The sequence below is a fragment of the Actinoallomurus vinaceus genome, from assembly GCF_039542055.1.
Classification (GTDB): Bacteria; Actinomycetota; Actinomycetes; order Streptosporangiales; family Streptosporangiaceae; genus Actinoallomurus; species Actinoallomurus vinaceus.
Genome location: NZ_BAABHK010000003.1, coordinates 113,523 through 228,865, shown reverse-complemented (window position 1 = coordinate 228,865; position 115,343 = coordinate 113,523). Strand labels below are relative to the sequence as shown.

Below are 115,343 nucleotides of genomic sequence, written 5' to 3'. Positions count from 1 at the left end.
CGCCAGAAGACCAGCAGCGCGCCGTCCACGAACTGAAAACCGGCCGAGGCGGATCGATGGTCCGCCGGAAGCCGGAACGTGTGGGAGAGCACGCAGCCGTCCCGCCCGACCACCCGTACCTCCGAATCGCCCGCCACGACGAGGTACGGCCATGCGTCCACCAGCAGAGGCGCCGTACGGTCGCCGCCGGACAGAACCTCGGCCACCGCCTTCTCGTAGGCGGGCCAGCACAGCTCGCCGACCAGGCCGCCGCGCAGCGTACGGACGATCTCGGTGACGAGATCGAGGCGTTCGTCGCCGGCCCCGAGCGCGCGGATGTCCGCCGGGAGCCATTCGAGCAGCCGATGCGGCGTGAGCAGGCCCGGAAGGCCGGGGGAGTGCGAGCGCCGCATGATGTCACGCACCCAGCCGGTCAGCATCGACCGGCCTCCCGGCGACGCGGCCAGTGTCCGGATCGTCCGCAGGTGGCGCTCGCCGTGGTACCCGTCGGCCTTCCGCGCGAACGCCGCCGCGAAGCGCGGGTCCGCGGCCAGCGCCCACAGCTCCCGCCGCTCACTTCGCGCGGCCCATTCGTCCAGCTCCAGGTAGTGGTCCTCGTCCGGATCGGCCACCGGCACGTCCAGCTCGAGCAGCAGGTCGAGCAGGTCCAGATCGTGCGGGACCCGTACCGCCCCGCCGGTCGCGGCGAGTTCGGCGCGCAACCGCCCGGCGATCCGCCGCACCAGCGGGTTCAGCCCCGGCAGCTGCGACTCGCCGCCCCAACCATGGCTCCACGCGGTCAGAAGCCGGTCCAACCATCCGGCGGTGCCGCCGGCCGGCCGTGCCTCGTCCGGAACGGCATCATCGAGGGCGGCGGTGGCACCGCAGCGCTCGAGCAACGCCAGCCATTCGACGAACACCTCCCTGATCTGTGCGCCCGTCAGATCACGGTGGTAGCCGGGAATCAGGCCGAGCAGGGTTCCGCGTACGCGCGGCTCCCGCTCGGCGAGGGCCACCAGCGCGGTCCGGTGCGCGGACCACCAGCCGGCCGGCGCCCGGACGATGGCCGGGAGACCGACCATCTCGGCCAGGTACGCCTGCTCCAGAGCCGCCTGGTCGCCGGCCGCCTTCGCCAACCGCCGGATCGCGGCGGCCATCGGAGCGGCCGGCGCCAGGCCGGCCTCCGTCCGGCGCACGCACAGCCGTGCGTACCGCCGGAACGCCTCATCCGTCGGCAGCCGCCCGGTCAGCTCCTTGGCGTAGTCGCCCATCGCCTTGACCGGCAGGGCTCCGGCCACCGCGAACGCCAGGAAGATCTCGTCGATGTGATCGTCGTCGACGTCGAGACCGTGGGCCACCTCCGCCTCGCGCGCCGCGGCGAGCATCCGCGCGGCGTACGTCCCGTGGTCCGTGGACACGAACACCCGCGCGGCGTGCTCGTACAGGGCCGGAAGCGCCGCCGGGACCGCGGGGGCGAGAAGGCCGGCGATCCGCTGGTAGGCGTCCAGAGCACGCCCCGGCTTCGACCATGCTTGCCGACGAGCCTTGCGCAAGGCCTCCTCGAGGTCCGGGACCAGCTGAAGCACCCGAGCGGCGTCGCTGCCGGATCGCTTGCGGACCTGGTCGAGAAACTCAGCGGGCGTCGGCATCCACGCGCTCCTTCAGCGTCGGTATCGGCGACCGTCGCGGTGATCGGTCACACACGGTGCGGACACCTTATTGATCATGAACGACGGTCATCCGGCCGTCAGCCGACATCGCTCTCCTCGATGCGGCGTACGAGATGTTCGGCGACATCGTGCAGATCGGCGACGGGCCGGTGGACGCGTGCGCCTCTCAGGTCGGTGAAGGTGAAGCCGCCCGGCCGCACCCACACGTTCAGGCCACCGTTCTTCGAGAGCGGGACGCTGACCAGGGAGACACGGACCTCATGACGGTGGGCGACGTTCTCGATCCCGCGGGCGGACAGCGCCGCGGCGAGGCCCTGGGCGGCAGCGGAGGGCGTGGCGATCCGGCGCATGCCGGGCCAAGGGCCGGTCAGGGTGAACGCACTCCAGACCACCTTGCCCGACGCCGGTCCGCCGCCCGGGACGGCGTGGAATCGGGACCGCGACAGGTGTGCGCCCCAGGCGCCGGAGACCACGCCCACGATGCCGAGCCCCTTACCGTTTTCGGCGAGCAGGTCGCCTGGCGTCGCGTCCGGCCAGGCGGTCCGGCAGGTGTCGAACACCGCCACCACGAGCTGCGGCGCCGGGGTGGTACGACGCCAGATCCAGAGTTCGGGCGGCACGACGGGGTCGTACGGGCCGGCGCGCAGCCCGTGGTTGAGGGCGTTCGTGGCCAGTTCGCTGACGGACAGCACCGCCGCGTCGACCAGTTCCCCGGGCAGCCGTAGCGCGGTCAGAGTGCCATGGACCAGGGATCGGCCGATGGAGGCGCAGCGCGGGTCCGGCGGAAGCCGCCACGCGTAAGCGCCGCCTTCCGCGATTTCGGTGGCGGCCATGTACCCGGCTTGCGCGGTATTTTCCATTTTTGACCGTCCTTGCGGGCCGTGAATTCCTCTGTTCCGCGCAACAGGTTGCCTTTCCCTGCCTAAAGTCGTCTCGGTTGCTGATAAATCCTGCAACCCGTCGGAACGTCGGAGGATGGACATGACTTACCGCGAATCACCGGACCCGAAGTCGTCGATGTGGGCGCTCATCGCCTACTACCTGCGGTACTGCCGTCAGCAGCGCAAGCTCACCGGAGAGCTGATGGGGGAGGTCTTCGGCGGTTCCAAGTCGACAGTTTCACGACTGGAAACCGGCGAGATGAGACTCGACGAAACGAGAGCCAAGGCGATCGACCGGAAATGGCATACCGGCGGCATCTTCTCCCTTCTCGTCTGGTATGCCACGCTCGGCCATGATCCCGACTGGTTCAAGCAGTACCTCGACCTCGAGGTCCGAGCGTCCGTGATCAAGATCTGGCAGGTCAACCTGATCCCTGGTCTTCTCCAGACGCCCGACTATGCCCGAGCCGGGCTGGAGGTCGGCGGGGTACGGGACGTGAACGCCGAACTCGAGGGTCGCCTTGCGCGGCAGGCGATCCTGGACCGGGAGGACGCTCCCGTTCTATGGGTCCTTCTGTCGGAGGGCTTGCTGGAGTTGCCCTGCGGCGGCGCGGCGGTCATGAAGGCCCAGCTCGCACACATCCTGGATCTTTCGGAGCGTCCGAACATCGGACTGCGTGTCGTCCCGAAATCGATCGGCTTCCACCCGGGCTTGGACGGGTCTTTCATGATCCTCAGGCTGGCTGATCCGTTCGGTGAGGTGGCGTATGTCGAAGCGCCTGGGGGAGGACGACTCGTCCCCAATATCGATGAAGTCGCCTCATTTGCGCTACGTTACGAACGGATCGGGCAGCATGCGCTGCCGGAGGGCCCGTCGAGGGACCTGGTCAAGCGCATCATGGAGGATCTGTGACGAGTCTGAAGTGGCGCAAGAGCAGTCGAAGCATGACCTCGGGTGGGGAATGCGTCGAGGTCGCCGTTGTCGACGTGGCCGGGATCATCGTGAAGGCTTGATCACGATTCTTGCATAGGGTATGGGATCGCTCCCATACCGGGCAGTATGGCCCCTATGGGGTGGGTCATTACTGGGGACATCGCGGAATTCGACCTGGCCGCAGGCGACTTCCTCCGGGCTCGGCCGATCGAGAACACCGTGCTGATCACGGTGGTCGAGTCGTTGCGGGCACGTGGGCTCACGGCGTACGGGGACGCGCCCGCCGTCATGGGGGTCTGGTCGAACGCGTCCGGTTGCGTGGCCGGCGCGTTCGTGCACACCCCGCCCTTCCCGGTGCTGCTGAGCGCGATGCCGGGGCAGGCCGCCAAGGAGCTCGCCGGGGCACTCGCGGACGATGGGCGGCGGCTGCCGGGAGTGACCGGGCGCCATGAGCTCGCCCAGGAGTTCGCCACCTGCTGGCGGATCGAGACCGGAGCCGAGCAGAAGATCTGGGAGCGCCGCCGCCTCTACCGGCTCGTCAAGGTTCAGTCGCCGGACGTGCCCGGTGGCGCGCGCCTCGCCCGGCCCGCCGACCGGGACCTGCTCCTCGGCTGGTACCACGACGCCGAGCGGGAGATCCGTGAGCGTCCCGGCGACCACGGCGCCGCGGTCGACGACCGGATCTCGTACGGCGGCCTGACCGTCTGGGAGCGGGACGGGGTCCCGGTCTCCCTCGCGGGCCGGTCGCGGATGGTCGCCGGCATGGTCCGGATCGCGCCCGTCTACACCCCGCCCGAGCACCGGCGCCACGGCTACGGCGCCGCCGCGACCGCCGCGGTCAGCCGGGCCGCCGTCGACGCCGGGGCCGAGGAGGTCGTGGTCTTCGCCGACCTGGCCGACCCGGGGAACAACGCGGTCCACCGGCGCATCGGCTACCAGCCGCTGGACGACTACCTCGTCATATCGTTTCGGTCAGCGCGGCGTGGCGACTGACGCCGCCGACCGATCGACCATCGCCGAGGAGCGTGCAGATGAGGGCGGGAATCGTCATCCTTCCGGAGTACCGCTGGCCGGAGGCCGAGCCGAAGTGGCGGCGGGCCGAGGAGTACGGCTTCGACCACGCGTGGACGTTCGACCACCTCGGCTGGCGGTCACTGGTGGACGGCCCGTGGTTCGGCTCGGTGCCGACCCTGGCGCTGGCCGCGCGGGCGACCGAGCGGATCGAGCTGGGCATGCTCGTGGCCTCGCCGAACTTCCGGCATCCGGTGCCCTTCTCGCGGGAGATCCTCGCCTTGGACGACGTGTCGGGCGGTCGGTTCACGCTCGGCATCGGCGCGGGCAGCTCCGATGACTATGACTCGACCGTCTTCGGTGAGGCCGGCCGGGTGGCGAGCCGGTCCCGGAGGTTCGCGGAGTTCGTGGAGTTCCTGGACGCGCTGCTGACCTCGGGGAAGACCACCCTCACCGGGGAGTACTACTCCGCCGTGGAGGCCCGTAACGCGCCCGGACCGGTGCAGTCGCCGCGCCCGCCGTTCGTCGTGGCCGCCAACGGGCCGAAGGCGATGCGGGTCGCCGCCCGTTTCGGGCAGGGCTGGATCACCACGGGGGCCAAGACCGACGATCTCGAGTCCTGGTGGCGGAGCGTCGCCGAGGCCGCGGCCCGGTTCGACGAGGCCCTGAATGAGGCCGGGCGGGAGCGTGGCGAGGTCCGCCGGTTCCTGCAGACCGACGCCGCGCAGGTGTTCTCGCTGTCGTCGGTGGAGATCTACCGGGACTTCCTCGGCCGGGCCGAGGAACTCGGGTTCACCGATGTCGTGGCCCCCTGGCCTCGGCGGGAGGGTATCTTCGCCGGCTCTGAGGACGTCCTGGAGGCGGTGGCCGCCGAGGTCCTGCCCGGTCTGTAAGTGACCTGCCGAGGGTTGCCGTGGCCATGACCCCGGCAACCCTCGGCAGGTCACGCTGTCACGACCACATCCGGCCGCGTGCGGCCCAGACGTTCCCGGATGAAACCGGCGGCCCGTACGTTCGAAGATCGACATGTCTCCTGTGATTCCGAGGCCCCGGTGAGCGAACCAAAGATCAACAAGGATGTGCCGCATTCCGCGCGCGTGTGGAACTACCTGCTCGGCGGCAAGGACAACTATCCCGTCGACCGGGAGGCGGGCGATCAGTCCATGGAGGTGCTGCCGGAGGTGGCCCGGCTGGCCCGCGAGTCGCGCCAGTACCTCAACCGCGCCGTGTCCTACCTCGCCGAGGAGGCCGGGGTCCGGCAGTTCCTGGACATCGGCACCGGGCTGCCCACGGCCGACAACACCCACGAGGTCGCGCAGCGGTCCGCGCCCGACGCCCGGATCGTCTACGTCGACAACGATCCTCTGGTGTTGACGTACGCCCGGGCGCTGCTGACCTCCGCCGGGGAGGGCGCCACCGCCTACATCCACGCGGACCTTCGGGAGCCGGACGCGATCCTGCTGCAGGCCGCTCGCACGCTGGACTTCGAGCGGCCGATCGCGCTCATGCTCATGGGCATCACCGAGTTCATCCCCGACCACGAGCAGGCGTTCGCAATCGTCGATCGCCTGGTCGCGGCGCTGCCGTCCGGGTCGTACCTGGCGCTGTACGCCACGACGAACGTGGTGCACGGCGAGCGCACCGACCGGGCCATCGAGATGTGGAACCAGGCCGAGGGCACCACCCCCATGACGGCAAGGTCGGTGGAGCAGATCGCCAGGTTCTTCCGCGGGCTGGAGCCGGTGGACCCGGGCCTGGTCGAGATCACCCGGTGGCGGCCCGTACACCCCGACCTGACCGGCGAGCCCGTCGACGGCTACGCGGGCGTGGCGCGTAAGCCGTGATCGGGCCCGACCCCGGCCGCCCCCGCAGCCGGGATCCCCTGTTACGACCTTTCGGTGACGCGGCTCCCGTCGCCGATGGGCTCGTCGGCCGGGGCCCTCTCCGGCGTCGGCGCCGGACCCGAGACGAAGGCGGCCGACAACGTGAGCAGCAGGGCCCACACCCCGAAGAAGGTGAACGCCACGGCGGCGTACGGCCCGGCGGTCCAGTCGATGAACAGACCCGCGCCGATGATCCCGATCCCCGTTAACGCGATGCGCATGCGTCTACTGTGCGGCCATCTCGGATCACTTGTCGAGAAGATATTCGTGTTCTTTTGATCACCCGTGACCTCCCACTGCGCTGGTCCGGTGGCTCGAAGGGCCTAGGCAACGTCGGTACAAGCCATGACGTGCGGGTACGACCCGTAGGGTGATTTCGGCGGGCGGCCGATGAAGACGTTCCTCGCCCTCGCGGCGGCCTGCTTCCTCGGCATCGGATTCGTCGCCCAGCAGCACGTGGCCTACCGCGAGCCGCTGGACGAGATGCTGCGGATGCGGCTGCTCGCCCACCTCATCCGCCAGCCGGTGTGGCTGCTGGGCATCGCCGCGATGGTCTGCGGACAGGTGCTGGGCGCGGTGGCGCTCGACGAGTCCGACCTCGGCAAGGTCGAACCGCTGCTGGCGACCAATCTGATATTCGCGCTCGTCATCGCCCACGTCGTCTACCAGGAGCCGCTCAGCCGAGCGGTCTGGTGGGGCGGGCTGCTCGTGACGGCGGGCGTGGTGATCTTCCTGGCCGTCGGGCAGCCGCACGGCGGGCGGCCGACGGGGCCTTGGTCCGTCCGCTGGATCGGTGCCGGCGCGGTGCTGGTGGTCGCGGTCGTGCTCGTGCTCGCCGCCCTCCCGCGGTCGCTGCGGACCAAGGCGATGCTGTTCGCGGCCGCCGCCGGGATGCTGTTCGGGGTCCAGGACGCGTTGACGCGAAGCTCGCTGCTCATGCTGGGCGAAGGACTGGCGGTCGGCCTGCGCAGCTGGCAGCCGTACGCCCTGATCGTGATCGCCGTGCTGTCCCTGCTGCTCGCGCAGAGCGCGTTCGACGCCGCGCCGATCGGCATCTCGCTGCCGGCGATGACGGCGGCCGAGCCGGTGATCGGGATCGTTCTGGGAATCCTCGTCTTCGCCGAGCACCTCCGGCTCACCGGCACCGCGCTCGCCGCCGAGGTCCTCGGTCTGATGATGATCGTGGCGGGGATCGGCGTGCTCGGGCGCTCCTCGTTCCTCGGCAAGCCCGGACAGGACACGGGCGCGCGTGTGAGGGGCGGGCCGGAATGATCGCCGTCCTGTTCGCGGTCCTCGCCGCGGCGAGCAACGCCCTCGCGTCGGTGCTGCAACGGCGCGCGGCCCGGTCGGCGCCCCCCGACGAGGCGTTCCGGCTCGCGCTCATCTGGGACCTGGTGCGCCGCCGCTCGTGGCTCGGCGGCATCGTCGCGCTCATCGCCGGCTTCCTGTTCCAGGCGGCCGCGCTGACGACGGGCGGCCTGGCCCTGGTCCAGCCGATCCTCGTGACCGAACTGCCGATCACGATGCTGTTCATTTCCTTGATCTTCCGGATCCGGCTGGGTTCGGAGTCCTGGCTGGCGGTCGGGGTGCTGACCGTCGGGCTGGCCGGTCTCCTCGCCGCCGCCTCCCCGTCTCCGGGAAGCCGGCACCCGGATCGGCTCGACTGGGCGATCGCCACCCTGGTGACGGCCGGGGTGATCACCTATCTGTTCGCGATGGCCAAGGTCACCAGCGGGGCCGCACGTGCCACCCTGCTCGGGGTCGCCTCCGGCCTGGGGTTCGCCTTCACCGCCGCGCTGATGAAGGACGCCACGGAGGTCCTGCCCGAGGGCGCGGCCGCCCTGCTGACCTCCTGGTCGGTGTGGGCCATGGTGGCGGCCGGGCTCGGCAGCCTGTTCCTCCTGCAGAACGCCCTGCACAGCGGCACGCTCGTCGCCGTGCAACCGGCGCTCAACGTCTCCGATCCCGTCGCCAGCATCGCGTACGGCGTCGGATTGTTCGGCGAGGAGATCCGGCTGGGCGGCTGGGCGGTCCCGGAGGTCCTGGGCATCGGCCTGATCCTGTACGGGAGCACGCGGCTGGCACAGTCACCGCCGATCCGCCGCCACGCCCACGTCAACCCGGCCGATCTGGAGAGCGAACGTGATCCGGACCCCTGATCGGCGATCCGGCCCGCGGGCCGGGCGGCGCGTGGTCACCGCCGATCCGCCGCTACGCCGAGGTCAGCCCGGCCGATCTGGAGAGCGAACGTGATCCGGACCCCTGATCGGCGATCCGGCCCGCGGGCCGGGCGGCGCGTGGTCACCGCCGATCCGCCGCTACGCCGAGGTCAGCCCGGCCGATCCGGAGCGCGAACGTGATCCGGACCCCTGACCCGTGATTCGACCTGCGGGCCGGAGTCGGGCCCGTACGGGCCGAAGAGGAGGTCCTCGGCGGCGGGCGCGTCGAACAGCGCCGATCCGCGGGCGACCAGGCGGCTCCGCGTGGCCGGATCCCCGAGCCGGTCGAGTTCGGCGATCAGCCGCGCGGCGTCGTCCGCGTGGACGCTCAGCCCCGCGCGGGCCATCGCCAGGACGCCGTCGCGGCCGTGCCCCGGAATCGGCCGGTACGACACGACGGGAAGCCGGGCCGCGAACGCCTCCCGGCACGTCAGCCCCGCCGCGTTGTCCACCAGGGCGTACGCCGCCCCCATCAGCTCGGGAAGATCGTCACGCCAGCCGAGCGCCACGAGCCCCTCGACGCCGCGGAGCCGGTCGCGTAGCGCCTGGTTGCGGCCGCAGAGCACGACGGGCACGTACCGGCCTGAGCGCGCCAGCACCCGGGCGGTCTCCTCGACCTCGCCCACGCCCCACGAGCCCGCCGAGACCAGGACCGTACGGTCGTCCGGCCCGAGACCGATCCGGGCGCGGACGGCCGCCGCGCCTGCCGGGGGACGCCGGAAGGCGGGGCGGGTGAGCGGGGCGTGGCAGTCGGCGGGGCGGCCGGTCGCGGCGGTCACGTCGAGGGCCGTCTCCGGGCAGGGGCACAGGTACCGGTCCGTGCCCGGATGGAGCCAGAGGCGATGCGCCGCGAAGTCGGTCAGCAGCGCCGTGCCGGGCACGGTCAGCCGGCCCGTACGGCGCAGGTGCCCGGCCGCCTGCGCGGCCAGGTGGAACGTCGAGACGACCAGGTCCGGGCCCCGACGCCGTACGAGACGGTCCAGACGCGCGGCCACCAGAACGGTCAACGGCGACGCCGCCCACGCCGGATGGCGGGGGACGAAGAACGCCCGGTAGAGCAGGGCGTACGACCAGGGCGCCCTCCGCATCATCCAGCCGTACCACCGGCGCAGGGCGCGTCCCAGGCGCAGGGGGAGCAGCTCCAGCACGTCGACGACCTCGGCCTCGTGGCCGGCGGCGGTCAGCCGCCGGGCCAGCTCCACGGCGACGGCGTCGTGACCCGCGCCCATGCTCGCGCTGAGGATCAGCAGCCGATGTCTTGCCGGCGCCATGACCGTGCCTCTCGCAGACTTGGACCGATGTGCCGGACCACGCTGACCCTGGGGCTGACCGGCCTGGCGCTGCTGCACGCCGGGCCGGCCGCGACCTGGCTGCCCGTCGTACGCCGCCGGCTGCCGGGCCTGGCGGGGGCGGGCGACGCCGACCACGTCGCGCTGACGTTCGACGACGGTCCCGATCCCCGGTCCACGCCGCGTTTCCTCGCCGAACTGGACCGGCTCGGCTGCCGGGCCACCTTCTTCGTCGTCGGGGAGACCCTCGCTCGCCACCCGGATCTCGGGCGCCGCACCGTGGCGGAGGGCCACGAGGTCGCCGTGCACGGCTGGCGGCACCGCAACGCGCTGCTGACCCGGCCCGGCCGGGTGACCGGTGAGATCGCCAGGGCCGCGGACCTCGTGGCCGCCGTCACCGGAGCCGAACCGGTCTGGTACCGCCCGCCGTACGGCGTGCTCAGCGCGGAGACCCTGACAGCAGCCCGCCGGCGCGGGCTACGGCCGGTGCTGTGGACGACGTGGGGGAGGGACTGGACCCGCTCGGCCGACCCCGACTCGGTGCTGGCCACGCTGGCCCCCGGCCTTCGCGGTGGAGCCACCGTGCTGCTCCATGACTGCGACCACACCTCGGCCCCCGGCGCCTGGCGCTCCGCCCTCGGTGCGCTGCCGGGGCTCGTGGCCCGATGCCGCGAACTCGGCCTGCGCGTCGGACCGCTGGCCGAGCACGGGGTGTCCTGAGCCGGTCCAAAGCCATTCCCAAGAAGGCTTCCGCAGTCTTTCATTGCGCTTTTCATTGCGGTTTCGTTGGCCTGTATTGACGGGCGTTCACCTTGCCGGGCGGCGAAGGTGTCAGTATGCATTTGCCCTGGTCGTCGCAACCGACCGCTCGTCCGAGAGTCAAATCATGGTCGATATCCAGCCGATGTAACGATTGTCCGCCCCACAATTGTTTACGTCGTCCCTCCACGGAAATCGTGAACCCGTGTCATCGGCAGAGGGCGTCATATACAAGGCGCGCCGGGAGAATTTCCCCGTCGCCTCACGGCTGTTGCCGCGCGGATACCGCCGCCACCTCATGGCGATCTACGGTTTCGCGCGGTTCATCGACGACGTCGGAGACGAGGCCCCGCCCGCGGATCGCCCGCGTCTGCTGGACATCGTGGAGGACGACCTGGGCCGCCTGTACGCGGGACGCATGCCGAGGGTGCCGGCGGTCGGCGCGCTGGAGAGCGCCGTCATCGCGCATGAGATCCCGCTGGAGCCGTTCCGCCGGCTCGTGCGGGCCGGGCGGCGCGACCAGGCCGTCACCCGGTACGAGAGCTTCGAGGACCTGCTCGCCTACTGCGAGCTGTCCGCGAACCCGGTCGGGCACATCGTGCTGCACGTCTTCGGCGTCGCCGACGCGCGGCGGTGCGCCCTGTCGGACCAGGTCTGCTCGGCGCTGCAGGTGGTCGAGCACTGCCAGGACGTCGGCGAGGACTACGCCCGGGGTCGCGTCTACCTGCCGGGCGCGGACCTGCGCCGGTTCGGCTGCACCGACGACGACTTCCCCCGCACGACGACCCCTGACCGGCTGCGCCGCGTCGTCGCCCTGCAGACGACGCGGGCCACCGGGCTCCTGGACGCCGGGACCTCCCTCGTCACGACGCTGAGGGGACCCGCGCGCGTCGCGGTGGCGGGCTACATCGCGGGCGGCCGGGCCACGATCAACGCGCTCCGGGCCGCGGACCACGACGTCCTCGGCCAGGCGGTCCGCCCCCGGCGGTCACGGCTGCTGACCACGTGGCTGCGCGTCCTCGCGACAGGAAGGTGAGCCGGTGAGCGCATCCGAGGCCTATCGACACTGTGAGCAGATCGTCCGCACGCAGGCGCGGAACTTCTCCTACGGCATCCGCCTGCTGCCGGGGGCCAAGCGCCGCGCGCTGAGCGCCGTGTACGCCTTCTCCCGCCGGATCGACGACATCGGGGACGGGGACGGGCCCGCCGACAAGCGCCTGGAGCGCCTCGAGGAGGAGCGCGCCGCGCTGCACCGCCCGGTGGCCGACCCGGGGGACCACGTGCTCGTCGCCCTCAAGGACGCGGCCCGCCGTCTTCCCATCCCCCTCACTGCGTTCGACGAGCTCATCGACGGATGCATCGCCGACGTGCGCGGCGCGACGTACATCCGGGTCGAGGACGTGGTGGCCTACTGCCGCAGCGTCGCCGGGTCGGTGGGGCGACTCTCCCTCGGCGTCTTCGGCACCGACGACGTCGACGCGGCCGCGCCGCTGGCGGACGCCCTCGGCATCGCCTTGCAGCTCACCAACATCCTGCGGGACGTCCGCGAGGACCGGCTGATCGGACGCATCTACCTGCCGGCCGAGGACCTCCTCCGCTTCGGCTGCACGCTGGACGTCGACGCCGACGGCGTGTTCACGGATCCGCCGGAGCGGCTCGCCGCGCTGATCCGGTTCGAGGCCGACCGGGCCCGCGGCTGGTACGTCCGGGGCCTGCGGCTGCTGCCCCTGCTGGACCGGCGCAGCGCGGCCTGCACCGCGGCGATGGCCGGCATCTACCAGTCCCTGCTCGAGCGGATCGCCACCGACCCGATGGCCGCGCTCGCCGCCCGCTCGGCCCTGCCGACCTGGGAGAAGGCCATGGTCGCGGCGCGCGCCCTCGTCGGGGCCGGCCGGTGACCGCGTCGAACCCCGGTGCGCCGGTCGCGGTGGTGGACGAGGCCGGTTCTGACGGGCCGGTGACCGAGGCGGACCCTGGCCGGCCCAGGACCGGGCGGAGTTCCGGCGTCGGCGCGCCGGTCGCGGTGGTGGGGGGCGGTCTGGCGGGCATCGCCGCCGCGCTCGCGCTGGGCGAGGCCGGTCTTCCGGTGACCCTGTACGAGGCGCGCCCCCGGCTGGGCGGCGCCACGCACTCTTTCGCGCGGGACGGGCTGGTCGTGGACAACGGCCAGCACGTGTTCCTGCGCTGCTGCACCGCCTACCGGGGCCTCCTCAAACGGATCGGCGGCACGGCGCGCGTCCGCCTCCAGGACCGCTTCGACCTGCGGGTGCTCACGCCGGCCGGGCGGTCCGGGCGGCTGCGCCGTGCGGCGCTGCCGGGGCCGCTGCACCTGATGCCGGCCCTGGCGTCGTACGGCCTGCTCCGGCCCGCCGACCGGCTGCGGGCCGTACAGTGTGCGCTCGCCCTGCGCGGGCTGGACCCGGCCGACCCGGGGCTGGACCGGATCGCCCTGGGGGAGTGGCTGGCCGCCCACGGGCAGGGCGCGGCCGCGCGGCGCGCGCTGTGGGAGCTGTTCGCGGTCGCCGCCCTGAACATCGGCGTCGAGGACGCGGCCCTCGGCCCGGCGGCCATGGTGTTCCGGACCGCGCTGCTGGGCCGGGCCGACGCCGCCGACATCGGGGTCCCGGCCGTGCCCCTCCGCGACCTGCACGGCACCGCCGCACAGGCGGCGATCGAGCGGCAGGGCGGGTCCGTACGGCTCGCGGCCAAGGTCACGGCCATCGAGCCGGGACCGGTGATCGTGGTGGACGGCGAACGGATCGACGCGTCCGCGGTCGTCCTCGCGACCCCGCACCGGCAGGCCGCGCACCTGGCGCCGTGGGACGCCGCGCCCGACCGGAACCGCTGGGCCGGGCTCGGCGAGAGCCCGATCGTCAACGTGCACCTCCACTACGACCGCCCGGTCACCGGCCTGCCGTTCGCCGCCGTCGTCGACTCGCCCGTGCAGTGGGTCTTCGACCGCACCCGGGCCGCCGGCGTCCGCGCCGGTCAGTACCTCGCCGTCTCGGTGTCGGCGGCGGACCGCTGGATCGACGAGCCGACCGCCAAGCTCCGCGCGGAGTTCGTCCCGGCGATGGAGCAGCTGTTCCCCGACACACGGCGGGCACGGCTCGCCGACTTCTTCGTCACGCGAGAACGCCGCGCCACCTTCCGCCAGGCGCCCGGCAGCGGGGCGCTCCGTCCCGCCGCCACCACTCGGTGGCCGGGGCTGTACCTCGCCGGCTCGTGGACCGACACGGGCTGGCCCGACACGATGGAGGGAGCCGTGCGCAGCGGACTCACCGCGGCCCGTCTGGTCCGGAAGAGGCTGACGGGGGCCGCCTCATGACGGCGACCGCCCCGCCGTCGGTCGCCGGCGCGCGCCCGCTCGTCGAACCGGTGCTGCGCGCGGCCGTCGCGCGGCTCGATCCACTGACGGCCCAGGTCGCGGGCTACCACCTGGGCTGGAGCGACGCGTACGGCCGGCCCGCGACACCGGGCGGCAAGGTGCTGCGGCCCGCGCTGGCCATCCTGTCGGCCCGGGCGGCGAGCGCGGACGTCGACGCGTGCCTGCCGGCCGCCGCGGCGGTGGAGCTCGTACACGCGTTCTCCCTGCTCCACGACGACATCATGGACGGGGACCGGACCCGCAGGCACCGGCCCGCCGCCTGGACCGTCTTCGGCCGGTCGGCCGCCATGCTCGCCGGCGACGCGCTGCTCGTCCTGGCAGGGGAGCTCCTCCTCGAACAGGGAACCCGGGGCGGGGTGTGGGCGGCGCGCGGCCTCGCCGCCGCGACCCAGCGGCTGATCGCAGGGCAGGCGTCGGACCTGGAGTTCGAGGGGCGCGATGACGTGAGCCTGGAGGAGTGCCGGCGGATGTCGGCGGACAAGACCGGCTCGCTGCTGGCCTGCTCCTGCTCGATCGGCGCGATGGTCGCCGAGGGGCCCGCCCACCTCGTGGCGGCGCTGGCGGCGTTCGGCGCGCAGGCGGGCCTGGCGTTCCAGCTCGCCGACGACCTGCTCGGCATCTGGGGGAGCCCGGAGGCCACCGGCAAACCGGTCCTGGCCGACCTGCGGGCCCGCAAGAAGAGCCTCCCGGTCGTCGCCGCCATCACCAGCGGCACGACGGCGGGCGAGCGTCTCGCCAAGCTGCTGGCCCACCCGGACCCGCTGTCCGAGACCGAGCTGGGCGAGGCCGCCCGGCTGGTCGAGGAGGCGGGCGGCCGGGCGTGGGCCGAGGCCGAGGCCGAGCACCGGCTCGACGCGGCCGAGCGCCAGCTGGCGACCCTTGACCTGCCCCGGGGCGTCCGCGCGGAGTTCGGGCAGATCATCCGTTTCATCGCATCCCGGGATCACTAGTGACCACAGAGCCCCGCCCGGTCGCCACCGGCGCCGACGTCGCCCTCAAGGCGGCCTGCGACCACCTCCTCGGCCTGCAGTCCGCCGAAGGGTGGTGGAAGGCCGAGCTGCAGACCAACGTGACGATGGACGCCGAGGACCTGCTGCTCCGGGAGTTCCTCGGCGTCCGTACGCCGGAGGACACCGCCGAGGCCGCCCGCTGGATCCGCTCCGAGCAGCGCGAGGACGGGTCCTGGGCGAACTTCCACGACGGACCCGGCGACCTGTCCACCACGATCGAGGCGTACGCGGCGCTGCGCCTGGCGGGGGACCCCGCCGACGCGCGGCACATGCGTTCCGCCGCCGCCTTCGTGCGGCGGAACGGCGGGATCGAGGGCAGCCGGGTCTTCACCCGGATCTGGCTGGCGCTGTTCGGACAGTGGCCGTGGACCGACCTGCCCGTGATGCCGCCGGAGCTGGTCTTCCTGCCGCCGTGGTTCCCGTTCAACGTCTACGACTGGGCGTGCTGGGCCCGGCAGACGATCGTGCCGCTGACGATCGTGAGCGCGCGGCGGCCCGTCCGGCCCCTGCCGTTCGACCTGGACGAGCTGCGCACCGGCCGCATGCCGCGCCGCCGGCCGCGCCTCGGCTGGGACGGCTTCTTCGGGGCCCTCGACCGGGCGCTGCACCGCTACGAGCGCCGGCCCGTTCCGGGCCTGCGGCGCGCGGCCCTGCGCCGCGCCGCCGAGTGGATCGTCGCCCGGCAGGAGCCGGACGGCTCCTGGGGCGGCATCCAGCCGCCGTGGGTGTACTCGCTGATCGCCCTCCATCTGTCCGGCTACGGCCTCGACCATCCCGTGATGCGCCGGGGCCTGGCCGGGCTCGACCGGTTCACGATCCGCGACGAGCGGGGCCGCCGCCTGGAGGCCTGCCAGTCGCCGGTGTGGGACACCGCGCTCGCCGTGAACGCCCTGCGCGACGCAGACCTGCCGGCCGACCACCCCGCCCTCGTACGGGCCGCCGGGTGGCTGCTCGACGAGGAGGTCAAGGGCCCCGGCGACTGGACCGTACGGCGGCCGTCGCTGCCGCCGGGCGGCTGGGCGTTCGAGTTCGACAACGACGGCTACCCGGACACCGACGACACCGCCGAGGTCATCCTCGCCCTGCGAAGGGTCGCGGGCCCGGACGCGCGGCCGGCCATCGACCGGGGGCTGCGCTGGATGGCGGGCATGGCCTCGCGCGACGGCGGGTTCGCCGCGTTCGACGCCGACAACACCCGCGAGCTGTGCACCCGCCTGCCGTTCTGTGACTTCGGCGCGGTGATCGACCCGCCCACCGCCGACGTCACCGCGCACGTCGTCGAGGCGCTGGCGCACGAGTGCCCACCCGGGTCGGACGACGTCCTGCGCCGCGCCGTTGTGTGGCTGCTCAGGGCCCAGGAGCCGGACGGCTCGTGGTTCGGCCGCTGGGGCGCCAACCACGTCTACGGCACCGGCGCCGTGCTCCCCGCGCTCGTCGCCGCCGGTGTGCGCCCGCACCGGCCGTGCGTCCGGCGGGCCGTCGCCTGGCTCGAACGCCACCAGAACGACGACGGCGGATGGGGCGAGGACCTGCGGTCGTACCGCGATCCCGACTGGATCGGGCGCGGTCACTCGACGCCCTCCCAGACGGCCTGGGCGCTCATCGGGCTGCTCGCCGCCGGCGAGCGCTCGGCGGCGGTCGACCGGGGCGTGGAATGGCTGGTCGGCGCCCAGCGCGCGGACGGCACCTGGGACGAGCCGTACTTCACCGGCACCGGCTTCCCCGGCGACTTCTACATCAACTACCACCTCTACCGGCTGGTCTTCCCGATCAGCGCCCTCGGCCGCTATCTCGGTTCGGAGATCCCGTGACCGGGCTCGTCATCTGCACCGCCCTGCGGATCGAGGCCCGGGCCGTCCGCCGCGGGCTGCCGCCGTCCGCCCGGAACGTCCGCGTCGTCCGGACCGGCCTCGGGCTGCGGCGCGCCGCCCGCACCGCGGGACGCCTGCCGGAGTACGACGCGCTCGCCGTGACGGGCTTCGGCGGCGCGCTCGACGTCGGACTGCGCCCCGGCGACGTGCTCGTGGCGACGGAGGTGCGCTTCGGCGAGCGGGTCTTCCCCTGCTCCTCGGCGGCGCGGATCGCCGAGGAGCTGGCGCTCGCCGGCCTGCACACGCGGACCGGACCGCTGTTCACCTCACCGCGGCTGGTCACGGGCGTGGAGCGGGTGCGGCTCGCCGCCGCCGGCGTACGCGCCGTCGACATGGAGACCGGGCCGCTCGCCGAGGTCGCGACCGGCACGCCGTTCGCCGCCGTACGCGTCATCGTCGACACGCCGGCCGTCCCGCTGCTGCGGGTCGGCACGGTCCGCCGCGTCCTGCTCGCCCGGAGCAGGCTGCGCCGCGTCGCCCCGGTTCTCGTCGAGTGGGCGCGCGTCGCCGGTCCACGCCCCGGGACCCGGGCCCAGGATCAACGGCGCAAGAGAGCCGGGTCCACTCCTCCGGAGGTCGAGCCATGACGATGCCGCTTCGCCAGAGCCTGCGCATCGGCGCCTACATCCTGGGCCGGAAGCTGCGGCGCGTCCGGAGGTTCCCGCTGCTGGTGGAGCTGGAACCGCTGTTCGCCTGCAACCTGGCGTGCGCCGGCTGCGGGAAGATCCAGCAACCCGCGAACGTCCTGCGGCAGCGCATGCCGGTCGAGCAGGCGGTGGCCGCGGTCGAGGAGTGCGGCGCGCCCATGGTCTCGATCGCGGGCGGCGAACCGCTCATGCACCCGCAGATCGGGCGGATGGTCCGCGAACTCGTCGCGCGCAAGAAGTACGTCTTCCTGTGCACCAACGCACTGCTCATCCCGAAGAAGATCGACCAGTTCGAGCCCTCGCCGTACTTCGCCTGGACCGTGCACATCGATGGCCTGCGCGAACGCCACGACGCCTCGGTGTGCAAGCAGGGCGTCTTCGACGAGGCCGTCGCCGCCGTCCGCGAGTGCCAGCGGCGCGGGTTCCGGGTCACCACCAACACGACCGTCTTCAGCACCGACAGCCCGAAGACGGTCGTCGACGTGCTGAACTACCTGAACGACGACCTGGCCGTCGACCAGATGATGGTCTCCCCGGCGTACGCCTACGACAAGGCGCCGGACCAGGAGCACTTCCTCGGCGTCGAGGAGACCCGGCGGCTCTTCAGAGAGGTGTTCGCGGGCGGCAGTCGGCGGCGGTGGAGGTTCAACCACTCACCGCTGTTCCTCGACTTCCTCGAGGGCCGGATCGACTTTCCCTGTACGGCGTGGGCGATCCCGTCGTACTCGCTGTTCGGCTGGCAGCGGCCCTGCTACCTGATGGCCGACGGGTACGCCCGGACGTACCGGGAACTCGTCGAGGAGACCGACTGGGACGCCTACGGCCGCGGGCGCGACCCCCGCTGCGCCAACTGCATGGCGCACTGCGGCTACGAGCCCACGGCCGTGTTCGCCACGCTCGCCTCGCTGAAGGAGACCCTGCGCGCCATACGGAACGGCTGAGCCGTCACCGGGTACGGGCCTGGGCCGGCGCGCCGACCCTAGAGCGGGTTTCGCAGGGAAACGCGTCTCTCAGATGCCCACCACCGCGAGGTGGCGGGAAGGACGGTGACGTCGCCAGGCGACGGCAAGGAAGGCGATCAGTCCGACGACGGGCAGGGCGCAAAGGGTCCAGCTCAGTGCCAGCGGCGGGCCGGGCTGGTCGAGGACGGCGATGCCGTCGAGGGTGCCCGTTCCCTGGCCCTTGGGACCGTCGATGGTGAAGGTGAAGCTCCACGGGCCGGCCGTGGACAGCGACCGAACGTCCAGGCCCCAGACGTCCCGTTTGCGCGGATGGCGGGACAGCGGCCCCCCCATGCGCATTCCCGCCTTCATACCGGGGCCGGTCATGCCGAGGGTGCCGGACTTGCCGGTCAGTCCCCCGTCGGGGGCGAAGGTGAAGTCCAGCGACTGCATGGCGCGCAGCGGCCACTTGGAGAAGCCCACGGTCAGGTGGTACGGGCCGGCCTGCACCTGCTCGGTGTGGACGATCCCGACCGGCGCGTATGCCTGTGCGGACGGGGCCGAGACCAGGATCGCGGCGCCCATGGTGCACAGGGCGAGGAGCAGGGCGCGGGCGCGGCGCTTCACCGGCCGGCGCATCGTGCGGGCCGGTGACGCTAGGGGCGTTCGGAGGTGCATCGGGTCAGCGGCCTTCCTGGTCGGTGGCGGGGGCGTTGAGGTGCAGCAGAACGGCGAAGCGGGCGGCGAGGTGGCCGGCCAGGGCACCGAACGCCAGCCCGAGGAGCGCGTCGGTCAGGACCGCGGTCGCGGATGTGGTGGACGGGCCCATCGGCCCTGCGCCCGCCCCTCCGTGGAGCATCGACGTCTGCATGAGCATGGAGGAGCTCAGCACCAGGCCGCCGACGGCGCCGGTGAGCTGGGGCAGCCAGCGCCCCGACCAGCCCCGCCTACGCCCCAGCCGGAGCAGCGCCTCGATCACCAGGGCCGCGGCGAGCATGAACATCGGTATGCCGGAAGGGAGTTCAGGGGGCATGTGCCGGAGGTTGTCCCGCAGGGGCAGCCCGACGTGGGCCGCGTAGGCCTTCGTGGCCCACGGCGAGAACCACCAGAGAAAGACCTGCATGACGCCGAGGACGGCAGCGATGGACAGGGCCACCCCCCGGCGGCGCAGGGTGATCGCTCCCATGAGAACGAAGCAGACGGCGAAGAGGACGGTGCCCGCGAGCCGGGGGTCGACGGCCGGGGACACTCCGTTGAAGGCGTTGGTGGTGATGGGGGTGAACGTGATCAGCACGGGGATGCTGACGACGAGCCCGATCCGGCCCCAGCGCCGTGCGCGGGCGGAGGCGAAGATGATGACGCTGCCGACCATGGTCAGGCTGATGGAGATGAACAGGGCGACGTGCGGCGGGGAGTTCAGCACCGCGTCGAAGCCGTACAGGGAGTGCCACCACAGGTCCATCAGGCCGTACAGCAGGAACAGCGCGGCGCCGGTTCCGGAGACGAGGTACCCCAGGGGCGCGGTGAACGTGCCGCAGAGAACCCGGACCGGACTGCCGCCGACGGTGGGGTCGGCGGGACGTCCGGCTCGCCCGGCGAAGGTGGCGCGCAGCACCATCACCAGGCTGGCGATACCGGCGATGGCACTGCCGGAGTACAGCATCAGGTGGGAGAGGGTGAAGAAGGTGTCCGGGCCGACGTCGACGTGCCACTGCACGTCCCAGCTGATGCCGACCAGCGACATCAGGGTGCCGGCCAGCACGGTGTACGCGCCGGCCGCGCCGGCCGGCTGGGGTCGCGGCGGGCGGTCGGGCGGGGACGGTCGGCCTGGGCCGGTCAGCGTGGGCGCGGGGACGGGGTCCATCGGGCATACCTTTCTGCGTGGATGTACCGGGCCGGCGCGGAAGGGCGCGGCGCGATCAGCGGGAGACGGTGAGCGGGAAGACGAGCCGGTCGTGGCGGCCGTTGCCGTCGACGGCGACCAGGAACTCCCAGCGGCCGGGCATCATCAGCGGGAGGCCGGCTACGTGGTAGTGGTCGTCCGGGGCCCGTACGGCGGTGAAGTCGGGTACCGCGTGGCCCGCGGTGGGCAGCACCGCGGAGACCGTGACGACCGGTGATGGCCCGCTGGTCACGGCACCGTGGCGCGGTACGAGCCGGACATCGACCGCGGTGGTGCCGGTGACGGGCGCGGAAACCGTCAGGATCACCACAGCTTGGGCGGTGCCGCCAGTGAGCGTCGCCGCGCCTTGCGGGGTGTCGTCGGACGCGGACCGTGCCGTGGCCGACCACGGCGCGCACAGGGAATGGAGCGCCAGCGCGGTGAGCAGGGCTGCTGCCAGGACCACCGCGGCTACCAGGAGCCGCCGACCGGACGGCGACGTATGCCCGATCATGAGCCCTCCTTCGTCGGAGGAGTGATCCAGGCGCGCGTGTTCTTGATTCGTTCGCTCATGGGGTCTTTTCCGACGTGCCGGTGACGTACAGCAGGTAGGGGACGGTCAGGACCGTGTTGTCGCGCTCGGCCTGGATCCAGATCCGGTAATGGCCGGCGGTCGGGAAGGTGTAGACGAAGGAGACGTCGGGGCCGTAGGCGGCGACGGTCTCGTCGGCGGTGCTGTCGCCGTTGACGGAGGTCAGACCGCTCATCGAGTTCATGTCCGAGGACGAGGACGATGCCGACGACGGGCCCGTCTCCATTCCCTTCATCCCCTCCATGCCCGCCGTCCCCTCCATGCCGTGCATGTCGTGGGTGCCGCCCGACACCGTGCCCATGGAGTGGGAGTGGGCCCACACCTGGGCACCCTGCGTCGCCGTCCCCACCGCTGCCGCGGGCGAGACCGGGCCGACGACGATCAGGTGTCCGAGCATGCCGAGCCAGGGCTGCAGCGTTGCCGTGTCCCCGACGCGGGCGGTGAGGACGGCGGCCTTGCCCGCCACCGGCGAGGACGCGGTCAGCCGTACCCGGACGCCGGCCACGGTCCGCGAACCGGCCCCCGCGTGCGTCGGAGCGTCACCGGACGTGGTCCGCGCGGCGGCGCCGGAGTCGGACACCGCGTCGATGCCGGTGGCGGAGCGGAGCTGCTGGATGCCGCCACCCCGGCGTTCGAACTCGGCGGAGAGCGCGTAATGGCCGGCCTCGGGCAGGGACAACGGGACCTCGAATTCGCCGGCACTGGTCCTTATGGGGTGCAGGTGCCACAGCTGTCCCGAGGGTCCGATGACCAGCAGGTGCAGCAACGCCCCGTCGTGTGCGACGACGTCGTCCACGGGCAGGCCGGTGGACGCGTCGGACAGGGTCAGGCGCAGATCGTCGACCTTGCCCGCACGGACCGTTGAAGACCACAGCAGCAGCGTGGCCGGCGGGCGCGAGTAGTCGCTGGTCTGCTGCCCGACGTAGGCGTAGGGATCGCGGACGCCGTCGACGGTGGCGTCGACCTGGCCGCCCTGGGACGGCGGCAGCGGCAGCCGGGACGACAGCAGCGCGCCGGTGACCGCCACGGCCAGGCAGGCGACCAGCCCGCCGGCCGGCACCAGCGTCCACCAGCCGCGGCGCACGCGTACGGCGACCAGGACGGTGACGAGGAGAAGGACCCCGGCGCCGCTGAATCCCACGTAGACCGCGGTCTCCGCCGGCGAGGTGGTCTGCTTCGACACGACGAAGGGAATCGTCGCGGTCCTCGTCCCGTCGCTGAGCGACAGCTCCCACGGGCCGACCTGCGTGACGTCCAGCACGCCGGAGTAGGACCCCGGCCGGCTCCCCAGTGTGACCACGGCGGTGTCGACGTCCGTGCCCGACGCCGAGGCGGCGGACGCGGACGTGGAGACCCCGGTGGGTGTCACCGCCAGCGTGAGGCGGCCGGCGGACGTGCCCGTGTGGGTGATCACGTCCACGTGCAGGGGTCCGGGCACACCGGTGACCCGGCGCAGGATGACGGTCAGCTCCCGGTCGCCGAGCGTCTGGGCGACCTGCATGTCGCCGCCGGCGGTGGAGTCCGCGACGGCGAGGGGGCTCATGGCGAACAGCAGGGCCATGGCGCTCAGCAGGACGGCGAGTGCGGCGCCGAGGCGGTGCCGGGGGGAATGAGCCGTACGCGAAGGCGTGTCGTGTGCCGTCGTACGAGCGGCGGTCTCGTTCATCGTGCGGGCAGCCTAGTACCTAACCGCTAGCTAATGGATAGCGGTTAGCCAAAAGGAGACCCTGCGCGCCGTACAAACGGCTGATCGCTCTCTCCTCCGCGGTCTGGCACTCCTGGACCGCTGGACGATCACGGAGCGGCGGGAGACGATGACTCCACCGAGATCCGGCTATCGGGCGCGACCGAGACGAGCGGTCGCCGAAGGCCGTAGGGAGATACGCGATGGCAGGCGGCGACGGGCGGAACGACGAACGGATCTCTCGCCCTGATCTCGGGGCCGCGGACCCGGCATCCAGGCCACGTGACAAGTCGGAACAGGCCTCGGAACGCCGTCGGCGGGGCAGCGAAGGTGGGGAGTCCGAGCCCTTGCCCGGCGTCGAGGATTCCGGGGAAGAGCTGAGAGTCGGCGATCGCGCGGTCGAGGACTGGTCTGCGCGACACGGGCCGTCACGCCGTTTCTGGCGTAAGTCGATCAGTATCGGGATCGGCCTCACCGTCGCCGGTATCGCGGCCGTGGCGGCGCTCCGGGTGGCGAAGGGGTACTTCAGCGAGCCGGGACACGCCGCCGCGCTGTGGACCTGGGCCGAGCGCATCAGCTGGATCGTGGCCATCATCGGTGTGAGCCTCGCAGGACTGGTCTCATGGTTCGCATCGTTGGTGCGCGGGCGCGACAGGCGGGGCGTGCGCAGGTCGCTGCGGCGCGAGCAGGTGATGCTGAAGAAGATCCAGGTCCGCGCGGTGGAGATCTCCGGCCACGCGCACACCGGTCACTACATCTCGCCGACCTTCATGATCCTCGGGCCGGCGAAACGCGGGAACAAGCATCGGCAGAGTTACCGGAGCGTGCCCCGGCAGCGTTTTGACAGTGGAGGCATCAGGGAGCTTTATGAGTATGCCGGTGAGGAGCTGGTGCTGCTCGGGAACGCCGGTATGGGCAAGTCGACGCAGCTGGCCGAACTCGCCCGCGTGCTGGTGACGGAAGCGCTCGATGAGCTCACCAAGAGGTCGGGTGAAGGTCAGGGATTAGCGCCCATTCCGCTGCTCGTCGGTCTCGCCACCTATCGGGGGCAGGAGTTTGAGGACTGGCTGGTCGCGGAGACCCATCGATCCTACGACGGGGTCCCGAAAACGTTGATCCGGGCCTGGCTGGACGATGACCGCGTGCTGCCGATCCTGGACGGACTCGACACCGTTCCCCAACAACATCGACGCGAGTGCGCCAAACAGATCAACCGCTACCGGCGACGTTGCACGGGAATCGTCGTGAGCTGCCGGGACCGCGACCACCAGTTGGCCCATACCATCGGTGCCGCCATCTATGCCGAGCTCGCTCCGCCGAGCCGGCCAGAAGTGCAACGATATTTACAGGCATGCGGAGGCTCCGGCGCGCTGTCCGACGTCCGGGCCGCGCTTGCCTCGGACAGCGGCCTGTGGGGGCTCCTGCAGTCGCCGTTGATGCTCAATGTGATCCACCACACTTATATGGATCGACCGGCGTCGGAGCTGCATCAGCCAGGAAGCCCAGAGCTGCGCCGGAGCCGGATTTTCGACGCCTACATCGGTCGCATGCTCGAACGGCCGAGCCGGTACTCGGCAGCGGCGACCGTGAGGTGGCTGTCCTGGTTGGCCCGCATGCTCGACAAGCACGGAGAGGAGGTCTTCTATCTCGATCGGTTGAGCGAGTCCTGGGTGCACAAGGAAGACCTGAAATTCACCAGATCCCTGCCGAGAACCGTATATGTAAACGGGGTCGTTCTGCTCGCGCTGGGCTGGTTGGCGCTGGCCAGGTTCGTCGGTGGAGGCCATTTCAATTTCGTGTCTGCCATCCCGTATGTCATCGCCGTACTCGGCATATCGGTTTTCACCTTGGTGGTGTCGCGTGGTCCTGCCCGCCCCTGGGATTCTGGGAAGCTTGGCGTCATGGCCGTGCCTGCCCTCAGCGTGAGTGCAGCGTCCTATTCTGGAACTTCACACGTTCTTGTCGGGATCGTTTTTATTTGGGCGGTCATCACTTCTCTTTCGCAGCTTACGCTTGCCGGATTGGATCCTGTCGAGCAGCTGCGCTGGTCTTGGAAGATTCGGCTCCGGGCCGGAATTCCCGGGAGGTCGGCGGGAAAATATCATGCGTTCTTCGAGATGATCGGGGGCATACTGATCGGGATCTGTATGGCGTCCGCGTTCAGACTCTTCGGCATCGGCCCCATCTCCGCCACGGTCGTCGTGGAGAGCTGTGTCGTCGTCCTGGTGCTGAGTCTGCTGGAGGGATTCGAGCCGGACCTTCGGAAGACGCGGAGCCGCCCCAATGAAGGGATCCGCCGGTCGGCTCGGTATGCGATGGTTCAGGGCACCGTCTACTTGCTGGCGACCGTCGCGCTGATGGGCCCCCTGTTGACGCTCACGTCCGATGGCGATTTGTACGCCATGCGTATGTGGCTCGTCGCTCTGCTTCTTGGCGGGTTGTTCGGGGCGGCGCAGGCCTACCGCTATGGAGGACTGGCGTGTCTCCACCACTGGGCGATCCGGTCGGTCCTGAGCGCTCGGCGAAGGATCCCCTTGCGGTATGAGCACTTCCTGCGCGATGCGGAACAGCGCATCCTCGTCCGCCGCGTCGGCAGCGGCTTCGCGTTCCCGCACCGGCTGCTCCAGGAGCACCTCGCGGCGAAACGCGAAGAGGACGCCTTCCCGGTCCGGGAAGCGAACTGACCTGCGACGGCACCGACCGACCCGGCCTGGACCTCCAGCCGGCTCGGATCAACGGGACGGCGGGGCCGATGACCTGGTCAGCCGAGCTTCTTGGCCGTGAGCGCCTTCATCATCAGCGGCCACGCGGTGTGCATCTCCGGCTGCCACGTCGACCAGTCGTGGTAGCCCTTCTGGTAGATGTGCGCGGTGACGGGGATGTGCAGCTTGCGGAGCCGGTTCACGAGCGAGACCGTCGTCGCGCCGCAGACGACCTCCTGGAGCTCCACCGGTTCCTTGCCGCCCGTCGGGTCGTTCGGGCCGGGCAGCCCGGTGAGGCCGCTGGCGAGGTAGAGCCCGGTCCCCTTGAGCTTCGCCGCGAGGACGTACGGGTCGTTCGCCTTCCAGTTCTTGTCGTCGATGCCGGGGATGCCCCAGATCCGGAACGGGTCGTACTTCTCGCTCGCCTCGAACATCACGAGGGCGGGCACACCGGTCTGTGTGAGGTGCAGGACGCCGCTGAGCGAGACGGCGTACTTGAACATGCCCGGGTGGCGCGCGGCGTACTTGACCGCTCCGTACCCGCTGGAGGACACGCCCATCGTGGCGCGCCGCGTGCCCGCGCGGTAGTTGCGCTGCATCAGCTGGAGGAGTTCGGAGGTGTGGAAGGTCTCCCACTTGGGCTTGCCGCGCTTGCCGCCGTTCCACCAGTCGGTGAACCAGCCCGCCCACCCGGTGTCGGGCATCACGACCATCACGTCCCACGAGGCGGCGACCTTCGCGATGTCGGTGCTCCGGGTCCACGACACGTACGTGTCCCGGCCTCCGTGGTAGGCGTACACGACCGGCCAGGACTTCCTGGCCGAGCGGGACCAGCCCCGCGGCACCAGGACGCGGACCGGCACCGACGCCCCGAGCGCCGGGGATGAGACCGTGAGGTCGACGGTGCGGGCGTCGATCCAGTGCTCACCGGTGATCTTCGCGCCGTCGTCGGCGGCGACCCTCTTCACGGCCGCGCCGGCCGTTTCGGGCAGGACGCACACCGAGGCGACCACCGTCAGGAGGACGCCGGTGAATCCGCGCGTGAAACCGCCAGCGACCATGCGATGTCCACCGCTCTCCGTACCCGCACGATGAGGCGACCTCACCGAACGTGATCTTCATCCGAGGAGTCATCACCCTTGCGGAATCGCGGGTCGTTCGCTGCGCACGGGACGCACGAAAACGGCGCGGCGATTGGCACCGGCGCACAAAACGCGGAACGGTCAGGGCGCGGTGGTGGCGAGGTGGACGGGGTACTCCCGGGACCGGGCGAGCCGGCGCGCGGGGCAGCGGTGGAACCACCGGGACCACCGGCCGGAGCGGACGGACTGCCCGACGAACAGCGCGTCGCCGTGCCGGGCGATGGTCATCTCCCGCAGGCGCTTCTCGGGCCGGCCGCTGACGACGGCGAACTCCCAGGCACGGCCGGTCGGATCGAGGATCTGGACGGAGTCGAGCCAGGCCTGCATCTCCATGAGGTCCCGGCAGTCACGGCTGATCAGCGCCGCGCCGGGGGCGACGAGTGCCGTCAGCTCACCGAGACTCGGCTGCGGGCGGACGTGCACGCAGAGGATGTCGGCGTCGGCGCGGGCGGCCTCGTCCGCGGCCTGGCAGAGCGCGGCACGGCCGGAGTCCGATCCGTCCACGCCGACGACGAACAGGGGCCGGTGCCGTGCGTCCCGGGCGGCGTCGTCGGAGCCCGGGGTGAATGATTCGTCCATGATGGCCTGCTCCTCACTCGGACTCCATAGTACGCTATATAGATGACCGATCGGGGTGATACAGCGACCAGAAGTGACGAATCGGCCGACCTTTTCGACGACTTCGTCGATGCGGTGCTGGACTTGCTGCGCGCGGCGCGGCGTACGGGCGGCGCCGCGAACAACGTTCCGGGCGACGCCATCTCCGTGCCGCAGCTCGTGGTCCTGGGGGCGGTCAGCGTCGTGGGGGACCGCGGGGTGTCGGCGGTCGCGGAGCAGGCCGGGCTCGCTCAGCCGACGGTCACCCGTGCCCTGACGGCCCTGGAGCGCCGGGGAATGGTCGCGCGGACCCCGCACGCCCGCGACGGCCGGAGCATGTGCCTCACTCTGACCGCCGCGGGGCGGGCCGTGCTGGAAGAGAAGCGACGGGACCTCGTCGGCCGCTTCGCCGAGATCTGGGAGTCCCTCGCCGCCGACGAACGCGAACACGCCGTGTCCCTCGTCCGTCGGCTGTCAGCCGTCACCGACCGGCTCGTCTGAACCCGATCACCGACCGGCTCGTCTGAAGCCGGTTCCCGGCCGTCCTGCCGTCAGCGGGCCGAGCCGGCGCCGGCGAGGATGAGGCTGCCCTGAGGGAAGGGGATGTCGATCCCCTCATTGCGGTACCTGCGGTGCAGCCGCTTGATGAACTCGTGGACGACCAGGTACTGGTCGGTGAACTCCCGGGTCCGGAGGTTGACCGAGAACCCGATGCTCGACTCGCCCATCGTGTTGAACCGGACGGAGGGCTCGTAGTCCGTCACTCCGCCGTCCACGGTGGCCATCACCTCCTGGGCGACGTCGAGGGTGACCTTCTCGACGTGCTCCAAGTCGCTGTGGTAGCCGATGACCACCTTCACGGAAATCGACATGTCCTGCGCCGGCCGGTGGTAATTCGTCACGATCGCGTCGGCGAACCGTGAGTTCGGGACCACGACCAGGTTGTCGGGCAGCTGGCGGATCGTCGTGTTCCGCCAGTTGATGTCGATGATGTAGCCCTCCTGGCCGCTGTCCAGTCGTACGAAGTCGCCGGGCTGGACCTTCCTCGACGCCAGGATGTGCACTCCGGCGAAGAGGTTGGCGAGCGTGTCCTGCAGGGCCAGCGCGACCGCCAGGCCGCCGACGCCCAGTGCGGTCAGCAGCGGGGTGATGGAGATCCCGAGGCTCTGCAGGAGGATGAGGCCGCCGATCCCGACGACCACGACCCGGACGATGTTGACGAAGATCGTCGCCGACTGCGCGACGCCCGACCTGGCCAGCGCGATCGAGGAGACGACGCCGGCGGCGAACCGCGCGATCGCGATGGAGATCGTCAGGATGAGGACGGCCACCAGGACGCGGCCCGTCGTCGTCCGGATGCCCGGTTTGAGGTGCAGGATCAGTACCGAGACCCACAGGCCGAGGACCGCGCAGGGCACCACCGCGAGGTCGCGCAGCAGCTTGAAGAACAGGTCGTCCCAGGTCCAGCGGGTCTTCCCGGCGCGGTGGGTGAGCCAGCCCAGGAGAGTGCGCAGGCCGAAGCCCGCCGCCACCGCGGCGATGGTCACGGCCACCGCCACGACGAGTCGCTGCCAGTCCAACGGCTCGGTCACCGGCCGCCTCCCGCCGGGAGCCGGTCGTGCGATCTCATGGAAAGGCACCAGCCGGCGGTCGGGTGACCGCCGTACTCTGCCGCCGGCCGAACGCAGCCGGACGTCATCATTCAATTCCTCCTTCTCGGGCGGGCGGCCTGGCCGGAGACCCCGCTTCGCGCGGGCGGCCTGGCCGGGAATCCCCGCGAATGACCCACCGGGTGCGGTGGCATTCGCCGGGCAGGGCGCGTTCGCGTCGGCCTCCCGGTGTCGTGTCCTGGCGAGGACACCGTCAAGATCGGGCAAATGCCGCATCGCGTCGCCGCTGACAAGATCGAGCGTATCCAGCCCGCCGTTGGCGCGGTGGGAACTTGCGGCTTTTCTGGCGAAAAGCCTGGTAGGCGGCTTTTCTGCGGTATGTCGCACTTGCGTGGTCACGCAGCGCTTCTCTCGCCGTCCGGACGGCCGTTGGCCAGGTACGGCCAAGATCGCTACTGACCGGTTGACCTGGTGGGGTTCGCCGTTTTAGATCTTGGTCACCGGTTCGGCCGGGGGCTCGTCCGGTCGGCGGATCCCCCGCCCCGGAGCCCCGACGACCTGCGCCGTGCACCGTAACAACCCAGTGCGTCACCGCCTTCGACCGAAGGCGGTGACGCATCTCGACCGTGGCTGCATCTGCCACTTACCTGAGAGGTACCTGGTTGACTTCTCCCTCAGCCGAAGCAGGGGGATTCAACCCTCGCGGGTTGAGCTTTCTGCTTCACGGCCCGTCACCGACCCGGAACACCGGCAAGGGACGGAGTGCCGCCCATCGGTCTTACACAGACTCCACAGACCTGACATCCCGCCAGCCCGGCGGTAGGCCCGGCGGGCTTGGTTATCGCCCGACGAGCGAAGCTAACGCTACACGTAGTCAGAGACTATATGCGGAGAGTGGCGGAAATCTGCTGAGGTGGATTTCCGGTCCTTGCCCTGCTCCGCAGAATCCGACTCCTCCCTCGCCTGAAGGCCTATCTCGATGAAGTCGATCACGCGCCGCCTCCTGGCCACGGCCACCGCCGCCCCCATCGCGCTCGCCCTGACCGCCCCCGCCGCCCACGCCGACCCCTCCCCGGTCAAGGTCGACTTCACCTCGTGCCCCGACCGGCTGCCGGTCGGGGCCGACCCGGCCCAGTGGTGGTGCAACATCTTCGTCGTCGGCGGCGGATCCATGAAGCTCGGCGGCATCACCCAGCCGCTCACCGAGCACATGACGATCAGCGTGGCCAGCGGCCCCGACCGCGCCGGCAAGCAGGTCCAGATCGTCACCGTCACCGCCAAGCCGATGACCGTGCCCGGCGGGGCGCTCGGCATCCCCGGCACCGAGAACCTGCCCGGCGTCAAGCTGCAGGCCCTGCCGAAGTACGTCGGGAACTTCGGGCTGACCATCGACGACAGCGGCAACCTGCACTCCACCATCGACCTGCGCATCAAGCTGATCAACGCGCTGCTGGGCACCACGTGCTTCATCGGCACGACCAAGACGCCGATCAAGCTGAACACGACGGTGGACCCGACGAGCCTCACCCCGTACGACGGCGACATCATCGGCCTGACCCTGAACGACAACGCCTACAGCGTCCCCGGAGCGAGCGGCTGCGGCCTCCTCACCCCGGTCGTGAACCTCCGCGGCGGCCTGCCGTCGGCCTCCGGCCAGAACACCGCGAGCATGCGGACCTACCTCGCGACCAAGGTGTACACGGACCTGTACCCCGCCCTGCGCAAGAAGGCGCGGTCCAAGCCCGCCAAGAACCGGCTGCCCTTCAACCTGCCGAAGACGATCCTGCGGCACAAGTAGCCGGGCGCGGCCCGCCCCCGGTGGCGGGACCCGCGCCCTCGGAACCGCCCGGGGCGGACTTGCCGGACCAAGTTCGTCCCGGGCATCTGGCGTGGCCGCTCGCGGAGGGCCCGGCGTGGACCAGGCGCAGGTTCAGTTGGTGCTCCATCACAGTGTTCCTTTCTCGGGAGTGAAGGCGAGGACGACGCGGCTGTGCCGCTTGTCCAGGACCGCCCCGTCCGGCAGATCAGCCCAGAAGGGCGACTTTGAAATCGCCCTGGGGTTACGACGACGGTCGAAAACCTTGGGCAGAATGTTCACCTTTATATAAAGTCGTGCACCGCCGAGAGCGAGCGATTCGGCTCAGGGGGGCGCGATATGACTTCGGATTCGGTCCGGTTTTCGGTCGAAGTGCTGGTGTATTACGCACCGCGGTTTGCCGAAGCCGGAGCGGCGCTTTCGCGGGCAGGCACCACGGCACAGCGCCGGCTGGAGGGACTCGGGTCGTTTTGGGGTTCGTCCTGGCCAGATGAAGCCTTCGCCGAATCCTATCGACCGGCCCAGCACTCACTGCTGATCACGGCGCAGCAATGCGCGGGTGACCTGCGGCAGATCGCCGGCCGCATTCACCAGATGGCCCACAATTATGGCGTCACCGAAGCCAACGTCACCGCCGACATCGACCGCATCGGCCAAGCCGCAAGCCAAGAAGCACGGCTCCTGCACGGCACCGGCGGCCTGCCACCTCCGCCCGACGTACCCGAACGCACCCCACCACCTCTCCCACGTACAACTCCGAACCCGACCTCCAACCCGTCACCGAATCCACCAGCCCCAGCCCAGCGACCGAAATCCACCCGAACGGCATCGCCGACGCCGACGCCGACACCGGAGGCATCACCGGACCCGAACGCCTGGAAGAAAAGCGGAGCCACCTCCTTCCTTGGACCGTTCCCCACCGGCAAACCAGAACTGATCGAGCAGGCCGCCGAGGCCTGGCGCGACCTCGCCACCGCGCTGCGCACCGCCTGGATGGACACCCAGCACTATGCGGCCTACGTGCTGGCCGAAAATGAAGGCCATGCCGCCGACGCGTTCGCCGCCCAGGTGCGACAGCTGGTGGACTCCACCAGCGGATCGCTCACACTGACCCTGCAAGGATGCGAGCACACCGAACGCGCCTGCTGGGACCAGGCCCAGGCGATCCGTGACCTGAAGCACCAGTTCGTAGAACTGGCGGCTGAGTTCGCACTCACCTTCGTCATCGGCGAGATCATCTCCGCGATCTTGGCTGCACCCACCCTGGGCGGCAGCGAGGCCGCCGGCCAAGCCGCCGAAGCCGCCGAAGCCGGCGGGATCACCGCCCGCGCCACGGCACTGCTCCGCCAGTTCATCGCGGCGGTCGTGGCCCGCATGAAGGCCGTCGGCACAGCGCTGAAAGACCTCGCACGTGTGCTACCGAAGGCGGAACGAGAGGCCTCCGGACTGGCCAAGTCGACCGAAGCTGCGGGGCGTAGGCTCCTCGGAGACGGCAAGACCCCTATCAAGGAGCTGGATCCGCAAGAGCGAACGGAACTTGCTCAATATCGCGACAATCTGGCACAGGAGAACCCAAGTCTCTACGATTCGCTCCTGAAGGACCCCGATCATCTAAGAAGGGACGGCTCGTACGCAATTGACGATGGTGCTCACGAAGAGGCGAAGACCGCGTTGTCGTTGCGAGAGGATGGCCGGGTCCCCGCCGACTTCCAGCGTCCGCCGGGAAGAGGTCAAGGCGACTTCTATTCGCCCAGCACAGGAAAATATTATGACGTCAAAGAAGTGACTTCATCGAGTAATTTCAGAGTTAATAATTTTGAAAATAAACTAGAGGCGCAATTTGCACTATCCCGAACTCCGATCATTGACACGCGAAACGCCTCGCAAGCTACTATTGATCAGATAAAATCCATGATTGCTCGTCGCGGATGGGGTAATGATGTCATCTGGTACCCCTAACAACGTCCCCAGGCCATCCGCCGAATCGGTCCACGCGTGGCCCTACGACAGAGCGGCCTGTGCGGCACTGAACTCCTATATCGAGCGGCGCGCGGAGGACGAGAACGTGGCCCTGGTGGGTGCACATCTCGACTTTCGTGGCGCAGATCTGCGTGGTCTGGAACTCCATCGTGCGGACTTCACTGAAGCCACCCTCGAGGGCGTCTCTTTTGTCGACTGCATGATAAATCACGCCGACTTCACCGAATCGTCCATCGTCGGAGCGAAGTTTGTTAATGTCGAGATGATAGGCGCTGACCTGTTCCGGGTTTCAGGTGAAGGCGCAAGCTTCGTCGACGCGTGGCTCTCGGGCACCGAAGCCGAGTTCGCCGATCTGCGGTCCGCCGACTTTCGTAATGCCTTCCTTGGCGGGGTGAGCTTCGTGAAGTCCGACCTGACCGGCGCCGACCTGCGGGGCGCGAAGGCGGAGCACACCCTGTTCACCAACTGCAAAATCGCAGATCTGCGGTTGACCGGGCTTTCGGGAACCGTTGTCGGACCGAGCCTGGTCGGGAGTGATACCGAACTCGCTGATGAGCTGCTTCAGAACTGGTTCCACGAGCGAGGAGCGGATATCACAGTCGCGCCAATTCATCCGTCCTGAGATCGAGCGGCATGCCGGCCCGCTGGCCGCCCGATCCGGCACGCCCTACAGGTGGCCTACGGCCATCAGACGGCGGGGACCCTAACCTTCCGGGACAGAACGGCCAGGGGTGTCCGGTCAGGCCGTCGTGACGATGTCGGCGAGGACCCGGGCGGCGTGGAGGGCGTCGGCGTAGGTGACGTAGAGCGGGGCGAAACCGAAGCGGAGGACGTTGGGGGCGCGGAAGTCGCCGATGACCTCACGTTTGATCAGCTCCGTCATCACGGCTTCGGCGGCCTCGTGGCGGAGGGACACCTGGTGGCCGCGCCGCTCGTCGCGTGGCGTCAGCACCTCCACCGTGCCGGGCGGGAGCAGTTCGTCGACGCACTCGATGAAGAAGCCCGTCAGGGACAGGCCCTTGGCACGGACGTCGGCCAAGGCCACGCCGTCCCAGACCTCCAGGGCCGACTCCAGGGCGAGCAGGGACAGGATGTCGGGGGTGCCGCAGCGGGCCCGCTCGACGCCCTCGGCCGGGACGTAGTCCGGGGCCATGGCGAACGGCTCGCGGTGGCCGCCCCAGCCGGAAAGCGGCTGGTCGAACGTCTCCTGCAGGTCCCGGCGTACGTACAGGAACGCCGGCGCGCCCGGCCCGCCGTTGAGGAACTTGTAGGTGCAGCCCACCGCGAGGTCGACGCCGAGCGCGTCGAGCGCGATCGGGAGCACGCCGACGCTGTGGCACAGGTCCCAGACGACGCGCGCGCCGGCCGCGTGCACCAGCTCCGTCACGGCCGCCATGTCGTGCAGACGGCCCGTCCGGTAGTCCACGTGGTTGAGCAGCGCCACGGCGGTGCGCTCGCCCAGCGCCGTCGGCAGTTCGTCGACGTCCACCGCCCGCAGCACCGTGCCGGTGAGCTCGGCGACGGACGACGCGATGTACCCGTCGGTGGGAAAGGTCGCGGCGTCGACGAGGATCTCCCGCCGCCCGGGGGCGAGCCGTACGGCGGCCACGAGGGCCTTGAAGATGTTCACGCTCGTCGAGTCGGCGACGACGACCTGGCCGGGGACGGCCCCGATCAGCGGGGCGATCCGCTCGCCGACCCGCTGGGGTGCCTCCCACCAGCCCTCCGACCACGACCGGATCAGCCGTCCGCCCCACTGCTCGCGGACGACCCTCCCCATCTGGTCGGCGACCCGGCGGGGCGGGGCGCCGAGGGAGTTGCCGTCGAGGTAGACGGTGCCGGGCGGCAGGTCGAACTCGGCGCGAAGGCGCGCCAGGGGATCCGCGGCGTCGAGCTCGGCGGCGCGTACGGTCAGGTCCATCAGCGGCGATCCTCACACATGGGAACGGGCGGTCCACAGCTCCGGGAAGACGTCCCGGCGCGCTCGCTTCTCCAGCCAGGCCACCCCGGCGGAGCCTCCGGTGCCCGGCTTGGTCCCCATCGCCCGGCGGGTGGCCATCAGGTGGTCGTGACGCCAGCCGGTGAACTCCTCGGCGACGTCGGTCAGAGCCTCCCCGAGTCGGACCGCCTCGCCGGCGCCGGTGGCGTAGATCTTTGCCCAGACCTCTTCCACGGCCGGGTGCGGGTTGTACGTCTGGGTGAGGTCCCGCTCGAGCACCTCGTCGGGTACGGAATGGCCACGGCGAGCCAGCAGCGCGAGGGCGGCGTCGTACACGCCCGGCTCGCCGAGCGCCTGGGACAGTTCGGCGTGCTGGGCGGGGACCGACCGGTGCGGCACGAGCATCGACGCGGACTTCTCGCCGAGCAGGAACTCCACGTGCCGGTACGCCGCCGACTGGAACCCCGATCCCTCACCGAGGGCGTCGCGGAACGCGTTGAACTCCCGCGGGGTCATCCGGGCGATCGGCAGCCAGGCGGCGCGCAGCGCCTTCAGGTGCCCGGTGCAGCGGCGCAGCGCGGCGACGCCCTCGCGGACGTCGTCGGCCCGCAGCCGGTCGCGGGCGTGCCTCAGGTCGAAGACCAGCAGCCCGAAGTACAGCTCCATCACCTGGGTGACGACGAGGAACGACATCTCCAAGGGCTCGTCGGTGACGGGCCTCTGGAGCTCGTGCAGGGTGGACGCGTGCACGTAGTCCTCGTACGGCGTGGTGCCGCCGAAGTCGAGCTTCGGTTCGACGGCGGAGTGCAGGGGGCAGCCGGAGGATGCTTCGGTGGTCACCTTTGACCTCCTTCGTCACTTTGTGTACGAAAACCATTCTGCGCGGGTCGATCCCGAGGTCACAGGGGCGATGCGGAAGACCGAAGCGGCAATCTTTTACGATCGTCACTGAATATGGCGATTAGTCTTACGTTCGTGAGAACCGACCTCGACGCCGTCGACTGGGCCCTTCTGGGGGCGCTCCAGGAGGACGCGCGGCTGTCGTACAACGAGCTCGCCCGCAGGGTGCACCTGTCCGCCCCGACGGTCGCGCAGCGGGTGCGCCGCCTGGAGGAGACCGGGGTGATCACCGGCTATCACGCCCAGGTCGATCCGGCGGCGGCCGGGTTCGCCGTCGTCGCCCAGGTCCGGATGAAGTGTTACGGGGCCCGCTGCATCACCGTGCACCCGGAGCTGCTCGACGACCTCCCCGAGGTCCTCGAGGTGTCCCGGCTCACCGGGGACGTGTGCTCCATGGTCCTGATCGCCACCACCTCGGTCGCCGAGCTCGAGCGCATCCTGGTGCGCCTCGCGTCCCACGGCGAGACCAGCTCGGCGATGGTCCTGTCCAGCCCGATCCCGTGGCGACCGCTCACCCCCGCCTGACGGTGATACGGGAACTCGGCGCCCTGCTGAGGGAGGCTCCGCCCCGGGCCGGCCGTACCCGCGTCATCGCGATCGACGGGCGGTCCGGCTCGGGCAAGTCGACCGTGGCCGCCCTGCTCCGGGAGGAGCTGGATGCCCCGGTGGTCGGCCTCGAGGGCCTCTACGGCGGCTGGGACGGCCTGGAGCACGGCGTGGATCTGCTGGTCTCGGAGGTGCTCGAGCCGCTCGCCGCCGGGCGCGCCGCGCGCGTCCCGCACTACGACTGGATCGACCAGGTGTGGGGCGATGCGATCGAGCTGTCGCCGCCGGGGCTGCTCATCGTGGAGGGCGTCGGCGCCGGAGCACGCCGTGCCGCCCGTCACGCGAGCGTGCTGGTGTGGCTGGAGGCGGCGGACCGGACCCGCCGGCGGCGCGCGCTGGACCGCGACGGTGACACGTACCTGCCGCACTGGGAACGCTGGGCGGCGCAGGAGGCCGCGATGCTCGACCGCGAGGCGACCCGCGACCGGGCCGACGCCGTCGTGCGAACCGACGCGACCCCGTCACAGCGTCTGGACCTCGGCGCACTGCGGTTCGAACGCCGGCCGGGAGCGGCCCGATGACGGCGGCGTCTCACCAGTCGTCCGCGCGCTCCTCGACCAGCTTGATCAGGCCGCCGTCGACGAGGTCGTAGCGGTTCATCGTGGTGAGCCGGGGCGAGTACACGTGAACGCTGACCGCCGGGGCGGTCGAGGCGTTGGTGACCGAATGGATGTAGTCCGGCCCGAACTCTCGGAAGTCGCTGGGCCCGAGGTCGCGTTCGACGGCCAGGTCGTGCTCGCGCAGGCTCCCGAGGGCGACGGCGAAGGCCCCGCGGGAACCTCCGTGGTCGTGGAAGCCGGTCGACTGGCCCGGCAGCCAGCTGAGCAGCCAGATCTCGTGATCGTCGTCCTGGTGGAGGCGCTCGTACCAGCGTTCCTCGGTGCTCAGGCGTACGCGGTGGATCCATTCGTCGGGGGCGGTCGCCAACCGCCGGGCGATGTCGGCCAGGCGGGTCCGGGCAGGCGCGGAAGTGCTCGCGGCCATGTACTAATGCTCCTGTTCACTCTGAGGTCGTTGGGTTCACGCGGGTACGGGCGTGGTACACAGCGCGCTCGCCTGCCGTCGCAGGTCGACGGGCAGGTTCAGCCAACGAGGGACCTCGGAGTGCATGGATCGAGCATGGCGGCAATTCCCTAGTAAGTCAATCTGGATGGTCCGGAAGCTTTCGCGTCCTGCCGTTCACTCGCGGCGATCGCGACCGGCCTCTCAGGTGAGTGTCAGAGCCGCTCGATCTTGACCTCGTCGGCGCGGTACCGGGCCCGTAGCGGCTTCTTGTCGAACTTGCCGACCGTCGTCTTGGGGATCTCGGCGACGAACGCCCAGTTCTCCGGGACCTGCCAGCGTGCGACCTTGCCGGCCAGGAACTCGGCGAGTTCGGCCGCGGTCACGGAGCGGCCGTCGCGGGTGACGACGAAGGCGAGCGGGCGCTCGTCCCAGCGCGGGTCCGGGATGCCGATCACCGCGGCCTCGAGGACCGCGGGGTGGGAGACCAGGTGGTTCTCCAGCTCGACGGAGGAGATCCACTCGCCGCCGGACTTGATGACGTCCTTGGCCCGGTCGGTGATCTGGAAGAAGCCCCGGTCGTCGACCGTGCCGATGTCGCCGGTCCGCAGCCAGCCGTCGTGGAACTTCTCCGGCGCGGGATCGCGGTGGTACGAGCCGGTGATCCACGGCCCGCGCACCTCGATCTCGCCGACGGACGTGCCGTCCCAGGGCAGCTCCTCGCCCAGCGCGTCGACGATGCGCATCTCCACGCCTGCCGTGACGCGGCCCGACTTCAGGCGCCAGTCGACGTCCTCCGGGGTGCCCGGCTCCACGCCGGGCGGGGGGAAGGCCATGCCGCCGAGCGGACTGGTCTCGGTCATGCCCCAGCCCTGGATGATCCGCAGGCCGTACCGCTCCTCGAAGGCCTCCAGCAGCGCGCGGGGCGCGGCGGCGCCGCCGGAGGTGCCCGTCCGCAGCGACGACAGGTCGATCTCGTGGGCGGCGCCGTGGTTGAGGATCGCGCTCCAGATCGTCGGCACCGCCGAGGAGACGGTGCTGCGCTCGGCCGCGATGAAGGCGGTCAGGTGCTCGGGCTGGAGGAACGGCCCCGGCATGTGGAGCGTCGCCCCGGACAGGAACGCGGCGTATGGCAGGCCCCAGGCGTTGACGTGGAACATCGGGACGATCGCGAGCACGCGGTCCTTCTCGGTGATGCCCAGCAGCGACGCCGACGTCGCGGCCAGGGCGTGCAGGAAGGTCGAGCGGTGCGAGTAGACGACGCCCTTCGGGTCGCCCGTCGTGCCGCTGGTGTAGCACATCGACGCGGCGGCCCGCTCGTCGAGCTCGGGCCAGTCGAACCCGGGCTCCTCGGCCGCCAGCAGCTCGTGGTACCGCAGCACGCGAGCCCTGCCGAGGGCGGACGCGTCGCCGTGGCCCACGACGATGAACGTCTCCACGGTGGGCAGCCGGTCGGCCACGCGGGCCAGCAGCGGCACGAGGGAGTCGTCGACGATGATGACCCTGTCCTCGGCGTGCTCGACGATGTGCGCGAGCTGGTCGGGGAACAGCCGGATGTTCAGCGTGTGCAGCACCGCGCCCATCCCCGGGACGGCGAAGTACGCCTCGAGGTGCGCCTGATTGTTCCAGCAGAAGGTCGCCACGCGGTCGCCCTCGTCGACGCCCAGCCGGGAGAGGGCGGCGGCGAGCCGTTCGGCGTTCTCGGCGATCTGGCGGTACGACGCCCGGAGCGGCTCGCCGCCGGTCCAGGTCACGCACTCGCTGCCGCCGTACACGCGGGCCCCGTGCCGCAGAATCGCGGAGACGGTTAGGGGGAATTCCTGCATCGTGCTGGCGATCATCGCGGCCCTTCCGACACACATACCGACCGGTCGGTAGCAGAGTAGGAGCGCCACCTCCGACCCGTCAACGATGTCCCGGCGAGGACGTCCTGCGCTGAACGGTGCCTCCCGATGAACCGGCCGCCCACGTCGGACCGGCTGCCCGTGTGGGAGCGGTCGCCCGTGCGGGGCCGGTGGCCGCGGTGGACCGGCCGTCCGTGCGGGACCGGAGGCTGCGGGGACCGGCTGCCGGTGTTCCGTGTCGGACCGGTTGGCCGTGTCTGACCGGTTGGCGGCCGCGTCGAAGCGGTCGCTCGCGTGGGGACCGGCTGCCCATGTGGGACCGGCCCCCGTGTGGGACGGGTGGCTGCGGTGGACCGGCCCCTGCGTCGGACCGGCTCCGCGCCGGACCAGCTGCCCGCGTGGTGCCGGTGTCCGTGTGGGATCGGCCGCCCGCGTGGGATCGGTGGCCGCGTCGGACCGGCCCCCGCCTCGGACGGGCCGCCCGCGTGTCCGCGTGGGGCCGGTGGACCGGCTGCCCGTGTGGGGCCGGTGTCCGTGTGGGATCGGTCGTCCGTGCGGGGGCCGGCCCGTCTGCGTGGGGCCGGTGGACCGGCCGTGCGGTGAACCGGTGGCCGGAGCCGGCGCACCGCGCGGCCGGTCAGGAGCGCTGGGCGAGGACGGCCGCGGGCGCCGCCCGGAGCGCGGCCCGGGCCGGGAGCTCGGTGGCGAGCCAGGCGATCGCCACGACGAGCGCCGCGATCGCCGGCAGGAGCCAGACCGGTCCCGCGGCCCACGGGCGGCCGAGGAAGCCGGTGCCCAGCAGGGCCAGCGGCACCGCCGACAGTGCGATCCCGGCGCCGACGGCGGCGGCGGAGATCAGCGCGGCCTCGCGGCGCACCATCGCGACGATCTGCCGTGGGGTGGCCCCGACGAGCCGGAGCGAGGTGAACTCGTCGCGCCGCTGCGCGGCCGAGGCCGCCAGCCGGTTGGCGACCGCCAGCAGGACGTATCCCAGCAGGACGGCGAGCACCACGACGTTCACCCAGACCTCCGGCGGCGTCTTCGTTCCCCCGACACCGTCGGGGTCCCCGGCCTGCACGCCCGGTTCCCGCGTGGCGAGCGCGGCGAGCGCGCGCCGTACCTCCGGGCCCCGGCCCGGCGCGGCGCGGACGAGCACCCTGTCGGCCAGGCCGGTCGTGGTGTGACCGTCGACCAGGTCGCGCGAGGCGACGACGTCCCCGAAGCCCAGGCTCCGGTCGTATATGGCGACCACCCGTACGGCGGCCGTGGTCCCGTCGCCCAGGATCACGGAGACGTGGTCGCCGACGTGGGCGCCGCGGGCGAAGGCGGTGCTCCTGCTGATCGCGATGGCGGTGCCGGTGAGGTCGCTCAGCGCGCCGTCGCGGAGCCCGAGGTCCAGGACACCCGTCGCGTCGGACCCGGTGACGAGCGTCCGGTACGACGCGACCATCGTGGAACCGTCGTCGCGGTACGGCCACAGCACGGTCGTCGTGGCCACCGGCACGGCGGCCGCGACGCCGGGCGTCGTACGGACCTCGTCGGTCAGTCGCGCGGGGACACCGCCGAGGCCCGGCGCGGTGACCGTGACGTCGGCGTGCGTGGCCGCCTTGGCCTGGTGGTCGGTGGCGGCCATCAGCGTGGTCTGGGTGAGCGCGTAGCTCAGCGTGAAGGCGACGGCCATGCCGAGCGCCGTGACCGCCCCGCCGACCCGGACGGCGTAGCCGTGGCCGTTGCTGACCGCCAGCCAGGTCGTCGGCGACGTGCGGCGCGGCAGCCGCCCCAGCAGCGCGCCGCTGCCGCGTTGGACGAGGTACGGTCCGGCGAGGCCGAGGCCGATGACCGCCAGGATGCTCGCCGAGCCGGTGGCGATGGTGGCCTCGGCGGTCCGGAGCACCAGGGGAACGGCCGAGCCCACCATCGCGCCGACGATGAGCAGCAGCCCGATCCGGGTCCGTACGAGCGCCGGCTGCCGAGGGTCGGTCCGCGACTCGGCGACGGCCTCGGTCGCCGACATCCGCGAGGTACGGAACGCGGCGCTCAGCGCCGAGACGCGGACTGCGGCGGACAGCAGCAGGGCGGCCGCGAGGCCCGGCAGGGGACTCCAGGCGAGCGGCAGGCGGTCCGGCAGCACGCCGTGCTCGGTCAGCAGGTCGCCGAACCGGCCGGCGAGGAGATAGCCGAGCGCCACCCCGAAGGGGAGAGGGAGCAGCGCGACGGCACCGGTCTGGTCGGCGATGAGGCGGCGGACCTGCCGCGGTGTGGCGCCCACGGCCCGCATGAGGGCGAGGTCGCGGCGCTGCCCGGCGATCGACACCGAGAGCGCCCCGGCGACGACGAACCCGACGATCATCAGGACGACCCCCGAGATGGAGCCCGCGAGCATGAACAGCAGCGTGCGGGCCGTCGACGCGCCGGGCTCCTCGACGTCCCCGCGTGCGGCGCCCGTCGTCACCGTCAGGTCGCCCCGGCCGTCCGCGCGCAGGGCCTGGCGGACGCGCGCGGCCAGGCCGCCGACATCGGTGCCGGGGGCGGCGCGGAGCGCCACCAGGTCGACCGTCGCGCTCTTCGGGCCGGTGTCCCGGCCGGCCAGGTGGGCCGCCGTGGCGTCGGCGAAGTAGACCCCGGGCCGCCCGCCGACGACGGCGGACACCCGGTACTCGTGCCGCAGGCCGGCGGCCACGACCGCCACCCGGTCGCCGGGGGCGACGCCGGCCCGCGCGGCGGTGGCGGCGTCGAGCGCCACCTCACCGGGGCCGGCCGGAGGAGCCCCGCGGACGGCGCCGGGCCCCGGCAGCGTCCGCGACGACCAGCCGTGCCCCGCCGTCCCCGGGTCGGCGGCCGGACCGACGATGGCGCCGCCACGCCCGACGACGGCGGCGGGCAGGCTGACGTCGCCGACCGAGGAGGCGACCCCGGGCAGCCCGCCCAGCAGACCGGCGATGCGCGCGGGGATCGGTGCCCGCTCCGGCAGCGGCTCGGCCAGGTCCTCGTCCTGGTCGACCGACTGCCGGGCGGAGACGATGACGTCCGCTCCGGCGAGGCGCTCGACCGGGACGTGGGAGCGCAGCCCCGACTCGGCCAGCACCCCCGTGGCCGTGAGAAAGGCCGACCCGCCCAGGACCGCGCAGACGATCGCGACGAGCGCCCCGATCCGGCCGCGGGCGAGCAGCAGGGAGATCCGGAACATCAGCGGCCTCCCAGCGAGCTCAGCCGGCCCGCGAGCTCCTGGGCCGTGGGGTCGCCGATCACGTCGACGATCCGCCCGTCGGCCATGATCAGGGCTTCGTGGGCGCGGGCCGCGGCGGCCGGGTCGTGCGTCACCATCACGATGGTCTGGCCGAGCTCGTCCACGATCTGGCGCAGGAGCGTGAGGACGTGCCCGGAGCTGCGGACGTCGAGCGCCCCGGTCGGCTCGTCGGCGAACACGATGTCAGGGCGGGCGGCCAGCGCCCGGACGATCGCCACCCGCTGCTGCTGCCCGCCGGACATCTCGGCCGGGCGGCGGTGCAGCGTGCCGTCCAGGCCCGTGCGGTCGACCAGCGCGCGGATCCACTCCTGGTCCGGGGCACGGCCGGCGAGCCGCAGCGGAAGCGTGATGTTCTGCTCGACCGTCAGGGAGGGGAGCAGGTTGTAGCCCTGGAACACGAAGCCGATCCGGTCCCGGCGCAGCACCGTGCGCCGGGCCTCGTTCAGGCTGCCGAGGTCCGTGTCCCCGACCATCACGGTTCCCGACGTCGGGGTGTCCAGCCCCGCCGCGATCTGAAGCAGCGTGCTCTTGCCCGAGCCGGACGGCCCCATCACCGCGAGGAACGTGCCTCGGGGGACGGTGAGCGACACGTCGTCGAGCGCGGTCACCGCCACGGTGCCCGTACGGTGCACCTTGGTGACCCGGTCGAGGCCGATCACCTGTCCCGGCGGTGCGGGACGGATGTCGGCGGATCCGCCGCGTCTCATGCCCGCCCCCGCCGGAACCGGTCCGCGATCAGCCAGGCGACGCACAGCACGGTGACGACGCCGAACGCCAGGCTCACCGCGATCGGGAGCCCGGCCGTCGAGGTCGCCGCGTTCCCGGCGGCGCTGATCACCAGCACGGTCCAGAGGGCCGTGCGCAGCGCGCCGATGCCGTGCCGTTCCGGGGCGGCGGCACCGCGCTGGTCGATGCGATAGGGGTCGTTCGTCATGGGTCCTCCTTGGTAGGGCCACGACGCTACGGACCGCGCCGACCTGCGACGATCCCGCTCACTACCCGATCGCGGTACAGCAGGCACCACCTTCCCGGATTCCACCGCGAACCGTCTTGATCACCCCTAAGGTGGACCACTGATCGCGGGAGGACGTGGAGATGCCTGGCTGGGACGACGGCGCGGTCCGCCGTGCGCTCCGAGGCTCGCTCGAGGCGTACCAGCGGCTCGCCGGTGGCCTGGGTACCGCGGTCCTCGCCCTGTTCACCGCGGCCGGGCTGCTCGTCATCGCCGTCCTCTGCCTGGTCGGCATCGGACTGCCGCTGCTCCCGGGCGCGCTGGCGGTCGTGCGCTCGGTGGCCGGCCGGGAGCGCGAGCGGCTGAGCCGGTGGGGCGACGAGGTGATCAGCCCGTACCCCGCGTGGCCGCGTGGCTGGCTCGCCCGGATCCGCGCAGCCGCCGCGGATCCGGCCACCGGGCGTGACCTGCGGTGGCTGTTCACCCACGCCGTCTTCGGGTTCCTCCTGGGCTTCTTCGGCGTGCTGCTGCCGGTGCTCGCGGTCCGGGACCTCAGCTTCCCCCTGTGGTGGACGCTGATACCACCCGGCGGCGTCACCACCTCCGTGGGCATCCCCATCCACGGGTGGACGGGTGCGCTGTCCAGCGTCCTCCTGGGCGTCGGGTGGGTGGCGATCCTCATCGGCCTGACCCCGGCGATGGCGCGGCTGCAGGCCCGGCCCGGGCTGCGCCTGCTCAAACCGCACCCGAGCGTCGACCTGTCCGCGCGCGTCGCGGAGCTGACCGCGACCCGGGCCGCCGCCCTCGACGCCCACACCGCCGAGTTGCGGCGGATCGAGCGCTCCCTGCACGACGGGACGCAGAACCGGCTCGTCGGCGTGACGGTCCTGCTGGGTGCCGCGCGGCGGGCGCTGAAGAAGGACCCCGCCACCGCCGACCAGGCGATCGAGCAGGCCCAGTCCGCGGCCGAGCAGGCCCTCGCCGAGCTGCGCGCGGTGGTCCGCGCGATCCTGCCGCCCGTCCTCGAACAGCGCGGGCTCGGCGGTGCGCTGACCGCGCTGGCGGCCGGGTGCGCCGTGCCCTGCCGGGTGTCGGTCGACGTGCCGGGCTCCCGTCCCGCTTCGGTCGACGCGACCGCCTACTTCGTGGTCGCCGAGGCCCTCACCAACATCTCCAAGCACAGTCACGCCCGGCACGCGGCCGTCGACGTGCGCCAGACCAGGGACCGGCTCCACCTGCGCGTCGAGGACGACGGGCGCGGTGGCGCCGACGACAGGTCCGGAAGCGGCATCGTCGGCATCCGCCGCCGGGTCGAAGCGTACGACGGACGCGTGACCTTCTCGAGCCCGCCGGGCGGACCGACCATTCTCGACGTGGAGTTGCCGTGCGTGTTGTGATCGCCGAGGACGACGCCCTGCTGCGCGCGGGTCTCGAACTACTGCTGCGCGGGGAGGGGTTCGAGGTGGTGGCCGCCGTCGAGACGCCGGACGCCTTCCTCGCCGCCGTCGACGCGGACCCGCCCGACATCGCCATCGTCGACGTGCGCATGCCGCCCACCCACACCGACGAGGGCATCAAGGCGGCGGTGGCGGCGCGGGCGCGCCATCCGAAACTCGCCGTGCTCGTGCTGTCGGCGTACGTCGAGGAGTCCTTCGCGACGGACCTGCTCGCCGGGGGCACGGCCGGCATCGGCTACCTGCTCAAGGAGCGCGTCGGGCGGGTCGAGCGGTTTCTCGAGGCACTCGAGCGGGTCGTCGCCGGGGGCACCGCCATCGACCCGGAGATCGTCGCCCAGCTGTTCGCCCACCGGCGCGCCGACGACCCGCTGGACCGGCTGACACCGCGAGAACGCGACGTGCTGGCGCTCATGGCCGAGGGCCTCGGCAACGTCGCCATCGCCCAGCGCCTGGTCGTCACCGAGGGCGCCGTCCACAAGCACATTCGCAGCATCTTCGCCAAGCTCGACCTGCCACCGACCGAGCACACGGATCGCCGCGTCGCCGCCGTCCTGCGCTACCTCGAGAGTGAGGGGAAGTAGCGCGATACATCCGATGAATCCGGCGCTTCGGGTCCGACGCCTGTCGGCCGGTGCCGGTCTGGACTGACGAGCCCGGCGACTTCAGGCCGCTCGGAGAACCTCACGGGGCGTCACAGAACACTCTTGACTCCTCCGATGTCTGGTGTTGTGCTGTGTCACAGCCCCTGACCTCTCGAGTACCTCCGGCGGATCCGGCGTGCCGACCGGCGCGCCCTCGCCGTGGCTCTCGGGCCGACCCCTCCGAGGAGCATGATGAGACGCCTGCCCACCGCGATCGCGGCGGCCGTGGCCCTGATCGGGCCGCTCGCCCTCGCGCCGGCCGCCGTGGCCGGACGGTCGCCCACGGCATCGCCCGAGCAGCGTGCCGCCGCCCTCGTCGCGCAGATGACGCTGGACGAGAAGATCTCCCAGACCCACACCACCGGCAAGGGCGCCGGCGGCATCTCGCGGTTCGTGCCCGGCATTCCCCGGCTCGGCATCCCCGACTTCCTCATCAGCAACGGCCCGGCCGGCGTCGGCACCGGCGCGGTCCCCGCGCAGCCCGACGCCACGGCGCTGCCCGCACCCGTGGCACTCGCCGCCGGATTCGACCCGGGGCTGGCCCGGCAGTACGGCGTCGTCGAGGGCCGGGAGACGGGGAACGTCGGCCACAGCCTGCTCGAGGCGCCCGACGTCAACATGGTGCGCGTCTACCAGAACGGCCGCGCCTTCGAGAACTACGGCGAGGACCCCTACCTCGCGGCCCGGCTCGCGGTGGCCGACATCCGGGGCATCCAGAGCCAGGGCGTGCTCGCCGAGGTGAAGCACTACACCGCCAACGACCAGGAGACGAACCGCAAGACCGTCAACGAGCAGATCGACGACCGCACCCTCCACGAGATCCACCTGCCGGCCTTCGAGGCGGCGGTGAAGGAGGGGCACGTCGCCTCGGTGATGTGCGCCTACCCGTCCGTCAACGGCTCGTTCGCATGCGAGAACAAGCACCTGCTGACCGACGTGCTGCGCGGCCAGTGGGGCTTCCACGGTTTCGTCCAGTCCGACGCCAGCGCCACGCACACCGCCGTCGGCTCGGCCGACGCCGGGCAGGACCTCGAGCTGCGGGACAACGGCCCGTACGACGAGGAGCTCAAGCAGGCCGTCCTCGACGGCAAGGTGAGCATGCAGCAGCTCGACACGATGATCGTGCGCCGGCTCGCCATCGAGATCCGCGCCGGGCTGTTCGACCACCCGCGGACGGTCACGCCCATCGACGCGGCCGCCGGGGGAGCGGTGGCGCGGTCGGTCGCCGAGCAGACCGCCGTGCTGCTGAAGAACACCGGCTCGGCCCTGCCGCTCAAGGCGAACGGCCTGAAGTCGATCGCGGTGGTCGGCCCGTACGCGCAGGCCGCGCACCCGGGCGGCGGCGGCAGCTCGCACGTCAAGCCGCTGTACACGGTCAGCCCCGTCGAGGGCATCCAGAAGCGGGTCGGCGCGGGCGTCACCGTCCAGAGCGCCGACGGATCCGACGCGGCCGCGGCGGCGAAGCTCGCCGCCTCCTCGGACGTGGCCGTGGTCGTCGTCGGCGACGTCGAGAAGGAGGGGGCCGACCGGGCGAACCTGTCGCTGTCCGCCGACCAGGACCAGCTGGTCCGATCGGTGGTCGCGGCCAACCCGCGCACGATCGTCGTCCTCAACAGCGGCGCGCCCGTCCTGCTGCCCTGGATCGACAGCGTTCCCGCCGTCCTGGAGACCTGGTACCCGGGCGAGGAGGACGGCAACGCGCTCGCGGCGCTGCTGTTCGGCGACGTGAACCCCTCGGGCAAGCTGCCGGTGACCTTCCCGCGCAGCGAGACCCAGACGCCCACGAGCACGCCGGACCGGTACCCCGGCGTGAACGGCAACGTGAACTACTCCGAGAAGCTCGAGGTCGGATACCGCTGGTACGACGCGCAGGGCGAGCAGCCGCTGTTCCCCTTCGGATACGGCCTGTCGTACACGAACTTCCGATTCGGCCACCTGACGGTCTCGCCCCGGCCGGACCGGCACGGGCGCGTGACGGTCGGCGTCGACGTCCGTAACACCGGGTCCCGTACGGGCGCGGAGGTCGCCCAGGTCTACGTGACGGCGCCGGCGTCGGCCGGGGAGCCCCCGAAGCAGCTCAAGGGCTTCGCCAAGGTGACCCTGCGTCCGGGCCAGAGCAGGCACGTGACGCTCCGGCTCGACGCGCGGGCGTTCTCGATCTGGGACACCGCCGCGCAGCGGTGGACGACCGTCGGCGGCCGCCACGTCATCGCGGTCGGCGACTCCTCCCGGAACCTGCCGCTGTCGGCGGCGGTCCGCATCCCCTGACGGCGCGGGAGGTCCGGCCGGCGGTGTCCGGCCGGACCTCCCGGCGTTCGCCGGGCGACTCAGCGGGTTCTCAGGCGCGTACGGCTCGGCGACGCCGCAAGTACGGTTCGGCGGCGCTGGAGCGCGTACGGCGCAGCGGCGCCGACGGCTCAGCGGTGCTGCGGCGGGTACGCGCAGCGGCGCTGGAGTGCGTACGGCTCGGCGGTGCTGCGGTGCGTACCGATCAGCGGTGCTGCAGCGCGTCGAGCGCGACCGCCTGGGCGATGACCAGGCGGCGGTCCAGCCGCGGGTCCTTGATCTCGACGACGTACCGGTCCCGGAGCCCGAACTTCTTGTCCACGGAGAACGTCTCCTGCTCGTTCGCCGTGAAGTCGAAGTGGTACGGCCAGGCGAACGGCAGGCTCTCGACGTAGGGGATGAAGTCCCAGACCCGGCGCAGGATGGCGACGGTCTTGTTGCGCTCGGAGCCGGTGGTGACGCCGAGGCCCGGCTGCTCGAGGTGCCAGGTGGAGGCGAGCAGCGAGGCCTTGAAGTCCTTGCGGAAGTTGCCGATCGGCTGCCCGCCCGGGTCGGTCACGTCGTACGTCGCGGCCAGGTCGAGCCGCTGGCGCGCCTTGAACCCGAAGAGCGGCTGCTCCTTGCGGTCGTCGGCGTAGAAGGTCACCTGCTCCTTGAACGCCATGCGCTTCTGCTGGGCGAAGGCGACCAGCTCACCCTCGGAACCGTCCGGGTTCGCGGTGTGCACCTCGTACTGGTTCACCATCAGCCGCACGCGTTGGCGGACGAGTAGCCGCTGCTGGGCCTGAAAGGTGGAGAAGTCCATGTAACGCCCCGTTCTGTACGTCAAGCCAAGGACCAGCAAAGGTACAGAAACGGTAAAGCGCCCCGCGTGGAGCCGCGGTGATCGTGGTCGAAACGTCACATCACGGCGCCGAGCTGCCAGGGCACGAACTCCTCGTCGCCGAAGCCGAGCTCCTCGCTGCGCGTCCGGCGGCCGGACGCGGTGGCCAGCACCAGGTCGAAGATCCGCCGGCCCATCTCCGCGATGTCGCACTCGCCGTCGGCGATCAGACCGCAGTTGATGTCCATGTCGTCGGTCATCCGCTCGTACAGCGGCGTGTTGGTGGCGAGCTTCAGGCTGGGCGTCGGCTTGCAGCCGAAGACCGAGCCGCGGCCGGTCGTGAAGCACAGCACGTGCGCGCCGCCGGCGACCATGCCGGTCGCGTTGACCGGGTCGTAGCCCGGGGTGTCCATGAACACCAGTCCCCTGGCGCCGATCGGCTCGGCGTACTGGACCACGTCGGCGAGGTTGGACTGGCCGCCCTTCGCGGCGGCGCCCAGGGACTTCTCCAGGATGGTGGTCAGGCCGCCGGCCTTGTTGCCGGGGGAGGGGTTGTTGTCCATCGAGCCGCCGTGCCTGGCGGTGTACTCCTCCCACCAGCGGATCCGGCGGACGAGCTTCTCGCCCACCTCGCGGCTGACGGCGCGCCGGACGAGCAGGTGCTCGGCGCCGTAGATCTCCGGGGTCTCGCCGAACACGGCGGTGCCGCCGTGCCGGATGAGCAGGTCGGCGGCCGCGCCGAGCGCCGGGTTGGCGGTGATGCCGGAGTAGCCGTCCGAGCCGCCGCACTCCATCGCGAGGACCAGCTCGGAGGCGGGCACGGGCCGCCGCCGCACGGCGTTCGCCGCCGGCAGCATGTCCTTGATCCGGGCGACCCCCTCGGCCACCGTCGCGCGCGTGCCGCCGAGCTCCTGGATCGTCATCGGCACCACCGGCGTGTCCCGGCCGACCCCCCATTCCTCGACGAGGGAGCGGACCTCGTTCACCTCACAGCCGAGGCCGAGCACGAGGAAGCCCGCGAAGTTCGGGTGGTTCGCGTACCCGGTGAGGGTGCGCCGCAGCACGGCGAACTCCTCGCTGCCCTCGCCGGCCATGCCGCAGCCCAGGGTGTGCGTCAGCGCCACCACGCCGTCCACCATGGGGTACTCGTCCAGCGGCCCGGGCAGCCCCTCCTGACGCCGGAACCGCTCGGCGATGCGGCGGGCGGTGGTCGCTGAGCAGTTCACCGTGGTGAGGATGCCGAGGTAGTTCCGGGTGGCGACCCGGCCGTCGGGCCGGACGATCCCGTCGAACGTCGCCCGCTCTGCGACGGGCACGGGGTCCTCGGGGCGGACGTCGACGCCGTACTCGTACTCCCGGTCGAACATCTGGAACCCGAGGTTGTGGGTGTGCACGTGCTCACCGGCGGCCACGGGCCGCGTGGTGAAGCCGATCACCTGGCCGTACTTGCGCACCGGGCTGTCGGCCGGCAGGTCGCGCAGGGCGACCTTGTGCCCGCGCGGCACGTCGTTGCGGGCGACGAGCCCCTCGCGGACCGCCGAGCCGGCTGCGAGATCCTCGGTGGCCAGGGCCACGTCGTCGTCCGGGTGCAGGATCAGCAGGGCGGTCATCCGTACTCCGTCCGGAATGGCGAACACTGTCCGACATCTTCCCCGAACCGGCGCCTCGGCCAAACCCCGGTCCCATTCCGTGGAGACCGGATCGGCCGCCGGCAGGCCGAACGGCAACGGTACGACCCCCAGCGCATCGTCCGCCTGCTGGAGGAATCGGGGTCACTTCCTCCGCATCCGGCGGAAGAGCCAGCCGGCGACGATGAGGATCGCGACCGGCAGGGCGCGCGGGATGAACCTGACGATGGCCCGGAGCACCCGCAGGAGCCTTGCCAGGGCGAGGGACTGGAGCAGGCGGCCCACGACGGGAAGCCGCAGACCCTTCATCGCCGTTCCCTGGACGGCCTCCTCCGGCACGTCCTTCAGGGTCTCCGCCGACTGCGCGACCTTCTTGTCCGGACGGGCCTCGGCGGCCTTGTTCACCGCCGCACCCGCAATGTTGTTGCGCATTTCAGGCCTCTCCTATACGGGGGTTATCCGTCTCGCATAACGGTCGTACCCGCAGGGCGGCGGCTATTCATGCGAAGGGCGCGGGCGCCTGAGCAGGCCAAAGCCTCCAGGGGCCCGCGCCCGAGGCGGCTCAGCGGTTCCGCACCTGGAGGGCGCGGCGCAGGTCGTCGAGCTCGTCGGCCAGTGCGCGGCGCAGCGGGATCGTCAGGTCCTCCCGCGCCAGGCACTTCTCGGCGGCCCGTACGGTGGCCGGGGCGGCGGCGTGGGCGGGGAACAGGTCACGGCCGAGCGCTCGGGCGACCGCCGGGCCGCGCCCGCCCGCGGCCGGGAGTTCGGCGAAGTACCGCTCGATGAACCCGGCCGTGAGCTCCGCCCGGGCCGGCTGCCAGAAGCCCTGGGCGGTCGCGGTCAGCAGGTGGTTGGACAGGGCGCCGTCGGTGAACAGCCGCTGCCACGCCTCTTCCTTGGCCGTGGGGTCGGGGAGGGCGGCCCGGCACCGGGCGGCGCCTTCCTGCCCCCTCGCGCTGGGGTCGCGTTCGACCTCGGTGGCGATGTCCTGCTCGCCGGCCGCGCCGTGGGCGGACAGCTGCAGCAGCACCCTCCAGCGCAGGTCCGGGTCGAGGTCCGGGCCGTCCGGCACCCGCTGCGCGCGCAGCCACTCCCGCAGCTCGCCCACGGCCTCCGAGGTCTCGGCGCAGCGGATCAGCTCCCGTACGGCCGCCAGGCGCAGCGCCGGCGCGGAGCCGTCGGCGGTCCGGCCGAGGATCTCCCGGCAGACGCCGGCGAGCGCGGCCATTGCCGCCGGACGACCGGCGGGCGCCGTGAAGCGGTCGGCGACCTGCTGCCGCCCGAAGGCGAGCATGGCCTCCACGACGCTGACGTCCGGCTCGGCGGGCAGGTGCGCGCCGACCAGGGTCAGGAACTCGGCGGTGGGCAGCTCGCCGTCGCGGACCATGTCGCGGGCGGAGTTCCACAGCAGGGCGCGGGTCAGCCCGTCCTCGATCGTCGACAGCGCCTCGGCGATCGCCTGCCGGGAACGCTCGTCCAGCCGGATCTTGGCGTAGCTGAGGTCGCCGTCGTTGAGCACGACGAGGTCGGGGCGGGGGATTCCGGCCAGGTTCGCCGGCCGGACCCGGGCGGCGCCGTCCGGGCCGGCGTCCGCCGGGAGGTCGACGGGGAAGCGCTCGCGCAGCACCAGGCGGCGGCCGCCCTCGGCGCCGTCGGCCAGGTCGTAGGCCGCGACCTTGATCCGGTGCGGCCGCAGCGCCGACGGCTCGTCCGCCGCGCCGGTGTGCACGACGGTCGCGGACGCCCGCGCGCCGTCGTCCTCGGCGGCGATCTCCAGGCGCAGCGTGTCGACCCCGCTCGTGCGCAGCCAGCGCTCGGCCCAGCCGTGCACGTCCCGGCCGCTCGCGGCGGTGAGGGTGTCCAGCAGGTCGATCATGGTGGCGTTGCCGAACCGATGCTGGGCGAAATAGGCGTTGATCCCGGTGAAGAAGGCCTCCTCGCCGAGCCAGGCGACCAGCTGCCGCAGGACCGACGCGCCCTTGGCATAGGAGATGCCGTCGAAGTTCATCAGCGCGGCGGCGGTGTCGTCGATGCCCTGGGCCGCGACGGGGTGGGTGGAGCAGCGCTGGTCCGCGTCGTACCCCCAGGGCTTTCGCGCGATGGCGAAGCCGGTCCAGGCGGTGGTGAAGCGGGTGGTCTCGGCGACGACCTGGTAGCCCATGTACTCGGCGAACGACTCGTTGAGCCACAGGTCGTCCCACCAGCGCATCGTGACGAGGTCACCGAACCACATGTGCGCCATCTCGTGGGCGATGACGATCGCGCGGGTCTCGCGCTCGGCTTCGGTGACGGCCGAGCGGAAGATGTAGTCGTCGCGGAAGGTGACGCAGCCGGGGTTCTCCATCGCACCCCAGTTGAGCTCGGGCACGAACGCCTGGTCGTACTTGGCGAACGGGTACGGCTCGTCGAACCGCTCGTGGTAACGGTCCAGGCCGCGCCGGGTGATGTCGAAGATCTCCTCGGCGTCCAGGTGCGGGGCGAGGGAGCGCCGGCAGTGGAGGCCGAGCGGGATCCCGTCGTGCTCCGCGTGGACCGAGTGCAGGGGCCCGGCGACGACGGCGGCGAGGTAGGTGCTGATCGGCGCGGTCGGGGCGAAGCTCCAGCGGCCGTCGGCCTCCTTCCACCCGGCGGCGTTGCTCACGACCGTCCAGTGCGCCGGTGCGGTCACCGAGAACTCGATCGGGGCCTTGAGATCCGGCTGATCAAAGCACGCGAACACCCGTGGGGCATCGTCCGGGGCGCACTGCGTCGAGACGTACGCCTCGCCGTCGGCCGGGTCGGTGAAGCGGTGCATGCCCTCCCCGGTCCGGGAGTACCGCATGTCGGCCTCGACGCGCAGTTCGTTGTCGGCCGCCAGGTCCGGCAGCGGCAGGCGGCCGTCCCGCAGGGACGCCGGGTCGAGCACGCGCCCGTTGAGCACCGCTCGGTGCAGGCTCGCGGGCCGGACCTCGACGAAGGTGTCCGTCCCCGGCCGGGCACCGAACCGGATGAGCGAAGTGGCGTGGAAGACCTCGTCGCCGCGCGTGAGATCGAGGTGCACGGAGTAGGAGCGGACGTCCAGCAGACGGGCGCGGGCCTGCGCCTCCGCGCGGGTAAGAGCCGACATGCGGCAATACTGCCGTATCGCTGCTGCCCGAGCAGGGTAAGGCGCCTTCCGCCGCGCGAGAATTCGATCGCCCCAGGCCGTACGGTCGTCGCTGCTCACGGCAGGGAGGCCGTGATCCACGGGAGGAATGCGACCTGGCCGGACCATCCCGTCGTTCCGTGTCACGGTGGAGAGGCTGTGAGGGTGCGGCCCGTTCGGTGAGGCCGCTTACGCGGACCGTCTCGTCGGAGGCGCCGGTCGTTCCGTGTCACGGTGCCGTGAGGCGTGCGGCCCGTTCGGTGAGGCCGGTCACCGGATCGTCTCGTCGGTAGCGTCCGGCGCTCCGCATCACGGTGGGGAGGCCATGATTCCCGCGAGGAGTGCGGCCCGTTCGGCGAGGCCGGTCACGCGGATCGCCTCGTCGGCGGCGTGCGCGCCGCGTCCTCGGGGGCCGAAGCCGTCGAGGGTGGGCAGGCCGAGCGAACCCGGCAGGTTCGTGTCGCCCGCCCCGGCCGCGGGCCGGCCGGTGACGTCCTGTCCGAGGAGCCCTCCGATGCGGGCCACGTGGTCGAGCAAAGGGTCGGGCGAGCGCTCCGGCCAGGTCGGCCGCGCGGACAGCACGGTGGCCTCCACGGCGGCGCCCGTCCGCACCGGCCGCAGGTCCGCGACGGCGTCCAGCACCGTACGTTCGGCCGCCGCGGCGGCGAACCGCAGGCCGATCTCGGCCGAGGCCTCGCCGGCGACGACGTTGGCGCGGCGGCCGCCCTCGATCCGGCCGACGTTGAACAGCGTCGTGCCGTCGTCGGGCACCACGCCGCGTACGGCCGCGATCTGGTCGATGAGCTCGTCGATGGCGGACACGCCCTTGCCGGGGTCCAGCGCGGCGTGCGCCTCGCGGCCACGGACGCCGAGCCGGACGCGGACGCTGCCCCGGCGGGCGTTCTTCAGCGCGCCGTCCGGATGCGGCGACTCCAGGCCGAGCACGGCCACCGCCCCGTCCAGGTGGCGCTCGACGACGGCGCCTCCGGTCGGGCTGCCCACCTCCTCGTCGGCGACGACGACCAGGCGTACCTGCCGGGCCGGCGCCGCCCCGGCCGCCGACAGCGCCCGCAGCGCCATCTCGACGGCGACCAGGCCGCCCTTCATGTCGTACGTGCCGGGCCCGGTGATGGTCGTGCCGTCGTCGGTGTACGGCATGGTGGCCAGCCGTCCGACGGGCCAGACGGTGTCGTAGTGGCCGACGAGGAGCAGGTGCGGGCCGTCCTCCGGGCCGAACCGCGACACGAGATGCTCGCCGTCGTGGGCCACGGCGCCCCCGGCCTCCCGGTGACCGGCCTCGATCAGCGCGGCGCAGCGGGCCAGCGCGGCGGTGTCCCCGGACGGCGACTCGGCGAGGGCGTACTCCCGCAGCCGCTCCCGGCCGAACCCGAGCAGCCGGGCGGTCGTGTCGGTCAGGGCGGTGGCGAACTCGGGGGTCATGTCCCCTCCTAGTCGGCGGCGCGCTGGGGGGTCATGGTCCCCTCCTGGTCGGCGGCGCGCCGAAGGTGGGAGAATCTGCAGGTAGAAGCCTTACCTGTGATCGTACCGTGAGCAGAACTCCGTCGCCGCAGCTGACCGTGCGGCCGCTGACCACCTCCGCCGAGATGCGAGCCGGGGTGGAGGTGTACCGCGCCGCTTTCGCCCTGGCCGCCACCGACCCGGCGGTCAGCCCGCGCCTGCTGGCCGCACTGCAGCGCAACGCCGGCTCGGTGATCGGCGCGTTCGCCGGAGACGACCTGGTCGGGTTCACCTACGGCTTCCTCGGCTCGGACTCCGGCACCGTGTACCACTACTCGCAGGTGGCGGCGGTCCGGCCGGACTGGCAGGGACGAGGCGTCGGACGGGCGCTCAAGCTCAGCCAGCGCGACTACGTCCTGTCGACCGGTGTGCGGCTGATGCGCTGGGCGTTCGACCCGCTGCGCACGCGCAACGCCCACTTCAACCTCGACGTCCTGGGCGCCACCGGCCGCTGGTTCCTCCGCGACTTCTACGGCGTCGAGGACCTCGGCCGTGATCCGGGCATGCGCACCGACCGCTTGATCGTCGAGTGGGACCTGCTCCGCCCGCCCGGATCGGCCGCTCCGCCCCCGCCGTACACCGGCTGGGGGGAGACGCGGCACGAGGGGGACGACGTCCTGCTGGGCGCGCCCCGCGACTGGGACGCCCTGGTCGCCCGCGACCGTACGGCGGCGGCCCGGCTGCGCGACGACATCGCGGCCGAGCTGAGGCGGCTGATCGATGAGGGGTACGTCGCGACCTCGTGCCTGACGTGCGGGACGGACACGGCGGTCTACCGCTTCCGGCCCGCACCCGGAACACCGGCGTCCGGCCCGCATGAGAAGGGATGAGACACGTGCCGAGAGTCTCCAAGTTCGAGGCGTTCCAGGTGAGCCTGCCGCTCGTACGCGCCTTCGAGACCAGTTCCCACCGCAAGGCGCACCTGGAGCACATCCTCGTCCGGATCGAGGACGGCGACGGCACGGTCGGATGGGGGGAGATCGCCTCGCCCAGCGATCCGTACTACTCCGCCGAGACCGTGGACGACTGCCGGCTCATGATCGAGCGGTACCTCGCGCCCGTGCTCCTCGAGGCGGAGTGGGAGCATCCGTCGGACGTCGGGGCGTTCTGGGCGCGGATCCGTGGCCACAACTTCGCGAAGGCGGGAGTGGAGATGGCCTGCTGGGACCTGTGGTCCCGGTCGGCCGGGCTGCCGCTGGCCCGGGCGCTCGGCGGCACCCGCACGGCCATCGCCGCGGGCGTCAGCCTCGGGATCGAGCCGACGGTGGCCGACCTGCTCGCCCAGGTCGACCGGTACGCCGCCGAGGGGTACCGCAGGATCAAGCTGAAGATCGCGCCGGGCTGGGATGTCGAGCCGGTGCGCGCGGTCCGCGCGGCGCGCCCCGACCTGCCCCTGCACGTCGACGCCAACGGCGCGTACACCGAGGACGAGAGGGCGGTCTTCACCGCGCTGGACGACTGCGGACTGACGATGATCGAGCAGCCGTACGCCCCGGGCGCGCTCGCCGCGCACGCGCGGCTGCAGACGCGGCTCGCCACCCCGCTGTGCCTCGACGAGTCCGTCGAGGACCTGGACCAGCTCGACACCGCGATCACGCTCGGCGCCGCCCGCGTCCTCAACATCAAGGTCTCGCGGATGGGCGGGCTGGCGGCGGCCTGTGCCGCGCACGACCGCGCGGTCGCGGTCGGCTGGCAGGTCTGGTGCGGCGGCATGCACGAGTTCGGCGTCGGGCGCGCCGCGAACGTCGCGATCGCCGCGCTGCCCGGCTTCACCCTCCCCAGCGACGTGTCCGGCTCGGACAAGTACTACGAGCGGGATGTCGTCGAGCCGCCGATCCGGGCGGCCGACGGGCTCGTCCCGGTGCCGTCCGGCCCCGGGCTGGGGCACGAGGTCGACGAGGACCTGGTGCGCGGCCTGGCCTCGGCCGTCCTGGTCCGGTGAGACTCCGGGTGTCGTCGTTCGGGGGAGACTTCGGGCGTCATCGTTCGGTCAAGCGTTGTTAAATTCTGTCTCCACGGGGGATCGACCCGTCGGACCAGCACGGGAGGCGCTTGTGGACTTCGACGACGATGCCGGGCTCGACGCGTCCCAGGTCGAGGACGCCCGGGGCATGCCCTTCGGCGGAATGGCGATCGGCGGCGGCGCGATCGGGCTGATCGCCCTGGTCGCCGCAGTGATCTTCGGTGTCAATCCGGGGAACATCATCGGCGGGGGAGGCGGGGGGACCGGCGGCGCGCCGCCCGCGGGCAACCTGTCGTCGAAGTGCCGTACCGGCGCCGACGCCGACCAGGCCGACGACTGCCGGATCGTCGGCGTGGTGAACAGCGTCCAGGCGTACTGGAAGAAGGCGTTCGCCGAGCGGGGCAAGCAGCCCTACACCGTGGCGCGCACGCGGCTGTTCACCGGCTCGACGGCCACGGCGTGCGGCACCGCCAGCTCGGAGGTCGGGCCGTTCTACTGTCCCGGCGACAAGAAGGTCTACCTCGACCTGGGCTTCTTCCAGGAGCTGCACGACAAGTTCGACGCCAAGGGCGGCCCCTTCGCGCAGGCGTACGTCGTCGCGCACGAGTACGGCCACCACGTCCAGGACCTGCTCGGCACGATGGACCGCGTCGGCAACGACCGGCAGGGCGCCTCCAGCGCCTCCGTGCGCCTGGAGCTGCAGGCCGACTGCTACGCCGGCGTCTGGGCCAAGCACGCCGTGCAGACCGGCTTCTTCGACAAGCCGTTCACCGAGAGCGACATCGCCGAGGCCCTCGACGCCGCCGGCGCGGTCGGCGACGACCGCATCCAGAAGCGCGCCCGGGGGCGCGTCGACCCGGAGAGCTTCACGCACGGCACGGCAAAGCAGCGGCAGCACTGGTTCTCCACCGGCTACGACACCGGCGCCCCGGCGCGCTGCGACACCTTCTCCGGAAGCATCTGAGATCCGGCCGCGCGAGCCCGGGACGGCCCGCTCGGGGTCGTCCCGGCCTCGCCCGGAGGCCCGCTCGGGGCGCGCGGCGCCCGGACGGCAGCCCTCGGGGTTCAGGATGCCGGGGGTGTGTGGGAGGCTTCGGCGGTGGAGGCCAACCAGACCAAGATCCGGATGCACAGCGAGCGTCTGGCGATGCTGCGCAGGCGGCGGCGTGTCCAGGACCGCGTCGCGGACCGGATCACCGCCTTCTCGGGCTCGATGCCCTTCGTCTACCTCCACGTGGTGTGGTTCACCGGCTGGATCCTCCTCAACAGCGTCGGCTCCAGGCGGTTCGATCCGTACCCCTACGGCCTGCTGACCCTGATCGTGTCACTCGAGGCCATCTTCCTGTCGACGTTCGTCATGCTCAGCCAGAACCGCGAGGCACTGCGGTCCGACCTGCGTTCTGAGATCGACTTCGAGACGAACGTCCTGTCGGAGGTGTGGCTGGAGGCCGTCGCCGAGAAGCTGGGTATCGACGTCGACCAGGTCCACACCAGCGCCCGTGAGCGGATCGCCGAGGCGAAGGCCCGCCAAGAGCAGGCCGCCGACCGGTCCGGCTGACGGATGATGATGATAGATAGGGGATGACGACCTCCGAGAGGACCGTTGACGTGCCCCAGGAATCGCCCGGAGAGGACCGCGCTCGTCTGTCGCTTCCGCAGCTGCGGCTGGACGACCTGCTCGGTGAGCTACAGACCCGGCTGGACGCCGTCCTCGCCACCCGGGACCGGGTGCACGCGCTCCTTGAGGCGGTCGTGTCGATCGGCAGCGACCTGGATCTGCGGACCGTCCTGCGCCGCATCGTCGAGGCCGCCACCACACTCGTTGAGGCCCGGTACGGCGCGCTCGGCGTGATCGGCGACGGCGGGCGGCTCGTGCAGTTCATCACCGTCGGGGTCGGCGACGAGAAGATCGCCGAGATCGGGCACTGGCCCCACGGCCACGGCATCCTCGGCCTGCTGATCAAGGAGCCGCACCCGCTGCGGCTGCCGGACCTGAGCGCGCACCCGGAGTCGTACGGCTTCCCGGAGAACCATCCGCCGATGCGCCGCTTCCTGGGCGTGCCGATCCGGGTCCGCGACGAGGTGTTCGGCAACCTGTACCTCACCGAGAAGGCCGGCGGCGGGGAGTTCGACGAGGACGATGAGAGCGTGGTGGCCGCGCTCGCCACCGCGGCCGGCGTGGCGATCGAGAACGCCCGTCTCTACCAGGAGGCCCGGCGCCGCGAGCGGTGGCTGCAGGCGTCGGCGGAGGTGTCGACGGCGCTGCTGTCCGGCACGGAGTCCCGTGAGGTGATCGAGCTCGTCGCCGCGCGCGCCCGGGAGATCTGTGACGCGGATATGGGCGCGGTGGCGCTCGTGGACGGCACCGAGCTGGTCGTCGACACGGTCGCCGGCGAGCATGCCGAGGAACTGCGCGGGCTGCGGATCCCCGTCGACGGATCGCCGGCCGGCCGGGTGTTCCGCAGCGGCGAGCCGCTGGTGGTCACCGACTTGGAGGCGGAGGCGCGACGCTTCGGCGTGCCCGAGGTCGTGCCGTGCGGCCCGGCGCTGATCGTCCCCCTGGGACTGGGCAAGGGTGCTCGCGGAGTGCTCTGGGTGCTGAACGCCTCCGGGAAACAGGTTTTCGGAGAGCCGGTGCGGCGGCTGCTCGAGCCGTTCGCCGCGCAGGCGGCCGTCGGGCTGGAGCTGGCCGGACGCCGCCGCGACGTGGAGCGCCTCACCCTCCTGGAGGACCGCGACCGGATCGCCAAGGACCTGCACGACACGGTCATCCAGCGGCTGTTCGCCACCGCCATGACGCTCATGAGCGCCATCAAGATCACCGAGAAGCGGGACGTCGCGGTGCGCGTCCAGCGGGCGGTCGACGACCTCGACGACACGATCCGGCGGATCCGCTCTACGATCTTCGCCTTGCAGAGCACGATGGAGCAGACGCTCCGCACGCGCGTGCACGGCGTCATCGACAGCGCCGCCGAGACCCTGGGCTTCGCCCCGGCGGTCCGACTGGACGGCCTGCTGGACAGCGTGGTCGACGACGCGACCGGGGAACAGGTGATCGCGGTCCTGCAGGAGGCCCTGTCCAACGCCGCGCGGCATTCCGGAGCCCGGCACGTCGGCGTCTCCCTCACGGCCGGGGACGAGTTGACCCTGCGGGTCGAGGACGACGGCGTCGGCATCCCCGAGGGCGGCCGCCGCAGCGGGCTGCGCAACATGGCCGAGCGCGCCCGTGCCCTCGGCGGCACCTTCGAGATCCGCCCCCGCGAGGGCGGCGGCACCGTCCTGGAGTGGCGCGTCCCCCCGGCCGTCGACGGCGGGTCCGCCGCCGAAGGCCCTGGACCGGTGTAAGGATCTGCGGTCGGGGCAACCCACGGTTCATGGTCGAAGTCGACGCGGTGGTGGTGGGCGCCGGGCCGAACGGACTGACGGCGGCGGTCACGCTCGCCCGTGCCGGGCTGGCGGTGCGGGTGTACGAGGCGGCCGCGGAGGTGGGCGGCGGGACGCGTACCGAGGAGCTGACCCTGCCGGGCTTCCGGCACGACGTGTGCTCCGCCGTGCATCCGCTCGGCGTCGGATCCCCGGCGTTCCGCGCGCTGCCCCTCGAACGGCACGGCGTGACCTGGGTCGAGCCGCTGGTCCCGCTCGCCCACCCCTTTCCCGACGGGTCGGCCGCGATCCTGGCCCGGTCCGCCGAGGAGACCGCGGCGGTGCTCGGACGGGACGGCGCGACGTACCGCCGCCTGATCGGGCCGTTCCTCGGCCGCTGGGAGGATCTCGCGCCCGACGTGCTGCGCGCCCCGCTCGCCGGCCTGCCGCGGGATCCGCTGCTGCTCGCGCGCTTCGGCACGCGGGCCGCCGCGCCGGCCGCGCTGCTCGCCCGGCTCTTCCGGGGCGAACGCGCCCGGGGGCTGCTCGCCGGGCTGGCGGCGCACGCCATGGCGCCGCTCGGGTCGCCCGCGACCGGGGGAGTCGCGCTGCTGTTCGCGCTCGCGGCCCACGAGGTGGGCTGGCCGTTCCCCGCCGGCGGCTCGCAGGCCCTCGCCGACGCCCTGGCCGCGTACCTGCGCTCCCTGAGCGGCCGGATCGAGACCGGGCACCCCGTACGCTCCCTGGACGAACTGCCGCCCGCCCGGGCGTACCTCCTCGACGTGATGCCCGAGCACCTGGCCGCTCTGGCGGGCCCCCGGCTGCCGGACCGGTTCGCCGAGCGGATGCGCCGTTACCCGCACGGCCCGGCCGCCTTCAAGATCGACTACGCGCTGTCCGGGCCGGTGCCGTGGACGGCCGAGCCCTGCACCCGGGCCGGCACCGTCCACCTCGGCCCGACGATCAGGGAGATCGGTACGGCGCTGCGCGCGGCGTACGACGGCGCGGCGCCGCACACGCCGTTCCTCATCGTGGCCCAGCCGAGCCTGTTCGACCCGTCCCGGGCGCCGGACGGGTCCCACGTGCTGTGGGTGTACGGGCACGTGCCCCGCGGGTGGACGGGCGACCTCACCGGGGCGATCGAACGGCAGATCGAACGGTTCGCCCCGGGCTTCGGCGATCTGGTCGTCCAGCGGGCCGTGGCCGGGCCGCACACGGTCGAGGCCCGCAACCCGAACAACGTCGGCGGTGACATCGCCGGCGGAGCCTGCGACCGCCTGCGGCTGCTGTTCCGGCCGACCCTGGCCCGGGTCCCGTACGCCACGCCGAACCCGAGGATCTACCTCTGCTCGTCCGCGACGCCGCCGGGTCCGGGCGTCCACGGGATGTGCGGCCACCACGCGGCACTTGTCGCCCTGCGTCGTGTCTTCGGGGAGTTCGGCGAGTTCGGAGGGGAGGTGCGACGGCCGTGCGATGGCTCACGGACCCCGCGTACCGGCCGGGAGCGCTGATCTTCCAGCGCGGGATCGCCGTGATCTACCTCATGGGATTCCTCTGCGCGGCGTACCAGTTCCGCGCGCTGGCCGGGGAGAGAGGCCTCACCCCGGTGCCGGTGTACCTGCGCAGGGTGTCGTTCCGGCGGGCGCCGAGCATCTTCCAGTTCCACTACTCGGACCGGTTCTTCGCGGTCGTCGCCTGGAGCGGCGTGGCCCTGTCCGCCACCGTCCTCGCGGGGCTCGCCGACGTGGTGCCGCTGTGGACGTCGATGCTGCTGTGGGCGGTGCTGTGGGTGCTGTATCTGTCCATCGTCAACGTCGGGCAGGTCTGGTACGGCTTCGGCTGGGAGTCGCTGCTGTGCGAGGCGGGCTTCCTCACGATCTTCCTCGGCAACGCCCGCACCGCCCCGCCCGTCCTCGTCCTGTGGCTGCTGCGCTGGCTGCTGTTCCGCCTGGAGTTCGGCGCCGGCCTGATCAAGATGCGCGGCGACCGGTGCTGGCGCGACCTGACGTGCCTGTACTACCACCACGAGACCCAGCCGATGCCGAACCCGCTCAGCTGGTACTTCCACCGGCTGCCCAAGCCCCTGCACCGCGTCGAGGTGGCGGCCAACCACGTCACCCAGCTGATCGTGCCGTTCGGGCTGTTCGCGCCGCAGCCGTACGCGACCGTGGCGGCCGCCATCGTCATCGTCACCCAGTTCTGGCTGATCCTGTCGGGCAACTTCGCCTGGCTGAACTGGATCACCGCCATCCTGGCCACCTCCGTCGTGGACTGGCGGGCGATCGCCCGGACGCTGGGGCTGCCGGACCTGCCCCGGCCCACCGCCGAGCCGGTCTGGCACCAGGCGCTGGTCATCGCGGTCACGGCGCTGGCCGTCGTGCTCAGCTACTGGCCCGCCCGGAACCTGATCTCCCAGCGGCAGCGGATGAACGCCAGCTTCAACCCGCTGCACCTGGTCAACTCGTACGGCGCGTTCGGGAGCATCACCAAGACCCGGTACGAGGTCGTGATCCAGGGCACCGAGGACCCCGAGCCGGGCCCGGACAGCGAGTGGCGGGAGTACGAGTTCAACGGCAAGCCGGGCGACCCGAGGCGGCGGCCCCGTCAGTTCGCGCCGTACCACCTCCGGCTCGACTGGATGATGTGGTTCGCCGGGCTGTCCTCCGTGTACGCCGAGCCGTGGATCGTCCCCCTCACCGAGAAACTGCTGCAGAACGACCGGCCGACGCTCCGGCTCCTTCGGCGCAACCCCTTCCCGGACGCCCCGCCCGCCGTCGTCCGCGCCCGGCTCTACCGGTACCGCTTCACCACCTGGCGCGAACGCCGGGAGACCGGCCGGTGGTGGGACCGCCGGCTCGTACGGGAGTACCTGCCCCCGATCGGCCTGCGCCCCACCGCCGGCGCCGCGCGCTGAGGGATCAGCCCGCGAGGGCGCGCTCAAGGTTCTCCATGAAGTACACCGGGCCGAACACGGTCGCGCGCACCTCGGCTTCGGCGTGGACGCCTACCACGGCGTCAGCCACTCCCTCGTGCTGGAGAACCTCGCCGCCCTGGACCGGGGACGGCTCCTACCTGGGAGCGTTCTCCGTGCCCCGCGAAAGCCGTGAAGGCACGCTCTACCTGGACGCCGTCGCCCACGCCCAGGCGGCCACGCCGGACCGTCCCAGCATCGTGAACGGCTCCATCGCCGCCGCGATCCGCGGTGACTTCGGCGACGTGAGCTTCACTCGGCGTACGGCGGGCAGCGAACTGTTCATCAACCCGCTGATGGCGATCTACTTCACGGTCGACGCGGACGGCCTCGCCCGGCAGAACCTCCACCTCGACCGGCTGAAGGACACCGTCCTCATGCGCCAGATCAGCTCCATCATCGAGGACTTCCGCTACGAGGTCCGCGCGCGCCCACCGCGCGCCATACCGCACTGAGCCCTGCCGCCGAGGCGGTTTCATCGGCCTCGTGGGTCGTGCGACGCCTCCGGACTGGCCTGACGACCAGCAGGGGCATCGTCACCGCGACGAGATCATCGCCTAGAGTGATCATTCAGGCGTACGGCCTCGCATCGTGTGGAGGCACTCACCGCCTGACCGTTTCACACTGATCAACGCCACGATTCGGGGGAACACCAGGATGCCTCTCACGTCACGTCCGAAGACGACCGCCGAGCTGTTGATGGAGCTTGAGCCTGTCGTCGGTGCAGAGCTCGATCGTCACCTGTCCACGGCCAAGGAATGGTTCCCGCACCAGTACGTGCCGTGGAGCCAGGGCCGCGACTTCGATGGCCCGTTCGACGGTGAGGCATGGTCGCCGGAGGACACGAACATCTCGCCCGCGGCGAGAGAGGCACTGATCGTCAACCTTCTCACCGAGGACAATCTGCCCGGTTACCACCGGGAGATCGCGACCATCTTCGGCCGGGACGGCGCGTGGGGGACCTGGGTCGATCGCTGGACGGCTGAGGAGAACCGGCACGGCATCGTCATCCGCGACTACCTCACCGTCACCCGGGCCGTCGACCCGGTCGCGCTCGAACGTGCGCGCATGCGGCACATGGAAGGCGGCTACCAGGCCGACCACGGCGACAAGATGCTCCACGGCCTCGCGTACGTCTCCTTCCAGGAGCTGGCGACGCGCATCTCTCACCGCAACACCGGTAAAGCCTCGGGCGATCCGGCGTGCGAGCGCCTGCTGGCGCGGGTGGCCGCCGACGAGAACCTGCACATGATCTTCTACCGCAATCTGCTCGCGGCGGCCTTCGAACTGTCTCCCAACGAGACGATGCGTGCCGTCACCGATGTGGTGACGAGCTTCCAGATGCCCGGCCACACCATCGACGGTTTCCTGCGCAAGTCGGTCGCCATCGCCAACGCCGGCATCTACGACCTGCGGGTCCACCTCGACGACGTGCTCTCCCCGGTCCTGCGGCAGTGGCGGGTCTTCGACCTCGAAGGTCTGGACGGCGACGGGGACAAGGCCCGCCAGGAACTGTCGGCGTTCCTGGAAGGGCTCGAGGCGGCGGCGACGCGATTCACCGAACGCCGCGCCGAACGCCAGGCCCGGGCGACCGAGGCGGGCGCCGAGACGCGGTGACGCTCACCGGGGCGGGCGGCGGTGACCATCGGCTTGAGCTGCGCGGCCGACCTGACCGTCACTCCGGGGAGCGCGTCGGTGCCGTCGTGCGGCTATCCGGCATCGGCTTGGGGGCGAAGCGGTGCGCCGACGGCGTTCAGGTGGCGGAGAACCTGGGCGTATGAGCCCAAGAAGCTGCTCTCGTGGTACGTCATGCCCTGGCGCCCGCAGTGGGCGCGTACGAGCCCCTGGACTCGTCGCAGGCCGGGCCGGGGCATGCTGGGGAACAGGTGGTGTTCGATCTGATAGTTCAGCCCGCCAAGGACGAAGTCGGTGAACCGGCCGCCGCGGATGTTGCGCGAGGTCAGCACCTGCCGCCGCAGGAAGTCGAGCTCGTCGTCCTCGGACAGCACCGGCATGCCCTTGTGGTTGGGCGCGAACGCGCAGCCCAGATACAGGCCGAACACGCATTGGTGAACCACGGCGAAGACCACCGCTTGAACCGGTGACAGGACGGCCAAGAGGGCGGCGAGGTACCCGGCGAAATGGACGCCGAGCAGCAGCACTTCGACCGGCTTGGACCTCGATCTGCGCGTACCGCGGCCCAGCAGCGCCCGTACGCTCGCCACGTGCAGGTTCATCGCCTCGAGGAGGAGCATCGGGAAGAACAGGTACGCCTGGAACCGGACCAGCGCCCTGGCCGGCCTTCCTCGCCGGGCGAGGGCGTGATCAGTGGTGAACGCGATGGCGCCACTGGAGATGTCGGGGTCCCGGCCTTCGTGGTTGGGATTGGCGTGGTGGCGGTTGTGCTTGGCGACCCACCAGCCGTAGCTGAGCCCGACGAGCAGATTGCCGTGCACCAGGCCGAGCACGTCGTTGATCCGGCGAGAGCCGGCGATCTGCCGGTGACCCGCGTCGTGCCCGATGAATGCGACCTGGGTGAAGACGATCCCGAAGAACGCGGCGACGAGCAGCTGGTACCACGAACGTCCGAGCAGGACGAAGGCTGCGCCACCGAGCACCAGCAGTCCAGCGTTCACCGCGATCTTCAGCGTGTAGTAGGCGGGCCGTCGCTTCAGCATCCCTGCCTGTCGCACCTGCCGTGCCAGGACCGCGAACGCGCTGCCGCGAGCGGTGGTCTCCTCGCGGTCGGCCGATCCAAAGATGTCGGACGTCATCGATTCTCCTTCGGCGGGCAGGTGCGAGACGCGGTGCGTGCGCACCGCTGCGACCATCCGCCGCCGAAGACGGGATCGCCCGCGGGAGAACGAATAATCAGGCAGCCGCGGACGCCAGCGTCGCATCCCTCTGACGTGGACCGCCACCATCGTGCGAACGCCTTGCCCGGCCCGAGTGTTCCCTCGACCTCTACCTGGGGTGATGCCGCCCGGGATATGGTCGAGAGGACCGAGGATTCCTCGTACGCCGACGGCCGAGTCGGCGTCCCCCCGGCCGCTCACTACATCGGCCTCCTTCCGCGGCCGGGACAGGTCCGGCGAACATGCCCCCAGGACAACCGGACAACGACGCGAACGCGGGCCGGATGCACGGTCGCCGGTCGTTCGAAACGCGCTCTCCCCGAGTCGCCGACGGAACGGGCGGCCCGGCCGCCCGCCGCGGATCTCTCATCGGACCCGGCCGCTCGGGATCGACCGCATACGCGGATGTCCCTCCGGCGGCACTCCAGCCTCGACGGACGACTCAGCGTCCGGACGTCCGGCCCGTGGACCCCGAGGCCCCCGGCGAGTGCCTGTGCGGCGATCCGGCGGAGTTCGTCGTGGACACCTACTGGTTCAGCGGACGTCACTCCCTCGATCCGGTCTGCGAACCTCACGTGACCGAAGTCGTCGCCGCGATCATGAGAAAACAGGCGCGGCGTGACGGGAGATGAAACTTTAGGTTCGCCGGCGCTCGGGCACACACGGCGTGTGGTAGCGTTCAGAGAAGTTGCAGTTGTGGTTCCCGTAGACTTTATATGCGCCTGCTGGTTGTAACCGCGGGCGCATTTTTGTTGTAACCGGACTTCGTCCGGGAGGGGTCATTTCGGCGATGTGGGGTTCACGCGGTGTGAGCCCTATCAGCACCCCAGAAGGATCTAAATCATGAGCACCGGTACCGTTAAGTGGTTCAACGCGGAAAAGGGCTTCGGCTTCATCGAGCAGGACGGCGGCGGCCCCGACGTCTTCGCCCACTACTCCAACATCGCCGCCCAGGGCTTCCGTGAGCTCCAGGAGGGCCAGAAGGTGCAGTTCGACATCACGCAGGGCCAGAAGGGCCTGCAGGCGGAGAACATCACCCCCGTCTGATCTCGCTGCACGCGTCGCGGGGCTCGTACCTGAGGGTACGGGCCCCGCTGCCGTTACCCGACGGACGGACCTCGCCACCCTCACCTGGCCGCCGCGCCGGCGACCCGCCCGACCGAGACCGGTCCCGTCGAGCCCCTCTTCGACCGGGCCAAGTCACTCCGGCAACGGCAGTGATCGCTGAGTGTCTACGCGCTCGAACCACGGACCGGACGGTCCGGGTCGGTGACCCGTCGTGTCGCTCGGTCGGCCGTCGCGCGGACCTCCCGGGCGATGTCCCGCCATAGAGCGGCGGGGAGGTCGTGGCCCACGTCGGGGAGGGTCACCAGACGCGCGCCCTCGATGGCGCGCGCGGTGGCGCGGCCGGCGGCGACCCGCAGGAGCTGGTCCTGCTCTCCGTGCAGGACCAGGGCCGGCAGGTGGAGCTCGCGGAGCCGTGGCCCGTGCCACTGGGCTCCGATCTGCCGGCTCTGCGCCTTGTTGTCGCGCGGGCCGCTGTCCACCTCGGCTTCGATCCACGCGCGGGCGGCCCCCTCGTCGAACGGGTAGCCGGGCGAGGCGATGCCGCGCCACACCGCCAGGGCCGCTTCGATGTCGCCCTCGCGTCCCTCGGGGAACTTCATGCGGGCCAGCTTGGCGAGCAGGCCGAACCGCAGGTAGCGCACCACGCCCAGTCCGGACACGTCGCTGGGCACCGCGGCGGACGAGGTCAGGCTGAGCACGCGGTCGGGGTGGCGGAGGGCGATGCGCTGCGCGAGCTGCCCGCCCAGGGAGTGCCCGAAGACGTGCGCCCGCTCCCAGCCGAGAGCGTCCAGGACGGCGACCGCGTCGTCGGTCATGTCCTCGGCGGTGTACGAACTCCCGCGTCTCCCGAACAGGGCGGCGAACGGATTGCCGGTGGGGGTCGACGGCATGCGGGTGGACTCGCCGGCGTCGCGCTGGTCGTAGCGCGCCACCTCGAAGCCCTCATCGGCGAACGCCTCGCACAGGCCGGCCGGCCACCAGAAGCGGGAGACGGCCAGTCCCATGATGAGCAGCAGCGGCTCGCCGCGTGAGCCGCGCAGGCGATCGAACGCGATGTCCACTCCGCCGTTGGCCGTGTACCGGGTGCGCGTCCATTCCAGCGGGCCGTCACCTTGCCCGGCCGGCGTGCGGTCGATCATGCCATCCCCTTACTGCGATCGATGTTCGCATAAAGCGTCGGCGGCTACGATACTGCAAACAGCGTTCGCAGAAAGGCGAGGGATGTGACCGAGGGACCGGTTCGCAGCATCTGGCTACGACCCGAGCGTGGGGCGCGCGGCCCGGCACCCGAGTACAGCCGGGGCCGGATCGCCACCGCCGGCGTCGCGCTCGCCGACGCGGACGGCCTCGCCGCCGTCACGATGCGGGCGGTCGCGGACGCCCTCGGCACCGGACCGGCGTCGCTCTACCGTTACGTCGCCACCCGCGACGAGCTGATCGAACTGATGATCAACGAGGTGAACGGAGAGTTCGATCACACCGCGCCCGGCGGCGGGCACTGGCTCCAGGACCTGCTGGCCCTGGCCAGGCAGAGCCGCGGCATCTATCTCCGCCACCCCTGGCTGCTCGACGCGACCGGCCTGGACGGCCCGATCGGCCCGAACGCGGTCGACTACCTCGAACACGCGCTGGCCGCCCTTTCCGGCGTCGACGTCGACCCGCGCACCAAGCTGGAGGCGATAGGCGTACTGAACGGCCTGGTCGCCCTGCTGGCGCGCGCCGAGATCGCCCAGGGAACCGCCGGCCGGACCCTCCCGCAGTGGCAGCGGGAGCAGACGGCGTACCTGAGCGAGGCCCTCAAGGCGGGTCGCCACCCCCACCTGGCCGCCGCGCTGGCGACCCGCCCGCCCGAGGCCGAACCCGCCGAGTCTCTCTTCGACCGGGTCGTCGCCAGGGTCCTGACGGGGCTTCTCCATCCGGGCACTCCCCGCTGAGTCCCGGCACCCCGCTCCGGGAACGTTGTCCCTCCTGGTCCTTCGGGCTGACCGCCGGCCTCGGGACGTGACCCACCATCCGCATCACCGCCGTCAACGAACGGCTCCACTCACTTCGAAACGCGGGCTAGGCCGGACCGGCTTCGTCGGTGAAGTGCTGCAGAACCATCTCCACCAGTGCGGCGACATCGGCGTCGACCATCGGCCCGCCGGTCATGCCCATCCGGTGGAGCAAGGTTCCGACGACGACGTCGATGAAGAAAAGGACCCGGTTCTCCGGCTCGCCGAGCGCGTCCTGGAGTGCGAGCCGGTACGGGTCCTGCAACCGCGCGGACAGGACCTCGCGCAGCGCCGGATCGCTGACGGCGTCGCTGAACACGCCTGCGAACGCGTCGCCTACCCCGGGCTCGCTGATCTTCCCCGCGATCCAGCGGATGGCGGAGGACATGAGCTCGGCTCGACCGGCGCTCTCCAGCGGCACCGGGCCGAACGCGTCAATGAGGCAGTCCACGATCAGGTCGCCCTTCGACGGCCAGCGACGGTAGATCGTCGTCTTCGCGACGCCGGCCGCAGCGGCGATGCGCTCGACGGTGGCGCGCGCGTAGCCGAGCTCGTGGACCGTGCTCAGGGTTGCGGCGAAGACCACGTCGTTGACGCCGGAGCGCGGGCGACCGGGGGGTCTGGCGGATGTGGGCGGTCGGGTCATGGCCACATGATAACTTTTGCGCTACCTTAGGTATCGATACCTGAGGTAGCGAAATTATCCGCCGAGGAGGAGACATGAGCGAGGTCACCAATACAGAGCGACCGCCGCTGGGCATCCGGTTGCTGCATGCCCTGGCGAAGGAGCCGGACTGGTCGGTGATGACGGCCGAGGAGCTGGTCGCCTTCCGCGACGGGGTGAACCGCAAGCGGGCGTCCCGTCTGGCGCGGGTGATCACCGGGCTTCCGGATCGCGGCGCCGCGATCCAGTGGCGGGAGGTGGAGCTGCCCGACCGTCGGCTCCGGGTCCGGGTGTACCGGCCGTCGCCCGAGCGCGGCGGCGGGGGCGCCGACCGGGCCGGCCTGCCACTCGTGCTCCACGTGCACGGAGGCGGGTTCGTGGGCACGGCGGTGCAGAGCGACTGGGTGAACAGCCGTCTCGCCGCGCGGCTGCCCGCGGTCGTCGTCTCGGTCGAGCACCGCCTCATCGGCCCGGAGAGTCCGATGTCGGCGGCCGTTGACGATGGCTGGGACGTGCTCCGGCACGTGGTGCAGCACGCCGCGCAGTGGGGAGTGGACCCGGCGCGGACCGCCGTCTTCGGTGAGAGCGCCGGCTCGCTGGTCACCGCCCTGGCCGCGATCCGGGCCAGAGAATCCGGCGTGCTCCTGCAGGCGCAGGTGCTGGTCAACCCTTGTGTCGATCTGACCTCGACGATGTTCGACTACGCCTCGGCCACCCAGTACGCCGATAGCCCGACCCTCACCGTGACGCAGCTGCAGACGTTCCACCGGTTCGCCGTGCCACCGGGAACGGATCCTCGTGCGGTGTCGCCGCTTTATGCCGATGACCTGAGCCGGTTGGCCCCAGCGCTCGTGGTGGTGCCGACCCTTGACCCGGCGGCCGATCACGGCCGCTGTTACGCCGAACGTCTGCGAGCGGCCGGGACGTCCGCGCGGCTCACCGAATATCCCGGCGCGACGCACGCGTTCCTCAGCATGCCGGGCGTGGTGCCACAAGCGAAGGCCGCTCGGGCGGAGATCGTCGAGTTCCTCCGGGACCACCTCGCTGGGTGACGGGCCCCGGCCTGCCCGGATCCGTGACCGGGTAGACGAGCAGCTGAGCGTGGAGCGGGGCGAGTGCACGGCGTCCCGGGAGGCCGGTCGCACTGTGCCCGGCCTCCCGGGGCGCTGACGGTCTTTGGAGATCGACAGCGGCGGTCAGAGCATTTCCTCCCAGAAGCCACAGTGGTGCTCGACGGCCGGATCCACCGGCGTGATGCCATCTTTTCCGGGCGCGAACGCCTGCGCGAGTATCGGCCGGTCAAGGCTGATTCGTGGCCAGCGTGGTGACCGGCCGGTGTTCGGGTCGCCGGTGGCGGCGAACCGGGTCCAGTACCCGATCATCGCGGCGGCCAGTTCGTGCTGTTCCGGGGGCAGACGGTCGACCTCGGCGGAGTCGAACAGGTAGGCCAGGTCTGATCCGTGGTAGGCGCCCGGCGGCATCCAGTCGGGGAACGGGTAGATGCGCGGGGCATCGGAGTCGGCGAACTCGTAGCCGAAGACGGGTACGGTTCGCGCGAAGAGGCGCTCATCGGTCAGCGTGGGGCAGGCGAACATCCGGTCGGTGAGGACGGTGGCCCAGGCCAGGCTCGGTGAGGGGTACCGGCCCGGCGGGTACTGGGTGGCGACCTTGCCCGCCTTCGTGCCGAACACCCGGACCAGGAGTGCGCCGTACTCGGCGGTGGTGATCGGCCTGGGCAGGGTGAGCACGGCGAGCAGCCGCGCTTCGTCGTGGGTGTGCCCCTCCAGTACGGGCATCCGGTGGAAGCGGCCTGCGCGCAGCGCCTGGTCCGGCCTGATCGGCAGAATCGGCGTGTCGTAGGCCGGCCCCCAGGTGGCGTTCTTCGTGGCTTTCAGCAGGTCGGCCGGATGGACCCGGCGCATGCAGGCGAGCGCGGTGGCCTTGTCCACGCAGCCGAGACGTTCGGCGAGGGCGGTACCGCTCTTCTCGGCGTCGGTACGGGGAATCCAGATCGAGGTGGCGGTGGCTCCCTGGCCCGGTGTGAGTGGGGGAGTGCTGGTACCGCACGCGCCACTTTGGAGGATCGCCCGGTGGAACAGGCCCGCGGACTGAGCCGAGGTGAGGTGCGCGCAAATGCTCAGCGCCCCGGCGGACTGGCCGAAGAGGGTGACGTTGCGCGCGTCGCCGCCGAACGCCGAAGCGTTGCGGCGTACCCACTCCAGGGCCGCGCGCTGATCCAGCAACCCGAAGGTCGCCGAGGAGCCCAGCCCCGGGTAGCCCCAGAATCCCAGCGCACCAAGCCGGTAGTTGAGGGTGACGACGACAACGTTCCCGCCGGTGGCGAGTCGCTGCGGTCGGTAGGCACCGCCAGAGCCGGTGGCGAACGATCCGCCGTGGAGCCAGACCATGACCGGCCACGGCCGGTGGGGCCCGGTGGCACGGGGGGTGGTGACGTTGAGGTAGAGGCAGTCCTCACTGCCCGGATCGGCGGGATCCCTCCCGGCGAGCGCGGTCTGCGGGCAGCGCGGGGCTGGGCTGCTCGCGTCTTTGACCTGTGACCAGGGCGGGGGCGGGACCGGTGGCCGCCAGCGAAGCTCACCCACCGGCGGCGCCGCGTACGGAATGCCGTAGAACGCGCGGTAACCGTCGGCGAGGACGCCACGCACCGGTCCGGAGCCGGTCCGCACAAGGCGCTCATCCCCTGGTGCGGTCGCGCTGTCGGCCGGCCTGGCCCCGAAGGCGGCCGCTGATCCGAGCCACCCGCAGACCGCCATGACCAGCAGCCCTCGCGACCGGCGCCTCGACTCCATCACCCTCGCCTCACTCCCCGTCCAGCCGGCATGCAACCAGGTACGCGCTACGCCGAGTGTGGGCCACCCGGCCTGAGCCGGGACACCCCCAAATCTCGGGATGGCCGCCGCTAACTCGGTCGCGGTAAAGGCATGCCTGCGAGAGACTCGCCTCGTGGGAGACGTTCTGTTCCGACTGGGAGAATCGCTTGGCGCCGGAGCCGGGCCGGGCCTCAGCCCCGACGAGTTAGGCGAGCTCCTGTCCCAGGCCATCGCCTCGGTAGTGCCGCATGACTCCTTCAACATCAGCGGGATGAATCCGGCCACCGGCATCGCCTCCCTCGGCTTCTGGCACCGCGCGGACCCAGCGCTCCGCCTGGCCCAGCGGCACAACCTGTACTTCGGCGAGGACCCGTACAGTCCCGATCAGCTGGCCCGCCTCAGCGTGCCCATTGGCGTGATCAGCCCCTCCGCGCCGGCATCCCTGGCACAGGGGGTTCTCTCAGCGCACGGGGTGGGCAGCGAACTGCGGATGCTGCTGCGCGATGGGCGCGGCGTCTGGGGGATGGTCTCGCTGCTACGGGAAGAAGGCGGCAGGCCCTTCGGGGCGAGTGACGAGCGGGCGCTGTTGCGACTGACCCAGCCGCTCATCGCGATCGTGCGGGGGCACGCGACGGCCATCCCACCGCAGGCGGCCAGGCCCGACCTGGCGCCGGGGATCATCATGGTGGGCGCCGACCATGCCGTACGGGCGGTCAGCCCACAGGCACGAGCATGGCTGCGCGAACTGCGGCTGCCCGCGGCGATCTCCGACGACTGGGCCGCCACCGCGATCTCCAGCGAGGTGTCACTCGCCGCCCGCGATCATCACCTTGACCAGACACTCCCCGTCGCCTGCATGCCCGCGTCCTACGCCGGGCACTGGGTGGCGATCCACGCACAACCCCTGAACGACGACGGCACCGGCGACGTCGCCGTTGTCATCCAGGCGGCCACCGGCGGACTGCTGCTGCCCGCGTTCGCAGCCTGGTACTCCATCACCCCCCGCGAACGCACCATCCTCCAAAAACTCTGCGAGGGAACCGCCCCCAAACAGATCGCCCGCGGCCTCGGCATCTCGCTCCACACTGTCAACGACCACCTGAAATCACTGTTCCGCAAGACCAATACCAGCGGACGCGACGAACTCACTGCAGCCATCACGGGATAGCGAAGGCGCGCGTCTGGTCCGTTGTTCCATGCCCGAGCGATGCGCGCCGGCCTGGCGTCCTGCACACTGGCTGCTGGTCCGACCTTGGCCTTCCGGAACCCCCGAGAAGAGGAGAAGCGCCGTGGACAGTGAGAACGCTGCCAAGCTCGCCGTGCTCATCGATGCGGACAACGCCCAGTCCTCGGTCGTCGAGGACTTGCTGGCCGAGGTCGCCAAGTACGGCACGGCGCACGTGAAACGGGCGTACGGCGACTGGACGGGCACGAGCCTGAAGGGCTGGAAAGAGCAGCTGCTGACCCAGTCGATTCAGCCGATCCAGCAGTTCGCCTACACCACGGGCAAGAACGCCACCGACGCCGCGATGGTCATCGACGCGATGGACCTGCTGTACACGGGGCGGTTCGACGGCTTCTGCCTCGTCTCCAGCGACAGCGACTTCACCCGCCTGGCCGCGCGGATCCGCGAGTCCGGTCTGACCGTGTACGGGTTCGGCGAACGTAAGACGCCCAAGCCCTTCGTCTCGGCATGCGACAAGTTCATCTACATCGAGAACCTGAGCTATTCCAAGAGTCCGGCCACTCCCGCCGACACCTCGCTGAGGCCGGCTCCGACGGCGTCGGTCGCGAAGCTCAAGGCCGATACCGCGCTGGTGAGCCAGTTGCGCAACGCCGTGGAGGCGGCCTCCGACGACGACGGATGGGCACCGCTGGCCAATGTCGGGCACATCATCACCAAGCAACGCCCCGACTTCGACTCCCGCAACTACGGATACGCCAAGCTCAGCGACCTGATGACCGCCACGACGCTGTTCGAGCTGGACCGTCGTAGCCCCGGCGACGGAAAACAGGCGGTCATCTACGCCCGGGACAAGCGCCGCCAGGGCGGCTGACTCCGGGGAGCGGCTTCCCGCGGCAGCGTTCCCAAAAGCGGCGCCTGCGCCTCCTCACACGACGGATCATGGAGACATGCCCGAAGACCCCCCTCACGACGAAGGCAATGCGGCGGCCGTCCCGGACGCTCCCATCTCGACGGCCGGCCTCGATCCGGAGCCGATCGTGACCCATACCTCGGAGGCGGCCCGAGCCGTCAAGCCACCCGAGTCGTCCCACACCGAAGAGCTCGAAGGAAAGCTCACGCGTGAGCTTCGGCCGACACGGGTGGTGCCACGCTGGGTCGGCTGGCTGGTCATCGCCGCCGGTGTCGCCATGCTGCCGTGGATCACCGGACTGAGCTTCGTCCTGCCCACCAGCCACGAGGCCGCCCACTACAACGCCTCATGGATCGGCTTCGACCTCGGCCTGTGCGCGATGCTCCTGCGCACCGGTTGGCTCGCGCAGAAGGGCCGGGAGCACATCGAACTGAGCGCGGCGATCACCGGCACTCTGCTGTTGGTGGACGCGTGGTTCGACGTGGTGACCGCCGACAGCCGCGGCGAGCTGATGCTCGCGCTGGCACTGGCGTTGTTCGGCGAGCTGCCCCTGGCCGCCTTCTTCCTCTGGATCGCCGGACGCGTCGAGGACCGCCGCCAGCGGCGCGCCGCGGTGCTGGCGAGGTTTCTGCGAACGCTGCGGACGCGTCGCCCCCGGATAGGCCGCTTCGCCAGGGAGACCCGTCGTCGCTGAACGCGCGTGCTCGCCGAGGCGATGGCCCTGCTCCTGCGTGCTGTCGTTCAGTTCTTGCGGCACATGCCGGCGAGCAGCCATCCCGAGGGGTCGGTCAAGGGCCGGTCGGGCCGCCAGTGCGGGGGGAGGACCAGCCCGGGCTCGATGAGGTCGAGCCCGCCGAGGAGGGCCGCGATCTGCTTTCGGTCGCGCAGCGCCACCGGAACGCCGGCACTCTCGGCCAGTCCGTTCAGGAAGGCCAGATCCTCCGGGCCCCACCCTTCGGAGGTGAAGTGGCAGATCGCCAGGTGACTCCCGGGGGACAGGGCGTCGCTGAACGCGGTCACGATCCCGGCGGGATCGTCTTCGTCGAAGACGTAGTGCAGGACGGCGACCATCAGCACTCCGACGGGCCGGCTGAAATCGATCAGGCTCGTGACGTCCCGGCCGGAGAGGATCTCGTTCGGACGCCGGATGTCCGCCTGAACGGCGGTCGCGGTGCGGGAGCTGGACAGCAGTGCCTGAAAGTGGGTGACGGGGACCGGGTCCTTGTCGACATAGACGACGGTGGCCTCCGGGTCCGCCCCGTGCACTATTTCGTGTACGTTGCCGCGCCCGGGCAGCCCGCAGCCGAGGTCGAGAAATTGCCGGATCCCGAGGGAGAGCATGTAGCGCACGGCCCGCCGCATGAACTTGCGGTTCTCGCGTACTGCGTTGATGGCTACGGGCAAGGCGGCTCGGATCTGCTCCGAGACGTGCCGGTCGGCTGAGTAGTTGTCCTTCCCGCCGAGCGCATAGTCGTACATCCGCGCGTCATTCGGCGCGGTGGGGTCAATGTCCTTCGGCAGGGGTTCTCGGTCGGCGATGGCGGAGTCCTTCGCGATCCGGAAGCGGGGGATGGAGAGTTTAACGCGGCCACGCGCGCGATGAGTGGTCAAATGACGTTTTGTCCGATAAGTCCCACCCGGCCGCCTGTTGGACGCTGTCTGCGGATGGCGCGTCCCTACCTAGGTCTTCGATCACGCTCTGCCACAATGACTTTCCGTCACCGTTCTGATGATCACTCGAATCCGCCGCGTTGGCCGGATGTGGCAACAATTTCCATTGAGACTTGTCCGGATCGGAGTCAAGGGTCCAATCTTTCCGCTGGCATCTGGCTTTGACTCACAGCTCGGGGGAGTTGCTTTCCATGATTTTTTGGCGTCCGTCCTCAGTGAGGAGGGCGGCCGATGTCTGAGCAGGTGAACTCCGGCCGATCTCCGCTACGGCGTTCTGTCTCCAGGCGCACGGTATTGCTGTCGGCCGGCGGGGCGATCATGGCTGTCGGGCTCGGTTCCAGCGAGGGTCCACGGCCCCTGCTGCGGGCGCTGTCGGCCGGGGCGGCCGGCGCGCCCACGGCGACCCTGCACCTGGTCCGCCCGCAGGACATGCTGGTGCTCGACTTCGACTTCTACAACCTGGCGCCGACGTTCGACACCGACCCGCCGCAGTTGCGCCGCGCGGACTCCTCGGTCCTCGCCTACGTCGTGGTCCGCTTCGAATCCCAGCACGTCATGGAACAGACCGTCTTGGAGGACGCGAGCAATCCACACCCGCCGCCCGGCACCGTACGCAGCAAGGGGGTCGGCGCCAGCCGGATCGTGTTCGTCGTTCCGGAGACGGTCAAGCTCCTGCCCTACACCGAGGAAGGCCTGCTGCAGTGGTGGCGGTGGATCATGCAGGTGGTCACCGGACCGCCCAACGGATCGCCTCCCGACGAGTTGCACACCGACCTGTTGCTGGTCGACTGGCTGCACCTCACGCCCGGGTGGGAGTCCCCCGAGCCGACGTCGACCTGGGCGCATTCCGCCACGCCGGTCACTCACGGTGACCGGACCGAGCTGTGGCACACACGGCTGTCGCCGCGCGGCCCGAACGGGAGGCCCCAGGAGTCGATCGGCGTCCCGGCGCCGCCCGACGTCTCTGTACCGAAGCTGCGCGCCGTGTACCGCGACCAGCCGGCCGGGGACGAGTCCTCGGTCTACCGCGACCTGCTTCCGCCGCATTTCGTCGATCCCCCGACGCAGATCGTGCAGTTGGCCGGCAATCCGACGCTCGGCGCCTACAAGCGGATCAACGCCAACCTGCTCGCACTCAGCGCGGTGGGCGCCACGCTGGACTTCGACGTCCAATGGATCCCGACGGTCGGATTCGAGCTCAAGCGCTGGGAGCACCATTCCTGGCTGGGGCGCGACAACAAGGTCGTCGTCGAGGAGTACGGCTTCCTGTTCCCGTTCGGGCATCGCGCGGAGCTGATCTCCGAGACCAAGCGGCAGGTCGATGAGGCGACCGGGGTCGCCTACCTGAAGCAACGCCTGTTCATCCGGATCACCGAGCGCGTCAAGACCTTTGCGGCGCCGTTCCAGAACTGGGGCGGGCGGGCGTTCCCGTTCACCGACATCGCCATTAAGAACACCACGCTTCCTGACCTGCCGGAGAAGCTCGACCCGCTCCAGGGCGGACCGCCCGACGCCACGTCGCCGGCGTTCTGGATCCAGGACATCAACGCCCTCAAGCCCGGCGGTGGCCACTCCGACGTGGTGTTCGCCCTCGTGGCCACCGACGTGGCCGGTCGGCGGATCGAGTTCACCTCACCCATGGCGTTCATGCCGGCGGATCCCGCCCGGAACACCGGCGACCCGCTGTTCAAGAGCGTGCTCGGCAAGTTCGGCACCTACGCCGACATCGTCGGGCCGGAGGTGGACGCCCGGCGGGTGATCGATCTGCGCGGCCAGACCGTGGCCTACGCGAAGGAGGAGACGCCGGGGACGGCGAGCTTCCCGACGGTCCGCTGGTACTGGGGCGTCGAAGGGCCACGGGGCACCGTGCTCCCCCCGCTTCAACCCGGTCAGCCCTCGGACGGCAAGGACCACGCCCACGTGGATTCGCCGGTGTTCTACCCGAGGCTGCTCGCCGCCGAGGCTCAGGTCCCGGCCGTCGACGCCGTCATCGGCACCGGCGGTCCGGTGTTCCTCATGCCGGATCCGAAGTACCTCGCACACGACTTCGGGTTCAACAAGGCGCTGGTCGACGCTGGGAACGACCCGCAGATATTCGTGCGGGTGCAGGACTCGGTCGCCGCCCTCGACCGGTTGAGCCGGGGGGACCGGACCGACGACAAGCCGGTCCGGCGTTCGGTCGAGAACAGCCTCAATGCCGGCGGCGTCGCCACCCCACATATGATGATCGGCGGTCTTTCCAGGGTCACCGGCGTGGTCCTCGGACTGCAAGACTCGATCGACACCGTCCAGGACAGCGGAAAGATAAAGTTCGATCAGTCCTTCCCGCCCAACATCAAGGACCTTGTCTCACAGGCGGGGTTGTTCGGTGAGATCGCCCTGGGCCTGCTCTTCGATGAGGGCAACATCAAGAGCCATGGGCCTAAAATACACAAGGTCTTTGATTTTCCAAAGGACAAAGACGGCAAAATACATTACCAGTATGCGCCGATCGGCCAGACGATCACTATGACCTTCGAGGAGACGGTGACGGCGAAACCGCCGCCTCCCTTCAAGGTGATAACGGGGTTCAGTGGCGTTCTGACAAAGGTCTCGCTGGTCGTCACCAATCAGATCCTCTTCGACAACAAGGACGCCGACACGGTCGACAAGGCGATCGCCAAGGTCGACGCGAGTGTGACGGACTTCAAGATCGATCTGACCCCGATCATCGTCACGTTCAACAAGTTCGTATTCTCCTACCAGCTCGGCCCCGGCGCGAAATGCGATCCGGACATCAAATCCATCGAGCTCTCCGCGCCGCTGGACTTCCTGAGCGGCCTGATGAAGCTCATCGGCCTGGCACCCGCGGACTCGGACTCGGACTCGGCCAGGCGTACCGGTGCGCGCCTCGCCGCCAGGAACAAGTTCGGACTCGGCTTCAAAATAACCGATTTCGACATGACCAAGATCGGGGTCGGTGTCTCGCTCAACTTCCCCGATCTCGCGCTGGGGCTCTTCACGCTCGAAGGAATCCACGTTGACGTCGGCGTGATCCTCCCCTTCCAGCCGTTCGCGCTGGGCGGGCCGGTAACGGGCAGCGCGACGGCGAAAGGCGGCCCGCTGCGGGCCTCGCTCGGCTTCGGGGCCCCCTCCGACAAGTTCAAGGTCAGCGTCTACGGTCTCGGCGGCGGCGGGCACTTCCTCCTGGAGGCCAGCACGAGGAGGCTGGAGAAGCTCGAAGCGTCGATCGAGGTCATCGGCAATGTGTCCCTCGACCTCGTCGTCGCGGCGGGCCGGCTCCTCATCGAGCTCGGTGTCTTCTTCAGCATGCAGATCAAGGACCGGCCGAACGGCCAGGTAGGGACCTACTCCGAGGTCCACCTGGGCGGTTACATGCGGGCCACCGGCCGCCTGAGCGTCCTCGGCCTGATCAACATCACCGCGGAGCTCTACGCCGACATCGAGTACGTCAACGTGGACGGAGTCGGTTCCGTCTGGTTCCACGCGCACCTGACCGTTTCCATCGACATCACGTTCTGGCACGTCAGCGTGGGGATCGAATTCACCAAGACCTTCGGCGGCGGCAGCTCGCCGAACGCCGTCGCCGCGCACGCGTCGGCCCGTGCCCTCACGGATCGGAATCACACCTTCGGTGACCTGATGAGCAGGGACGACTGGGCTCTCTACTGTGCTTCATTCGCCGGCTGACGGCTGATCCGCGAGGAGTTGTGATATGGCCGCGTCGCAAATCGTGTGGACGCCGGTGCCGAACGGCTATGCCAACGGCATGCTGCAGATCTCCGTTCTCGTCGCCCCCCGCCTGTCGGGTGCCGCGACGCTGAGCGGGTTTACCGACTGGCTGACGTGGCCTCAGGTCAAGCCGGCGTACTCGGTGACCTTCCAGGGCGGCAATAAGGTGCTCGCCACCGCCGTCGGCCCGGCCCCTCGCCTGGATCTGTGGCAGCGGCTCTTCACCAAGGACACACCGGTCGCCGCCCGGCCCGCCCCGCTGGCCGCCGCGGGCGTTCCGCCCATTCGTTCCTGGCCGAGCGTCGCGGCCCGGTCCATGGCCTTTTCCGAGCACACCCTGACGATGGCGTTCAATCCGACTGCGCCTGCGACCGTCAACGACTACTTCCCGTCCCAGGGGGACGAAGCCGCCCGGAAGCGCCTCGCGGAGGACGAAGCCGTCACCAACATTTACATGTCCCCGGAACGGCGGCAGCAGGCCGTCGCGGCGATCAACGCTGAACTGGCCAACGGCTTTTTCCTGGGAGGTCCGTTGCGGGGCTTCTCCGCAGCGCAGATCAACTTTCTCCTCGCGGAGTTGTTTCACAACAGGAAGGACAACACCAACCCCGCGCCGAAGACCCATTCTCTCGCCGCCCACATGAATATCATCCAGAACCCCGGCGATCTGGACTTTCACGCGGCGTTGAGCTCTTTTGCGCAGTATCCGATGCTGCAGCGCTCGCTCGGTCTGATCGTCGACCTCACCGTGGATCCGGCCGCGATCGGAGTTCCCGTCCCCAGCGACCCGGTCAACCTCGCGCTGGAGGTCGCTTGGCCGGGGGCCGCGTCCTACGACGCGGTCTACCCCGTGGTGGCCGCGACGCTGACCAAGACCGCGTTCGCGGCGAAGCCCTCGGGCACGACCGCGAAGGACGGCTTCCTCGCGCTCAACACCGATCAGTACGGCGTCATCGAGGTCGAGGCCGATTCGGCCGCCGCCCTGCTGACGACGTTCAGCACGACCCTCAACACCCGCAGTACGGCTCGGATATTCGGGCTCGGAAGATCACGCACGCGAGCGACCGCCGCCCGCCCGCATGACAACGGCGCGTCCGGTGGCGGCGATCCCGGCGGGGAGCCCGCGCCCGTGCCGGCCTTGCGCAGCAGCGGTTTCTCCATCGTTCAGTTCGGCCGGGCCAAGCAACTCCACCAGACGCTGACGAAGACCACGACGAGGACGGCGAATCTCACCAGGCCGGCCACGGACCCCTTCTCCGCCGAGGACCTCACGTACGGGGTCCGCGTCGACGTCTGGGACGACACGACCAAACGCTGGTACAGCCTGTGCCGCCGCAAGGGGACCTACGACGTCAACGGAATGGCGGTCACCGCAGAGGACGAGGGCATCGTCCACCTCGCGCACACCCAGCAGGTCGACGATCCGACGATCTACCTGCACGAGTCGATGTTCAACTGGAGCGGTTACAGCCTGGTGACCAACCGCCCGGGAAGCACGCAGGAGACGATCAACGGGAAACAGGTGACGGTCGGCCCGGACAGCGACGCCACCGGCCCGGTGAAGCTCAAGACCTCCTTTCACGCGACCGGACTCCCCAAGCTGCGCTATGGCCGGAGCTACCGGTTCCGAGCGCGCACGGTGGACATCACCGGCAACAGCCGGGGACCGGAGGACCCGGCCACGGATTCCAGCTCGCCCATGGTCACGTACCTGCGGTTCGAGGCGGTCACCGCGCCGGTGCTCCTGCCGACCGCTCCGCGGACCACAGGGGAGTCGGCACTGCTCATGGTGATCCGAGGGAACTACAACGCTCCGGCCAGGGGGGACTGCCAGCGCCACGTCGCCCAGCCGAGGATGAGCCAGCTGATGGCGGAGCACCACGGTCTCTACGACGTGCCTGCCTCGCCTCTCAACCCGGGCGGGATCGACGTCTCCGTCTACTCTGAGATCGCCGAACGCGACCGGAGATCGCTGAACACCGGCGGCACCGCCGATCCGGACGGCTGGGGCGACACGCACTACCACGATGATCCGGTGCTCGCGGTCCCGTACATCACGGATGTGCTCGCTCGTGGCGTCGCCTTTCGCGGGCTTCCGGGGTACGGCGCCGATGAGATCTTCCCCGTCGACTTCGCGAATCTTCTCCCGCTCGGAGGGCCCAATGCCTTCCGGATCCGCCTGATCAACGGCACGGGAAAGCCGAATTACGATCGGGTGTCCCGGGTCCTGACGGTTCGGCTCCCTCCCGGCGAGACCGTTGACGTGGCCTACTCCAGCCGGATGAACGACGCCGACGTGGACCTGCTGGGTGTCTGGAACTGGTTCGTGCGGAGCGGGCATACGCCCGGTGGCGGACGGACCGTCCAGGACCTCCGCAGGCTCGCCGCCCAGGGGCAGCTCTGGCAACTGACCCCGCCGAAGACGCTACGGCTCTCCCACGCCGTCATCCAGCCCATCGCACCGCCCACCTACGTCAAGCCGGTGGCGGTGCGCCGGCCGGGAGACACCACGGCACGGCTCATCGACGTGCTGAAGTTCCACCGGGCGAGCACGCACCACGTGGACGTCGACGCGACGTGGACCGAGCCGATCGACGACCCTGGCAGCCCGGAGCCGACCCGGCGCAAGGGCAGCGCGCACGTCGTGAAGCTCGTGGCGGCGGCGGACGATCCCGAAGGCGACCGGCTCTCTCTCAGCGATCTTCACGAGTTCCACGACACCATCCACCGCCAGGTCACCCTGGGCGCGACCGGCTCGTCGCGCTACGTGGAGTTCTTCGTGCAGAAGACCCAGGTCGCGCTGTCGGGGACCACCCCGGTCGCGCTGGCCAAGGGCGGCATCGCGGTCGGAACCCTCACCGTCACCGATGTCCTCACCAACAAGGTCTTCAAGCAGGACTTCAGCTCCTCGAGCGACGTGGTGGGGGACTACGTCGTGAGCCACGCGGCGGGAACGCTCGCCCGGTCCGGCCAGGGATCGGCCATCGCCGACGGCGCCACCGTGGCGGTCGAATTCGTCGAGGGCTCAGTGACCAGGGCGAACACCGAGGCGCAGCAGCCGATCGTGGTGAACGTCCGATCCTCGGCGCGGCCGTCGGTTCCCGACATCGCCTATATCGTTCCCACCTTCGGCTGGGAGAAGGCGGCCGACGACACGAGGATCTCCAGCATCCGGCGCGGAAACGGGTTGCGCGTGTATCTCCGCCGCCCGTGGTATTCGTCGGGCGACGGTGAGATTCTGGGCGTTGTCCTGTTCGAAGGAAAGGGTGATCTGCCCGCGCACCTCCGGCAGTACGTCACCTTGCGCGGGCAGGACCCGATATTCGCCTCCGCGCCGACAACGGTCGCCCCCGGCACGAGTGAATTTCCGCTGGCGCTCGATCCGAAGCCGGGATATCGCCTGGCCGAGTCGGACCTTCTCAAGGAGCTCACCGAGACGGTCGCCGTGGCTCCGCACGCGGTCGCCTACGACAAGGACCGGCGGATGTGGTGCTGCGACATAACGATGACGCAGGACAAGTCCTACAATCCGTTTATCCGGCTGGCGCTGGTGCGTTTCCAGCCGAACTCCTTGAGCGGCCTCGAGATATCGCCGATCGTGCTGGCCCAGTTCGCCCAGCTCAATCCGGACCGCACCCTGTCGATGGTGTTCAGTGCCTCGGACGCGACCCTCGTTCATGTCGGCGTCGCGGGCACGACGTACACGGCGGCCACGGACAAGAAATCGCACCTGAAGGTCCTGGTTCAGGTGGCCGATCCGAAGCCGGTCGGCGCCGTGGGCTGGAGAACGGACTCGGAGGTCGAGCTCGCGCCCTCCGGCGGCCAGTGGGAAAGCGACGTCAGGCTGCCCGCGAGCCGTGGCAGCAGGCCGATGCGGCTGGTGGTCGAGGAGCGTGAGCGGCTGTCCGACCAGGGCACCCGGCTCGTCTACGTAGACGCCATTGAGATCTGACAGCGAAGGAACGAAATCGATGAGACGAAGCCTCTGGTTTCCGCGCCTGGCGGTCGCGGCCACTCTCGGCTGTTCCGGCGCGGTCGCCGTACATTCCACAGCCGGTGCCGGCACCCATCCAGGCGGACAGCGGGCGGCGCAGGTGAAGTCACGCGTTCTGCGCACGTCGAAGGCGCTGGCGCGACGTGCCGGGTCCGCCCTCCCCACCGGGGGGTTCGGGAACGGCGTCTTCCAGGTCTATGAGACCCCGGCGGGCGGCAGGGCCGGGGTAGGGCAGTTCACGGTCATGACCGGCACGGACAATCCTGCGGGCGCGGGCCGCGACGTGCTGTTCGGCCAGGGAGCGCCCGGGACGACCTACATGATCGTCCGCGATGTGACCGCGGGCGTGGATTATGTACAGGGCCAGATGCTCACCCATGCGAACGAGGTTTCGCTGGACGATCGGGTGGCATCCCAGCGGACCACGGGGACGACCAGGACGACCACCTGGCAGGCCGGACCTTTCGCCCTTAGGCAGGAGGTCTCCGTCACCGGCGACACCGCAGCGAACTCGCAGGTCACCGTCACAACGACGATCAGCGATTTCAACACGCCCCGGCACCGGTACCAGATCCAGTATCTGTGGGACACCGAGATCGGCGCCGATGACGGACCCGTCATCCAACCCCGGACGGCGGGCGTGCCCTTCGGGCCGTTCGATCCGACCATCGGCGTGGAGCAGACCAGCACGGCGGCGGGCGACACCATCGTCGTCGACGGGCACGTCAACAGCGGGCCGCCCAGCCTCGCCGTGGCGCTGTCGGGTTCCGGCAATCCCCAGGCGGCGCCCGATTCCGTGAAATACCTGTGCTGGCCGGACGCGATCTTCGCCCCGCTCGGCGGATACGTCACCGACAACACCCGAGACATCAGCGACCCCCGGTCCGACTGCCTCAACGCGCAGGGCAACGCCGACTCGGCGGTCGAGTACCTCTGGTCGGCGGACGCGAGCAAGGACCCCTTCGGGGTGGTCACGGTCGCGGCCTCCCTCAGGATGAGTCCGCCGACGCCGTACGCCACGACGTTGCATGCCGGAGGAATCTCGCTCGGGTCGGCGACGGCGACCCTCACCGACACCGCGACCGGGAGGCCCATCGCGGGCCGGACCCTGAAGTTCAGCGCCGGCAGCCGAACGGCCTGTGACGTGGTCACCGATGCCGCGGGGAAGGCCACCTGCGGTGGTCTGCTCAGCGGCCTCCTCGGCTACGACGTCGGCTACGCCGGAGACGCGATCTGGGCTCCTTCCACGGCCCACGGCGGCCTCCTGCTGAGAGGCCCGGACGCGCAGAAGTCGTAGAGTGCCGGTCGGCGGCTCAGGGCGAGGTCGACGTGGTGCCTGGTTCTGCGGGAGTGAAGTCGGGCAGGCGTTCGCGGGCGACGGCGCGCAGCGTTTCGGCGTGTTCGGCGGGCACACCGTTGTACGGCCAGCGTAGCCGTGTGCCGATCGGGCACCAGCCGCCGATCGTGGCCAGCAGCTTGTCGAGTGCGGCGTTGCAGTATTCGCGCTGAAGCGGCTGGATGAATTCGCTGAGGAAGGCGTTGAGGCGGGCTTCCGTGGACATCGCGGCGGGAAGGCCGTCGCGGATGGCATGCCACCAGGCCACGGCGGCGCGGGGGTTCAGGCAGGCGACGTTGGAGTATGCGCCGGCCGCACCGCGACGGTGGCCGGAGGCGAGATGGTGGCCTGGTACGAACACCGAAACACGCTCCATCACCGGGCGCATCGCCTCGTACCAGGCATCGTCCCCGTCGCCGACCTTGAGCCCGATGATCTCCGGGACCTCATCGCACAAGCGCTCGTGGTCGTCCGGGGTCAGCACGCGCTTGGAATGCGGGGGGTTGTAGAGGACCAGGGGTACCGGTGCCGCCACGTCGGCGAGCCGGCGCAGGAAGGCGATCGCCTCGCGGTCGCTGACGGCGAACCAGTCCGGCAGGATCACCTGGATCGCCGCGGGCGCCAGTTCCCGAGCGCGGCGGAGCCGGTGAAGGGCGACCTGCGGGCTGGGGTGCGCGCAGCCGATCTGGAACGGCATCCCCGCCGATGCGCAGCGCTCGGCCACGAACGCGGTGAGCCGGTCGAACTCCGCTTCGCTCTGTGTCCAGAACTCCGCGGCCGACCCACCCGTGTACACGCCGTCGACACCGGCGGCGATGAGCCGGTCCACCTGCTCGCCGACGTGATCCCAGCGCAGACCGTCGTCCTCGTCGAGCGGCAGGAGCACTGTCGCCCATGTACCCGTCGGGGGTTTCACCGGACACCGACCGTGGAGCGGTGGCCTCGCGCTGCGGTCATCTGCCCATGCCTCTCGCCGGGGATCTACCCCCTGGGATCTTGCCCCGTTCCGCGTGATCCCGCATCCGCGATGCTCGCGATCCGAGGCGGAGGAAGACGGCCCCGTCGCCGCTGTCCGTCGAGTCCTGCGCCCGTCAGCGCGCGAAGCGGGCGATGGGGTTCTCCAGGGTGCCGACGAGTTGCAGGGCGCCGGCCGGATCGGTCAGGTCGATCATCTGCCGGTTGTTCCGTAGCTGCAGGCGGTTGAGGCAGGACAGCGCGAACCGCTCGGCGAACAGGTCGTACGTCGCGAACCGGTCGGCCAGGTGGGGGACCGAGTCCTGGTAGTCCATGACGCAGGCCGCCACCGTGGACCAGAACGTGTCCTCGTCCAGGGTGCCGTCCGCGTCGAGGACGGCGCCGAGGAAGCGGAAGAAGCAGTCGAAGACGTCCGTGAAGATCGAGAGGACCTTCATGTCCTCGGGTACGTCGGCGCGGACGCGCTCGACTCCCGGGGGCAGCGGCCGGTCGGCGCTCATCACGCCGATCTCCTCGGCGATGTCCTTGAACACGGCGCGCTGGGGGACGCCTCGCTCGTCGAGGACCAGGATGACGTTCTCGCCGTGCGGCATGAAGACCAGGTCGTAAGCGTAGAAGCAGTGCAGGATCGGCGTCAGGTAGGCGTCGAGGTACCGGCGCAGCCAGGCGACCGGGTCCAGCCCCGATCCGTTGATCAGGGCGCCGGCGAAGGAGTCACCGAAGCGGTCGACGTGCAGCAGCGACGCCATGGTCGCGAGCCGCTCGCCCGGTCCGAGCAGCGGCACCGGGCTCTCCCGCCACAGCGCGGCCAGCATCTTCAGGTACGGCGAGCCCTTGGCGGAGGCGGCGGCGTACTGCTCATGGTGGTATCCGACCGCCGCGCGCTCCCGCAGTACGGTCAGGCCCGTCCGCTTCAGGACCTCGTCGCCCGCGACCAGGTCGGCGACCCAGTCGTTGATGGCCGGAGTCGCCGCCATGTACTCGGCGGACAGGCCGCGCAGGAAGCCCATGTTCAGCACGGACAGGGCCGTCTTCACGTAGTGCTTCGACGGTGCGCCGACGTTGAAGAAGGTCCGGATCGACTGCTGGGCGAGGTACTCGTCGTCGCCGGGGCCGAGAAGCACGAGACGGCGCCGCGCGACCTCACCGGCGAACGTCACCGACAGCCGGTTCCGCCACTGCCACGGGTGGACGGGGATGAGGTGGAAGTCGGCGAGGTCCAGGCCCAGGCCGGCCATCGTGGCCGAGAACCGGTCGAGGGCCGCCGCACCCAGCTCCGCGCGCATCAGCGCGTCGTGGTCGAGGCCCGCGCCGCTCGTGAAGGTGGAGCGGTCGCGGCGCGCGGCCAGCCACAGCAGGCGGACCGGCCGGGCGGCCTCGGGCGCGTACCGGTGGTACTCCTCGGCGTCGAAGCCGAGCCGCCCGTTGTTGGCCACGAAGCAGGGATGCCCCTCGGTCATGCCGGTCTCGACGGCCTGGAAGTCCGCCCGCGCGAGGTCGGCCGCGCGGACCGGCGGCAGGGCGAGCTTGTACGCGCTGCTCGCGAGGGTGCTGCTGATCTCCTCCAGGTAGACCGGGAGGACCTCCTCGGTGAGGCCGAGCGTGTGCCGCAGCTCGAGGATCAGGTCGAGCGCGTCGAGCGGGAGTTCGGCGCCGGACCGCCACCGGGTGATGGAGTCTGCGTCGATGTCCCAGTGGTCCAGCGCCCGTACGCGCGCAGCGAACCGGTACTCCACGGTGCCGTCGTCGCCGCGCACGGCGTACCGGCCGTCCGGCAGCCGCTCCGGCGCCAGCAGCCGCTCGTGCGCGAACTCGGCGAGCGCCTTGCGCACCAGGAGCCGGTTGGCCTGCGCCCAGCGCTCCGGACTCAGGTGCGCCACAACGCCGGGATCCCGCGTCATCTCGTACGGTTCGGGGCCGCGCGTCGCCTCGTGCGGTTCGCGATTCCGCGTCGTACGGCTCTCGCCGCTCCGGGCCGTCTCGAACGGCTCGCGGCTCCGCGTTGCTTCGTACGACCGGCGGCCCCGTGTCGCCTCGTACCGCTCGCGGGTGCAGACGCTCAGGAGGGCCTGCTTGTCCGGCAGCTCGACGGTGCCGACGACCTCGAAGCCGACTGCCGTGTTCAGGGCCTGTACGGCGGTGTTGCGCACGTCGGGTTCCACGATGACACGTTGTGTGCCGGGGGCGGCGAACAGCAGGTCCATCACGGTGACGATGACGGCGCGGGTGAAGCCGTGGATCGGCGTGTCGGCCGGCGCGATCGGTGCGACGAGGAAGTGCATCCCGACGTCGCCGGGGCGGGCGTCGTACACCTCGCCGAGCTCGTGGCGCGGGTCGTAGCGTTCGACGAGGAAGGCCGGGCGGCCCTCGTGCAGGCCGAGGTACGCGTCGTGGCCCGGCCGGGCCGCGATGGCCTCGAACTCGGCGACGACGTCGGACGGGCTCGCGTCGCCCATCAGCCAGAACACCGATCTGGGGTGGGTGACCCAAGCATGCAGCAGCCCGGCATCGGCGACCGGGTCGACGGGGCGGAGGGCGAACTCACCGAGTCGGTCGTCCGTCCGGGAGAACACGATCATGCGGACACGACCTCCCTCGAAACCGCGGCGGGCGCGCCGAACTCCTGGAACGCGATCGACCGCTCGATCGGGTAGTGCTCGCGGCCCAGCAGGCCCCGGATGATGCAGGAGTTGCGGTAGGCGGCCATGCCCAGGTCGGGCGCTGTGAAGCCGTGCGTGTGGAGTTCGGCGTTCTGCACGTAGACGCCGCGGCCGGCCGTGTCGACGCTGTAGTCGCGCCGGACCGCGAGGCGGCCGGACTCGTCCCACCGGAGGCGGTCCCGGACCGGGGCGAGGAACCCGGGGACCTCGTACCGGTAGCCGGTGGCGAGGATCAGGCCCTCGGTGGTGAGGGTGAAGTCCCGCCCCTCTTCCTCCTGGCGCAGCCCGAGGGTGTACGAACCGGCGTCGTAGTGCGCGTCCCGCAGTGCCGTGTTGGTCATCAGCCGCGTCGGGCACGGCCCGTGCAGGCTCTTGCGGTACAGCAGGTCGAAGATCTCGTTGATGAGGTCGGTGTTGATGCCCTTGTACAGGCCCTTCTGGGTGGCGGAGAGCCGGTCGCGGGTCGCGGCGGGCAGCGCGTGGAAGTAGTCGGCGTACTCCGGCGACGTCATCTCCAGCGTCAGCTTGGTGTACTCCAGCGGGAAGAACCGCGGCGACCGGGTCACCCAGTTGAGTTCGTAGCCGTGGTGGTCGATGTCCTGGAGCAGGTCGTGGTAGATCTCCGCCGCGCTCTGGCCGCTGCCGACGACCGTGACGCTGCGCTTGGCCCGGAGCGCGGAACGACGCCCCAGGTAGTCGGCGGCGTGGACGGCGTCGCCGGGCAGGTCGCGGCAGCAGTCCGGGACGTACGGCGGGGTGCCCGTGCCCAGGACCAGGCTGCGCGCCCGGAACGTCACCCGCTCCCCGGTGTCCGTACGGTCGGCGTGGACGACGTACACCTCTTCGGCCTCGTCGTACTCCACGGCCGTGACGTGGTGGCCGAAGCGGATCGTGGCGAGCCGGCCGGCGGCCCAGCGGCAGTAGTCGACGTACTCGGCGCGCAGTGGGAAGAAGCTCTCGCGGATGTAGAAGGAGTACAGCCGCCCGGATTCCTTCAGGTAGTTGAGGAACGAGAAGGGCGAGGTCGGGTCGGCCAGCGTGACCAGGTCGGCGAGGAACGGCGTCTGCAGCGTCGTGCCGTCGAGGAGCATCCCCGGGTGCCAGTCGAACTCCGGCTTGCTCTCCAGGAACACCCCGTCGAGATCGTCGATCGGGTCGGTCAGGCAGGCGAGGCCGAGGTTGAAGGGGCCCAGTCCGATGGCGACGAGGTCATGAGGCGTGGGCAAGGTCGTCTCCCAGGTAGGCGCGGGCGTGTCCGGCGAGGAGGTCGAGGACGGCGGCGATGTCGCCGGTGGTGGTGCGCGGGTTGAGGAGCGTGAACTTCAGGTGGTGGCGGCCGTCGACGACCGTCGTGGCGACGGCGGCCGCCCCGGAGGCGGACAGCGCGGCGGCCGCGTGCAGGTTCGCCCGGTCGAGCGTTCCGGCGCTCACGCCGGGCGGCGCGTAGCGGAACACGAGCGTGCTCAGCCGGGGCCGTACGACCACCTCGAAGCGCGGGTCGGCGTCCAGCAGCGTCCAGGCCTCGGCGGCCAGGTCGATCACGGCGTCGAACAGCTCGCCCACGCCGTCCGCGCCCATGATCCGCAGTGTCAGCCACAGCTTCAGAGCGTCGAACCGCCGGGTCGTCTGCAGGCTTTTGTCGACCTGGTTCGGGATGCCCTGGGCGGCGCTGCGCGCGGGGTTGAGGTAGTCGGCGTGGTAGGTCACGTGCCGCAGCGCCGCCCGGTCGCGTACGAGCACCGCGCTGGAGCTGACCGGCTGGAAGAAGGACTTGTGGTAGTCCACGGTGACCGAGTCGGCGTGCTCGATCCCGTCGAGCAGGTGCCGCCGGCGGGACACCAGCAGACCGCAGCCGTACGCCGCGTCGACGTGCAGCCACGCGCCCGCCGCCGCGCTCAGCTCGGCGATCTCGGGGAGCGGGTCGATGCTGCCGAAGTCGGTGGTCCCGGCGGTGGCGACCACCGCCATCGGCACGAGGCCCTGGCGGCGGCAGCGGTCGAGCTCCCGGGCGAGCGCGCCGGGGCGCATCCGCCGGTCCCGGTCACAGGGCACGCCGACCACCGCGTCCTCGCCCAGCCCGAGCAGCCGGGCGGCCTTGACGACGCTGAAGTGCCCACAGGAAGAGGTGAAGACGCGCAGGCGCGAAAGGGCGGTCCCGGCGCTCGCCTCCTCGCGGGCCAGCAGCAGCGCCTGGAGATTGGACTGCGTGCCGCCGCTGGTGAACACCCCGTCGGCGGCCGGGCCGAGACCGAGGCGCCGGGCCGTCCACTCGATGAGGCGGCGTTCGATCAGCGTGCCGCCGGCGCTCTGGTCCCAGGTGTCGAGCGAGGAGTTGACCGCCGACAGCACCGCCTCGCCGAGCAGCGCGGGGATCGCGACCGGGCAGTTGAGGTGGGCGAGGTAGCGGGGGTGGTGGAAGTAGACGGCGTCGCGCAGGTAGAGGTGTTCCAGCTCGTCGAGGGCGGCGGTCGCGTCGCGGAGGGGCCGGTCGAGGTCGACGGCGGCCACCTCCTCGGCGAGCCGTTCGGGGGCGATCCCGGTGAACGGCCGGTCCACCGAGGCGATCCGGTCCGCCACGCGGCCGACGCCCGCGGTGACGAGACTGCGGTACAGCGCGGCGGTGTGCGCGTCGAGCAGGGGCGACGTGAAGGTCACGGGTCGTCCTTCCCAGGTCAGTCGTTGGCCGGGGTGGTGCCGGCCACGGCCTCGGCGAGCAGGTCCTCCTCGGTCGCTCCCCGGCGCCAGTAGCCGGTGAAGACGACGGCGCGGCGGTCGAGGCCGCGTTCGCCGACGAGGTGCCGGCGCAGGGCACGCACGCCGCCGGCCTCGCCCGCGATCCAGGCGTACGGGGTGCCGGCGGGCAGCGCGGCGCTCCGTACCGCGTCGAGGACCAGGCCGGGGGCGGCGCCGTCCCGGACGAGCCAGGTGACCTCCGTGTCCGCCGCCGTCGGCAGGTCCTGTACGTCGGCCGCGTGCGGCACCTCGACCCACACGCGCGCCCGCGTTCCCACCGGCAGCCAGGCGAGGATGCCGGCGACGGCGGGCAGCGCGGTCTCGTCGCCGGTGAGGAGAACCCAGTCGGTGCCGGGCGGTGGCCGGAAGTCGACGCCGCCGTTGTCGGGGACCGTCGGGCCGAGCACGACGACACGGTCGCCGGGGATGGCCCGGGCCGCCCAGCGGGAGGCGGGGCCGCCGTCCCCGTGCAGGGCGAAGTCGACGTCGAGTTCGTCCGGGTCCCGGCGCTGCTCGCGCACGGTGTAGGAGCGCATCACCGCCCGTACGGCCGGGTCCGTCTCCCGCCACCGCGCGAACCACTCCTCGCCCGCGTCGGCGGGGACGACGGGGGCGTCCTGGTGGGGGTGGGGGAGGAAGAGCTTGAAACGCTGGTCCCGGCCGCCGGCGGTGAGACCGGTGAGGGGCTCGCCGCCGAACGTGATCCGGACCATGGACGGGCCGAGATGCCGGGTCCGTACGACGTGCAGGTCGAAGAAGCGGAAGGGGGCCGCGGTCGCGGTCGTGCTCACGATGGTTCTCCTGTCGTCGCGGCTCAGCGGACCTTCTTGGCCTTCTGGATGGCGGCGGCGAGTGACTCGATGAGCGGCGCGCAGCCCGCGTGGCTGAACCTCGGCTCGCTCTGCCAGGGGGTGATCTGGCCGGCCTTGACGGCGGGCAGCTTCGCCCAGGTCGGCTTGGCCGTCAGGTCCTTCGGCTGCAGGGCGGAGGTGCGGGCGTCCAGCAGGATCACGTCGGCCGGGTACTTGTCGGCGTTCTCCCAGCTGAGCTCCTCGAAGAAGCCCTGGGCGCTCACCTTGTCCGGGGCGATGAGGTCGACGCCGAGGCTGCGGAAGTAGCGCAGGTCGGCGTTGGCGTTCGGGTCGGAGGCGTAGAACAGGTCGGGGCTCGCCGAGGCGGCCAGGACCTTGATGCCGCCGTTCGCCTTGGCCGCCGCGCGCAGCGTCGCCGACGCCTGCTCGAACCGCGCCTTGGCGTCGGTGACCTGCCGGGCCTTGAGGTCGGCGCCGAGGGCCCCGGCGAGTTCCTCGTACCGCCGGATGGGCTCGGTGAGGGGCACCTTGGCGGCGGTGACGGCGACGCTCGGGGCCAGCGCGGCGATCTTGTCCTTGCTGTTGTCGGGCACGTACCACAGCGCGTTCGGCAGGTACATGTTGGTGACCAGCAGGTCGGGGTGCAGCGCGGCGTACTTCTCGATGTTGAACTCGCCGAAGGTGTTGCCGAGGATCGTGACCTTGTTCACGTCGAGAGATCCCGCGAGCGGGTCCGGCCGGCCGTCCTTGAGCTTCGTCGGGCCGAAGACGCCGACGAGCTGATCCCCGACGCCGAAGTCGCGCAGGGCCGCCGCCGTCCCGACGTAGGCGACGACGCGCCGCGGACGGCCTCGCACGGTGACCTTCCTCCCGCGGTCGTCGGTGAACGCCCAGGATCCGCCGCTCTCGCTCGCGCCCGCTCCGCTGCCTCCTCCGCACGCGGTGACCAGCGCGCCGGCGCCGATGCCGCCGAACGCGGCCAGGAAGCCGCGGCGAGACAGGGGGGAGGGGGTCCGGGCATGGGGCATGAGGGTGCCTTCCTTCATTGGGGATTGGGGGAGAGCCGGCCTCGAGCCGTGATCGAACTTAGGTTAACCTAACCTAAGTTCGTGTTGTCCAGTGTGATCGTGCTCTCGATCCGCAGCGGAGCTGATACGTGTCCGTCACGAAGTCACCGAGACCGCCGACGGCGGCACCCCCCGCCGGGGAAGGACGCCGGCGCCTGGGCGTCGGCGGGCTGCTCGCCGCGCTGTTGCTCCTGCTCGCCGTCGTCGCCGCCGGCCTGGCCATCGGCGCCCGGCAGTACTCGCTCGGCGAGGTGTGGCATGGCCTCCTCGACCCGCACGCGCCCGCCTACACGGTCGTCCGCGAGACGCGGCTGCCGCGCACCCTGCTGGGGCTCCTGGCCGGAATCGGCCTCGGCCTCGCGGGCGGAGTGATGCAGGCGCTCACCCGCAACCCCCTCGCCGATCCGGGGCTGCTCGGCATCAACGCCGGCGCCTCGGCCGCCATCGTCACCGCGATCACCTTCCTCGGGATCACGTCCGTGGCCGGGTACGTGTGGTTCGCCTTCGCGGGGGCGGGCGTGGTCTCGGCCCTCGTCTGGGCCGTCGGCGGCGGACGCTCCGCCACCCCCGGGCGGCTCGCGCTGGCCGGAGCGGCCGTCAACGCCGCGCTGTTCGCGTACGTCAGCGCGGTCGAACTCCTGGACACCGCCTCCCTGGACCGGATGCGATTCTGGACGGTCGGCTCGCTGGCCGGCGCCCGGCCGTCGACGGTGACGGGCGTCGCCCCGTTCATCGCGGTCGGCGTGCTGCTCACCGCCGTCCTGGCCCGCCCGCTCAACGCGCTGGCCCTGGGCGACGACGCCGCCCGCGCGCTCGGCGCGCGCCCCGGCGGCACCCGCGTCGGTGCCATCGTCGCCGTCACGCTGCTGTGCGGCGCGGCCACCGCCGCCTGCGGGCCGATCGTGTTCGTCGGCCTCATGGTCCCGCACCTCGTCCGCGCTCTCACCGGCCCCGACCTGCGCCGGCTGCTCCCGTACTGCGCGGTGCTCGCGCCGGTGACACTCATCGGGGCGGACGTGCTCGGCCGCGTCGTCGGCCGGCCCGCCGAGATCCAGGTGGGCATCGTCACGATGGTGGCGGGCGGCCCGGTCTTCCTGGCCGTCGTCCGGCGTGGACGGGCGGTGGGCGCGTGATACGCACTGCTGTGGTCCGCGCCCGCGGGCAGGTTCTTGGTACGGCTGCGGCCGCTGGCGGTCGTCCGGCGTGGACGCGTGATGCGGACCGTTGTGCTCCGGGTCTCGGGTGGGTTGTCGGTGCGGCCGTGGCCCTGGCCGTCGTTCGGCGTGGGCGGGTGGTCGGCGCATGACCCGGGCCATCGTGATCCGGACCTCGGGCGGGCTCTCCGTACGGCTGCGGCCGCGGCCCCTGGCCGTCGGGGCGGCGTGCACGCTGGTCGCCCTGGTCGTCGCCGTCCTCGCCATCGGCGGCGGCGATTATCCGATGAGCCCGGCGGACGTCGTCCGCACGCTCCTCGGGCAGGGCACCCCCGCCGACGCCTTCATCGTCGAGCAGGTACGCCTGCCGCGCGTGCTCACGGCGCTGCTGGCCGGTGGGGCGCTCGCGCTGTCCGGCGCGGCGTTCCAGGCACTGGCCCGCAACCCGCTCGGCAGCCCCGACCTCCTCGGATTCACCCAGGGCGCGGCGGCCGGGGCACTGACCGTGATCGTCGTCATCGGCGGCGGTGGAGTCCTCCTGGCGACCGGGGCGGTGGTCGGCGGACTGGTGACCGGAGCCGTGATCTACCTGCTGGCCTGGCGCGAGGGCCTGCACGGCGACCGGCTCGTCCTGACCGGCATCGGCGTCTACGCGATCCTCGCCGGGATCAACGGCTACCTGCTGACCCGCGCGAACATCCCCGACGCCGCGCGCGCCGTCCTGTGGCTGACCGGCACCCTCGACGGGCGCGGCTGGGCCGACCTCGCCCCGCTGCTCGCGGCGATGGCCGTCGTCGTGCCGGTGGTGCTGGTCGGCTGCGCCCGGGGACTGCGGATCCTGGAGATGGGCGACGACGCGGCCACCGCGCTCGGCGTCAGAGTGGACGCGGTACGGCTGGGCCTGCTGGCCGCCGCCGTCCTGCTCTGCGCGCTGGCCGCCGCGGCCACCGGCCCGGTGGCGTTCGTCGCTCTGACCGCCCCGCAACTCGCGCGGCGGCTGACCCGCGACCCGGGCCCGAACCTGCTGCCCTCGCTGTGCATGGGCGCAGCCCTCCTGGTCACCGCCGACCTGGCCGCCCAGCGGCTGATCCCCGGCCACCAACTGCCCGTCGGCGTGGTGACCGGCGTGCTCGGCGGCGCCTACCTGGTCGGACTGCTCGCCGCCCGCCGCCGTACGGGCCGGCTATGAGACCGGCGTACGGGTCGGCCGTGAAGACCTCGGAAATCTCGACGACGGAAGCAGGGAACGTGGGACACGACAGGACGAGCGAACGGGAACAGAGCGCGGACGCGGCATCCGGAGCAGCCGGACAGGGCGCGGGTGCGGCGTCCGGCGCAGGCGGTCCCAGGGTGGCCGTGGCATCTGAAGCGGACGGACGCGGGGCGGCCGTGGCGTCCGAAGCGGACGGACACGGCGCGGGATCCGGCACAAGTGGACGCGGGGGCGGAGTGCCGAGGCTGCTGGGGCGGGGGCTGACCCTCGCGTACGAGCGCCGGACGGTCGCCGAAGGGCTGACCGTGGGCATTCCCGACCGCTCCTTCACGGTCATCGTCGGGCCGAACGCCTGCGGCAAGTCCACTCTGCTGCGCGCCCTCGCGCGGATGCTCAAGCCGCGCTCGGGCACCGTTCTGCTGGACGGCCGGGACATCCACGCCCGGTCCACCCGGGCGGTGGCCCGGACGCTCGGGCTGTTGCCGCAGTCGTCGATCGCCCCGGACGGCATCAGGGTCGGCGATCTCGTCGCGCGCGGCCGTCATCCGCACCAGGGGCTGTTTCGCCAGTGGTCGCGCGATGACGAGCGCGTCGTCCAGGAGTCGATGGCCGCCACCGGCGTGGCGGACCTGGCCGACGCCTACGTGGACGAGCTGTCCGGCGGCCAGCGGCAGCGCGTCTGGATCGCGATGGTCCTCGCCCAGGAGACTCCGCTGCTCCTGCTCGATGAGCCGACGACCTACCTGGACATCGCCCACCAGATCGACGTCCTCGACCTGTGCGCGCGGCTCCACCGGGAGCAGGGCCGCACCCTGGTCGCCGTGCTGCACGATCTGAACCACGCGGCCCGCTACGCCGACCATCTGATCGCGATGCGCGACGGGCGCGTCGTCGCCGAGGGAACGCCCGCCGACGTCGTCACGGCCGAGCGGGTCGAGGAGGTCTTCGGCCTGCCGTGCCGCGTCATCGACGACCCGGAGACCGGAACCCCTCTGGTCGTCCCCACCGCCCGGCGCCGATAGGCACGGTGGCGGAGCGACGGTAGGGGCCGTGGCTCGGCGGCAGTGCAGCGGCGGGCTCGTCGCGCCCGGCACCGCGGGCCTCAATGAGGCTGCGGGCCTTACGAGTTCCCCCGCGATTGAGGTGGGGGCGAAGCGGGCGGTGGTGTGGTGCCAGCTCACCCGATCGCCGTCCTGGCAAGATAACGGCATGGAACGTGTGCTTGGAATCGGTGGATACTTCCTGCGGGCCGCCGACCCGGCGGCCCTGGGCGCGTGGTATCGCGATTGCCTGGGGTTGGACGCCGATGAGAACGGCCTGTGGCGTCAGGGAGCCGGGCCGACGGTGTTCGCGACGTTCGAGTCCGAGAGCGACTATTTCGGGTCCCGCGCCCAGCAAACCATGCTCAACTTCCGGGTCCGCGACCTGGACGCGATGCTCGCGCAGTTGCGCGCCAAGGGAGCGGACGTGGCCAACGAGACGCAGGACATGGAGGGTGTCGGTCGATTCGGCTGGGTCACCGATCCTGAGGGCAATCGGGTCGAGCTGTGGCAGCCCGCCTGACCGCGTCTTCACGCAGGCGGTGACGTGGATCGAGAGCCTTGCCGGCACAACGACCGTCGCCAAGGCTCTCCGTGGGTGCGAGGCGATTAAAGATTCCGTCGAAGCGCGTTTCACGCCGTCGCCCGGTGGCGGGCTCATGATGATCTTCTTGGCGAGGAGGACCTCGGCCAAGGGAGCATCAGATGATCGAGTCGCTCGTCGGGCGTACGGCCATCGCGACGGCGGCCGTCGCGCTCGGAATCAGCGCCGCGCAGGCCCCCGCCCGTGCTCGGCAGGCCCCGGCGCGTGCTGACCGCTTCTCCATGGGCTATACGTGTGCGGTCCCGCTGCTCGGGGACAAGAGCGTTCGCCTCGACGGCGTCCTGGCCACCACACCGAGCCGGCCCGTCGCCGGCAGCCTCACGCGCGTCGTCCTGCACGTCTCCCGTCTGAGCCTGCGGCCGCCGGTGGCCGTCGACTCCTGGACCGCCACGGCCGACGTCGAGGTCGCCGGGGCGCAGACGGGTGTGTTCCGCCTGTCGGGTTCCGGCGGTCCGGTCGCCGCGTACCAGCCGGTGACGGGTGACCTCTCGGGAGTCTGGACCCCGCGGGCGGTGGGGGATGATCAGCTCCGGCTCGGCAAGGTCGCCCTCAAGGCCACCACCGCGCTCTTCGGCGAGGTCTCCGCTCCCTGCACGCCGCGAGAGCCGCGGCCCGTCGCCGAGACCGTCACCGTCGTCGGCTGACAGTGATGATGCACCTTCCGCGGAGCATGGAAGGCGCGAAATGACGGTCTCCAGCACTCACGACCGGCCCGGCGTGTTCGTGGGCGGCATCTGAGACGAGTCCGGTGGCGGCGCGGTCACCCAGGTGCGCAGCCCGGCCACGGGAAAGCCCGTGGGGGAGGTCCGGCCGGCCGCCGCCGACGCGGCCGTCGTGCGGGCCGCCGAGACGTTCGCCGGTGGTGACCGGCGCCACCGACCGGCCGTCGAGCGCGCCGCCGTCCTTCGCGCCGCGGCGGATCACATCGAGCGGCTCGGCGACGCCGCGGTCATGGTCGCCGCCATCACCCCCTGGAACGGCCCGCTGAGCGCCTACCTGCTCGCCGCCTTCGCCGGCCTGCGCGTCGGCGACCCGTTCGATCCGACACCGAAATCGGCCCGCTGATCAGCGAGACGCAGCGGGCGCGGGTCGAAGGGTACGTCGCGATGGGCCGGGCCGAGGGCGCCACGGTCGTGGGCGGCGGGCGTCCGGGCGGCCTGAACGGCTTTCCGCAGGCGTTCGGCACGCCGTTCGGAGGTTTCAAGCAGTCCGGCCTCGGCCGCGAGATGGGGCCGGAGGGCCTGCGCGGCTACCTGGAGTCCGTCTCCATCGCGCTCGGTCCCTGACGATCTGATCACGATTTCCTGTCAAGAGCCTGGAAACCACCGATTGCCGGGCTAATTGCCGATGATCGATACTATGATGCTCGAATTACCGGGGATCTACGATGCGCGGCGGCGCCTTCTTGGCATGCCCTCCTCAGCCGCGCATCTTCTGCGCGAAGTGGGGTCATCAGTGCGCATGAGGCATTCGAGTCGATGGATTATGCCGGCGACGGCCGGAGCGGTTCTCACGCTGGCCGCGGCGTGCTCATCCAGCGGTAACGCCTCCCCGGCGGGTAAGGAGGCCAAGGCCCCCGACGCGGCGGCCACGATCACTCCGGCCAATGGGGCCAAGAAGGTGCGCCCGGACAAGGGCGTCACGGTCACGGCGAGCAGCGGCGTCCTGGAACAGGTGACCGTGCAGGCGGGCCAGAGCACCGTCGACGGCGCCCTGTCCGCGGACAAGAAGAGCTGGACCACCAAGTGGACGCTCAAGCCCGGCGCCACGTACACCGTGACCGCCACCGCCAAGAACGCCAAGGGCAAGGTCACGACCGCCACGAGTAAGTTCACGACGCTCAAGGCGTCCTCGACGGTGAAGATCAGCGACGTGATGCCGAACGCGGGGGAGACCGTCGGCGTCGGCATGCCGATCACCGTGACCTTCGACCAGCCGGTCAGCAACCGCGCGGCGGTCGAGAAGGCCCTGGAGGTGCGCTCGACCTCCCCGATGGAGGGCTCGTGGCGCTGGATCACCAGCGAGCAGGTCATCTTCCGGACCAAGTCGTACTGGCCCGCGCACAGCAAGGTCAGCCTCGTCGCGCACCTGGCAGGCGTACGGGCCTCCGCCGGCGTGTACGGCACCAAGGACGTCACCCGTGACTTCTCGATCGGCGCCTCCCACGTCGCGAAGGTCAACCTCAAGAGCCACAAGAGCAAGGTCTACGTCGACGGCAGGCTCGCCAAGACGATCCCGGTGAGCGGTGGCATGGGCGGCGGCGACTCCCACGGCAACGACTTCCGCACCACGAGCGGCGTCCACCTCACGATGGGCAAGGAGCCCGTCGTGACCATGACCTCGCCGAACATCAAGGAAGGCGAGCCCGGGTACTACCACGAGCTGGTCTACAAGGACGTCCAGATCAGCAACAGCGGCGAGTACCTCCACGAGAGCCCCGGCGAGTACGGCTGCCTCGGGCACAGCAACTGCAGCCACGGCTGCGTCCGGCAGACGCCCGCCGGCGCCAAGTGGTTCTTCAACCTCTCCTACCGCGGTGACCCTGTCGTCATCACCGGGACCACTCGCGACCTGGAGTGGAACAACGGCTGGGGCTACTGGCAGCTGTCCTTCACCAAGTGGATGAAGGAGAGCGCGCTGAAGCAGCCGGTGACGACGACGCCCCTGACGGGCAACTGACGACGGACGGCGGGGCCGCGTCGCGGCCCCGCCGTGTCTTTGCGATCATGGAACGCGACCCGTCCTGACCGCGTCGAAGGACGGCGAAGAGCACCTTCGGGGATGACGGGAGAACGATGGCGGCCAATCCGGGCTTGCTGACACGTGTGGTCGCGGGGTTCAAGAAAGAGGTCCCCGCCAACACGATCGAGTCGATCCAGAAGGCCGGGGTCGCGGTCTACCGGGCGCTCGACGAGGCCGAGGCCGTACGGCGGGACCTGACCGCGCGGGAGGTCGACGCCTGGGACGCCCCGGTCGCGGCCGCCGCCCAGCAGCTGTACGCCTGGAACGCCTACGTCCTGCAGACGCTGGGCGACAAGATGATCGAGGCCGACTACCGTGCCGACACCCGCACCATCGGGTACCTGCCCAGGGTGACGGCCGAGCAGGTCTGGGCGTTCTTCGGCCAGGTCGAGGGCTGGCTCTCCCTGACCCGTCAGGCCGCTGCCAACCCGGACTACCGGCCGGACCCCGGCATGACGCTGCCGGCCGACCTGCCCGGCTGGATCGAGATCGATCCGTGCCCCGCCGCGCACCTGCAGGCCATGATCGCAGCCGGTGACGCCATCCGGGAGCACGCCGAGGTCGCGCTGGGCACCTTCGAGGTCGCGTGCGCTCACGACGGCCACCGCGCCGACCTGGCCAGGCTGCGCCAGATCGCCGCCGAGGCGTCGTCCGCCGCCGACTACGCCGCGCACGTCTTCGAACCCGGCGCGGGCCAGGAGCTGCACGAGATCATCGAGCAGCGGCTCCAGCACGCGCTCAGCGCGTACTACCACCTGGGCCAGCTCCTCGCGATGCCGAGCCTGCTCGCGACGTACGGCCGCGGCGTGACGGGCGTGGGCGTGGTGGGCGACCGGTTGCCCCTTCCGGGCGCCGTGGGCTTCGACCCCTGGTGCCTGAGCGACCCCGGCTCCCTCCACCGCTGGGCGAACGACGTGCAGGCCGCCCGATCGATCGAGGAGATGTGGCGGCACGACCCCGACCCCGCCAAGACGCTGCGCGTCCAGGAGCAGATCAACGCGGCGCTGCACCGAGGCGACATCGTGCGGACCGGATCGATGTACTACTGCTCGCCGTGGGCGTCGATCTACCGTGCCCAGCGCTCCGTCGTGATCGGCACTCGGGTGCTCCAGCCCGGTCAGGAGTTCACGTACGAGGTCTCCGCCGAGGAGATCTTCGAGAACGGCCGGTTCATCCGTGAGATCGTCGCCGGGCCCTTCCGGCCCGCCTCGCAGATCGAGTACGACGACCCGGGCGACCGCCACTGAGGACGGTCCCGCCGTCGTGGGAACCTCCAGGCTCCCTGGGTGATGATGGGAGCACCTTCGCCATGGGAGCACCGTCCCCCTCACGCCAGGAGCCCGTGTGGCAGAGTCGCTGACCTACGCCGACGCCCTGAAGATCCTCGGCACCCCGCACAGCCGCCTGGTCGGCATCGTCGACCGGCTGGCGGCGGCGGGACTCGCGACGTGGACGGTGGCGGCGGCGGCCACCGGACACGACGTGTCGGCCCCCCTCAACCTGTTCGACCTGAAAGAGGAGATCGTCAGGTTCGGGCACGAGACCGTGCGCCGGATCTCGGAGCGGCGCAACGGGCTCTCCCGCTTCGACCGGACGCAGCGCCTCGCCGCGGCCCATGCCGTCCTCGTGGTGTCCTCCTACTTCGAGGCGCTCGAACAGGCGGACCTGCCGATCGCGCTCGACCGGCTGGAGCTGACCGCCGCCGAGCGGGTCGCGACCGCGACCGGCGGCGTTCCGGCGCGAGGGGGCGCCGAGCTGCTCGAGGGGCTGGTGAACGAGCGGCTCCCGCTGCCCGAGCCGCACGTGCCGTACGAGCGCACCCGGGCGGCGATCACGGCGACCTACGAGCTCATGTCGAGACGGCTCACGACCTTCATCCGCGGCGTCGCCGCCTGGGACGACCTCACCGGCCCCGAACGCACGCGCCTGACGCGGGCGGTCATGGCCGTGCCGCCGGCCGCCCTGCGCGGCTATGAACAGGCGTTCCGCCGCCTGGCCACCGACAACCGGGAGTTCGAGGTCTGGGCGAACCTCACCCGGGTCGACGCGCTCGGCGCCGGCCTGTCCGAGGTGGGCCGGATCCTCACCGAGATGGCGGCGAGCCGGCCCGGCGACCGGCCGCGGCGCCATCTGCTGCGCGGTTATCGCGTGGCGCTCACCGAGCCGATCGTCGCGGCGGGCCGGACGCCCGAAGGGGTCGTCCTGCCCACGCTCGGCGAGGCGTACGTCAACCCCCGCTGCAAGGTGGCGGAGGTCCGGCCGGGGGACGTCCCCGCGGGACAGGAGTGGTGGGAGCGCCAGGAGCCGGCGCCCTACGCCGAGGCGTTCCTCTCCGGCTACCTCACCTCTCCCCGGGCGGTCCAGGCCCCGCTCGTCGTCCTCGGCGAGCCCGGGTCGGGCAAGTCCAAGCTCACCGAGGTCCTCGCCGCGCGGCTCCCGGAGGAGGACTTCCTGCCGATCCGGGTCGAGCTGCGGGACGTCGCCGCCGAATCCCTGATCCAGGAACAGATCGAGCAGGCGATCCTCCAGCAGTCGGGGGAGCGGGTGACCCTGCCCGACCTGCTCGACGCGGCGGACGGGGCCCTGCCGGTCGTGATGCTCGACGGTTTCGACGAGCTGCTGCAGGCGTCCGGCGTCAACCGGTACGACTATCTGGAGCAGGTACGCGAGCTGCAGCGCCGGCAGCTCGCCATCGGTCACCCGATCGCCGTCATCGTGACGAGCCGCACCGTGGTCGCCGACCGCGTGCGGTATCCGGCGGGCTGCATCGCACTGCAACTCCAGCCCTTCACCGACGAGCAGGTGCGGTACTGGCTGGGCGTGTGGAACCGGCACAACGCCGACATCCTCCAGTCACGGGCGCGGCGTACGCTGCCGGCCGAGACCGTACTGGCCCATCGTGAGCTCGCCCGGCAGCCGCTCCTCCTGCTCCTGCTCGCCATCTTCGACGCGAACGACAACGCGCTGCAGCACGCGGGTGCGACCGCCCTGGGACAGGCGGGGCTGTACGAGGCCCTGTTGATGGACTTCGCCTTCCGCGAGATACGCAAGTCGCCGCAGAACGCGGCACTGCCGTCCGAGGCCCAGCGCAGGCTCGCCGAAGCGGAACTGGAACGGCTGGCCGTCGCCGCGGTCGCCATGTTCGCCCGGGGCATGCAGACCGCCTCCGAGGACGATCTGGACCGGGACCTCGCCGTGCTGCTGCCGGAGCGGGCCGCGACCGCCTCCCGCGACACGGCGGCGCTCAGCGCGGCGCAGCAGGTCACCAGCCGGTTCTTCTTCATCCACCGCTCCGAGGCCCGGGTACGCGACCAGCGGACCCGCAGCTACGAGTTCCTGCATCCGACATTCGGGGAGTTCCTCGTCGCCTGGCTGGCCGTCCGCGCCCTCGGCGACCTGGTCGCCGTCCGGGAGGTCATGAGCGCGCGCTCGACGGCGGCCGGTGGCCGGCCCGACGACGGCTTCCTCTTCGCGGTCCTGTCCTTCGCGTGCGTTTCCGAACGCGCACCGATCGTCGGCTTCCTGGCGGAGCTTCTGCGCCGTACCCCGGCGGGCGACCACGACCCCCGCAGGACGCTGCTGCTGGAGCTCCTCGACGGCGCGCTGTACCCGCACGGCGGCAGGTCGTACGCCGCCTACGAGCCGGTCGGGCACCCGGTCACGCGGCGGCTCGCCGCATACTCGGCCAACCTCACCGTCCTCCTCGTCCTCCTCTCCGACGAGGGGACCACCGTGGCGGAGATGTTCTCCGGCTCGGGTGCCGCCGTGGTGGAGCGCTGGCTCCAGCTCAGTCACCTCTGGCGGGCGCAGCTGTCGCCGTCGGAGTGGGACGGGATCGTGGTGACCCTCCGGGTCAAGGTGCGCCTGGCGGACGACCTCCGGATCCGGCTGAGCCGGGAGGACGGTTCCGCGGTGTCGGTGCTGGACGCCTTCGCCATCTCACCGCCCGGCTCGCGGCCGGAGTCGACCGACTACGACGTGTACCTCTCCGGCGATCCCATCGGCCCCTACGAGCTTCGCGTGCCCGCCACCAGCGACATCGGGCTCCTCGTCCGGCGGATGGCGTTCCTGCCGAACTGGCGTCTCGGGCTGCTCTTTCTCCAGTCCGTGCCCTTCATCCAGGCCCTGGGCGACCGGATCCGTTGGAGCGCGGACGGCGAGACGACGATCCTGCCCGCCTACCAGCTGGCGCGGCTCGACCACACGCGGGACGCCTCCGACCGTGACCGCGCGGCCGTCTACGGCGAATGCCTCCGTGCCGTCGCCGCCTTCCCGGAGCTCCACCGGCTCGTCCTCCTGCGCCTGCGCGACGACGTCGGGAGGTTGCCGGTCGCGACGGTTGTCGACCTGCTCCGGCAGGCGAACACCGTGCGGCCGACCGATGTGTACCTCGAGGCGATCAACGACCTGTGGCGGCGGCTGCCGGGCGACGGCGGACCCGCGCGCGGCATCGACGGCCGGGACCTGGTCGTCGCGCTCGTCAGGGCGATCGAACAGCGGTGGCCGGACGCCGACCTCGACCGGCTGGCCGCAGGCCTTCGTGTCGCGGCCGCGGGAAGGGCGCGCACGCTCACCACGCCCGATCGATGACCGCCTCACTCCCCGAGGTGAGCGTCATGGGCACTTCTCACTCCCCGAGAGGAGCTGCACCGTCTGCGGGGCCTGGCCGGCGGCCTTGGCCGGGCAGAGCCGGACCACGGCCGGAACCGAGTCGTCGCGGTTGCCGTTGTTGTCGAAGGTGACGTTCCAGCCGGCCCCGGCGACCGATCTGCCGCCCTTGGAGAAAAGTGGCAAGGGCGGAAAATGGGTTCGATCTACCATTTCCCGCGCATTGATCATCTAGTGAGCCGTCCTGAGTTCCCGGCGCAGCCGGGCCGGGTCGACTTCGGTCACGGCCGTCTTCCCGTCCAGCTCCCAGCCCTTGCCGTACGCCGCGGCGAAGGCCTCCTCGCCCAGCGCGGCCTGCCCGCTGCGGGTGAGCTCGCGAACCTGCCGATCGGTGCGGTCGTGAGCGCCGCGCAGCCGGGAGGCGGCGCCGAGCAGCACGGCCACGTCACGGTGCCGCCCGTACAGCGCCGCGAGGCCGGCCACGGCCACCGCCACCGTCGCCACGATCGGCATGTCCCTGCTTTCGACCGCCGCCGCGTACGCCCGGCCGAGCGCCTCCTCGGCGCCCGGCCCGTCGCCGAGCTCGAGGCAGAGCGCGCCCCGCACCGTGCCGACCAGCGCCTGCCCGTGGTCGCTGCCGAACGGGAGTCGCCCGGACAGCCCGGCCTCGGCCGACTCGACCAGCTCGCGCGCCCGGTCCAGGTCACCGAACCGCACCCGCAGGCCGGCCTCCCGCGCGTCGAGCAGAATCGCCATCTCGGGCGACGCCGAGCGCAGCGCGCGCTCCCGGGTCGCGGCGATCATCTCGGCCGCTCGCGCGGTCTCGCCGAGCCGCACGTGCAGATCGATCCAGCGCAGGTCGATGAAGATCTCGTCGCTGAGGCTGAGCGACCCGAACTCACGGGCCAGTCGTTTGGCCTCGTTCAAGTCGGTCAGCGCGCCGTCGAGATCGCCGTCGTACTGCCGCAGCAGCGCGCGCAGCGGCAGCGCCCTGGCCAGGCCCCAGCGGTCGCCCGCCCGGGCGAAGCACTCCAGGGCGGCGGTCACGTCGCTGGGGACCTGGTCGAGGTGGCCCTCGTTCTCGGCGAACTGGGCCCGGAACATGTGGGCCAGCCCGGCCAGCCACACGTCCGGCCCGTCGACCAGCCGCTGGATGATCGTCGGCGACGCCTCGGTCTCCTTCAGGGAGGCCAGCCCGACCGCGGTCAGCGCGCCGCCGAAGCCCGGCAACTCCGGATGGCTCAGCAGCCGGTCGGTGAGCGCCCGCAGCTCCTCGCGCCGCTCCTTGATCGACTCTTTGGCCAGCGCGCTCTGGGTGGCGATGGTGTTGAGCAGCAGCATCCCCTCGGCGATGTCGCGCTCCACGCTCGGCCGCTCGGCCGGCAACGCGACCGCCTCGCCGAGCCAGTAGGCCGCGTCGGGGTGCCGGCCGAGCATCTGCCAGTACCAGGTCAGGTTCACCGCGAGCCCGATCGCGCCGCCGGCGTCGCCGGTGTCGCAGAGGTGGCGCAGGGCGGCGAGCAGGTTGTCGTACTCGGCGCGCAGCACGTGGAGTGCGTCGAGCTGCTCGGGGCCGCGCAGCAGCGGGTCGTGGCGGGCGACCAGCTCGGCGAAGTGACGGGCGGCCAGGTCCCGCACGCCGGTCAGGGTGCCCTGCTCGGCCAGGCTCTCCAGGCCGTATTCGCGGATCGTCTCCAGCATCCGGTACCGGCCGGTGTCCGGCGCGAGCTGCAGCAGGGACCGGTCGACCAGGTCCGCGAGCAGCTCCGGGATCTCGCGCGCCGGCACCGCGGTGCCGGCGCAGACCGCGGTGGCCGAGGCCGGCGTGACGCCGCCGGGCAGGATCGAGATCCGTTCCGCGACCGTACGTTCGTGCTCGCTCAGCGGCTCCCAGCTCCAGGCGATGACCGCGCGCAGCGTGCGGTGCCGGGGCAGCGCGGTGCGGCTGCCGGTGGTGAGCAGGCGGAACCGGTCGGACAGCCCGGCGGCCAGGTCGGCCAGCGAGAGGGTACGCAGGCGGGCCGCGGCCAGCTCGAGCGCGAGCGGCATGCCGTCCAGGCCGCGGACGACGCGCAGCACCTCGCCGAGGTTGTGCTCGTCGACGTCGAACCCGGGCCGCACCGCCGCCGCCCGCTCGGTGAACAGGCGCACCGACGCCGTACGGCGGGCCCGCTCGACGTCCGTGTCCGGCCCGGGCAGGGTGAGCGGGCCGAGCGGGACCAGCGCCTCGCCGTCGATCGCCAGCGGCTCGCGGCTGGTGGCCAGCACGCGCAGCCCGGCGCAGCGGGCCAGCAGCGCCGCGGCCAGGTGCGCCACGGCGTCGATCAGGTGCTCGCAGTTGTCCACGACGAGCAGGCTCTCCCGGCCGCCCAGCTGGTCGGCCAGCACGTCCAGTTCGCCGACCAGGTCGCCGCGCAGCTTGGCCGAAGCCTCGAACAGCGCCGAGCCGCGCAGCCCGATCCCGGCCAGCACGGCCGCGCCGACCTTGGCCGGCTCGGTGACCGAGGCCAGGTCGACCATCCAGGCGCCGTCGCGGTACTCGTGGCGGCGGGCGGCCTCGACGGCGAGGCGCGTCTTGCCGGCGCCGCCGGGACCGAGCACGGTGACCAGGCGCCCGGTGGCGAGCAGCGTGTCGATCCGGGCGAGCTCGTCGTCGCGCCCGATGAAGCTGGTCAGCGGCGCGGGCAGGTCACTCGGCCTGGTCCGCGCGGCGTCGGCGGCCGGGGCGGGCCGCTCGGCGCGCAGCAGGCGCAGGTGGCGCTCTTGCAGGGCGGCGCCCGGGTCGGTGCCGAGGACGTCGGCCAGGGTCTCGCGGACCCGCTCGTACAGGGCCAGGGCCTCGGCCTGGCGGCCCTGGGCGGCGAGCGCGTCCATGAGCAGCGCGGCCGCCCGCTCGTGGACCGGCTGCTCGGCGAGCAGGGCGGTCAGGCGGGCGGCGGCCGCGTCGGCACGGCCCAGGGACAGTTCGGCGTCGGCGAGGTCGGCGACGGCCTCGACCGAGGCGTGGGCCAGCCGGGTCGCGGCGGCGGGCGCGACCGCGGCCACGACCGTGGGCTCGGCGCCGGGACGGTCGCCCCACAACGCCACGGCCTCGCCGAGCAGCGCCGCCGCGGCATTCGGGTCGCCGGCGCGCAGCCGGTCACGGCCGGTGGCGGCCAGTTGCTCGAACCGCAGCGCGTCCACGTCGGCCGCGTCCACGGCCAGCCGGTAGCCGCCCACGACCTGGGCGACGTCGCCGGCCGAGCCGAGAGTCCGGCGCAGCCGCGAGACGAGGGCCTGCAGGGCGTGGGCGGGGCCGGCCGGCGGGTTCTCGGCCCAGATCGCGTCGACCAGGACGCCCTGCTCGACCGCCCGCCCGCCGGCGAGCGCCAGCCGTACGACCAGACCCTGCAACCGCGCACCCGCAACGGCCAGGGCGGCGTCACCGCGAGACGCCTGAAAGGCACCGAGCAGCGTGATGCGAAGCCGCGTGCCCCCGTCCATCCCCCGATCTTCGCGCGCGCACCCTCCAGTACCCAAATCAGGGCAGGGCCCTGGCCGGCCGGGTGCGCGAACGCGGCGCCGACACGTCGCGGGACGAGAGCGTCAGACCCGTATCAGCGCCGTGTGCCCCCATGTCAGCGCCGTGTGTGCCCCGTGTGAGCGGCCCGCGTCAGTCTCTGCGTGCCTGAAGAGAACAGGCTTCGGAAGGGGAGTTCTCGTGCATGACGTAGTGATCGTGGGCGCTGGCCCGGTCGGTCTGTTCCTTGCCTGCGAGCTTGGCCTCGCGGGTTGTTCTGTCCTGGTGCTCGAGCGGGAGCCGGAGCCCCGCTCCCCGTGGAAGGCGGAACCGCTCGGGATGCGGGGCCTGTCCGCCGGGTCGGTGGAGGCGTTCTACCGCCGCGGGATGCTGCACCCGCTGCTGACGGCCTCGGGCGTCCACGACGATCCCGGCACGAACCCCGACGCGGACGAGCCGCCACCCCCGCGCAGCGCGGGCCACTTCGCCGGCATGATCCTCGATCCGGCCAAGGTCGACGTCGCCGCCCTGCCGTTCCGGCTTGCCGGCCCGGCCCTGGAGGGCGTGTTGACGAGCCTCGAAGCGGTCGAGACGGTGCTGTCCGAGCGGGCGTCCAAGCTCGGCGTGGAGGTCAGGCGCGGCGTCGTCGTCTCGGCCATCGCGCAGGACGATGAGCGCGTGGTCGCGCAAGCCGGCGAGCACGAGTACGCGGCGCGCTGGCTCGTCGGCTGCGATGGCGGACGCAGCACGGTACGCGGGCTCGCGGGCTTCGACTTCGTCGGCACCGAGCCGCAGTTCACCGGCTACACCATGCACGCCACCATCGCCGATCCCGAAAAGCTGCGCCCTGGGTTCAACCTGACGTCGACGGGCATGTACCTGCAGACGCGCGTGAACGGGCACATCGGCATGATGGACTTCGACGGCGGTGCGTTCGATCGCTCTCAGCAGCCGACTCGCGACCATCTCCAGGCGGTTCTGCGCCGTGTATCCGGCACCGACGTGACGCTGAGCGATGTCCATCTCGCCTCGAGCTTCACCGATCGGGCGATGCAGACGACGACCTACCGGCAGGGACGCGTCCTGCTCGCGGGCGACGCCGCGCACATCCACTCCCCCCTCGGCGGGCAGGGACTCAACCTCGGCATCGGCGACGCCATGAACCTGGGATGGAAGCTCGCGGCGACCGTGCACGGGTACGCGCCGGACGGGCTGCTCGACACCTACACCCGCGAGCGCCATCCGATCGGCGCGAGGGTGCTCGACTGGTCGCGCGCCCAGGTGGCGGCCATGAGGCCGGACCCGCATGCCCAGGCGGTCCAAGGACTGATTCGCGACCTGATCGGGACCCGTGACGGAACGACCTACGTGTTCGACAGATTGTCGGGATCGTCGGTCCGCTACGACCTCGGCAGCAAGCAGCCGCTGGTCGGCCGTAACGCCCCGGACCTTCGTCTTGAGGACGGCACCCGCCTCGGCGACCTGCTGCAGGACGGACGAGGCGTCGCGCTCGATTTCAGCATCGACCGGCGCCTGCGCGGTTCGGCGATGGGCTGGGAGAGCCGGATCCGGTATGTGGCCGGGCCGGCGAGAAACGACCTCGGATTCGGGGCCGTGCTGGTCCGACCCGACGGCATCGTCGCCTGGGCAGGTGATCGCGACCCTGATCGTGAAGCGTTCGAGCGGGCCGCCGGCCATTGGTTCGGTGGTCCGGCGATCTGAAGCGGCCACCCCGTGCCCGTTTCGTTCCCGTGGGCGCTACAAGCGCGAATTTCCGTTCATCAACCGAGTTTCAGGAGCACACATGACGATCACCATCCGACCGGGAAGCACCGTGATGTTCACCGGCGATTCGATCACCGACTGCCAGCGGCTGGAGAGCGAACAGGGCCTCGGGTTCGGCTACCCGCTCCGCGTCGCGGGCGAGTGGGGACTCCGGCACCCGGACCGGGCCGTGACCTGGCTGAACTCCGGGATCGCGGGCAACAAGGTGATGGACCTCGAACCCCGATGGCAGGCGGACGTGCTCGACGCGCGCCCGGACGTGGTGTCGATCCTCGTCGGCATCAATGACGTCGGCTGGCACGCGTACGATCCGGACGGCTACGTGATCCCCGCGGAGGACTTCGCGGCAGGTTACGACCGCCTGCTCGCGTCCCTCGCCGAGGCCGGCACCGACCTGATCCTCATCGAGCCGTTCCTCCTGCCGGTCCGCGGCCTCATCGAGGTCGGCGACGCGCACATGGGCGTGGAGGACCGGAAGAAGTGGCGCGCCGACCTGGACCCGAAGATCCAGGTCGTGCGCGAGCTCGCCCGCGAGTACGGCGCGCACCTGCTCGCCGCCGACGGCATGTTCGCCGAGCTCGCCGCGACGACCGGGCCGGAGTACTGGGCCGCGGACGGCGTGCACCCGACGCCGGCCGGTCACGCCGCGCTCGCGGCGGCCTGGCTGCGCCTGGTCGCGTGACCGGGCCTCGCGATCGCCCGCGACACCGGCGATCGCGAGGAGCTTCACCGGCCGGCCCGCCGGCGCCCCGGGCTTCAGCGCGGCTCTCGGCGGAGGAGCTCGGGGCCGTGGGCCCGGAGCTCCTGGACGGAGGAGACGCCGAGCAGCTGGAGCGTGCGGGTGAACTGCGCGGTCAGCAGCTCCAGGGCGCGGTCGACGCCGCGGATGCCGCCGGCCATCAGGCCGTAGAGGTACGCGCGGCCGATCGCCCCGGCGTCCGCGCCGAGCGCCACGGCGACCGCGAGGTCGGCGCCGTGCCGGATGCCGGAGTCGACGAGGACGCACACGTCGTCGCCGATCGCGGCGCGTACGTCCGGAAGGGTGTCGATCGGCGGCATGAGCCGGTCGAGCTGGCGGCCGCCGTGGTTGGACAGGTGAAGGCCGTCCACCCCGGCGTCCACGGCGCGGCGGGCGTCGTCCGGGCCGACCGGGCCCTTCACGACGAGCGGGCCGGACCAGCGCCGCCGCAGTTCGGCGATGTCCTCCCAGGTCACCGGGCCGAACTGGTCCGCCATGTTCTCCATCGTCACCGAGCCGGGCACGCCGTTCGCGCCGGTGAGGTTCGCGAACTCCAGGCCGGGGGAGCGGAGCATCCGGGTCCAGTAGCCGGGGCGGGAACCGAGGTCGAGCACGGTGCGGACGGTCAGGCTCGGCGGGATGGTCAGCCCGTTGCGCACGTCGCGGCCGCGGTGCCCGGACACGGCCGTGTCGACGGTCACCTCCAGCACGCGGTAGCCGGCCGCCGCCGCGCGCTCGACCAGCTCCCAGCTGGTCTTGCGGTCCTTCCACACGTACAGCTGGAACCACAGGTCCGGATGGCCCGCGGTGGCCGCCAGGTCCTCCACGGAGGTGGTGCCGACCGTGGACAGCGTGTACGGGACCCCGCGGCGGGCGGCCACGCGGGCGACGGCGGGCTCGCCGACCGGATGCATCATGCGGGTGTAGCCGGTCGGCGCGAGGACGAGCGGCAGTGCGGCCGGCCGGTCGAACAGCCGGGTCGCCGTGTCGGCGGAGGACACGTCGTTGAGGGACCGGGGCGTGAACCGCCACCGGTGGAAGGCCTCGACGTTGGCGGCCATGCTGATCTCGTCGTCCGCGCCGCCGTCGACGTAGTCGAACACGGCCCTGGGGGTGCGGCGGCGGGCGACCCGGCGCAGGTCGTCGAGGTCGTGGCAGTGGGCGAGCCGCCGTCGTACCGGGTCGCGCTCGAACGGCTCGAGCCTGATCAAGGACCGGATCTCCCGAAGGTTCACACTCACGCCTTTCGTCCGCGATGGCCCGGGCCTCAGATAGAGGTCATGGTTTCACGGAGATCCGGACATGCCGCAAGGACCTTCCCAAGGCAACGGTTATTCCACAAAACTGAGTTATTGCCATTAACATATCTACGGCCATTCACGGAGGCGGACCGAAGGCAGGTCGGATGAAGCACAGGTCACGCGGGAACGTTCCAGCGTCGGCGACCCCCACCCGGATCACAGCGGCCCTGGCCGCGGCGGCCCTGGCACTCGCCCTGGCCGCGTGCGGGCGAGATGACGCGCCGCGGGCCGAGGCGGGCAGGTCCAGGGCGCCGGCCGCCCAGGACGTGCCGCACTTCGATCCGCCCGTGAGGTTCGCGGCGACCGGCCGTCCGCTGCTGTCCGCCGCCACGGCCGACGGGCCGGGCGCGGGCGAGATGGTGATGGCCGGGCGCCTGGCGTACTTCCAGGACCGTGCGGGGCTGCGGGCGGTGGACGTGACCACCGGCGACATCGCGTGGAGCGCCCCGACCCGGGCGGGCGTGACCGTCGCCCGCCGGTCCACCAGGCCCTTCCTCTCGTCGTCGGGCGGCCGGGAGCGGGTCATCGGACTGTTCGCCGGGGAGCTACCGGGCCACGGCACCACGCCCCCCGCCCCCGCGCTCGAGGTCCTCGTCGCCGACGCCTCCACCGGGAGGACCCTCGGCGACGACGCGCTGCCGCTGCCGCCGAGCCTGGCGGGAGCGGACGTCAGCGGATATGAGATCGTCGGCGCCGACGATCAGACGATCGCGATCGGGCTGAGCGGCTCGGGCATCGACGCCGTCGTGGTCGTCGACCCGGCGGCGCACCGGATCCGCTGGACCCGGCGCGGGACGGTCGCGGTCACCGCGTCCGGCGGGCGGGTCGTCGTCATCGGAACGGTACGCTCCGCCGGCATCTTCGGCGGTGGGACCTATCGCCTGCAGGGCATCGACGCGACGACGAACCGGATCCGCTGGAGCACGGCCCCGGTCTCGACCCACACCTACGAGGCGGATCCCGCCGGGCCGGCGCTGGTCGCGCTGTTCGCCGGGGACGGAGGCGACGGGCTCCTCGACATCTCCACGGGACGGCGACGCTTCCGGTTCCCCGACCAGAGCCTCCGCTACGAGTGCGCGCACGACGGCCGGTCGGTCACGGTCTGCCACAACAGCCACCGGATGATGGCCTTCGACGCTGCCACGGCGCGGCCGCTGTGGGAGCTGCCGAAGGATGGCAGGACGCCGCCCACGCTCACCGCCGTGTGGCACGGCGCGGTCTACGGGACCACCGCCAACGGCCCCGTCGTCGTCGACGCCCGTACCGGCCATGACCGCGAGACCTCGCCGGGCGCCGCCCCCTCACTCGTCGGCCCCTACGGCGCCATCGTCGAGCAGGAGGATCACTCCCTGGTCTTCCAGGCGGCCGCCGGCTAGGGGGTGTCCGGTGGGTCTTGTTCGTAGCGAGCGGCGCGCAGCCGGACAAAGATCCACCGGACACCCCCTAGCTCAGCGCGTTGACGGGTCGTACTCGAGGCCGATCAGGGCGCACAGCTCGACGAGCATCTGGTCGAACAGCGGGCCGTGATCGTCGATGCCCACCCCGAGATGGCCGAAGATCTCCAGGCAGACCACGGAGTAGATCCGCTGCCAGCAGGTCAGCAGGACCCAGATCGCGCCGAGCGGGAGGTCGAGCCCGGTGGTCCTGCGGTAGCTCGCGAGCTCGTCGCGCAGCGCCGGAACGAGCTCCTCGTCCGAGAGGACGGGGAACGGCCGCTGCCGCCAGATCTCCTCGAACAGTCCGCCGAAGAGGTGGGCGAGCCGCACCACCCAGTCGGCCGAGATCTCGCCCTGCGCCCTGCTCCCGCTGGGAGACCCGAAGAGGAAGGTGAACTCCGAAGGATGCTCCTGGGCCCAGGAGCGGATCGCGTTGGTGGCGCCGGTGACCCGCGTGAGCAGGTCGCGAGAGGGATCGGCGGCCGCCGTCAGCGTCGTCACCAGGTCTTCGACCAGGTCGGCGGCGACCGCGCGGACCAGGTCGTCGTGGCTCTCGTAGTACCGGTAGATCGCGGGCGCGGTGACCCCGACCTCGCGGGCGATGGCGGCCATGGTCATCGCGGCCGGCCCGTCGGCCTGGAGCAGCCGGCGCGCGGACGCCCGGATGTCACGGTCGAGCTCGGCCCGCAGGCGTTCGCGTCGTGTCCTCATCGCGACCCGCCTCTTCTGTCGATCATCTGGCCTGACCAGGCTAACGCCGGTCGGTGACGCGGACCGTCTCGACCCAGGCCGGCGGGGGCGGGGCGTCCTCGCCGATGAGGGCGGCGATGAGGCGGGCCGACGAGGGTTCCTCGGGCCACGGCGTGTAGCCGTCGGTCAGCACGATCACGACGCCGGGCCGTTCGGGCAGGGCGAGGGCGGCCTCGATGCCGATCCGCATGTCGGTGCCGCCGCCTCCGGCGAGGGTGACCTGCTGCGCGGACGTCACCCTGGACGCGGCGTGGACGTCGGCGTCGCAGGCCAGCACGGTGACCCGGTTGCCGCCGGCGCCGACCTCACGCAGCACGCCGGTCACCTCGCCCAGGGCCTCCGCGAGCTCGTCCTCGCCCATCGACCCGGAGGTGTCCACCACGATCGCGACGGCGGGCAGCGGGCGGCGCAGGCTCGGCAGGACCACACCGCGCAGCGCGGCGCTGCGGCGGGACGGGCGCCGGTAGGTGTAGTCGACCGCTCCGGCCGCCCAGGCGACCGCCTCGCGTACGGCGCCGGCGAGCACGCGGCGCCAGTCGACGGTCGGTTCGAGGACCTGGTCGGCCCAGCGCCGCCAGCCCGCCGGAAGGGTGCCCCGGCTGCGCTGGTGTCCGCGCATCGCCTCGGCGGTGTGCCGCCGCAGCGCCTCGGCCTCGACCGGGCTGACGCCGGGCCCCCCGGATCCGGCGATCTCCCAGTCGCCCGGCGTCCCGTGGGCTCCGGAACCGCAGTCGGAGCACGTCGCCGATCGGGGCAGGTGGAGGAGGTACTCCTCGAACAGCCCGCCCGCGTCGAGACCGAACGCCCGGGGCTCCACGCGCCCGTCCGGCAGCGCCAGCCCGTCGGCGAGCAGGTCGTCGTTGATCTCGCAGTCCTGGGCCACGTTGATGCGCAGCCGGTCGGACTGGTCGGCGGCGGGCAGCCGCTCGGCGCGGCCGTGGTGGTCGCGCAGCAGGTGCGCCACCTCGTGGATCCAGACGCCCGCGAGCTCCGGCACCGGCGTCTCCGCGACGAACGCCGACGACACGTAGCACCGCCAGTGCCGGTCGACGGCCATCGTCGGCACTCGGCTGCTCGGCACGACCGTCAGCGAGTACAGCGCGGACGCGAGGTACGGCCGGTCGGTCGCGGCCCGGTACCGTGCCGCGAGCAGCTTGACCCGGTCGAGCTCGGCCATCGCTCAGCCGCCTCCCGGCAGGGCCCCGGACAGCTGCAGCAGGTCGACGAAGGCGT

Annotated in this window: 97 protein-coding genes and 1 pseudogene (2 of these 98 cut by a window edge); 57 read left to right on the top strand and 41 right to left on the bottom strand. The window is 71.3% G+C overall.

Annotated elements, in window-relative coordinates; genetic code table 11:
* Together ABEA24_RS12155 and ABEA24_RS12150 are read right to left on the bottom strand one after the other, a co-directional pair.
* Positions 1-1,628, bottom strand: the 5' end (the start) of a protein-coding gene (locus ABEA24_RS12155) for a DNA-binding protein (RefSeq protein ID WP_345430845.1). It extends 3,118 nt beyond the left edge of the window; 1,628 of the gene's 4,746 nt are visible here — the first part of the coding sequence; it begins with the start codon at positions 1,626-1,628; its stop codon lies beyond the left edge, outside the window.
* A 98-nt stretch (positions 1,629-1,726) separates the two neighbouring features.
* Complete coding sequence (locus ABEA24_RS12150; RefSeq protein WP_345430844.1) at positions 1,727-2,509, bottom strand: ATP-binding protein; 783 nt, start codon at positions 2,507-2,509, stop codon at positions 1,727-1,729.
* A gap of 121 nt (positions 2,510-2,630) precedes the next feature.
* Here ABEA24_RS12150 and ABEA24_RS12145 point away from each other — a divergent pair, with 121 nt between their 5' ends.
* The 5 genes from ABEA24_RS12145 to ABEA24_RS12130 all read left to right on the top strand — a co-directional run bounded on the left by ABEA24_RS12145 (position 2,631) and on the right by ABEA24_RS12130 (position 6,319).
* The gene (locus ABEA24_RS12145) at positions 2,631-3,443 is read left to right on the top strand and encodes a Scr1 family TA system antitoxin-like transcriptional regulator (RefSeq protein WP_345430843.1); all 813 of its coding nucleotides are present in this window, start codon (positions 2,631-2,633) and stop codon (positions 3,441-3,443) included.
* Positions 3,440-3,544, top strand: a complete 105-nt coding sequence (locus ABEA24_RS53490; protein WP_425551174.1) for a DUF397 domain-containing protein — start codon at positions 3,440-3,442, stop codon at positions 3,542-3,544. The genes ABEA24_RS12145 and ABEA24_RS53490 overlap by 4 nt, the downstream gene beginning before the upstream one ends.
* Before the next feature lie 55 nt (positions 3,545-3,599).
* The gene (locus ABEA24_RS12140) at positions 3,600-4,457 is read left to right on the top strand and encodes a GNAT family N-acetyltransferase (protein WP_345430842.1); all 858 of its coding nucleotides are present in this window, start codon (positions 3,600-3,602) and stop codon (positions 4,455-4,457) included.
* A gap of 38 nt (positions 4,458-4,495) precedes the next feature.
* Positions 4,496-5,368 carry an LLM class flavin-dependent oxidoreductase gene (locus ABEA24_RS12135; protein ID WP_345430841.1) on the top strand — a complete coding sequence of 291 codons (873 nt, stop codon included), beginning with the start codon at positions 4,496-4,498 and terminating at the stop codon, positions 5,366-5,368.
* Positions 5,369-5,527: 159 nt separating this feature from the next.
* Positions 5,528-6,319, top strand: a complete 792-nt coding sequence (locus tag ABEA24_RS12130) for an SAM-dependent methyltransferase (protein WP_345430840.1) — start codon at positions 5,528-5,530, stop codon at positions 6,317-6,319.
* Positions 6,320-6,360: 41 nt separating this feature from the next.
* Here the strand turns inward: ABEA24_RS12130 and ABEA24_RS12125 are convergent, their stop codons facing one another.
* The gene (locus ABEA24_RS12125; RefSeq protein WP_345430839.1) at positions 6,361-6,579 is read right to left on the bottom strand and encodes a hypothetical protein; all 219 of its coding nucleotides are present in this window, start codon (positions 6,577-6,579) and stop codon (positions 6,361-6,363) included.
* 169 nt (positions 6,580-6,748) lie between these two features.
* On the opposite strand from ABEA24_RS12125, the gene ABEA24_RS12120 reads away from it, so the two are divergent.
* Positions 6,749-7,630 (top strand): DMT family transporter, encoded by an 882-nt coding sequence (locus tag ABEA24_RS12120; protein WP_345430838.1) that lies wholly within the window; start codon positions 6,749-6,751, stop codon positions 7,628-7,630.
* Positions 7,627-8,517, top strand: a complete 891-nt coding sequence (locus ABEA24_RS12115; RefSeq protein WP_345430837.1) for a DMT family transporter — start codon at positions 7,627-7,629, stop codon at positions 8,515-8,517. The genes ABEA24_RS12120 and ABEA24_RS12115 overlap by 4 nt, the downstream gene beginning before the upstream one ends.
* Before the next feature lie 170 nt (positions 8,518-8,687).
* On the opposite strand, the gene ABEA24_RS12110 is transcribed toward ABEA24_RS12115, so the two are convergent.
* On the bottom strand, positions 8,688-9,848 hold the full coding sequence (locus ABEA24_RS12110; RefSeq protein ID WP_345430836.1) for an MGDG synthase family glycosyltransferase: 1,161 nt from the start codon (positions 9,846-9,848) through the stop codon (positions 8,688-8,690).
* A gap of 27 nt (positions 9,849-9,875) precedes the next feature.
* Between ABEA24_RS12110 and ABEA24_RS12105 the strand changes: the two genes are divergently transcribed.
* The 8 genes from ABEA24_RS12105 (at position 9,876) to hpnH (ending at position 18,482) form a co-directional block, all read left to right on the top strand.
* The gene (locus ABEA24_RS12105) at positions 9,876-10,586 is read left to right on the top strand and encodes a polysaccharide deacetylase family protein (protein ID WP_345430835.1); all 711 of its coding nucleotides are present in this window, start codon (positions 9,876-9,878) and stop codon (positions 10,584-10,586) included.
* 244 nt (positions 10,587-10,830) lie between these two features.
* Entirely contained in the window at positions 10,831-11,661 is an 831-nt protein-coding gene (gene hpnC, locus ABEA24_RS12100; protein ID WP_345430834.1) for a squalene synthase HpnC, read from the top strand.
* A gap of 4 nt (positions 11,662-11,665) precedes the next feature.
* On the top strand, positions 11,666-12,523 hold the full coding sequence (locus ABEA24_RS12095; protein WP_345430833.1) for a phytoene/squalene synthase family protein: 858 nt from the start codon (positions 11,666-11,668) through the stop codon (positions 12,521-12,523).
* Positions 12,520-13,953: a hydroxysqualene dehydroxylase HpnE gene (hpnE, locus tag ABEA24_RS12090; protein ID WP_345430832.1), complete on the top strand. Its 1,434-nt coding sequence runs from the start codon at positions 12,520-12,522 to the stop codon at positions 13,951-13,953. The genes ABEA24_RS12095 and hpnE overlap by 4 nt, the downstream gene beginning before the upstream one ends.
* Positions 13,950-14,963 carry a polyprenyl synthetase family protein gene (locus ABEA24_RS12085; RefSeq protein ID WP_345430831.1) on the top strand — a complete coding sequence of 338 codons (1,014 nt, stop codon included), beginning with the start codon at positions 13,950-13,952 and terminating at the stop codon, positions 14,961-14,963. The genes hpnE and ABEA24_RS12085 overlap by 4 nt, the downstream gene beginning before the upstream one ends.
* Positions 14,963-16,834: a squalene--hopene cyclase gene (gene shc / locus ABEA24_RS12080; RefSeq protein WP_345430830.1), complete on the top strand. Its 1,872-nt coding sequence runs from the start codon at positions 14,963-14,965 to the stop codon at positions 16,832-16,834. Before ABEA24_RS12085 ends, shc begins: the two co-directional genes overlap by 1 nt.
* A complete protein-coding gene (locus ABEA24_RS12075; protein ID WP_345430829.1) occupies positions 16,831-17,481 on the top strand; it encodes a phosphorylase family protein in 651 nt (216 codons plus the stop codon). Before shc ends, ABEA24_RS12075 begins: the two co-directional genes overlap by 4 nt.
* Positions 17,478-18,482 (top strand): adenosyl-hopene transferase HpnH, encoded by a 1,005-nt coding sequence (gene hpnH / locus ABEA24_RS12070; RefSeq protein WP_345430828.1) that lies wholly within the window; start codon positions 17,478-17,480, stop codon positions 18,480-18,482. Before ABEA24_RS12075 ends, hpnH begins: the two co-directional genes overlap by 4 nt.
* 69 nt (positions 18,483-18,551) lie before the next feature.
* Here the strand turns inward: hpnH and ABEA24_RS12065 are convergent, their stop codons facing one another.
* From ABEA24_RS12065 to ABEA24_RS12050, 4 genes are read right to left on the bottom strand one after another with little or no spacing between them, the layout of a single operon-like run.
* Positions 18,552-19,109: a hypothetical protein gene (locus tag ABEA24_RS12065; RefSeq protein WP_345430827.1), complete on the bottom strand. Its 558-nt coding sequence runs from the start codon at positions 19,107-19,109 to the stop codon at positions 18,552-18,554.
* 55 nt (positions 19,110-19,164) lie between these two features.
* Positions 19,165-20,346, bottom strand: a complete 1,182-nt coding sequence (locus tag ABEA24_RS12060) for a hypothetical protein (protein ID WP_345430826.1) — start codon at positions 20,344-20,346, stop codon at positions 19,165-19,167.
* Positions 20,347-20,401: 55 nt separating this feature from the next.
* Positions 20,402-20,878, bottom strand: coding sequence for a hypothetical protein (locus ABEA24_RS12055; protein ID WP_345430825.1), 477 nt, complete (start codon positions 20,876-20,878; stop codon positions 20,402-20,404).
* Positions 20,879-20,933: 55 nt separating this feature from the next.
* The gene (locus ABEA24_RS12050) at positions 20,934-22,622 is read right to left on the bottom strand and encodes a hypothetical protein (RefSeq protein WP_345430824.1); all 1,689 of its coding nucleotides are present in this window, start codon (positions 22,620-22,622) and stop codon (positions 20,934-20,936) included.
* Between the two features lie 221 nt (positions 22,623-22,843).
* On the opposite strand from ABEA24_RS12050, the gene ABEA24_RS12045 reads away from it, so the two are divergent.
* Positions 22,844-25,324 (top strand): NACHT domain-containing protein, encoded by a 2,481-nt coding sequence (locus tag ABEA24_RS12045; protein WP_345430823.1) that lies wholly within the window; start codon positions 22,844-22,846, stop codon positions 25,322-25,324.
* A 77-nt stretch (positions 25,325-25,401) separates the two neighbouring features.
* On the opposite strand, the gene ABEA24_RS12040 is transcribed toward ABEA24_RS12045, so the two are convergent.
* Both ABEA24_RS12040 and ABEA24_RS12035 read right to left on the bottom strand, forming a co-directional pair.
* Positions 25,402-26,403, bottom strand: coding sequence for an alpha/beta hydrolase (locus ABEA24_RS12040; RefSeq protein WP_345430822.1), 1,002 nt, complete (start codon positions 26,401-26,403; stop codon positions 25,402-25,404).
* Between the two features lie 162 nt (positions 26,404-26,565).
* Complete coding sequence (locus ABEA24_RS12035; RefSeq protein ID WP_345430821.1) at positions 26,566-27,063, bottom strand: universal stress protein; 498 nt, start codon at positions 27,061-27,063, stop codon at positions 26,566-26,568.
* 42 nt (positions 27,064-27,105) lie between these two features.
* Here ABEA24_RS12035 and ABEA24_RS12030 point away from each other — a divergent pair, with 42 nt between their 5' ends.
* On the top strand, positions 27,106-27,582 hold the full coding sequence (locus ABEA24_RS12030; RefSeq protein WP_345430820.1) for a MarR family winged helix-turn-helix transcriptional regulator: 477 nt from the start codon (positions 27,106-27,108) through the stop codon (positions 27,580-27,582).
* A gap of 50 nt (positions 27,583-27,632) precedes the next feature.
* Here the strand turns inward: ABEA24_RS12030 and ABEA24_RS12025 are convergent, their stop codons facing one another.
* Positions 27,633-28,673, bottom strand: a complete 1,041-nt coding sequence (locus tag ABEA24_RS12025; RefSeq protein ID WP_345430819.1) for a mechanosensitive ion channel family protein — start codon at positions 28,671-28,673, stop codon at positions 27,633-27,635.
* A gap of 997 nt (positions 28,674-29,670) precedes the next feature.
* Between ABEA24_RS12025 and ABEA24_RS12020 the strand changes: the two genes are divergently transcribed.
* Positions 29,671-30,489, top strand: a complete 819-nt coding sequence (locus ABEA24_RS12020; RefSeq protein WP_345430818.1) for a hypothetical protein — start codon at positions 29,671-29,673, stop codon at positions 30,487-30,489.
* A 147-nt stretch (positions 30,490-30,636) separates the two neighbouring features.
* Here the strand turns inward: ABEA24_RS12020 and ABEA24_RS12015 are convergent, their stop codons facing one another.
* The gene (locus ABEA24_RS12015; RefSeq protein WP_345430817.1) at positions 30,637-30,789 is read right to left on the bottom strand and encodes a hypothetical protein; all 153 of its coding nucleotides are present in this window, start codon (positions 30,787-30,789) and stop codon (positions 30,637-30,639) included.
* Between the two features lie 57 nt (positions 30,790-30,846).
* Between ABEA24_RS12015 and ABEA24_RS12010 the strand changes: the two genes are divergently transcribed.
* Positions 30,847-32,466, top strand: a complete 1,620-nt coding sequence (locus tag ABEA24_RS12010) for a WXG100-like domain-containing protein (protein ID WP_345430816.1) — start codon at positions 30,847-30,849, stop codon at positions 32,464-32,466.
* Entirely contained in the window at positions 32,423-33,109 is a 687-nt protein-coding gene (locus ABEA24_RS12005; RefSeq protein ID WP_345430815.1) for a pentapeptide repeat-containing protein, read from the top strand. The genes ABEA24_RS12010 and ABEA24_RS12005 overlap by 44 nt, the downstream gene beginning before the upstream one ends.
* A 117-nt stretch (positions 33,110-33,226) precedes the next feature.
* Here the strand turns inward: ABEA24_RS12005 and kynU are convergent, their stop codons facing one another.
* Positions 33,227-34,408 (bottom strand): kynureninase, encoded by a 1,182-nt coding sequence (kynU, locus tag ABEA24_RS12000; protein ID WP_345430814.1) that lies wholly within the window; start codon positions 34,406-34,408, stop codon positions 33,227-33,229.
* Between the two features lie 12 nt (positions 34,409-34,420).
* Complete coding sequence (locus ABEA24_RS11995) at positions 34,421-35,266, bottom strand: tryptophan 2,3-dioxygenase (RefSeq protein ID WP_345430813.1); 846 nt, start codon at positions 35,264-35,266, stop codon at positions 34,421-34,423.
* A 135-nt stretch (positions 35,267-35,401) separates the two neighbouring features.
* On the opposite strand from ABEA24_RS11995, the gene ABEA24_RS11990 reads away from it, so the two are divergent.
* The gene (locus tag ABEA24_RS11990) at positions 35,402-35,851 is read left to right on the top strand and encodes an Lrp/AsnC family transcriptional regulator (protein ID WP_425551173.1); all 450 of its coding nucleotides are present in this window, start codon (positions 35,402-35,404) and stop codon (positions 35,849-35,851) included.
* Positions 35,827-36,453 (top strand): AAA family ATPase, encoded by a 627-nt coding sequence (locus tag ABEA24_RS11985; protein WP_345430811.1) that lies wholly within the window; start codon positions 35,827-35,829, stop codon positions 36,451-36,453. The genes ABEA24_RS11990 and ABEA24_RS11985 overlap by 25 nt, the downstream gene beginning before the upstream one ends.
* Positions 36,454-36,463: 10 nt before the next feature.
* On the opposite strand, the gene ABEA24_RS11980 is transcribed toward ABEA24_RS11985, so the two are convergent.
* From ABEA24_RS11980 to ABEA24_RS11960, 5 genes are all read right to left on the bottom strand, one after another.
* A complete protein-coding gene (locus ABEA24_RS11980; RefSeq protein WP_345430810.1) occupies positions 36,464-36,916 on the bottom strand; it encodes a cysteine dioxygenase in 453 nt (150 codons plus the stop codon).
* Positions 36,917-37,149: 233 nt separating this feature from the next.
* Positions 37,150-38,775 carry a long-chain fatty acid--CoA ligase gene (locus tag ABEA24_RS11975; RefSeq protein WP_345430809.1) on the bottom strand — a complete coding sequence of 542 codons (1,626 nt, stop codon included), beginning with the start codon at positions 38,773-38,775 and terminating at the stop codon, positions 37,150-37,152.
* Positions 38,776-39,415: 640 nt separating this feature from the next.
* Positions 39,416-41,965, bottom strand: a complete 2,550-nt coding sequence (locus ABEA24_RS11970; RefSeq protein ID WP_345430808.1) for an FtsX-like permease family protein — start codon at positions 41,963-41,965, stop codon at positions 39,416-39,418.
* Positions 41,965-42,732 (bottom strand): ABC transporter ATP-binding protein, encoded by a 768-nt coding sequence (locus tag ABEA24_RS11965; protein WP_345430807.1) that lies wholly within the window; start codon positions 42,730-42,732, stop codon positions 41,965-41,967. The genes ABEA24_RS11970 and ABEA24_RS11965 overlap by 1 nt, the downstream gene beginning before the upstream one ends.
* A complete protein-coding gene (locus ABEA24_RS11960) occupies positions 42,729-42,959 on the bottom strand; it encodes a hypothetical protein (protein WP_345430806.1) in 231 nt (76 codons plus the stop codon). Before ABEA24_RS11960 ends, ABEA24_RS11965 begins: the two co-directional genes overlap by 4 nt.
* Before the next feature lie 161 nt (positions 42,960-43,120).
* On the opposite strand from ABEA24_RS11960, the gene ABEA24_RS11955 reads away from it, so the two are divergent.
* From ABEA24_RS11955 to ABEA24_RS11945, 3 genes are all read left to right on the top strand, one after another.
* Positions 43,121-44,374: a sensor histidine kinase gene (locus tag ABEA24_RS11955; RefSeq protein ID WP_345430805.1), complete on the top strand. Its 1,254-nt coding sequence runs from the start codon at positions 43,121-43,123 to the stop codon at positions 44,372-44,374.
* Positions 44,362-45,015 carry a response regulator gene (locus tag ABEA24_RS11950; protein ID WP_345430804.1) on the top strand — a complete coding sequence of 218 codons (654 nt, stop codon included), beginning with the start codon at positions 44,362-44,364 and terminating at the stop codon, positions 45,013-45,015. The genes ABEA24_RS11955 and ABEA24_RS11950 overlap by 13 nt, the downstream gene beginning before the upstream one ends.
* A gap of 252 nt (positions 45,016-45,267) precedes the next feature.
* Positions 45,268-47,343, top strand: coding sequence for a beta-glucosidase family protein (locus ABEA24_RS11945; RefSeq protein WP_345430803.1), 2,076 nt, complete (start codon positions 45,268-45,270; stop codon positions 47,341-47,343).
* A 223-nt stretch (positions 47,344-47,566) separates the two neighbouring features.
* On the opposite strand, the gene ABEA24_RS11940 is transcribed toward ABEA24_RS11945, so the two are convergent.
* The 5 genes from ABEA24_RS11940 to ABEA24_RS11920 all read right to left on the bottom strand — a co-directional run bounded on the left by ABEA24_RS11940 (position 47,567) and on the right by ABEA24_RS11920 (position 54,376).
* Positions 47,567-48,166, bottom strand: a complete 600-nt coding sequence (locus tag ABEA24_RS11940; protein ID WP_345430802.1) for an LURP-one-related family protein — start codon at positions 48,164-48,166, stop codon at positions 47,567-47,569.
* Between the two features lie 95 nt (positions 48,167-48,261).
* A complete protein-coding gene (locus ABEA24_RS11935; protein ID WP_345430801.1) occupies positions 48,262-49,794 on the bottom strand; it encodes a UxaA family hydrolase in 1,533 nt (510 codons plus the stop codon).
* A gap of 162 nt (positions 49,795-49,956) precedes the next feature.
* Positions 49,957-50,244 (bottom strand): hypothetical protein, encoded by a 288-nt coding sequence (locus tag ABEA24_RS11930; RefSeq protein WP_345430800.1) that lies wholly within the window; start codon positions 50,242-50,244, stop codon positions 49,957-49,959.
* A gap of 130 nt (positions 50,245-50,374) precedes the next feature.
* Positions 50,375-52,918 (bottom strand): aminopeptidase N, encoded by a 2,544-nt coding sequence (gene pepN / locus ABEA24_RS11925; RefSeq protein ID WP_345430799.1) that lies wholly within the window; start codon positions 52,916-52,918, stop codon positions 50,375-50,377.
* Between the two features lie 327 nt (positions 52,919-53,245).
* Positions 53,246-54,376, bottom strand: a complete 1,131-nt coding sequence (locus ABEA24_RS11920; protein ID WP_345430798.1) for a M20/M25/M40 family metallo-hydrolase — start codon at positions 54,374-54,376, stop codon at positions 53,246-53,248.
* Between the two features lie 107 nt (positions 54,377-54,483).
* On the opposite strand from ABEA24_RS11920, the gene ABEA24_RS11915 reads away from it, so the two are divergent.
* The 9 genes from ABEA24_RS11915 to ABEA24_RS11875 all read left to right on the top strand — a co-directional run bounded on the left by ABEA24_RS11915 (position 54,484) and on the right by ABEA24_RS11875 (position 64,368).
* Positions 54,484-55,284, top strand: coding sequence for a GNAT family N-acetyltransferase (locus ABEA24_RS11915; protein WP_345430797.1), 801 nt, complete (start codon positions 54,484-54,486; stop codon positions 55,282-55,284).
* A gap of 5 nt (positions 55,285-55,289) precedes the next feature.
* Positions 55,290-56,396, top strand: a complete 1,107-nt coding sequence (gene menC, locus ABEA24_RS11910) for an o-succinylbenzoate synthase (RefSeq protein WP_345430796.1) — start codon at positions 55,290-55,292, stop codon at positions 56,394-56,396.
* Between the two features lie 112 nt (positions 56,397-56,508).
* Positions 56,509-57,381, top strand: coding sequence for a KPN_02809 family neutral zinc metallopeptidase (ypfJ, locus tag ABEA24_RS11905; protein WP_345430795.1), 873 nt, complete (start codon positions 56,509-56,511; stop codon positions 57,379-57,381).
* A gap of 117 nt (positions 57,382-57,498) precedes the next feature.
* Positions 57,499-57,975, top strand: a complete 477-nt coding sequence (locus ABEA24_RS11900) for a DUF1003 domain-containing protein (RefSeq protein WP_345430794.1) — start codon at positions 57,499-57,501, stop codon at positions 57,973-57,975.
* 50 nt (positions 57,976-58,025) lie between these two features.
* A complete protein-coding gene (locus ABEA24_RS11895; RefSeq protein WP_345430793.1) occupies positions 58,026-59,762 on the top strand; it encodes a sensor histidine kinase in 1,737 nt (578 codons plus the stop codon).
* 29 nt (positions 59,763-59,791) lie between these two features.
* Entirely contained in the window at positions 59,792-61,291 is a 1,500-nt protein-coding gene (locus ABEA24_RS11890) for a phytoene desaturase family protein (RefSeq protein ID WP_345430792.1), read from the top strand.
* A complete protein-coding gene (locus ABEA24_RS11885) occupies positions 61,249-62,694 on the top strand; it encodes a lipase maturation factor family protein (RefSeq protein WP_345430791.1) in 1,446 nt (481 codons plus the stop codon). Before ABEA24_RS11890 ends, ABEA24_RS11885 begins: the two co-directional genes overlap by 43 nt.
* Before the next feature lie 173 nt (positions 62,695-62,867).
* Complete coding sequence (locus ABEA24_RS11880; RefSeq protein ID WP_345430790.1) at positions 62,868-63,206, top strand: hypothetical protein; 339 nt, start codon at positions 62,868-62,870, stop codon at positions 63,204-63,206.
* A 202-nt stretch (positions 63,207-63,408) separates the two neighbouring features.
* Complete coding sequence (locus ABEA24_RS11875) at positions 63,409-64,368, top strand: acyl-ACP desaturase (protein WP_345430789.1); 960 nt, start codon at positions 63,409-63,411, stop codon at positions 64,366-64,368.
* Positions 64,369-64,460: 92 nt separating this feature from the next.
* Here ABEA24_RS11875 and ABEA24_RS11870 read toward each other — a convergent pair whose 3' ends face one another.
* Positions 64,461-65,525, bottom strand: a complete 1,065-nt coding sequence (locus tag ABEA24_RS11870) for a fatty acid desaturase family protein (RefSeq protein WP_345430788.1) — start codon at positions 65,523-65,525, stop codon at positions 64,461-64,463.
* Positions 65,526-66,449: 924 nt separating this feature from the next.
* Between ABEA24_RS11870 and ABEA24_RS11865 the strand changes: the two genes are divergently transcribed.
* Positions 66,450-66,653: a cold-shock protein gene (locus ABEA24_RS11865; protein WP_345430787.1), complete on the top strand. Its 204-nt coding sequence runs from the start codon at positions 66,450-66,452 to the stop codon at positions 66,651-66,653.
* Between the two features lie 185 nt (positions 66,654-66,838).
* Here ABEA24_RS11865 and ABEA24_RS11860 read toward each other — a convergent pair whose 3' ends face one another.
* Positions 66,839-67,813, bottom strand: a complete 975-nt coding sequence (locus tag ABEA24_RS11860; RefSeq protein WP_345430786.1) for an alpha/beta fold hydrolase — start codon at positions 67,811-67,813, stop codon at positions 66,839-66,841.
* 84 nt (positions 67,814-67,897) lie between these two features.
* Between ABEA24_RS11860 and ABEA24_RS11855 the strand changes: the two genes are divergently transcribed.
* Entirely contained in the window at positions 67,898-68,608 is a 711-nt protein-coding gene (locus tag ABEA24_RS11855; RefSeq protein ID WP_345430785.1) for a TetR/AcrR family transcriptional regulator, read from the top strand.
* A 127-nt stretch (positions 68,609-68,735) separates the two neighbouring features.
* On the opposite strand, the gene ABEA24_RS11850 is transcribed toward ABEA24_RS11855, so the two are convergent.
* Complete coding sequence (locus ABEA24_RS11850) at positions 68,736-69,314, bottom strand: TetR/AcrR family transcriptional regulator (protein ID WP_345430784.1); 579 nt, start codon at positions 69,312-69,314, stop codon at positions 68,736-68,738.
* Between the two features lie 74 nt (positions 69,315-69,388).
* On the opposite strand from ABEA24_RS11850, the gene ABEA24_RS11845 reads away from it, so the two are divergent.
* Positions 69,389-70,384 (top strand): alpha/beta hydrolase, encoded by a 996-nt coding sequence (locus ABEA24_RS11845; protein WP_345430783.1) that lies wholly within the window; start codon positions 69,389-69,391, stop codon positions 70,382-70,384.
* A 144-nt stretch (positions 70,385-70,528) separates the two neighbouring features.
* Here ABEA24_RS11845 and ABEA24_RS11840 read toward each other — a convergent pair whose 3' ends face one another.
* Positions 70,529-72,142: a carboxylesterase/lipase family protein gene (locus tag ABEA24_RS11840; RefSeq protein WP_345430782.1), complete on the bottom strand. Its 1,614-nt coding sequence runs from the start codon at positions 72,140-72,142 to the stop codon at positions 70,529-70,531.
* A gap of 154 nt (positions 72,143-72,296) precedes the next feature.
* Between ABEA24_RS11840 and ABEA24_RS11835 the strand changes: the two genes are divergently transcribed.
* The 3 genes from ABEA24_RS11835 to ABEA24_RS11825 all read left to right on the top strand — a co-directional run bounded on the left by ABEA24_RS11835 (position 72,297) and on the right by ABEA24_RS11825 (position 74,953).
* Positions 72,297-73,331, top strand: a complete 1,035-nt coding sequence (locus ABEA24_RS11835; RefSeq protein ID WP_345430781.1) for a helix-turn-helix transcriptional regulator — start codon at positions 72,297-72,299, stop codon at positions 73,329-73,331.
* 121 nt (positions 73,332-73,452) lie between these two features.
* On the top strand, positions 73,453-74,220 hold the full coding sequence (locus ABEA24_RS11830; RefSeq protein WP_345430780.1) for an NYN domain-containing protein: 768 nt from the start codon (positions 73,453-73,455) through the stop codon (positions 74,218-74,220).
* A gap of 76 nt (positions 74,221-74,296) precedes the next feature.
* On the top strand, positions 74,297-74,953 hold the full coding sequence (locus tag ABEA24_RS11825) for a hypothetical protein (RefSeq protein ID WP_345430779.1): 657 nt from the start codon (positions 74,297-74,299) through the stop codon (positions 74,951-74,953).
* A 47-nt stretch (positions 74,954-75,000) separates the two neighbouring features.
* On the opposite strand, the gene ABEA24_RS11820 is transcribed toward ABEA24_RS11825, so the two are convergent.
* The gene (locus tag ABEA24_RS11820) at positions 75,001-75,870 is read right to left on the bottom strand and encodes an SAM-dependent methyltransferase (RefSeq protein WP_345430778.1); all 870 of its coding nucleotides are present in this window, start codon (positions 75,868-75,870) and stop codon (positions 75,001-75,003) included.
* A gap of 291 nt (positions 75,871-76,161) precedes the next feature.
* Here ABEA24_RS11820 and ABEA24_RS11815 point away from each other — a divergent pair, with 291 nt between their 5' ends.
* From ABEA24_RS11815 to ABEA24_RS11805, 3 genes are read left to right on the top strand one after another with little or no spacing between them, the layout of a single operon-like run.
* The gene (locus ABEA24_RS11815) at positions 76,162-79,620 is read left to right on the top strand and encodes a hypothetical protein (protein WP_345430777.1); all 3,459 of its coding nucleotides are present in this window, start codon (positions 76,162-76,164) and stop codon (positions 79,618-79,620) included.
* A 25-nt stretch (positions 79,621-79,645) separates the two neighbouring features.
* Entirely contained in the window at positions 79,646-83,614 is a 3,969-nt protein-coding gene (locus tag ABEA24_RS11810) for a hypothetical protein (RefSeq protein ID WP_345430776.1), read from the top strand.
* A gap of 19 nt (positions 83,615-83,633) precedes the next feature.
* A complete protein-coding gene (locus ABEA24_RS11805; RefSeq protein ID WP_345430775.1) occupies positions 83,634-84,953 on the top strand; it encodes a hypothetical protein in 1,320 nt (439 codons plus the stop codon).
* Between the two features lie 16 nt (positions 84,954-84,969).
* Here ABEA24_RS11805 and ABEA24_RS11800 read toward each other — a convergent pair whose 3' ends face one another.
* The 6 genes from ABEA24_RS11800 to ABEA24_RS11775 form a co-directional block, all read right to left on the bottom strand.
* Positions 84,970-85,908: a dihydrodipicolinate synthase family protein gene (locus ABEA24_RS11800; RefSeq protein WP_345430774.1), complete on the bottom strand. Its 939-nt coding sequence runs from the start codon at positions 85,906-85,908 to the stop codon at positions 84,970-84,972.
* A gap of 175 nt (positions 85,909-86,083) precedes the next feature.
* The gene (locus ABEA24_RS11795; protein WP_345430773.1) at positions 86,084-88,546 is read right to left on the bottom strand and encodes a GNAT family N-acetyltransferase; all 2,463 of its coding nucleotides are present in this window, start codon (positions 88,544-88,546) and stop codon (positions 86,084-86,086) included.
* Entirely contained in the window at positions 88,543-89,853 is a 1,311-nt protein-coding gene (locus tag ABEA24_RS11790) for a lysine N(6)-hydroxylase/L-ornithine N(5)-oxygenase family protein (RefSeq protein WP_345430772.1), read from the bottom strand. Before ABEA24_RS11790 ends, ABEA24_RS11795 begins: the two co-directional genes overlap by 4 nt.
* Positions 89,837-91,282 carry a pyridoxal phosphate-dependent decarboxylase family protein gene (locus ABEA24_RS11785; protein ID WP_345430771.1) on the bottom strand — a complete coding sequence of 482 codons (1,446 nt, stop codon included), beginning with the start codon at positions 91,280-91,282 and terminating at the stop codon, positions 89,837-89,839. The genes ABEA24_RS11790 and ABEA24_RS11785 overlap by 17 nt, the downstream gene beginning before the upstream one ends.
* 17 nt (positions 91,283-91,299) lie before the next feature.
* Positions 91,300-92,151, bottom strand: coding sequence for a siderophore-interacting protein (locus ABEA24_RS11780; RefSeq protein ID WP_345430770.1), 852 nt, complete (start codon positions 92,149-92,151; stop codon positions 91,300-91,302).
* Positions 92,152-92,174: 23 nt separating this feature from the next.
* Entirely contained in the window at positions 92,175-93,200 is a 1,026-nt protein-coding gene (locus tag ABEA24_RS11775) for an ABC transporter substrate-binding protein (protein WP_345430769.1), read from the bottom strand.
* Between the two features lie 128 nt (positions 93,201-93,328).
* Between ABEA24_RS11775 and ABEA24_RS11770 the strand changes: the two genes are divergently transcribed.
* From ABEA24_RS11770 to ABEA24_RS11730, 11 genes and pseudogenes are all read left to right on the top strand, one after another.
* Positions 93,329-94,372 (top strand): FecCD family ABC transporter permease, encoded by a 1,044-nt coding sequence (locus ABEA24_RS11770; protein ID WP_345430768.1) that lies wholly within the window; start codon positions 93,329-93,331, stop codon positions 94,370-94,372.
* Positions 94,373-94,541: 169 nt separating this feature from the next.
* Positions 94,542-95,582: a FecCD family ABC transporter permease gene (locus ABEA24_RS11765; protein WP_345430767.1), complete on the top strand. Its 1,041-nt coding sequence runs from the start codon at positions 94,542-94,544 to the stop codon at positions 95,580-95,582.
* A gap of 260 nt (positions 95,583-95,842) precedes the next feature.
* Positions 95,843-96,628, top strand: a complete 786-nt coding sequence (locus tag ABEA24_RS11760; RefSeq protein WP_345430766.1) for an ABC transporter ATP-binding protein — start codon at positions 95,843-95,845, stop codon at positions 96,626-96,628.
* A gap of 187 nt (positions 96,629-96,815) precedes the next feature.
* Positions 96,816-97,169 carry a VOC family protein gene (locus tag ABEA24_RS11755; protein ID WP_345430765.1) on the top strand — a complete coding sequence of 118 codons (354 nt, stop codon included), beginning with the start codon at positions 96,816-96,818 and terminating at the stop codon, positions 97,167-97,169.
* Positions 97,170-97,351: 182 nt separating this feature from the next.
* A complete protein-coding gene (locus ABEA24_RS11750; RefSeq protein ID WP_345430764.1) occupies positions 97,352-97,894 on the top strand; it encodes a hypothetical protein in 543 nt (180 codons plus the stop codon).
* Positions 97,895-98,045: 151 nt separating this feature from the next.
* Positions 98,046-98,315 carry a hypothetical protein gene (locus tag ABEA24_RS53485; protein WP_425551172.1) on the top strand — a complete coding sequence of 90 codons (270 nt, stop codon included), beginning with the start codon at positions 98,046-98,048 and terminating at the stop codon, positions 98,313-98,315.
* Positions 98,303-98,356, top strand: a pseudogene (locus ABEA24_RS53480) (hypothetical protein); the annotation flags it as partial. The gene ABEA24_RS53485 and the pseudogene ABEA24_RS53480, both read left to right, overlap by 13 nt.
* On the top strand, positions 98,357-98,536 hold the full coding sequence (locus ABEA24_RS11745) for an aldehyde dehydrogenase family protein (protein ID WP_425551171.1): 180 nt from the start codon (positions 98,357-98,359) through the stop codon (positions 98,534-98,536).
* A 199-nt stretch (positions 98,537-98,735) separates the two neighbouring features.
* Positions 98,736-99,929 carry a L,D-transpeptidase gene (locus tag ABEA24_RS11740; RefSeq protein WP_345430763.1) on the top strand — a complete coding sequence of 398 codons (1,194 nt, stop codon included), beginning with the start codon at positions 98,736-98,738 and terminating at the stop codon, positions 99,927-99,929.
* 134 nt (positions 99,930-100,063) lie between these two features.
* Positions 100,064-101,239 carry a hypothetical protein gene (locus tag ABEA24_RS11735; RefSeq protein ID WP_345430762.1) on the top strand — a complete coding sequence of 392 codons (1,176 nt, stop codon included), beginning with the start codon at positions 100,064-100,066 and terminating at the stop codon, positions 101,237-101,239.
* A 97-nt stretch (positions 101,240-101,336) separates the two neighbouring features.
* On the top strand, positions 101,337-104,582 hold the full coding sequence (locus ABEA24_RS11730; RefSeq protein WP_345430761.1) for an NACHT domain-containing protein: 3,246 nt from the start codon (positions 101,337-101,339) through the stop codon (positions 104,580-104,582).
* A gap of 24 nt (positions 104,583-104,606) precedes the next feature.
* On the opposite strand, the gene ABEA24_RS11725 is transcribed toward ABEA24_RS11730, so the two are convergent.
* Both ABEA24_RS11725 and ABEA24_RS11720 read right to left on the bottom strand, forming a co-directional pair.
* Entirely contained in the window at positions 104,607-104,786 is a 180-nt protein-coding gene (locus ABEA24_RS11725; RefSeq protein WP_345430760.1) for a hypothetical protein, read from the bottom strand.
* 45 nt (positions 104,787-104,831) lie between these two features.
* The gene (locus tag ABEA24_RS11720) at positions 104,832-108,083 is read right to left on the bottom strand and encodes an ATP-binding protein (RefSeq protein ID WP_345430759.1); all 3,252 of its coding nucleotides are present in this window, start codon (positions 108,081-108,083) and stop codon (positions 104,832-104,834) included.
* Positions 108,084-108,300: 217 nt separating this feature from the next.
* Here ABEA24_RS11720 and ABEA24_RS11715 point away from each other — a divergent pair, with 217 nt between their 5' ends.
* On the top strand, positions 108,301-109,821 hold the full coding sequence (locus ABEA24_RS11715) for an FAD-dependent monooxygenase (RefSeq protein WP_345430757.1): 1,521 nt from the start codon (positions 108,301-108,303) through the stop codon (positions 109,819-109,821).
* Between the two features lie 82 nt (positions 109,822-109,903).
* Positions 109,904-110,566 carry an SGNH/GDSL hydrolase family protein gene (locus ABEA24_RS11710; RefSeq protein WP_345430756.1) on the top strand — a complete coding sequence of 221 codons (663 nt, stop codon included), beginning with the start codon at positions 109,904-109,906 and terminating at the stop codon, positions 110,564-110,566.
* 74 nt (positions 110,567-110,640) lie between these two features.
* Here ABEA24_RS11710 and ABEA24_RS11705 read toward each other — a convergent pair whose 3' ends face one another.
* Positions 110,641-111,864: an alpha-hydroxy acid oxidase gene (locus tag ABEA24_RS11705; RefSeq protein ID WP_345430755.1), complete on the bottom strand. Its 1,224-nt coding sequence runs from the start codon at positions 111,862-111,864 to the stop codon at positions 110,641-110,643.
* Positions 111,865-112,028: 164 nt separating this feature from the next.
* On the opposite strand from ABEA24_RS11705, the gene ABEA24_RS11700 reads away from it, so the two are divergent.
* On the top strand, positions 112,029-113,300 hold the full coding sequence (locus ABEA24_RS11700) for an outer membrane protein assembly factor BamB family protein (protein WP_345430754.1): 1,272 nt from the start codon (positions 112,029-112,031) through the stop codon (positions 113,298-113,300).
* A gap of 72 nt (positions 113,301-113,372) precedes the next feature.
* On the opposite strand, the gene ABEA24_RS11695 is transcribed toward ABEA24_RS11700, so the two are convergent.
* The 3 genes in view from ABEA24_RS11695 to ABEA24_RS11685 are tightly spaced (at most 40 nt apart) and all read right to left on the bottom strand, a layout consistent with a single transcriptional unit that may run on beyond the window.
* On the bottom strand, positions 113,373-114,071 hold the full coding sequence (locus tag ABEA24_RS11695; RefSeq protein WP_345430753.1) for a TetR/AcrR family transcriptional regulator: 699 nt from the start codon (positions 114,069-114,071) through the stop codon (positions 113,373-113,375).
* Positions 114,072-114,111: 40 nt separating this feature from the next.
* Entirely contained in the window at positions 114,112-115,287 is a 1,176-nt protein-coding gene (locus ABEA24_RS11690) for a vWA domain-containing protein (RefSeq protein ID WP_345430752.1), read from the bottom strand.
* A gap of 3 nt (positions 115,288-115,290) precedes the next feature.
* A protein-coding gene (locus ABEA24_RS11685; RefSeq protein WP_345430751.1) for an AAA family ATPase crosses the window boundary here: on the bottom strand, positions 115,291-115,343 show its final stretch. The gene runs 1,147 nt beyond the window's last position; 53 of the gene's 1,200 nt are visible here — the last part of the coding sequence; its start codon lies beyond the right edge, outside the window — the gene reads right to left on this strand; it ends in the stop codon at positions 115,291-115,293.

Coding starts and splice junctions, on each gene's coding strand:
- ABEA24_RS12150 (WP_345430844.1), bottom strand. CDS start 2,509: ATGGAAAATACCGCGCAAGCCGGGTACATGGCCGCCACCGAAATCGCG.
- ABEA24_RS12145 (WP_345430843.1), top strand. CDS start 2,631: ATGACTTACCGCGAATCACCGGACCCGAAGTCGTCGATGTGGGCGCTC.
- ABEA24_RS12140 (WP_345430842.1), top strand. CDS start 3,600: ATGGGGTGGGTCATTACTGGGGACATCGCGGAATTCGACCTGGCCGCA.
- ABEA24_RS12135 (WP_345430841.1), top strand. CDS start 4,496: ATGAGGGCGGGAATCGTCATCCTTCCGGAGTACCGCTGGCCGGAGGCC.
- ABEA24_RS12125 (WP_345430839.1), bottom strand. CDS start 6,579: ATGCGCATCGCGTTAACGGGGATCGGGATCATCGGCGCGGGTCTGTTC.
- ABEA24_RS12120 (WP_345430838.1), top strand. CDS start 6,749: ATGAAGACGTTCCTCGCCCTCGCGGCGGCCTGCTTCCTCGGCATCGGA.
- ABEA24_RS12115 (WP_345430837.1), top strand. CDS start 7,627: ATGATCGCCGTCCTGTTCGCGGTCCTCGCCGCGGCGAGCAACGCCCTC.
- ABEA24_RS12110 (WP_345430836.1), bottom strand. CDS start 9,848: ATGGCGCCGGCAAGACATCGGCTGCTGATCCTCAGCGCGAGCATGGGC.
- ABEA24_RS12105 (WP_345430835.1), top strand. CDS start 9,876: ATGTGCCGGACCACGCTGACCCTGGGGCTGACCGGCCTGGCGCTGCTG.
- ABEA24_RS12085 (WP_345430831.1), top strand. CDS start 13,950: ATGACGGCGACCGCCCCGCCGTCGGTCGCCGGCGCGCGCCCGCTCGTC.
- hpnH (WP_345430828.1), top strand. CDS start 17,478: ATGACGATGCCGCTTCGCCAGAGCCTGCGCATCGGCGCCTACATCCTG.
- ABEA24_RS12060 (WP_345430826.1), bottom strand. CDS start 20,346: ATGGACCCCGTCCCCGCGCCCACGCTGACCGGCCCAGGCCGACCGTCC.
- ABEA24_RS12055 (WP_345430825.1), bottom strand. CDS start 20,878: ATGATCGGGCATACGTCGCCGTCCGGTCGGCGGCTCCTGGTAGCCGCG.
- ABEA24_RS12050 (WP_345430824.1), bottom strand. CDS start 22,622: ATGAACGAGACCGCCGCTCGTACGACGGCACACGACACGCCTTCGCGT.
- ABEA24_RS12045 (WP_345430823.1), top strand. CDS start 22,844: ATGGCAGGCGGCGACGGGCGGAACGACGAACGGATCTCTCGCCCTGAT.
- ABEA24_RS12040 (WP_345430822.1), bottom strand. CDS start 26,403: ATGGTCGCTGGCGGTTTCACGCGCGGATTCACCGGCGTCCTCCTGACG.
- ABEA24_RS12035 (WP_345430821.1), bottom strand. CDS start 27,063: ATGGACGAATCATTCACCCCGGGCTCCGACGACGCCGCCCGGGACGCA.
- ABEA24_RS12030 (WP_345430820.1), top strand. CDS start 27,106: ATGACCGATCGGGGTGATACAGCGACCAGAAGTGACGAATCGGCCGAC.
- ABEA24_RS12020 (WP_345430818.1), top strand. CDS start 29,671: ATGAAGTCGATCACGCGCCGCCTCCTGGCCACGGCCACCGCCGCCCCC.
- ABEA24_RS12010 (WP_345430816.1), top strand. CDS start 30,847: ATGACTTCGGATTCGGTCCGGTTTTCGGTCGAAGTGCTGGTGTATTAC.
- kynU (WP_345430814.1), bottom strand. CDS start 34,408: ATGGACCTGACCGTACGCGCCGCCGAGCTCGACGCCGCGGATCCCCTG.
- ABEA24_RS11980 (WP_345430810.1), bottom strand. CDS start 36,916: ATGGCCGCGAGCACTTCCGCGCCTGCCCGGACCCGCCTGGCCGACATC.
- ABEA24_RS11975 (WP_345430809.1), bottom strand. CDS start 38,775: ATGATCGCCAGCACGATGCAGGAATTCCCCCTAACCGTCTCCGCGATT.
- ABEA24_RS11970 (WP_345430808.1), bottom strand. CDS start 41,965: ATGTTCCGGATCTCCCTGCTGCTCGCCCGCGGCCGGATCGGGGCGCTC.
- ABEA24_RS11965 (WP_345430807.1), bottom strand. CDS start 42,732: ATGAGACGCGGCGGATCCGCCGACATCCGTCCCGCACCGCCGGGACAG.
- ABEA24_RS11960 (WP_345430806.1), bottom strand. CDS start 42,959: ATGACGAACGACCCCTATCGCATCGACCAGCGCGGTGCCGCCGCCCCG.
- ABEA24_RS11955 (WP_345430805.1), top strand. CDS start 43,121: ATGCCTGGCTGGGACGACGGCGCGGTCCGCCGTGCGCTCCGAGGCTCG.
- ABEA24_RS11945 (WP_345430803.1), top strand. CDS start 45,268: ATGAGACGCCTGCCCACCGCGATCGCGGCGGCCGTGGCCCTGATCGGG.
- ABEA24_RS11940 (WP_345430802.1), bottom strand. CDS start 48,166: ATGGACTTCTCCACCTTTCAGGCCCAGCAGCGGCTACTCGTCCGCCAA.
- ABEA24_RS11935 (WP_345430801.1), bottom strand. CDS start 49,794: ATGACCGCCCTGCTGATCCTGCACCCGGACGACGACGTGGCCCTGGCC.
- ABEA24_RS11930 (WP_345430800.1), bottom strand. CDS start 50,244: ATGCGCAACAACATTGCGGGTGCGGCGGTGAACAAGGCCGCCGAGGCC.
- pepN (WP_345430799.1), bottom strand. CDS start 52,918: ATGTCGGCTCTTACCCGCGCGGAGGCGCAGGCCCGCGCCCGTCTGCTG.
- ABEA24_RS11920 (WP_345430798.1), bottom strand. CDS start 54,376: ATGACCCCCGAGTTCGCCACCGCCCTGACCGACACGACCGCCCGGCTG.
- ABEA24_RS11890 (WP_345430792.1), top strand. CDS start 59,792: ATGGTCGAAGTCGACGCGGTGGTGGTGGGCGCCGGGCCGAACGGACTG.
- ABEA24_RS11875 (WP_345430789.1), top strand. CDS start 63,409: ATGCCTCTCACGTCACGTCCGAAGACGACCGCCGAGCTGTTGATGGAG.
- ABEA24_RS11870 (WP_345430788.1), bottom strand. CDS start 65,525: ATGACGTCCGACATCTTTGGATCGGCCGACCGCGAGGAGACCACCGCT.
- ABEA24_RS11865 (WP_345430787.1), top strand. CDS start 66,450: ATGAGCACCGGTACCGTTAAGTGGTTCAACGCGGAAAAGGGCTTCGGC.
- ABEA24_RS11860 (WP_345430786.1), bottom strand. CDS start 67,813: ATGATCGACCGCACGCCGGCCGGGCAAGGTGACGGCCCGCTGGAATGG.
- ABEA24_RS11850 (WP_345430784.1), bottom strand. CDS start 69,314: ATGACCCGACCGCCCACATCCGCCAGACCCCCCGGTCGCCCGCGCTCC.
- ABEA24_RS11845 (WP_345430783.1), top strand. CDS start 69,389: ATGAGCGAGGTCACCAATACAGAGCGACCGCCGCTGGGCATCCGGTTG.
- ABEA24_RS11840 (WP_345430782.1), bottom strand. CDS start 72,142: ATGGAGTCGAGGCGCCGGTCGCGAGGGCTGCTGGTCATGGCGGTCTGC.
- ABEA24_RS11825 (WP_345430779.1), top strand. CDS start 74,297: ATGCCCGAAGACCCCCCTCACGACGAAGGCAATGCGGCGGCCGTCCCG.
- ABEA24_RS11815 (WP_345430777.1), top strand. CDS start 76,162: ATGTCTGAGCAGGTGAACTCCGGCCGATCTCCGCTACGGCGTTCTGTC.
- ABEA24_RS11810 (WP_345430776.1), top strand. CDS start 79,646: ATGGCCGCGTCGCAAATCGTGTGGACGCCGGTGCCGAACGGCTATGCC.
- ABEA24_RS11805 (WP_345430775.1), top strand. CDS start 83,634: ATGAGACGAAGCCTCTGGTTTCCGCGCCTGGCGGTCGCGGCCACTCTC.
- ABEA24_RS11795 (WP_345430773.1), bottom strand. CDS start 88,546: ATGATCGTGTTCTCCCGGACGGACGACCGACTCGGTGAGTTCGCCCTC.
- ABEA24_RS11775 (WP_345430769.1), bottom strand. CDS start 93,200: ATGCCCCATGCCCGGACCCCCTCCCCCCTGTCTCGCCGCGGCTTCCTG.
- ABEA24_RS11765 (WP_345430767.1), top strand. CDS start 94,542: ATGACCCGGGCCATCGTGATCCGGACCTCGGGCGGGCTCTCCGTACGG.
- ABEA24_RS11755 (WP_345430765.1), top strand. CDS start 96,816: ATGGAACGTGTGCTTGGAATCGGTGGATACTTCCTGCGGGCCGCCGAC.
- ABEA24_RS11750 (WP_345430764.1), top strand. CDS start 97,352: ATGATCGAGTCGCTCGTCGGGCGTACGGCCATCGCGACGGCGGCCGTC.
- ABEA24_RS11745 (WP_425551171.1), top strand. CDS start 98,357: ATGGGCCGGGCCGAGGGCGCCACGGTCGTGGGCGGCGGGCGTCCGGGC.
- ABEA24_RS11740 (WP_345430763.1), top strand. CDS start 98,736: ATGCCGGCGACGGCCGGAGCGGTTCTCACGCTGGCCGCGGCGTGCTCA.
- ABEA24_RS11720 (WP_345430759.1), bottom strand. CDS start 108,083: ATGGACGGGGGCACGCGGCTTCGCATCACGCTGCTCGGTGCCTTTCAG.
- ABEA24_RS11710 (WP_345430756.1), top strand. CDS start 109,904: ATGACGATCACCATCCGACCGGGAAGCACCGTGATGTTCACCGGCGAT.
- ABEA24_RS11700 (WP_345430754.1), top strand. CDS start 112,029: ATGAAGCACAGGTCACGCGGGAACGTTCCAGCGTCGGCGACCCCCACC.
- ABEA24_RS11695 (WP_345430753.1), bottom strand. CDS start 114,071: ATGAGGACACGACGCGAACGCCTGCGGGCCGAGCTCGACCGTGACATC.
- ABEA24_RS11690 (WP_345430752.1), bottom strand. CDS start 115,287: ATGGCCGAGCTCGACCGGGTCAAGCTGCTCGCGGCACGGTACCGGGCC.